This is a genomic window from Amycolatopsis nalaikhensis (genome assembly GCF_030264295.1).
Taxonomy (GTDB): Bacteria; Actinomycetota; Actinomycetes; order Mycobacteriales; family Pseudonocardiaceae; genus Amycolatopsis; species Amycolatopsis nalaikhensis.
Genome location: NZ_CP127173.1, coordinates 10,043,904 through 10,158,551, shown reverse-complemented (window position 1 = coordinate 10,158,551; position 114,648 = coordinate 10,043,904). Strand labels below are relative to the sequence as shown.

107 protein-coding genes and 4 pseudogenes (2 of these 111 running past the window's edge) are annotated in these 114,648 nt (G+C 72.4%); 50 read left to right on the top strand and 61 right to left on the bottom strand.

The window, feature by feature from the left end:
• A pseudogene (locus tag QP939_RS49335) lies at positions 1-171 on the top strand (DUF4193 domain-containing protein) (it extends 139 nt beyond the left edge of the window).
• A 133-nt stretch (positions 172-304) separates the two neighbouring features.
• Here the strand turns inward: QP939_RS49335 and QP939_RS49330 are convergent.
• Complete coding sequence (locus QP939_RS49330; RefSeq protein ID WP_285453872.1) at positions 305-787, bottom strand: DUF3093 domain-containing protein; 483 nt, start codon at positions 785-787, stop codon at positions 305-307.
• A 24-nt stretch (positions 788-811) separates the two neighbouring features.
• Here QP939_RS49330 and dut point away from each other — a divergent pair, with 24 nt between their 5' ends.
• A complete protein-coding gene (gene dut / locus QP939_RS49325) occupies positions 812-1,315 on the top strand; it encodes a dUTP diphosphatase (RefSeq protein ID WP_285453871.1) in 504 nt (167 codons plus the stop codon).
• Positions 1,315-1,980 carry a DUF3710 domain-containing protein gene (locus tag QP939_RS49320; RefSeq protein WP_285453870.1) on the top strand — a complete coding sequence of 222 codons (666 nt, stop codon included), beginning with the start codon at positions 1,315-1,317 and terminating at the stop codon, positions 1,978-1,980. Before dut ends, QP939_RS49320 begins: the two co-directional genes overlap by 1 nt.
• A gap of 50 nt (positions 1,981-2,030) precedes the next feature.
• On the opposite strand, the gene QP939_RS49315 is transcribed toward QP939_RS49320, so the two are convergent.
• Positions 2,031-2,711 (bottom strand): alpha/beta fold hydrolase, encoded by a 681-nt coding sequence (locus tag QP939_RS49315; protein ID WP_285460026.1) that lies wholly within the window; start codon positions 2,709-2,711, stop codon positions 2,031-2,033.
• Positions 2,712-2,846: 135 nt separating this feature from the next.
• On the opposite strand from QP939_RS49315, the gene QP939_RS49310 reads away from it, so the two are divergent.
• Positions 2,847-3,227, top strand: a complete 381-nt coding sequence (locus QP939_RS49310) for an OB-fold nucleic acid binding domain-containing protein (protein WP_103350466.1) — start codon at positions 2,847-2,849, stop codon at positions 3,225-3,227.
• Between the two features lie 9 nt (positions 3,228-3,236).
• Positions 3,237-3,959, top strand: a complete 723-nt coding sequence (locus QP939_RS49305) for a DUF3159 domain-containing protein (protein ID WP_285453869.1) — start codon at positions 3,237-3,239, stop codon at positions 3,957-3,959.
• 70 nt (positions 3,960-4,029) lie between these two features.
• Here QP939_RS49305 and QP939_RS49300 read toward each other — a convergent pair whose 3' ends face one another.
• The 3 genes from QP939_RS49300 to QP939_RS49290 form a co-directional block, all read right to left on the bottom strand.
• Positions 4,030-5,067 carry an IS110 family RNA-guided transposase gene (locus QP939_RS49300; RefSeq protein ID WP_285453868.1) on the bottom strand — a complete coding sequence of 346 codons (1,038 nt, stop codon included), beginning with the start codon at positions 5,065-5,067 and terminating at the stop codon, positions 4,030-4,032.
• Positions 5,068-5,572: 505 nt separating this feature from the next.
• The gene (locus tag QP939_RS49295) at positions 5,573-6,229 is read right to left on the bottom strand and encodes a potassium channel family protein (protein ID WP_285453867.1); all 657 of its coding nucleotides are present in this window, start codon (positions 6,227-6,229) and stop codon (positions 5,573-5,575) included.
• Complete coding sequence (locus QP939_RS49290; protein ID WP_414641637.1) at positions 6,229-6,894, bottom strand: potassium channel family protein; 666 nt, start codon at positions 6,892-6,894, stop codon at positions 6,229-6,231. Before QP939_RS49290 ends, QP939_RS49295 begins: the two co-directional genes overlap by 1 nt.
• Before the next feature lie 146 nt (positions 6,895-7,040).
• On the opposite strand from QP939_RS49290, the gene QP939_RS49285 reads away from it, so the two are divergent.
• From QP939_RS49285 to QP939_RS49275, 3 genes are read left to right on the top strand one after another with little or no spacing between them, the layout of a single operon-like run.
• Positions 7,041-9,080: an APC family permease gene (locus QP939_RS49285; RefSeq protein ID WP_285453866.1), complete on the top strand. Its 2,040-nt coding sequence runs from the start codon at positions 7,041-7,043 to the stop codon at positions 9,078-9,080.
• Positions 9,077-10,264 (top strand): class I SAM-dependent RNA methyltransferase, encoded by a 1,188-nt coding sequence (locus tag QP939_RS49280; protein ID WP_285453865.1) that lies wholly within the window; start codon positions 9,077-9,079, stop codon positions 10,262-10,264. The genes QP939_RS49285 and QP939_RS49280 overlap by 4 nt, the downstream gene beginning before the upstream one ends.
• Positions 10,265-10,298: 34 nt before the next feature.
• Positions 10,299-10,862 (top strand): TIGR03086 family metal-binding protein, encoded by a 564-nt coding sequence (locus tag QP939_RS49275; protein ID WP_285453864.1) that lies wholly within the window; start codon positions 10,299-10,301, stop codon positions 10,860-10,862.
• 113 nt (positions 10,863-10,975) lie between these two features.
• On the opposite strand, the gene QP939_RS49270 is transcribed toward QP939_RS49275, so the two are convergent.
• Positions 10,976-11,413, bottom strand: coding sequence for a hypothetical protein (locus tag QP939_RS49270; protein WP_285453863.1), 438 nt, complete (start codon positions 11,411-11,413; stop codon positions 10,976-10,978).
• 73 nt (positions 11,414-11,486) lie between these two features.
• On the bottom strand, positions 11,487-12,956 hold the full coding sequence (locus QP939_RS49265; RefSeq protein ID WP_285453862.1) for an aldehyde dehydrogenase family protein: 1,470 nt from the start codon (positions 12,954-12,956) through the stop codon (positions 11,487-11,489).
• A 184-nt stretch (positions 12,957-13,140) separates the two neighbouring features.
• On the opposite strand from QP939_RS49265, the gene dxs reads away from it, so the two are divergent.
• Entirely contained in the window at positions 13,141-15,057 is a 1,917-nt protein-coding gene (gene dxs, locus QP939_RS49260) for a 1-deoxy-D-xylulose-5-phosphate synthase (RefSeq protein WP_285453861.1), read from the top strand.
• 239 nt (positions 15,058-15,296) lie between these two features.
• Here dxs and QP939_RS49255 read toward each other — a convergent pair whose 3' ends face one another.
• Genes QP939_RS49255 through QP939_RS49240 form a run of 4 tightly spaced genes read right to left on the bottom strand, consistent with a single transcriptional unit; the run spans position 15,297 to position 20,675 of the window.
• Positions 15,297-16,637, bottom strand: coding sequence for an aminobutyraldehyde dehydrogenase (locus tag QP939_RS49255; RefSeq protein ID WP_285460025.1), 1,341 nt, complete (start codon positions 16,635-16,637; stop codon positions 15,297-15,299).
• Between the two features lie 15 nt (positions 16,638-16,652).
• Complete coding sequence (locus QP939_RS49250) at positions 16,653-18,296, bottom strand: thiamine pyrophosphate-binding protein (protein ID WP_285453860.1); 1,644 nt, start codon at positions 18,294-18,296, stop codon at positions 16,653-16,655.
• Positions 18,293-19,237, bottom strand: coding sequence for an agmatinase (speB, locus tag QP939_RS49245; protein ID WP_285453859.1), 945 nt, complete (start codon positions 19,235-19,237; stop codon positions 18,293-18,295). Before speB ends, QP939_RS49250 begins: the two co-directional genes overlap by 4 nt.
• Positions 19,230-20,675: a sodium:solute symporter family protein gene (locus QP939_RS49240; RefSeq protein WP_285453858.1), complete on the bottom strand. Its 1,446-nt coding sequence runs from the start codon at positions 20,673-20,675 to the stop codon at positions 19,230-19,232. Before QP939_RS49240 ends, speB begins: the two co-directional genes overlap by 8 nt.
• Before the next feature lie 141 nt (positions 20,676-20,816).
• On the opposite strand from QP939_RS49240, the gene QP939_RS49235 reads away from it, so the two are divergent.
• The 3 genes from QP939_RS49235 to QP939_RS49225 all read left to right on the top strand — a co-directional run bounded on the left by QP939_RS49235 (position 20,817) and on the right by QP939_RS49225 (position 24,242).
• Positions 20,817-22,289 (top strand): PucR family transcriptional regulator, encoded by a 1,473-nt coding sequence (locus QP939_RS49235; RefSeq protein WP_285453857.1) that lies wholly within the window; start codon positions 20,817-20,819, stop codon positions 22,287-22,289.
• Positions 22,290-22,443: 154 nt separating this feature from the next.
• Positions 22,444-23,121, top strand: coding sequence for a response regulator transcription factor (locus QP939_RS49230; RefSeq protein WP_167441650.1), 678 nt, complete (start codon positions 22,444-22,446; stop codon positions 23,119-23,121).
• Complete coding sequence (locus QP939_RS49225) at positions 23,118-24,242, top strand: sensor histidine kinase (protein WP_285453856.1); 1,125 nt, start codon at positions 23,118-23,120, stop codon at positions 24,240-24,242. Before QP939_RS49230 ends, QP939_RS49225 begins: the two co-directional genes overlap by 4 nt.
• A gap of 44 nt (positions 24,243-24,286) precedes the next feature.
• Here QP939_RS49225 and QP939_RS49220 read toward each other — a convergent pair whose 3' ends face one another.
• Positions 24,287-25,336: an alpha/beta hydrolase gene (locus QP939_RS49220; RefSeq protein WP_285453855.1), complete on the bottom strand. Its 1,050-nt coding sequence runs from the start codon at positions 25,334-25,336 to the stop codon at positions 24,287-24,289.
• Between the two features lie 131 nt (positions 25,337-25,467).
• Here QP939_RS49220 and QP939_RS49215 point away from each other — a divergent pair, with 131 nt between their 5' ends.
• Positions 25,468-25,986 (top strand): permease-like cell division protein FtsX, encoded by a 519-nt coding sequence (locus tag QP939_RS49215; protein ID WP_285453854.1) that lies wholly within the window; start codon positions 25,468-25,470, stop codon positions 25,984-25,986.
• 49 nt (positions 25,987-26,035) lie between these two features.
• Here QP939_RS49215 and QP939_RS49210 read toward each other — a convergent pair.
• The 10 genes and pseudogenes from QP939_RS49210 to QP939_RS49170 form a co-directional block, all read right to left on the bottom strand.
• Positions 26,036-28,146, bottom strand: a pseudogene (locus QP939_RS49210) (3-hydroxyacyl-CoA dehydrogenase NAD-binding domain-containing protein).
• Complete coding sequence (locus QP939_RS49205; RefSeq protein WP_285460024.1) at positions 28,147-29,337, bottom strand: thiolase family protein; 1,191 nt, start codon at positions 29,335-29,337, stop codon at positions 28,147-28,149.
• A gap of 364 nt (positions 29,338-29,701) precedes the next feature.
• Positions 29,702-29,872 carry a hypothetical protein gene (locus QP939_RS52365; protein ID WP_434219615.1) on the bottom strand — a complete coding sequence of 57 codons (171 nt, stop codon included), beginning with the start codon at positions 29,870-29,872 and terminating at the stop codon, positions 29,702-29,704.
• The gene (locus QP939_RS49200; protein ID WP_434219614.1) at positions 29,866-30,339 is read right to left on the bottom strand and encodes a hypothetical protein; all 474 of its coding nucleotides are present in this window, start codon (positions 30,337-30,339) and stop codon (positions 29,866-29,868) included. The genes QP939_RS52365 and QP939_RS49200 overlap by 7 nt, the downstream gene beginning before the upstream one ends.
• 60 nt (positions 30,340-30,399) lie before the next feature.
• Positions 30,400-31,590, bottom strand: coding sequence for a hypothetical protein (locus tag QP939_RS49195; protein ID WP_285453853.1), 1,191 nt, complete (start codon positions 31,588-31,590; stop codon positions 30,400-30,402).
• A gap of 31 nt (positions 31,591-31,621) precedes the next feature.
• Positions 31,622-33,226 carry an allophanate hydrolase gene (locus tag QP939_RS49190; protein WP_285453852.1) on the bottom strand — a complete coding sequence of 535 codons (1,605 nt, stop codon included), beginning with the start codon at positions 33,224-33,226 and terminating at the stop codon, positions 31,622-31,624.
• Positions 33,223-36,756 (bottom strand): urea carboxylase, encoded by a 3,534-nt coding sequence (gene uca / locus QP939_RS49185; protein ID WP_285453851.1) that lies wholly within the window; start codon positions 36,754-36,756, stop codon positions 33,223-33,225. Before uca ends, QP939_RS49190 begins: the two co-directional genes overlap by 4 nt.
• Complete coding sequence (locus tag QP939_RS49180) at positions 36,753-37,388, bottom strand: urea amidolyase associated protein UAAP2 (protein ID WP_285453850.1); 636 nt, start codon at positions 37,386-37,388, stop codon at positions 36,753-36,755. Before QP939_RS49180 ends, uca begins: the two co-directional genes overlap by 4 nt.
• Positions 37,385-38,218: an urea amidolyase associated protein UAAP1 gene (locus tag QP939_RS49175; protein ID WP_285453849.1), complete on the bottom strand. Its 834-nt coding sequence runs from the start codon at positions 38,216-38,218 to the stop codon at positions 37,385-37,387. Before QP939_RS49175 ends, QP939_RS49180 begins: the two co-directional genes overlap by 4 nt.
• A 10-nt stretch (positions 38,219-38,228) precedes the next feature.
• Positions 38,229-39,696: pseudogene (locus QP939_RS49170) on the bottom strand (amino acid permease).
• Between the two features lie 176 nt (positions 39,697-39,872).
• On the opposite strand from QP939_RS49170, the gene QP939_RS49165 reads away from it, so the two are divergent.
• Together QP939_RS49165 and QP939_RS49160 are read left to right on the top strand one after the other, a co-directional pair.
• On the top strand, positions 39,873-40,538 hold the full coding sequence (locus QP939_RS49165) for a TetR/AcrR family transcriptional regulator (protein WP_285453848.1): 666 nt from the start codon (positions 39,873-39,875) through the stop codon (positions 40,536-40,538).
• Entirely contained in the window at positions 40,538-41,581 is a 1,044-nt protein-coding gene (locus tag QP939_RS49160) for a tetratricopeptide repeat protein (RefSeq protein ID WP_285453847.1), read from the top strand. The genes QP939_RS49165 and QP939_RS49160 overlap by 1 nt, the downstream gene beginning before the upstream one ends.
• Before the next feature lie 122 nt (positions 41,582-41,703).
• Here the strand turns inward: QP939_RS49160 and QP939_RS49155 are convergent, their stop codons facing one another.
• From QP939_RS49155 to QP939_RS49145, 3 genes are all read right to left on the bottom strand, one after another.
• Positions 41,704-42,927 (bottom strand): HRDC domain-containing protein, encoded by a 1,224-nt coding sequence (locus QP939_RS49155; protein WP_434219696.1) that lies wholly within the window; start codon positions 42,925-42,927, stop codon positions 41,704-41,706.
• 98 nt (positions 42,928-43,025) lie between these two features.
• A complete protein-coding gene (locus QP939_RS49150) occupies positions 43,026-43,742 on the bottom strand; it encodes a response regulator transcription factor (RefSeq protein WP_033291604.1) in 717 nt (238 codons plus the stop codon).
• Positions 43,743-44,588: 846 nt separating this feature from the next.
• Positions 44,589-45,152 (bottom strand): DUF3000 domain-containing protein, encoded by a 564-nt coding sequence (locus QP939_RS49145; protein ID WP_285453845.1) that lies wholly within the window; start codon positions 45,150-45,152, stop codon positions 44,589-44,591.
• An 88-nt stretch (positions 45,153-45,240) separates the two neighbouring features.
• Between QP939_RS49145 and hemE the strand changes: the two genes are divergently transcribed.
• The 4 genes from hemE (at position 45,241) to QP939_RS49125 (ending at position 49,866) form a co-directional block, all read left to right on the top strand.
• Complete coding sequence (hemE, locus tag QP939_RS49140) at positions 45,241-46,311, top strand: uroporphyrinogen decarboxylase (protein WP_285453844.1); 1,071 nt, start codon at positions 45,241-45,243, stop codon at positions 46,309-46,311.
• Positions 46,308-47,711 carry a protoporphyrinogen oxidase gene (gene hemG / locus QP939_RS49135; protein ID WP_285453843.1) on the top strand — a complete coding sequence of 468 codons (1,404 nt, stop codon included), beginning with the start codon at positions 46,308-46,310 and terminating at the stop codon, positions 47,709-47,711. The genes hemE and hemG overlap by 4 nt, the downstream gene beginning before the upstream one ends.
• Before the next feature lie 119 nt (positions 47,712-47,830).
• On the top strand, positions 47,831-48,523 hold the full coding sequence (gene hemQ, locus QP939_RS49130) for a hydrogen peroxide-dependent heme synthase (protein WP_285453842.1): 693 nt from the start codon (positions 47,831-47,833) through the stop codon (positions 48,521-48,523).
• Positions 48,524-48,531: 8 nt separating this feature from the next.
• The gene (locus QP939_RS49125; RefSeq protein ID WP_434219695.1) at positions 48,532-49,866 is read left to right on the top strand and encodes a CoA transferase; all 1,335 of its coding nucleotides are present in this window, start codon (positions 48,532-48,534) and stop codon (positions 49,864-49,866) included.
• Positions 49,867-49,989: 123 nt separating this feature from the next.
• On the opposite strand, the gene QP939_RS49120 is transcribed toward QP939_RS49125, so the two are convergent.
• The 8 genes from QP939_RS49120 to QP939_RS49085 form a co-directional block, all read right to left on the bottom strand.
• Positions 49,990-50,328, bottom strand: a complete 339-nt coding sequence (locus QP939_RS49120; RefSeq protein ID WP_285453840.1) for an SCO6045 C-terminal-like domain-containing protein — start codon at positions 50,326-50,328, stop codon at positions 49,990-49,992.
• Positions 50,325-51,125: an MbnB/TglH/ChrH family RiPP precursor modification enzyme gene (locus QP939_RS49115; RefSeq protein ID WP_285453839.1), complete on the bottom strand. Its 801-nt coding sequence runs from the start codon at positions 51,123-51,125 to the stop codon at positions 50,325-50,327. Before QP939_RS49115 ends, QP939_RS49120 begins: the two co-directional genes overlap by 4 nt.
• Entirely contained in the window at positions 51,118-52,035 is a 918-nt protein-coding gene (locus tag QP939_RS49110) for a TIGR04222 domain-containing membrane protein (protein WP_285453838.1), read from the bottom strand. Before QP939_RS49110 ends, QP939_RS49115 begins: the two co-directional genes overlap by 8 nt.
• A 67-nt stretch (positions 52,036-52,102) precedes the next feature.
• Positions 52,103-53,011 carry a TIGR04222 domain-containing membrane protein gene (locus QP939_RS49105; RefSeq protein WP_285453837.1) on the bottom strand — a complete coding sequence of 303 codons (909 nt, stop codon included), beginning with the start codon at positions 53,009-53,011 and terminating at the stop codon, positions 52,103-52,105.
• Between the two features lie 74 nt (positions 53,012-53,085).
• On the bottom strand, positions 53,086-53,508 hold the full coding sequence (gene msrB, locus QP939_RS49100) for a peptide-methionine (R)-S-oxide reductase MsrB (RefSeq protein WP_285453836.1): 423 nt from the start codon (positions 53,506-53,508) through the stop codon (positions 53,086-53,088).
• Positions 53,509-53,527: 19 nt separating this feature from the next.
• Positions 53,528-53,833, bottom strand: coding sequence for a hypothetical protein (locus tag QP939_RS49095; protein WP_033261879.1), 306 nt, complete (start codon positions 53,831-53,833; stop codon positions 53,528-53,530).
• Between the two features lie 698 nt (positions 53,834-54,531).
• On the bottom strand, positions 54,532-56,127 hold the full coding sequence (locus QP939_RS49090; protein WP_434219613.1) for a serine/threonine-protein kinase: 1,596 nt from the start codon (positions 56,125-56,127) through the stop codon (positions 54,532-54,534).
• A 167-nt stretch (positions 56,128-56,294) separates the two neighbouring features.
• The gene (locus tag QP939_RS49085; protein ID WP_285453835.1) at positions 56,295-56,957 is read right to left on the bottom strand and encodes a TVP38/TMEM64 family protein; all 663 of its coding nucleotides are present in this window, start codon (positions 56,955-56,957) and stop codon (positions 56,295-56,297) included.
• Positions 56,958-57,077: 120 nt separating this feature from the next.
• Here QP939_RS49085 and QP939_RS49080 point away from each other — a divergent pair.
• The 4 genes and pseudogenes from QP939_RS49080 (at position 57,078) to QP939_RS49065 (ending at position 60,263) form a co-directional block, all read left to right on the top strand.
• Positions 57,078-58,093: pseudogene (locus tag QP939_RS49080) on the top strand (DNA polymerase domain-containing protein).
• Between the two features lie 333 nt (positions 58,094-58,426).
• Positions 58,427-58,819, top strand: a complete 393-nt coding sequence (locus tag QP939_RS49075) for a DUF6221 family protein (protein WP_285453834.1) — start codon at positions 58,427-58,429, stop codon at positions 58,817-58,819.
• A 36-nt stretch (positions 58,820-58,855) separates the two neighbouring features.
• Positions 58,856-59,851: an LLM class flavin-dependent oxidoreductase gene (locus tag QP939_RS49070; protein ID WP_285453833.1), complete on the top strand. Its 996-nt coding sequence runs from the start codon at positions 58,856-58,858 to the stop codon at positions 59,849-59,851.
• A 193-nt stretch (positions 59,852-60,044) separates the two neighbouring features.
• Positions 60,045-60,263 (top strand): S1 RNA-binding domain-containing protein, encoded by a 219-nt coding sequence (locus QP939_RS49065; RefSeq protein ID WP_285453832.1) that lies wholly within the window; start codon positions 60,045-60,047, stop codon positions 60,261-60,263.
• 38 nt (positions 60,264-60,301) lie between these two features.
• Here QP939_RS49065 and QP939_RS49060 read toward each other — a convergent pair whose 3' ends face one another.
• Positions 60,302-60,958 carry a maleylpyruvate isomerase N-terminal domain-containing protein gene (locus tag QP939_RS49060; protein ID WP_285453831.1) on the bottom strand — a complete coding sequence of 219 codons (657 nt, stop codon included), beginning with the start codon at positions 60,956-60,958 and terminating at the stop codon, positions 60,302-60,304.
• A gap of 19 nt (positions 60,959-60,977) precedes the next feature.
• Complete coding sequence (locus tag QP939_RS49055; protein ID WP_285453830.1) at positions 60,978-62,531, bottom strand: PucR family transcriptional regulator; 1,554 nt, start codon at positions 62,529-62,531, stop codon at positions 60,978-60,980.
• A 124-nt stretch (positions 62,532-62,655) separates the two neighbouring features.
• Between QP939_RS49055 and pruA the strand changes: the two genes are divergently transcribed.
• Both pruA and QP939_RS49045 read left to right on the top strand, forming a co-directional pair.
• Positions 62,656-64,284, top strand: coding sequence for an L-glutamate gamma-semialdehyde dehydrogenase (pruA, locus tag QP939_RS49050; protein ID WP_285453829.1), 1,629 nt, complete (start codon positions 62,656-62,658; stop codon positions 64,282-64,284).
• Positions 64,285-64,296: 12 nt separating this feature from the next.
• Positions 64,297-65,226, top strand: coding sequence for a proline dehydrogenase family protein (locus tag QP939_RS49045; protein WP_285453828.1), 930 nt, complete (start codon positions 64,297-64,299; stop codon positions 65,224-65,226).
• A gap of 48 nt (positions 65,227-65,274) precedes the next feature.
• Here QP939_RS49045 and trxA read toward each other — a convergent pair whose 3' ends face one another.
• Positions 65,275-65,646: a thioredoxin gene (trxA, locus tag QP939_RS49040; protein WP_285453827.1), complete on the bottom strand. Its 372-nt coding sequence runs from the start codon at positions 65,644-65,646 to the stop codon at positions 65,275-65,277.
• Positions 65,647-65,730: 84 nt separating this feature from the next.
• Here trxA and QP939_RS49035 point away from each other — a divergent pair, with 84 nt between their 5' ends.
• Positions 65,731-65,973, top strand: a complete 243-nt coding sequence (locus tag QP939_RS49035) for a DUF2630 family protein (protein WP_285460021.1) — start codon at positions 65,731-65,733, stop codon at positions 65,971-65,973.
• A gap of 52 nt (positions 65,974-66,025) precedes the next feature.
• Here the strand turns inward: QP939_RS49035 and QP939_RS49030 are convergent, their stop codons facing one another.
• The 11 genes from QP939_RS49030 to QP939_RS48980 all read right to left on the bottom strand — a co-directional run bounded on the left by QP939_RS49030 (position 66,026) and on the right by QP939_RS48980 (position 73,013).
• Positions 66,026-67,573: an alpha/beta hydrolase gene (locus QP939_RS49030; RefSeq protein WP_285460020.1), complete on the bottom strand. Its 1,548-nt coding sequence runs from the start codon at positions 67,571-67,573 to the stop codon at positions 66,026-66,028.
• Positions 67,574-67,640: 67 nt separating this feature from the next.
• On the bottom strand, positions 67,641-68,720 hold the full coding sequence (locus QP939_RS49025) for an ATP-dependent DNA ligase (RefSeq protein WP_285453826.1): 1,080 nt from the start codon (positions 68,718-68,720) through the stop codon (positions 67,641-67,643).
• Between the two features lie 26 nt (positions 68,721-68,746).
• Positions 68,747-69,346: an Asp23/Gls24 family envelope stress response protein gene (locus QP939_RS49020; RefSeq protein ID WP_285453825.1), complete on the bottom strand. Its 600-nt coding sequence runs from the start codon at positions 69,344-69,346 to the stop codon at positions 68,747-68,749.
• On the bottom strand, positions 69,343-69,879 hold the full coding sequence (locus tag QP939_RS49015) for a DUF6286 domain-containing protein (protein ID WP_285453824.1): 537 nt from the start codon (positions 69,877-69,879) through the stop codon (positions 69,343-69,345). Before QP939_RS49015 ends, QP939_RS49020 begins: the two co-directional genes overlap by 4 nt.
• A gap of 2 nt (positions 69,880-69,881) precedes the next feature.
• The gene (locus QP939_RS49010) at positions 69,882-70,232 is read right to left on the bottom strand and encodes an Asp23/Gls24 family envelope stress response protein (protein ID WP_285453823.1); all 351 of its coding nucleotides are present in this window, start codon (positions 70,230-70,232) and stop codon (positions 69,882-69,884) included.
• Positions 70,229-70,405, bottom strand: coding sequence for a hypothetical protein (locus QP939_RS49005; RefSeq protein WP_013224542.1), 177 nt, complete (start codon positions 70,403-70,405; stop codon positions 70,229-70,231). Before QP939_RS49005 ends, QP939_RS49010 begins: the two co-directional genes overlap by 4 nt.
• Before the next feature lie 51 nt (positions 70,406-70,456).
• Entirely contained in the window at positions 70,457-70,780 is a 324-nt protein-coding gene (locus QP939_RS49000; RefSeq protein WP_285453821.1) for a hypothetical protein, read from the bottom strand.
• Positions 70,777-71,214 (bottom strand): Asp23/Gls24 family envelope stress response protein, encoded by a 438-nt coding sequence (locus QP939_RS48995; protein WP_285453820.1) that lies wholly within the window; start codon positions 71,212-71,214, stop codon positions 70,777-70,779. The genes QP939_RS49000 and QP939_RS48995 overlap by 4 nt, the downstream gene beginning before the upstream one ends.
• 88 nt (positions 71,215-71,302) lie before the next feature.
• A complete protein-coding gene (locus tag QP939_RS48990) occupies positions 71,303-71,716 on the bottom strand; it encodes an Asp23/Gls24 family envelope stress response protein (protein WP_285453819.1) in 414 nt (137 codons plus the stop codon).
• Positions 71,716-72,270, bottom strand: a complete 555-nt coding sequence (locus QP939_RS48985; RefSeq protein ID WP_285453818.1) for an RNA polymerase sigma factor — start codon at positions 72,268-72,270, stop codon at positions 71,716-71,718. The genes QP939_RS48990 and QP939_RS48985 overlap by 1 nt, the downstream gene beginning before the upstream one ends.
• A complete protein-coding gene (locus QP939_RS48980; RefSeq protein WP_285453817.1) occupies positions 72,267-73,013 on the bottom strand; it encodes a pyrimidine reductase family protein in 747 nt (248 codons plus the stop codon). Before QP939_RS48980 ends, QP939_RS48985 begins: the two co-directional genes overlap by 4 nt.
• 81 nt (positions 73,014-73,094) lie before the next feature.
• Between QP939_RS48980 and zapE the strand changes: the two genes are divergently transcribed.
• Entirely contained in the window at positions 73,095-74,114 is a 1,020-nt protein-coding gene (gene zapE / locus QP939_RS48975) for a cell division protein ZapE (protein WP_285453816.1), read from the top strand.
• Here zapE and QP939_RS48970 read toward each other — a convergent pair.
• Positions 74,068-74,625 (bottom strand): phosphatase PAP2 family protein, encoded by a 558-nt coding sequence (locus QP939_RS48970; RefSeq protein ID WP_285460019.1) that lies wholly within the window; start codon positions 74,623-74,625, stop codon positions 74,068-74,070. The two genes, zapE and QP939_RS48970, sit on opposite strands and share 47 nt — an antisense overlap.
• 75 nt (positions 74,626-74,700) lie before the next feature.
• Between QP939_RS48970 and QP939_RS48965 the strand changes: the two genes are divergently transcribed.
• Positions 74,701-75,576 carry an NAD(P)/FAD-dependent oxidoreductase gene (locus QP939_RS48965; RefSeq protein ID WP_285453815.1) on the top strand — a complete coding sequence of 292 codons (876 nt, stop codon included), beginning with the start codon at positions 74,701-74,703 and terminating at the stop codon, positions 75,574-75,576.
• Between the two features lie 24 nt (positions 75,577-75,600).
• Here the strand turns inward: QP939_RS48965 and QP939_RS48960 are convergent, their stop codons facing one another.
• Together QP939_RS48960 and rocD are read right to left on the bottom strand one after the other, a co-directional pair.
• Positions 75,601-76,962: a DUF2252 domain-containing protein gene (locus tag QP939_RS48960; protein WP_285453814.1), complete on the bottom strand. Its 1,362-nt coding sequence runs from the start codon at positions 76,960-76,962 to the stop codon at positions 75,601-75,603.
• 220 nt (positions 76,963-77,182) lie between these two features.
• Positions 77,183-78,415 (bottom strand): ornithine--oxo-acid transaminase, encoded by a 1,233-nt coding sequence (rocD, locus tag QP939_RS48955; RefSeq protein WP_285453813.1) that lies wholly within the window; start codon positions 78,413-78,415, stop codon positions 77,183-77,185.
• Between the two features lie 144 nt (positions 78,416-78,559).
• Here rocD and QP939_RS48950 point away from each other — a divergent pair, with 144 nt between their 5' ends.
• The 5 genes from QP939_RS48950 to QP939_RS48930 are packed head-to-tail and all read left to right on the top strand — an operon-like array spanning position 78,560 to position 83,274.
• The gene (locus QP939_RS48950) at positions 78,560-78,880 is read left to right on the top strand and encodes an ArsR/SmtB family transcription factor (RefSeq protein ID WP_285453812.1); all 321 of its coding nucleotides are present in this window, start codon (positions 78,560-78,562) and stop codon (positions 78,878-78,880) included.
• Complete coding sequence (locus QP939_RS48945; protein ID WP_285453811.1) at positions 78,877-79,344, top strand: SRPBCC family protein; 468 nt, start codon at positions 78,877-78,879, stop codon at positions 79,342-79,344. Before QP939_RS48950 ends, QP939_RS48945 begins: the two co-directional genes overlap by 4 nt.
• Positions 79,345-79,361: 17 nt before the next feature.
• Complete coding sequence (locus QP939_RS48940) at positions 79,362-80,207, top strand: PPK2 family polyphosphate kinase (protein ID WP_285453809.1); 846 nt, start codon at positions 79,362-79,364, stop codon at positions 80,205-80,207.
• Between the two features lie 20 nt (positions 80,208-80,227).
• On the top strand, positions 80,228-82,327 hold the full coding sequence (locus QP939_RS48935; protein ID WP_285453808.1) for a S9 family peptidase: 2,100 nt from the start codon (positions 80,228-80,230) through the stop codon (positions 82,325-82,327).
• Positions 82,324-83,274, top strand: coding sequence for an LLM class F420-dependent oxidoreductase (locus QP939_RS48930; RefSeq protein ID WP_285453807.1), 951 nt, complete (start codon positions 82,324-82,326; stop codon positions 83,272-83,274). Before QP939_RS48935 ends, QP939_RS48930 begins: the two co-directional genes overlap by 4 nt.
• Positions 83,275-83,458: 184 nt before the next feature.
• Here QP939_RS48930 and crcB read toward each other — a convergent pair whose 3' ends face one another.
• The 5 genes from crcB to QP939_RS48905 form a co-directional block, all read right to left on the bottom strand.
• Positions 83,459-83,833 carry a fluoride efflux transporter CrcB gene (gene crcB / locus QP939_RS48925; RefSeq protein WP_285453806.1) on the bottom strand — a complete coding sequence of 125 codons (375 nt, stop codon included), beginning with the start codon at positions 83,831-83,833 and terminating at the stop codon, positions 83,459-83,461.
• Positions 83,830-84,162 carry a DUF190 domain-containing protein gene (locus tag QP939_RS48920; protein WP_285453805.1) on the bottom strand — a complete coding sequence of 111 codons (333 nt, stop codon included), beginning with the start codon at positions 84,160-84,162 and terminating at the stop codon, positions 83,830-83,832. The genes crcB and QP939_RS48920 overlap by 4 nt, the downstream gene beginning before the upstream one ends.
• A complete protein-coding gene (locus tag QP939_RS48915) occupies positions 84,162-84,569 on the bottom strand; it encodes a fluoride efflux transporter FluC (protein WP_285453804.1) in 408 nt (135 codons plus the stop codon). Before QP939_RS48915 ends, QP939_RS48920 begins: the two co-directional genes overlap by 1 nt.
• A 56-nt stretch (positions 84,570-84,625) precedes the next feature.
• The gene (locus tag QP939_RS48910; RefSeq protein ID WP_285453803.1) at positions 84,626-86,014 is read right to left on the bottom strand and encodes an FAD-binding oxidoreductase; all 1,389 of its coding nucleotides are present in this window, start codon (positions 86,012-86,014) and stop codon (positions 84,626-84,628) included.
• 80 nt (positions 86,015-86,094) lie between these two features.
• On the bottom strand, positions 86,095-89,088 hold the full coding sequence (locus tag QP939_RS48905) for an ATP-binding protein (RefSeq protein WP_285453802.1): 2,994 nt from the start codon (positions 89,086-89,088) through the stop codon (positions 86,095-86,097).
• Between the two features lie 90 nt (positions 89,089-89,178).
• On the opposite strand from QP939_RS48905, the gene sthA reads away from it, so the two are divergent.
• The 6 genes from sthA to QP939_RS48875 all read left to right on the top strand — a co-directional run bounded on the left by sthA (position 89,179) and on the right by QP939_RS48875 (position 97,574).
• Positions 89,179-90,591 (top strand): Si-specific NAD(P)(+) transhydrogenase, encoded by a 1,413-nt coding sequence (gene sthA, locus QP939_RS48900; protein WP_285453801.1) that lies wholly within the window; start codon positions 89,179-89,181, stop codon positions 90,589-90,591.
• An 81-nt stretch (positions 90,592-90,672) separates the two neighbouring features.
• Positions 90,673-92,571, top strand: coding sequence for an intein-containing Rv2578c family radical SAM protein (locus QP939_RS48895; RefSeq protein WP_285453800.1), 1,899 nt, complete (start codon positions 90,673-90,675; stop codon positions 92,569-92,571).
• A gap of 319 nt (positions 92,572-92,890) precedes the next feature.
• On the top strand, positions 92,891-93,493 hold the full coding sequence (merB, locus tag QP939_RS48890; RefSeq protein WP_285453799.1) for an organomercurial lyase: 603 nt from the start codon (positions 92,891-92,893) through the stop codon (positions 93,491-93,493).
• Positions 93,494-93,599: 106 nt separating this feature from the next.
• A complete protein-coding gene (aspS, locus tag QP939_RS48885) occupies positions 93,600-95,375 on the top strand; it encodes an aspartate--tRNA ligase (protein ID WP_285453798.1) in 1,776 nt (591 codons plus the stop codon).
• Complete coding sequence (locus QP939_RS48880; protein WP_285453797.1) at positions 95,375-96,322, top strand: DUF389 domain-containing protein; 948 nt, start codon at positions 95,375-95,377, stop codon at positions 96,320-96,322. Before aspS ends, QP939_RS48880 begins: the two co-directional genes overlap by 1 nt.
• A 67-nt stretch (positions 96,323-96,389) precedes the next feature.
• Positions 96,390-97,574 (top strand): phosphotransferase, encoded by a 1,185-nt coding sequence (locus QP939_RS48875; protein WP_285453796.1) that lies wholly within the window; start codon positions 96,390-96,392, stop codon positions 97,572-97,574.
• On the opposite strand, the gene QP939_RS48870 is transcribed toward QP939_RS48875, so the two are convergent.
• Both QP939_RS48870 and QP939_RS48865 read right to left on the bottom strand, forming a co-directional pair.
• A complete protein-coding gene (locus tag QP939_RS48870; protein ID WP_285453795.1) occupies positions 97,556-98,164 on the bottom strand; it encodes a dihydrofolate reductase family protein in 609 nt (202 codons plus the stop codon). The two genes, QP939_RS48875 and QP939_RS48870, sit on opposite strands and share 19 nt — an antisense overlap.
• 65 nt (positions 98,165-98,229) lie before the next feature.
• Complete coding sequence (locus QP939_RS48865; protein ID WP_285460018.1) at positions 98,230-99,045, bottom strand: AraC family transcriptional regulator; 816 nt, start codon at positions 99,043-99,045, stop codon at positions 98,230-98,232.
• Positions 99,046-99,312: 267 nt separating this feature from the next.
• Between QP939_RS48865 and QP939_RS48860 the strand changes: the two genes are divergently transcribed.
• Complete coding sequence (locus QP939_RS48860) at positions 99,313-100,161, top strand: SGNH/GDSL hydrolase family protein (RefSeq protein ID WP_285460017.1); 849 nt, start codon at positions 99,313-99,315, stop codon at positions 100,159-100,161.
• Here the strand turns inward: QP939_RS48860 and QP939_RS48855 are convergent.
• The 3 genes from QP939_RS48855 to QP939_RS48845 all read right to left on the bottom strand — a co-directional run bounded on the left by QP939_RS48855 (position 100,133) and on the right by QP939_RS48845 (position 102,861).
• Complete coding sequence (locus QP939_RS48855) at positions 100,133-100,861, bottom strand: metallophosphoesterase family protein (protein WP_285453794.1); 729 nt, start codon at positions 100,859-100,861, stop codon at positions 100,133-100,135. The genes QP939_RS48860 and QP939_RS48855 overlap by 29 nt on opposite strands.
• A 61-nt stretch (positions 100,862-100,922) precedes the next feature.
• Complete coding sequence (locus QP939_RS48850; RefSeq protein WP_285453793.1) at positions 100,923-102,134, bottom strand: cytochrome P450; 1,212 nt, start codon at positions 102,132-102,134, stop codon at positions 100,923-100,925.
• A gap of 31 nt (positions 102,135-102,165) precedes the next feature.
• Positions 102,166-102,861, bottom strand: coding sequence for a TetR/AcrR family transcriptional regulator (locus tag QP939_RS48845; protein WP_285453792.1), 696 nt, complete (start codon positions 102,859-102,861; stop codon positions 102,166-102,168).
• A 140-nt stretch (positions 102,862-103,001) separates the two neighbouring features.
• Here QP939_RS48845 and QP939_RS48840 point away from each other — a divergent pair, with 140 nt between their 5' ends.
• The 5 genes from QP939_RS48840 to QP939_RS48815 all read left to right on the top strand — a co-directional run bounded on the left by QP939_RS48840 (position 103,002) and on the right by QP939_RS48815 (position 108,749).
• Positions 103,002-104,378, top strand: a complete 1,377-nt coding sequence (locus QP939_RS48840; RefSeq protein ID WP_285453791.1) for a replication-associated recombination protein A — start codon at positions 103,002-103,004, stop codon at positions 104,376-104,378.
• A 393-nt stretch (positions 104,379-104,771) separates the two neighbouring features.
• Entirely contained in the window at positions 104,772-105,149 is a 378-nt protein-coding gene (locus tag QP939_RS48835; RefSeq protein ID WP_285453790.1) for a VOC family protein, read from the top strand.
• Positions 105,150-105,284: 135 nt separating this feature from the next.
• Positions 105,285-105,737, top strand: coding sequence for a hypothetical protein (locus QP939_RS48830; protein WP_285453789.1), 453 nt, complete (start codon positions 105,285-105,287; stop codon positions 105,735-105,737).
• A 65-nt stretch (positions 105,738-105,802) separates the two neighbouring features.
• On the top strand, positions 105,803-107,866 hold the full coding sequence (locus QP939_RS48820; RefSeq protein ID WP_352249569.1) for a bifunctional polysaccharide deacetylase/glycosyltransferase family 2 protein: 2,064 nt from the start codon (positions 105,803-105,805) through the stop codon (positions 107,864-107,866).
• Positions 107,867-107,903: 37 nt separating this feature from the next.
• Positions 107,904-108,749, top strand: a complete 846-nt coding sequence (locus QP939_RS48815) for an NAD(P)-dependent oxidoreductase (RefSeq protein ID WP_285453784.1) — start codon at positions 107,904-107,906, stop codon at positions 108,747-108,749.
• Between the two features lie 100 nt (positions 108,750-108,849).
• On the opposite strand, the gene QP939_RS48810 is transcribed toward QP939_RS48815, so the two are convergent.
• A complete protein-coding gene (locus tag QP939_RS48810) occupies positions 108,850-109,743 on the bottom strand; it encodes a hypothetical protein (RefSeq protein ID WP_285453782.1) in 894 nt (297 codons plus the stop codon).
• A 129-nt stretch (positions 109,744-109,872) separates the two neighbouring features.
• On the opposite strand from QP939_RS48810, the gene QP939_RS48805 reads away from it, so the two are divergent.
• From QP939_RS48805 to mltG, 5 genes are all read left to right on the top strand, one after another.
• Positions 109,873-110,259 carry a DUF948 domain-containing protein gene (locus QP939_RS48805; protein WP_285453781.1) on the top strand — a complete coding sequence of 129 codons (387 nt, stop codon included), beginning with the start codon at positions 109,873-109,875 and terminating at the stop codon, positions 110,257-110,259.
• On the top strand, positions 110,256-110,561 hold the full coding sequence (locus QP939_RS48800; protein WP_125315864.1) for a hypothetical protein: 306 nt from the start codon (positions 110,256-110,258) through the stop codon (positions 110,559-110,561). The genes QP939_RS48805 and QP939_RS48800 overlap by 4 nt, the downstream gene beginning before the upstream one ends.
• 73 nt (positions 110,562-110,634) lie before the next feature.
• Positions 110,635-113,295 carry an alanine--tRNA ligase gene (gene alaS / locus QP939_RS48795; RefSeq protein WP_285453780.1) on the top strand — a complete coding sequence of 887 codons (2,661 nt, stop codon included), beginning with the start codon at positions 110,635-110,637 and terminating at the stop codon, positions 113,293-113,295.
• A complete protein-coding gene (ruvX, locus tag QP939_RS48790) occupies positions 113,288-113,788 on the top strand; it encodes a Holliday junction resolvase RuvX (RefSeq protein ID WP_285460016.1) in 501 nt (166 codons plus the stop codon). The genes alaS and ruvX overlap by 8 nt, the downstream gene beginning before the upstream one ends.
• Positions 113,785-114,648: the start of an endolytic transglycosylase MltG gene (mltG, locus tag QP939_RS48785; protein WP_285453779.1), read on the top strand. 1,356 nt of this gene lie beyond the right edge of the window; 864 of the gene's 2,220 nt are visible here — the first part of the coding sequence; its start codon is at positions 113,785-113,787; its stop codon lies beyond the right edge, outside the window. The genes ruvX and mltG overlap by 4 nt, the downstream gene beginning before the upstream one ends.

Genomic DNA, 114,648 nt, shown 5'->3' with positions numbered 1-114,648 from the left:
TTCGAGCTGCCGGGTGCCGACCTCTCCGGGCTTTCCGGTGAGGACATGACCGTGAAGGTGGTGCCGAAGCAGGCGGACGAGTTCACCTGCTCGGTGTGCTTCCTGGTGCACCACCGCAGCAGGCTGGCCGAGGACAACGGCGGACGCCTGATCTGCCGCGATTGCGCCTGACCGGCGCAGGGGTTCTCGACAGGGGACGAACAGACGCGACGGAGAGCCTCGAGGACCGAGGGGGAGGCTCGAAGCGCGCTGGGGACAAGGGGGCCGGCCGGCAGGCCGGCCCCCTTCCCATGTCTCGAGGGGGTCAGGCGCCCTTGAGCAGCTCGGCGACGCGCTCGGGGTGCCGGGTGCTGAACAGCCAGTACGGCGTCGGGTCGTTCGCGTCGGTCAGCCGGACCTTCACGACCGGGCCGACCCAGCCCCGGTGCAGCACGTAGGCGGCCGGGTCGCCGTCGCGGCCGAGGGCCTTGCGCTTGGCGTCCTTGTCGAAGATCTCCACCTCGCCGGCGTAGCGCAGCGGCAGGTGCGCGTCGCCGACCCACAGCTCCGGCTCGTCGCCGCCGGTGATCCGGACCTTCGAGCGGCCCAGCGACAGCAGCAGCGCCACGACCACCGGCAGCGCGATCACGTACGGCAGCCACGCCCGGACGCCCGGGTAGCCGAGGTCGATCTCGGCGGCCAGCAGGATGGCGCCGAGCACCGGCAGCGGCCAGCCCCACCACGGGACGTAGAGCCGCTCGGAGTGCCGGACCGCGGCACTCGCGGCCGTCTTCGCTGATTCACGCACGGGAACAGAGTAATCTCGCCGCCCGTGTCCAGCGTTCAGGTACTCCTCTCCCGGCTCGACCCGGATGTCCCGCTGCCCGCCTACGCCCGACCGGGCGACGCGGGCGCCGATCTCGTCACGACCTCGGATATCGTGCTGAAACCCGGGGAACGCGGCGTCGTCGGCACCGGCGTCGCCATCGCCCTCCCGCCCGGGTACGCGGGGTTCGTCCACCCGCGGTCGGGCCTGGCCGCCCGGGTCGGGCTCTCGGTGGTGAACACCCCCGGCACGATCGACGCGGGCTACCGCGGGGAGATCAAGGTCTGCCTGATCAACCACGACCCGGTGACGCCGGTGGAGCTCGCGCGCGGCGACCGCATCGCCCAGCTGGTCGTGCAGCGGGTCGAGCACGCGGAGTTCGTCGAGGTCGCCGAGCTCGACGCCACCGAACGGGGCGACGGAGGCTACGGCTCCACGGGTGGACACGCCACACTGGGAGCACCGGCGCTCGCCGCGAGCGCCGGCACGGGGGAAGGAACGGAGAAGTAGTGGGGATTTTCGGACGCAAGCGGCGGACCGAGGGCGGGTCCGCCGGACGGCACGCCGCGCCCGAGGCCGACGACACGATCGAGGACGAGGCGTACGACGACGAGGAGTCGGAACTTTCGGATGTTTCCGACGGCCCGTTCGACGTCGCGGACTTCGAGGACGACGGCGTCCCGCGGATCGACCTCGGCTCGGTGAAGGTGCCGGTGCCCGACGGTTCCCAGGTCCAGGTCGAAATGGACCCGGAGACGCAGGGCGTGCGCGCCGTGCACGTCGTCACCGAGCAGGGCCAGATCACCGTTAGCGCCTACGCCGCGCCGCGCTCAGGCGGGCTGTGGCGGGAGGTCAGCACCGAGCTGGCCGAGCAGCTGCGCGCTGACGGCGCCAAGGTCAACATCGGCCGCGGCGTGTGGGGCCTGGAGATCTCGGCCATCGTCGGCGACGTCGCGCTGCGGTTCGTCGGCGTCGACCGGCCGCGGTGGATGCTGCGCGGTGTCATCGCCGGCCCGCAGTCGGAGGCCGCGCCCGCTGTCGAGGTGCTGCGCGAGATCGTGCGGCGCACGATCGTCGACCGCGGCGACGCGCCCATGCCGGTCCGCACCCCGCTGACCATCACGCTGCCCGAAGCCGTCGCCGAGCACATCGCGGCCCAGCAGCAGCAAGGCTGAGAAGCCGCTGAAGGCCACCATCAGGGCGCGGGACGCCCTGATGGTGGCCTTCAGCGCATCCGGGCCTTCAGGAACGCGAGGACGGTCGCCCGGCCCAGGGACTCGCGGTCGGCGCCCAACGCCGTGAGGGTCGTCTCGCCGAGGGCCGCGCGGGGGAGTGCGCCCGCCCACTCCGATGCGACTTTCGTCGGGTGTATCGGGTCGTCGGTGCACGTGCCGATCCCGGCCGGGACGTCCAGCGCCGCGAGGTCCGCCAGCGTGGGTGACGGGCGGCCCGCGGCGACGCGCAGGCTGTCGGCCAGGCCGTCGCCGTGGCGGCGCCACGCCCGGTCGAGTTCCGTGCGCAGCCAGTCCGGGCTGCCCGCCGTCTGGGCCAGCGCGGCGCCGACCCCGGATTCGGCCACCAGATCCGCCGACAGCGTCGCGGCGAGCGACGCGGGTGCCGAGCCCGGGGCGCCGTTCCAGGCCGGGAGCGCGGCCAGCAGGCCCCCGCAACGGCCCGGGTTGGCGACCGCCCACTCCGCCGCGAGGTGGGCGCCGAACGAAATGCCGCCGACGAGCAGTTCGCCGTGTTCGTCCGCGAGCGCGTCGAGGGTGGCCAGGTAGCCCTCGGCCAGCGCCGCCCCGGGCGGTGGTGGTGGCGCGATGAGCGGGACACCGAAGGCGCGCAGCGGGCCCTCGAAGACGGCCCGGACGAACACCTCGTCCGAGCCGGTGCCGGGCAGCAGCACCGCGGCGGGAACTCTGATAGCGGACGTCACGTTGCGATCTTTGCGCAAAGGCGTTTCCCTGGCGGGGACCGCAGTACGCTGGAATCGCACGGGCCGCAAGCAGTTAGTCGGGGGCCCCGGAGCACAGGAGCACCTATGTCCGCCAAAGACGGCGGCTACTTCAGCCGGCTGGTACGCAAGCTGACCAGCGACGTCGAGGATCTCGACGCCGACGAGATGTCCATGAGGTCCGGTGCCGAAGGGGCGCAGCGGGCCTGCGACTGCCGTTCCGGCGAAGAGGTCACCGTGATGGGCAGACTGCGCAGCGTGGAGCTCTGCCCGACGAACGAGGCCGCCACCCTGGAGGCCGAGCTGTTCGACGGGACACAGGGCGTGACGCTAATCTGGCTCGGCCGCCGCCGGATCCCGGGCATCGAGCCTGGCCGGACGATCAAGGTGCGCGGCCGGATGGCCGAGCGTGCCGGCCAGAAGGTGCTGTACAACCCCTATTACGAACTCCAGAGCCCAGTGAGTTGATCACCCATCGTGACTGAACCCGCCCCGAGCGAGAAGAAGACCGACGCGGACGAAGAACCGCAGCCGACCCTGCTCGAGCAGATGGGCGGCGTGTCCGGCCTGATCTACTCCTCGGTGCCGGTGATCGTCTTCGTCCTGGCGAACGCGTTCTTCGGCCTGACCGCGGCCATCTGGACGTCGGTCGGCAGCGCGGTGGCGATCACCGTGCTGCGGGTGGTCCGCAAGGAGCCGCTGCAGCCGGCGATCTCCGGGTTCTTCGGCGTCGCGATCGCGGCGTTCATCGCCTACCGCACGGGCTCGGCGAAGGGGTTCTTCCTCTTCGGGATCTACGCGAGCCTCGTCTACTGCGGCGTCTTCGTGCTGTCGGTGGTCGTGCGCTGGCCGATCGCGGGCGTGGTCTGGAACGTGCTCAACGGCACCGGCCAGGCGTGGCGCAAGGACAAGCCGTCCCGCTACGGCTACGACATCGCGACGCTGGCGCTGGCGCTGGTGTTCGCCGCCCGGTTCGTCGTGCAGCGGTGGCTCTACCAGGAGGACTACACCGGCTGGCTGGCGTTCGCGAAGATCGCCATGGGGTACCCGCTGTACGCGCTGGGCCTGCTGGTGGTGGTGTGGGCCGTGCGGCGCTCCGACAAGCGCCTGAAAGCGCTCGCGGAGACCGAGCCGAAGCCGGAGACGGACGCGGAGATCGAAGCCCGGCTGCGCCAGAAGTACGCGGCTCCCGAAGCCTGACGCCCGCCCACCCGCGCGCGTCGCGAATGACTCATTCGGGACCTCCGAGGTCCTGAATGAAGCTTCTATGTCAAGTTGCTGGGTGGAGTCGGTGGTGGTCGGTGAGCAGGGCCCGGTAGATGGTGTTGGTGAGGTGGCGTTTCAGAGCGCGTAATGCAGCTTTGGTGCTGGCGTGCGGATGTTCGGCGGTCCATCGTGCGCGGTAGTCGCGGGCGGGTGGGTGGTGGGCGAGCTGGGTGATTGCGATGCGGTGCAGGCAGGTGTTGAGCTGGCGGTTGCCGCCGCGGTTGAGCCGGTATTGGGTTCGGTTGCTGGACCAGACCGGGATGGGTGCGGTGCCGGCGTGCATGGCATAGGCCGCCGCTGATCGGAACCGGGTGATTCCGGCGGTCTCCCCGATGATCTTCGCGGCGGTGACGACGCTGATCCCGACGATCGCCAGTAACGAGGGTGCGTGTGTGGTGATCTGCTGGGTGAGCTGCTGTTCCAGCCGGGTGATCTGCTCGCCGAGGGTGGTGATCTCGGCGGTCAGGTCCAGGGCCAGGTCGCGGCGGACACTTGCCGGGAGGCCGGTCAGGGCTGTGGTGAGAGTGCTCAGCCGCCGCGGTCCGGTCAGTGACGAGGTGCCGGGGTCGAGGGCGGGGTCGAGGTCGTGCAGGTGCCAGCGCAGCTGGTTGATCGCCGCGGTGCGGCGGGTGATGAGGTAGTCCCGGCGGTCGGACAGTAGCCGCAGGTCGAGGGCGGCCTGGTCCAGGTGGGCGGTGGGCAGGTCGGGTTCGCGCAGGACGGCGCGGGCGATGGCGAGGGCGTCGATCGGGTCGGATTTGCCGCGGGTGCGGGCCGAGGCGCGGGTGCGGGCCATGAGTTTCGGGGGGACCCAGATGACGGTGGCGCCGTGCCCGATCAGGGTGCGGACCAGTCGCCCGGCGATGCCGCGGCCGTCTTCGACGGCCCACTTCCGGCGGTGCCAGGCCGCGGCCCAGGTGCGCAGGCGCAGGAGCCCGTCGGGGGTGGCGGGCACGGTGTGCTGGGCGAGTTTGCGGCCGGTCTCATCGACTGCGACGGCGGTATGGCTGGACTTGTGCGGATCGATTCCGATGACCACCATGGGCGGGGTGCGTGTCCTTCCGGTGAGCGGAGACATGTGCGTCGATTCCGGGCCGGGCTGGTCGGACACGCCTCAATTGAGGTGGATGGCGTTTGCCCACGCTTCTATCAGGTCAGGCCAGCCTGGCCCGGGCCTTGATCACGCGGGACAGTTCATTCACAAGCCAGCAGCGGCAACGTCATTCCGAGTCACCACGTGATCAAGGCCGGACCATAACCGCACACCGTGCGGCACCACCAGCCTGACACTGAGGGTCATTCAAGACCTTGGGGTTCGGGCGTCGCAGACGGGTCTTCCACGACATCAGGCGCGAGCCCGAAGCCGCGTGCGAGGCCCGCGCGGCAGAAGCCTGACGTACGCGCTTGCACAACCCGCGCGCGTAGGGGCGCCCCCGGTTTTCACGTTACCGGCAGGCACCGACAGTTTTCGGCGCCGCGGCCCGAGGCCCCAAGCGCCCCAATGTGGCGTTCGGTGCGTTGGACGCAACCAACGCCACTTTGGGGCGCTAGTAGCCCAGCGCCGTCCGGATCTCCGGCTCGACGTCCGCCGTCGCGACGAACAGCAGCTCGTCGCCCGGCTCCAGCGGGTCCTCCGGCTGCGGCACGATCACGCGGTCGCCCCGCAGGATCGTCACCAATGCCGCGTCGCGTGGCAGGGACAGCTCGCTCACCGGCTTCCCGGCCAGCGGCGTCTCCTCCGGCAGGGTGAGCTCGACGAGGTTGGCGTTGCTCTGCCGGAACGTCATCAGCCGCACCAGGTCGCCGACGCTCACCGCCTCCTCGACCATCGCCGCGAGCATCCGCGGGGTCGACACCGCCACGTCCACGCCCCACGCGTCGGTGAACAGCCACTCGTTGGCCGGGTTGTTCACCCGCGCCACCACGCGCCGCACCGCGAACTCCGTCTTCGCCAGCAGCGACACCACCAGGTTCGCCTTGTCGTCGCCCGTCGCGGCGATCACGACGTCGCACTGCTCGATCCCGGACTCCTCCAGGATCGACACCTCGCACGCGTCGCCGAGCACCCAGTCGGCCTGCTCGACCGTGTGCGGCTCGAACTGGTCGGCTTCCCGCTCGATCAGCATGACCTGGTGCCTGCCGTCGATCAGCTCGGCGGCGATGGAACGGCCGACGGCACCCGCTCCGGCAATCGCGACCCGCATCAGTCCTCGTCCTCCGGTTCGCGCTGCGCCACGCTCGTGACGTCACTGACCGTGCCCGAGCGGGCGGCCACCCACACGACGTCGTCGGCCTGCACCATCGTCTTGTTGTCCGGCAGCACCGGGGTGCCGAAGCGCATGATGAACGCCACCCGCGCGCCGGTCGCCTCCTGCAGGGACCGGACGGAGTGCCCGACCCAGCCCTCGTGCAGCGGCAGCTGCAGCAGCGCCACGTTGCCCGACGGGTCCCGCCACGCCGACGCGACGCCGTCCGGCAGCAGCGTGCGCAGGAACCGGTCGGTGGTCCACGGGACGGTCGCGACCGTCGGGATGCCCAGCCGCTCGTAGACGGCCGCGCGCTTGTGGTCGTAGATCCGCGCGACGACGTGCTCGATGCCGAAGTTCTCCCGCGCGACCCGCGCGGAGATGATGTTCGAGTTGTCGCCGCTGGACACCGCGGCGAACGCGCCGGCCCGCTCGATGCCGGCCTCGATGAGCACCTGGCGGTCGAACCCGACGCCGACGACCTGCTGGCCGTGGAAGTCGCTGCCGAGCCGCCGGAACGCCTGCTGGCTCTTGTCGATGACGGCCACCTCGTGGCCGAGCCGCTCCAGCGCAGCGGCCAGGGACGCGCCGACCCGGCCGCATCCCATGATCACCACGTGCACGCCCTGCCTCCTCCTCGGCGGTTACCCGTCCGTCATACCCCCGACATACCAGCGCCGAACCTACCGTGTGGGAGGAACGTCAGCGCCACCGTCCTCCCCACCACCGCCCTCAGCGGAGGAGCTCCGCCCCGCTGTACATTTCCGAGGTGTCGAAGTTCCCGACCGTGCTGAAACGCCTGGTCCTCGGACGTCCGTTCCGCAGTGACCGGCTGGCTCACACGCTCTTGCCCAAGCGCATCGCGCTGCCGATCTTCGCGTCCGACGCGCTCTCGAGCGTCGCGTACGCACCCGAAGAGATCTTCCTGACACTGAGCGTGGCGGGTCTGTCGGCCTACGCGCTGGCGCCGTGGATCGGCATCGCCGTGGCGCTGGTCATGCTCGTCGTCGTCGCCTCCTACCGGCAGAACGTGCACGCCTACCCGAGCGGTGGTGGCGACTACGAGGTCGCCAACACCAACCTCGGCGGCAAGTTCGGGCTCACGGTGGCGAGCGCGCTGCTCGTGGACTACGTGCTGACCGTCGCAGTGTCCACTTCGTCCGGTGTGGCCAACATCGGTTCCGCGGTGCCGTGGGTGGCCCAGCACAAGGTGCTGGCCTCGATCGTCATCGTCGTCGTGCTGACTTCGCTCAACCTGCGGGGCATCCGGGAGTCGGGGAAGGCCTTCGCGATCCCGACATACGGGTTCATCCTGGGCATCCTGGTCATGGTCGTGTGGGGGCTCGTCCAGGCGGCCACCGGCACCGAGATGCTCGCGGAAAGCGCCGGGCTCACGCTCAACGCCGAAGGCACGTTCGCCGGTGCCGCGTACGCCTTCCTGGTGCTGCGGGCGTTCTCCTCCGGCGCCGCGGCCCTGACCGGGGTGGAGGCGATCAGCAACGGCGTCCCCGCGTTCCAGAAGCCGAAGTCGAAGAACGCGGCGACGACGTTGCTGATGATGGGCCTGCTCGCGGTGATCATGCTGATCGGCATCATCGCGCTGGCGATCATCACCAAGGTCACCTTCGCCGAGGACCCGGACCGCCAGCTGGTCGGCGCGCCGGCGGGGTACGAGCAGAAGACGATCCTCGCCCAGATCGCGCACGCGGTGTTCGCCGACTTCCCGCCCGCGTTCTACTACGTGTCGTTCTCCACCGGCATCATCCTGCTGCTGGCCGCGAACACCGCGTTCAACGGCTTCCCGGTGCTGGGCTCGATCCTGGCGCAGGACCGCTACCTGCCGCGGCAGCTGCACACCCGCGGCGACCGGCTGGCGTTCTCCAACGGGATCCTGTTCCTGGCGGCGTTCGCGCTGGTCCTGATCATCGCGTTCGACGCCGAGGTCACCCGGCTCATCCAGCTCTACATCGTGGGCGTGTTCGTGTCGTTCACGGTCAGCCAGGCGGGCATGATCCGGCACTGGAACCGGTTGCTGGCCAAGGAAACCGACCCGGGCGTGCGGCGGCGGATGCGGCGCTCCCAGACCGTCAACGCGATCGGCCTGACCTGCACCGGCACCGTGCTGGTGATCGTGCTGATCACGAAGTTCCTGCTGGGCGCGTGGATCGCGATCGCGGCGATGGTGGCGATCTTCGTGCTCATGACGGCGATCCGGAAGCACTACGACCGCGTCGCCGACGAGCTGAAGGACCTCGGCGACACCCCGACCGTGCTGCCGTCGCGCAACCACGCGATCGTGCTGGTGTCCAAATTGCACCGTCCGACGCTGCGGGCACTGGCCTACGCCAAGGCGATGCGCCCGGACGTCCTCGAGGCCGTGACGGTCAATGTGGACGATGCCGACACCCGGCGCCTGACGCAGGAGTGGGACGCCCATCAGTTCAAGGTGCCGCTGAAGGTCGTCGAATCGCCCTACCGCGAAATCACGAAACCGGTCCTCGACTACGTGAAGCGCGTGCGCGGCGACAACCCGCGCAACGTCGTGACCGTGTTCATCCCGGAGTACGTGGTGGGTCACTGGTGGGAGCAGGTGCTGCACAACCAGAGCGCGCTGCGGCTCAAGGGCCGCCTGCTGTTCCAGCCGGGCGTCATGGTGACGAGCGTGCCGTGGCAGCTGGAGTCGTCGGCGAAGGCGGCCGCGCGCGTCCGCAACGAGCGGCCCGCGGCCGGTGACGTCCGCCGCGGCTTCTCGCCGAACGGCAAGCGGGCCGAGACCCGCGCGCCGAAGCCCAAGGAGCCCGCCGAATGACGAACTGGCTGGGCCGTGTCCTCGAGGTGGAGGTCGGCGCGGTGGCGCACGGCGGCCACTGCGTGGCGCGCGCCGAGGGCCGGGTCGTGTTCGTGCGGCACGCGCTGCCGGGCGAACGGGTCCGCGTCGAGGTCACCGAGGACAACGGTGGCTCGTTCTGCCGCGGCGACGCGGTCGAGGTGCTCTCGGCGTCGGAGTTCCGGGTCGAGCCGCCGTGCCCGCTGGCGGTGCCCGGCGGCTGCGGCGGGTGCGACTGGCAGCACGCGGCGCCGGCGTACCAGCGTTCGCTGAAGGCGTCGGTGGTGGCCGAGCAGCTCCGGCGGCTGGCCGGGATCGAGCGCGAGGTCGTCGTCGAGGCACTGGACGGCGGGCCGCTGGACTGGCGCAGCCGGGTCCGGCTGGTCGCCGGGCAGGACGGGCGCGCGGGGCTGCGCGCGCACCACAGCCACCGGGTGGTGCCGCTGGAGAAGTGCCCGATCGCGGTGCCGGGCGCGCTGGACGACGTCCTGGCGCGGCGCTGGCGGCCGGGCAGCGAGCTGGAGGTCACGAAGGACGGCGACGGGCGGGTCCACGTCCGCGAGCTGGCGACGGTCCGCGGCAAGGTCCGGGCGAAGCAGCTGTCGGGCGGAACGGCGGTCCAGCACGCGGCGGGCCGCGACTGGCACCTCGACGCGCACGGGTTCTGGCAGGTCCACCCGGCGGCGGCGGCGACGTTCGCGGAGGTCGTGGGGGAGTGGGCGGACGCGCCGTCGGGCGGCTCGGCGTGGGACCTGTACGCCGGGGTCGGGCTGTTCGCGTCGGTGCTGGCGGGACAGGTCGGCACGGCGGGCCGGGTACTGGCGGTCGAGTCGGGGCGGCGCGCGGTGTCGGACGGCGAGGGGAACCTCGCGGACCTGCCGCAGGTGTCGTGGCAGGCGGGGCGGGTGGAGCACGTGCTGGCGACGGCGGAGAAGCCGGTCGACGTGGTGGTGCTGGACCCGCCGCGCAAGGGCGCGGGCAAGGCGGTGGTGGAGTCGATCGTCGCGGGCGAGCCGGACCGGATCGTGTACGTGGCGTGCGACCCGGCGGCGCTGGCGCGGGACGTGGCGACGTTCGCGGCCCACGGGTACTCGCTGACGGACCTGCGGGCGTTCGACGCGTTCCCGATGACGCACCACGTGGAGTGCGTGGCGCTGCTGTCCTGAGAAAAGTGTCGGTGGTGGCGGTCACACTGGGCGGGTGACTCCTCTCGACGACTTCGACAGAGCGGCCGCGGCGGTGCTCACCGTGGTGACGGCGGTGCGCGACGACCAGTGGACGCTCCCGACGGCCTGCGCGGACTGGGATGTGCGCGCGGTGGTGAACCACTTGGCGCACGGCAACGCGAAGGTGGCGTTCTGGGCGGGTTCGGGTCCTCCGGTGCCGGACGGTGACTACCTGGGTGCGGACCGGCGCGCGGCCTTCGCGGCTTCGGTGGCGGCGGCGCGGGCGGTGCTGGCCGCGCCCGGGTTGTTCACGCGGCAGGTGACGACTCCGCTCGGGGAGGTGCCGGGGGTGTTCCTGGTGCACATGCGGGTGAACGAGTACCTGGCCCACGGGTGGGACATCGCCGATGCGACCGGGCAGTCGCGGGACTTGGTGCCGGACTTGGCGGGTCGGGCTTTGGAGCAGTGGCGGGCCCGGTTCGGGTCGGCGCCCAGGCAGCCTGGTGGGCCGTTCGGGCCGGAGGTCGAGGCGCCGCCGGGGGCGACGGAGGCGGACCGGCTGGCGGCGTTCCTGGGCCGGAAGGCGGTGGGCGGCTGAGGGAGGGCGGTAGAGCTGGGTCGAGGGCTCGGTGAAGCTCCGCAGGCTGGTCCTACGGAGCTTGCATTGGGATGTCCTGCCGCGGCATGCGGTCGCTCGGCCGCAGCGTGGAGTCAGCCTGCCCGCCGCACCGCGAACGCGGCCGCCAGTCCCGCCGCCGTCATCGCGATCCCCGAAACCAGCAGCACCCACGCCCCCGCTCCCGGCACGATCCGCGCCGCGGGCTGGAACCTGGCCACTCCCGGCAACGTCACCACCAAGTGCCGGAGCACCACCCCCGTCACCACCAGCCCCGGCAGGGAGGCCATCGCCAGTGGCTCGTCCCTTCTCCGGGCGAACGTCAAGTACGCCAGCGTGCCCGCGACGAGCACCGCCGCCGCGCAGACCAGGCGCAGCCCCAGGTTCAGCTCCGGGTCCGGGGTTCCCGGTGGCAGCACCCCCGGGTACTCGGCCGTGCGCAGCGTCAGCCCGGCGATCACGCCCAGCCCCGCCACGGCCGCGAGGACGGCGCGCGGGCCACGGAGGCCGCCGCCCGGTCGCTGGTCCTCCACTCCGGCCTCCCTGCGTCGCGGTGCTCGCAGCATAAAACCCCCGGGCCGTTCGGTGGATCTCGATCGAGGTACCTCAGCCCGCGAACCAGCGCTGCGGCGCCGGCTGAAGGTTCTGGTAGATGTGCTTCGTCTCGGTGTACTCCGCCAGCCCCGTCGGGCCCAGCTCGCGGCCGAACCCCGACTGCTTGTAGCCGCCCCACTCCGCCTGCGGCAGGTACGGGTGGTAGTCGTTGATCCACACCGTCCCGTGCCGCAGCCGGCCCGCCACCCGCTGCGCCCGCGACGCGTCTCCGGTGAACACCGCGCCCGCCAGTCCGTAGTGCGTGTCGTTCGCGATGCGGACCGCGTCGTCCTCGTCCGTGAACGTCTCGACCGTCAGCACCGGCCCGAACGACTCCTCGACCACCGCCGACGACCCCTGCCGGACCTCGTCCAGGATGGTCGGCAGGTAGTAGTACCCGTCCGCCAGCGCCGGGTCGTCCGGACGGCGGCCGCCCGTGCGCAGCACCGCGCCCTCCGCCAGCGCCGCCGCCACGTACGCCTCAACCTTGGCCCGGTGCGCCGCCGAGATCAGCGGGCCCGTCTCCGCGTGCTCGTCGAACGGCCCGCCCAGGCGGATGCGCTCGGCCCGGCGCACCAGCTCGGCGACGAACTCGTCGTGCCACTCCCGCTGCACGATCAGCCGGGCTCCCGCCGAGCACACCTGGCCCGAGTGCAGGAACACCGCCGTCAGCGCGTAGTCGACGGCCGTCTCGAAGTCGGCGTCGGCGAAGACCACGTTCGGGTTCTTGCCGCCCAGCTCCAGGGCCACTTTCTTGACCGAGCCCGCGGCCGCCGCGGCGATCACCCGGCCGGTGGCCAGCCCGCCGGTGAACGACACCAGGTCGACGTCCGGGTGCTCGGCCAGCGGCGCGCCGACCTCGGCTCCCGCGCCGAGCACCAGGTTGCCCACGCCCGGCGGCAGGCCCGCCTCGGTGAGCAGCTTGAGGAACAGGATCGCCGTGTGCGGGGTCAGCTCGCTCGGCTTGAGCACGAACGTGTTGCCCGCGGCCAGCGCCGGCGCGATCTTCCACACGGTCTGCAGCAGCGGGTAGTTCCACGGCGTGATCAGCCCGCAGACACCGACCGGTTCGTGCACGATCCGGCTGATCGCGTCCGGGTTGCCGGTGTCGACGACGCGGCCCGCCTCCTGCGCCGCGAGCTTGCCGAAGTAACGCAGGCAGGCGGCGATGTCGGCCATGTCGTAGCGGCTCTCGACCAGGCGTTTGCCGGTGTCGAGCGACTCGGCGCGGGCGAACGCCTCCGCGTCGCGGTCCAGCAGGTCCGCGGTGCGCAGCAGCAGGTCACCGCGCAGGTGGGCGGGGGTGCCCGGCCACGGGCCGGTGTCGAACGCCCGGCGCGCCGCCGCGATGGCGGCCTCGGTGTCCTTGGCGGTGCCCTCGGCGACCGTCGCGACCAGGGAACCGTCGGCCGGGCAGCGGATCTCGCGGCGCCCGCCGCCGGTCGCGTCGACCCATTCGCCGCCGATGAAGAAGTCCGCCATATCGCCATTCTCGTGGCCACACCGCGTGACCGCCACAGCACGGTGGGGAGACGAGGTTCACCTCAGGAGATGACCCGTGATCGCGCTCCGCCTGTGACGCCGGACGCGGCGGGCGGAAGGCCGGTGGCGGGTCTCCGTAGACTGGCCGGAACGTGGGGTGTTCGATCGAGCGAGGTGGAGACGAGTGACGATGCTGGAGTCCGTCAGCGGACCGGCGGACCTGAAGCGCATGAGTGTCGAGGACCTCGGCGAACTGGCCGCCGAGATCCGGGACTTCCTCGTCGACAAGGTTCGCCGCGCCGGCGGGCACCTCGGGCCGAACCTCGGCGTCGTCGAGCTGACGCTCGCCCTGCACCGCGTGTTCGACTCGCCGCGCGACGCGATCGTCTGGGACGTCGGGCACCAGGCCTACGTGCACAAGATCGTCACCGGGCGGGCCGCCGGGTTCGATCTGCTTCGCCAGACCGGTGGGGTCACCGGTTACCCCTCGCGTGCGGAGAGTGAGCACGACTGGGTGGAGAGCAGTCACGCGTCCTCTGGTCTGTCCTATGTGGATGGTCTCGCCAAGGCCTTCGCGCTTGACGGCGGTGGGCGGCATGCCGTTGCCGTCGTCGGCGATGGGGCGCTCACCGGGGGGATGTGCTGGGAAGCGCTCAACAACATCGCCGCGCATCGGGAGCGTCCTGTTGTCATCGTGATCAATGACAACGGCCGGTCTTACTCGCCGACCATCGGTGGGTTGGCTGATCATCTTGCCGCGCTGCGGTTGCAGCCTGGTTATGAGCGGTTGCTTGACGGTGGTCGTGAGATCCTCAAGCACACTCCTGTTGTCGGCAAGCCGATCTATGCCGCTCTGCACGCTGCCAAGGCCGGGCTGAAGGATGCTCTCAGTCCGCAGGCCATGTTCTCCGATCTCGGCCTCAAGTACCTCGGGCCCGTTGATGGCCACGACCAGGTTGCGCTCGAGAAGGCCCTGCAGAGCGCCAAAGCGTTTGGTGGCGCCGTGATTGTGCACGTTGTGACTGAGAAGGGCCATGGCTACGCGCCCGCCGTCAACCACGAGCACGATCAGATGCACCAGACCGATCCGATCGATCCGGAGACCGGGCTTCCTCCGGTGAAGGGGCCCAGCTGGACCGGGGTCTTCGGGGATGAGCTGGCCAAGATCGGGGCCGAGCGGGACGACGTTGTCGCCATTACCGCCGCGATGCTGCGCTCTACCGGGCTGGACAAGTTCGCTGAGGCTTTCCCCGATCGGTGGTATGACGTCGGGATCGCTGAGCAGCATGCCGTTACCTCGGCTGCTGGGCTCGCCATGGGCGGGTTGCATCCCGTTGTCGCCATCTACTCGACGTTCCTGAACCGTGCGTTCGATCAGGTCCTCATGGATGTTGCCTTGCATCGGCAGCCTGTGACTCTGGTGCTTGACCGTGCCGGGATCACCGGGCCCGATGGTCCGTCTCATCACGGCATGTGGGATCTGTCCCTGCTTGGGATGGTTCCTGGTATGCGCGTTGCCGCTCCTCGGGATCCCGCCACCTTGCGTGAAGAGCTTCGTGAGGCCGTTGCCGTTTCCGATGGGCCTACCGCTCTGCGGTTCTCCAAGGGCAAAGTTGGGGCGGACGTCGCCGCTGTTGAGCGGGTTGGGACCGTTGATGTTCTTCGTCGCCCCGTCGAGGGTGCTGATGTTCTGCTCGTGACCGTTGGTCCCTTTGCGACTCTGGGGCTTGCTGCTGCTGATCGGCTTGCCGACCAGGGCATTGGGGTTACCGTTGTCGATCCTCGATGGATTCTTCCCGTTCCTGCCGAGCTCGTTGCGCTCGCTTCGCAGCACAAGCTTGTTGTCACTGTTGAAGACAGTGGGCGGCATGGTGGTTTCGGGTCCGCTCTTGCCGCTCTCTTCCGGGACGCCGAGTGTGATGTTCCTTTGCGGGATCTTGCTGTTCCGCAGAGCTTTCATGATCTTGGTAGCCGGGATGAGGTTCTTGGGCGGATCGGGCTTACCGCTCAGGATGTTGCTCGGCGGGTTACCGAATGGGCCTCGGGGCGGCTTGGCTCCTCGGACTCCGCTCCTGAGGCTAAGGGTGCTGATCGGCGCTGACGTTTCTTTCCTTGTCCTCGCCGGACGGGCAGGCTCTGGGATGGCCGGGGGCTTCGTAGCTCTCTTGCCTTTTCGTGGGGGTCGCTGGATGGTCATCCCGTCGCCTGATTGAGGCCTATCACTTTGAGCCAGGCCCGCAAGGTTGCGTAGCTCGCTTGCTTTTCGCTGTGTGTTGCGGGCCCGGCTCAAAGTGATTTTTTCGGCCTCAGGCGACGGGATGACCACCCAGCTCTTTTCGGTTATGCGAACCTCGTCATCACGTGCTTGACCCGCGTGTACTCATTGAACGCGTACGCCGACAAGTCCTTGCCGTGTCCCGAGTGGCCGAACCCGCCGTGGGGCATCTCCGGTACCAATGGTCCGTGCGTGTTCACCCACACGCACCCGAAATCCAGCTCCGCCGATACCCTTGCCGCCGTTGCCACGTCACGCGTCCAGACCGATGATGCCAGTCCGTACGGGACTCCGTTCGCCATGGCCACCGCCTCCGCCTCGTCCGAAAAGGACTGGATCGTCAGCACCGGGCCGAAGATCTCCTCCTGGACGATCTCGTCTTCCTGTCGGACGCCCGAAATCACCGTGGGGGAGAAGTAGAAACCCTGTGCGCCGAACCGGGTTCCGCCCGTCTCGATGCGTGCGTTTGGCGGCAGTCGGTCGATCAGCCCCTGTACCCGCCTGAACTGCGTCGCGCTGTTCAATGGCCCGTAGTCCACGCCCGGCGTCTGCTTCGATGCCACCTTTGCCAGTGATGCGGCGAAGTCCTCGTGGATCGACTCGTGCACCAATACCCTGCTGCCCGCCGTGCAGTCCTGGCCCGCGTTGTAGAACGCCGCTCCCGCGATGCCCTCCGCCGCCGCCTTGAGGTCCGCGTCCGGGAACACCACCAGTGGTGCGTTGCCTCCCAGTTCCAGGTGCGTTCGCTTCAAGTCCGCCGCCGCGACCGTTGCGACGTCGATGCCCGCCCTCGTTGATCCCGTGATCGACACCAGGTCCGTTCGCGGGTGGCGGACCATTGCCCGGCCCGTGTCGCGGTCGCCCGTCAGCACCGTGAACGCGCCCTCCGGCAGGAACTCCGCCGCGACTCGCGCCAGCAGCCGCGCGCTCGACGGCGTTGTCTCGGCCGGTTTCAGCACCACCGTGTTGCCCGCCGCCAGTGCCGGGGCTATCTTCCAGACCGCCATCATCAGCGGGTAGTTCCACGGTGCTATCTGCGCGCACACCCCGATCGGCTCCCTGCGGATCACCGAGGTGTGGCCCGGTGCGTACTCCCCGGCCGCCGTGCCCTCCAGCTGGCGTGCCGCCCCCGCGAAGAACCTCAGCGCGCTCACGCACTCCGGGATCTCCTCCTCGAGCACCACCGACCGGATCTTGCCCGTCTCGCGGATCTCCAGGTCGGCGAACTCGGCCGCCCGGGCTTCGACGGCGTCGGCGATCTTCAGCAACGCCAGCTGCCGCTGCGCCGGGGTGCTCCGCCGCCACTTCGCAAACGCTTGCGCGGCGGCCTCCATCGCCTTGTCCACATCGGACTCCGACGCGATGGGGACCGTGTCGAACACCTCGCCCGTCGACGGGTCGGTCAGGTCGAAGCTCGCGGGTCATGCCTTCTCCAAATGGGTCGGCGCGAACAGCTTCAGCAGCGCGGGCAGGACGACGACCGATGGCCCCGGCGTACTCAGGGCCTCGGTGAGGTCCGCGCCCACCGTGTCCAAAGAGGACAAGCGGGCCGGTACGCCGAACGAGCGGGCCAAGGCGACGAAGTCGGGGCGCGCCAGTTCCGTGGCCGTTGTCTGGCCGAACGCGTCCGTGAGGTACTCGCGCAGGACGCCGTAACCGCCGTCGTCGATGATCAGCCACGTCACGTCGAGGTTGTGCTGGACCGCCGTGGCCAGCTCGGCGATTCCGTACATCGCTCCGCCGTCGCCCGACACCGCGAGTGTTCGACCGCCCGCCGCCGCGCCGCCCAGTGCTCCCGGCAAGCCGTAACCCAGCCCGCCCGCTCCCTGCGCCGTGTGGATCGGGGCACCCTCCGGGTTCCACGCCGACCACGCCCAATACGCCGCGATCGTCATGTCCCAGAACGTCTGCGTGCCCTCCGGCAACGCCTCGCGGATGTCGTAGATCAGCTTGCGTTCCGCCGCCAGGTCTTGGCCGTCCAACCGCGACTCGACGCGGGCGAGCAAGCCCGACACCGCCTTCTCGGCGCGGCCGTCGGAGCCGCGCAGCGGTACCCACTCCAGCAGCGCCTGCAGCGTGAGCCGCACGTCGGCGTGGATGCCCAGCGCCGGGTGGTTCGACTCCAGCTTGCCCAGGTCGGCCTCCACCTGGATCACCCGGCCGCGTGGGGCGAATTCGCGGTAGTTGCTCGACAGCTCGCCGAGGCCCGATCCGAGCACCAGCAGCGCGTCGGCGTCCGCCAGGAACTCCGTGGTGTGCCAGTCCTCCAGCCACGACCTCCCGGACAGCTCGTGGTCCCAGCCGAAGACGCCCTTGCCGCCGAACGTCGAAATCACCGGTGCGCGCAACGCCTCCGCGAGGGCCTTCAGCTCGGCCTGGGCGCCGGACCGCAACGCTCCGCCTCCGGCGAGGATCACCGGGTTCGACGCTGTGCCCAGCAACTCCGCCGCCGCGGTGACCAGTTCCGGCAGGGGTTCCAGGGTCGGGGGCGTGGCCGACACCGACGTGATCGGCGGGACTCCGGCCGGGCCGAGCAGCACGTCCTGGGGAATCTCGACCCACACCGGGCCGTAGGGCGCCGTCGCGGCCGACGTCCACGCCTCGCGCAACGCCGTCGGGATCTGGCTCGCCCGCCGCACGACGTGCACCGACTTCACGACGTCGCGGAAGCTCGCCTGCTGGTCCGGCAGTTCGTGCAGGTAGCCGTGGCGTCCGCCGCCCAAACCCGCCACCGGGACCTGGCTCGAGATTCCGAGCACCGGTACCGATGCCGCCCGGGACTCCTGCAGCGAGGCCAACGTCAGCAACGCTCCGGGGCCCGTCGAGACGACCAGCGGCGTCACCGGGACCGGGCCCTCGGGGTTCGCGGCGAGGCGGGCGCGGGCGTGGCCGTCGGCGGCGAACGCCAGGTTGTTCTCCACGCGGCCGCTGATCACGCGCACGTCGTCCGCTCGCCGCAGCGCCTCGAACAAGCCCAGCGCGTGCTGGCCCGGCAGGCCGAACACCGTGTCGGCGCCCAGCGCCCGCAGCGTTTCGACCACCACGTCGCCGCCGATGCGCGTCATGCGCCCTTCCCCAAGCTCAGCAGGCTCACCAGGTCGTAGGCGACGTGCGACGCCGCGATGGCGGTGATCTCGGCGTGGTCGTACGCCGGGGCCAGCTCGACGACGTCCGCGCCGATCAGGTTCAGGTCCCGCAGCCCGCGCAGGATCTCCAGCAGCTCGCGGCTGGTCATCCCGCCCGCCTCCGGCGTGCCGGTGCCGGGTGCGTGGGCCGGGTCCAGCACGTCGATGTCGACCGACACGTACAGCGGGCGGTCGCCGATGCGCTGCCGCAGCGCGTCGACCGTCTCGGCCACCCCGCGGCGCAGCACGTCGCCGGAGGTGACGATGCCGAAGCCCAGCCGCCGGTCCTCTTCGAGGTCGCGCTTGCCGTACAGCGGCCCGCGGGTGCCGACGTGCGACAACGCGCTCGTGTCGAGGATTCCTTCTTCCGACGCGCGGCGGAACGGGGTGCCGTGCGTGAACGGCTCGCCGAAGTAGGTGTCCCACGTGTCGAGGTGCGCGTCGAAGTGCAGCAGCGCCACCGGTCCGTGCTTCTTGGCCGCCGCCCGCAGCAGCGGCAGCGCGATCGTGTGGTCGCCGCCGACGGTCACCAGGCGGGTGCCGTTCGCCGTGAGGGCTTCGGCTTCCTGTTGCAGCGTCTCGATCGCTTCGCCGATGTTGAACGGGTTGACCGCGATGTCCCCGGCGTCGACGACCTGGCACTCCGCGAACGGCGAGACGTCCAGCTCCGGGTGGTACGGCCGCAGCAGGCGGCTCGCCTCGCGCACGGCGGCCGGGCCGAAGCGCGCGCCCGGCCGGTAGGACACCCCGGAGTCGAAGGGCACCCCGACGACGGCGACGTCGGCGTGGTCGACCTGGTCGATCCGCGGCAGCCGCGCGAAGGTCGCGAACCCGGCGAAGCGGGGGACGCGCGACGAGTCGAGCGGTCCGATGTTAGGCACTGGCGGGCTCCTGTTCCCGGTTCGTGGTGGGGGTTTCTTCGCCGTTCAGGCGGCGGGTCCAGACGGAAAGGATCGAGTCGGACGTGCGGGGTGTCGCGAAGCTGACGGCCAGGTACACCACCAGGCTCGCGCCGAGGCCCCAGTAGATCGGGGTGTTGGCCTCGACGCCGTCGATGATCATGAACGCGATCACGGAGACCGTGCCGGCGACCATCGACGCGTACGCGCCCTGCCGGGTGCCGCGCTTCCAGAACAACGCGCCCACGATCGCCACCAGCAGGCCGCCGACCAGGATGTCGTAGGCGATGGTGAGCGCGTTGACGACGTCGTCGACGATCATCGCGATGCCGATGGCCAGGAGCCCGAGCACCAGTGTGGCGAGCCGGTTGCGGCTGACCTCGCCGCCCTTCTTCAGGCCCAGCTTGGTGAGCAGGTCCGACGTCGTGGTGGTGGAGCACGCGATGAGCGCGCCGCTCGCCGTCGACATCATCGCCGAGAGCGCCGCGGCCAGGACCAGGCCGCGGACGCCGGTCGGCAGCAGCCGCTCGACGATCGTCGCGAAGGCGTCCTGCGCGCTCGCGATGTCCGGGTACAGCGTGTGGGCCGCGGTGCCGATCAGCGCGCCGGCCAGGCCGTAGACCAGGCAGTAGACGCCGGAGGTGATGCCGCCGGACGTCGCGATCGCGGGCGTGCGGGCGGTGAACACGCGCTGCCAGATGTCCTGGCCGATCAGCAGGCCGAAGGTGTAGATGACGAAGTAGGTGATGATCGTGTCGCTGCCGATGGCGGTGAAGCTGAAGAAGCTCGCGTCCAGCTTCGCGCTCATGCCGTCGAAGCCGCCCGCCGAGGTGATCGCGACCGGCAGCAGGATCGCCAGGATGCCGATGGTCTTGATGACGAACTGGGCGATGTCGGTGAGCGTGATCGACCACATGCCGCCGAGCACCGAGTAGAGCACCACGATCGAGCCGCCGATCGCGATCCCGGCCCAGTTCGGCAGGTCGAACAGCACCTTGAAGATCGTCGCGAACGCCAGCGTCGAGGTCACCGTGAGCATCAGGGTGTAGCCCCACATGACGACGCCGGACACCGCGCTGGTGCGGCCGCCATAGCGCAGGTCGAGCATCTCGCCGACGGTGTAGACCTTCAGCCGCACCAGCCGCCGCGCGAACAGCGCGTGCAGCACGAGGATGCCGACGCCGATGCTGACGACCAGCCACATGCCGGAGATGCCGTAGGTGTAGCCGAGCTTCACGCCGCCGACGGTCGACGCGCCGCCGAGCACGACGGCCGACATCGTGCCGGAGTACATGAACCAGCCCAGCCGCCGCCCGGCGACGAGGTAGTCGGACTTCGTCTTCGCGAGCCGGAGGCCGTACCAGCCGACCCCGAGCATCCCCGCGATGTACAACGCGATCACGGCGTAGTCACCGGTCACGGCGGGCTCCTTACTGGTGGGGAGTGTTCGGGTCACCGTAGGTTCGCCCGCCCCCCCTTCGGCATGGGATGATTCGTCCCCATGTCGACATCGGTGGGGACGAAATGACCTCGATCGCGGATTCCCCGTCCACCGAAGTGAATGTCCCGTTACGCGCGGTTGTCGGCAACCGGGAAGCTCGCCCTCGACGTCGTCCCCGAGACGCTGCGGCCGGGCGCGCTCGACGAGCCGGTGCGCTGGGCCCACGTCAGCGAGCTGCGCGACCCCGCGCCGTACCTGGTGGGCGCCGAGCTGATCCTCACCGCGGGGGTGAACCTGCCCGCGGAGCCGGGCGAGGTCGACCGGTACGTGCGCGGGCTGCGCGACGCTCGCGTGACGGCGCTGGGGTTCGGGCTCACCCCGACGGTGTTCGAGACGCTGCCGGAGCGCCTGCGCCGGTCGTGCGCGCGGCACGGGCTGCCGCTGCTGGTGGTGCCGTCGCGGACGCCGTTCCTGGCGATCAACCGGGCGGTTTCGGTCGCGCTGACCGAGGCGGGGCAGCGGGAGCAGCGGCGGATCACGGCGGCGCGGGAGGCGTTGACGCGCGCCGCGGGTGGCGGGCTCGGCGAGCTGACTTCGTCGCTGGCCGAGCGGCTGGACTCCTGGGTGGCGCTGGTCGGGGCCGGGGACGTGCTGGCCTCGGCGCACGACGCGCCTTCGCCGTTGCCGCCCGAAGTGCGCGAGCTGGTGGCGACGGTGCGGGCGGGCAGCGGGATCCGCAGCGCGACCACCGAGGTGGGCGACGGCTTCGTCGTGGTCCAGCCGGTGTACCCGCAGGCGACGGCGTCGCACCTGGTGGTGGTCGGCCGGACGCGGCGCTTCGACGGCGCCGACCGGGCGATCCTCGCCGTGGGCGCGGCGCTGCTGGGCCTGGTCGGGCGGGCCGGGTCGGACGCGGCCGAGCTGGGTGCGGCGGCGACCGGGTTGCTGCTCGGCCGGACGTCGGCGCGGGGCGTGGCTCGTTCGTTGCTCGGTTCGGGCACCGCGCGGCTGGTCGCCGGGGTGCCCTACCGGCGTGGGCCGGGCGAGGTGGCCCAGCGCCCGGACTGGCTGCGGGCGCGGCTGGACACGCCGCTGGTTTCGGTGCTCGACGGGAGGTTCACGGCCGTCGCCGGGGCGTCGCCGTCGCGAGCGGCGCTGGAGGACCTGCGCTCGTCGGGGTGGCTGGCGGCCGTGGGGTCACCGGTGCCCGCCGAGCGGCTGGCCGACGCCGTCGCCGAGGTGGACCTGCTGCTCGCGCGGGCCCAGGCGCTCGGGAGGCCGGTCGTCGCGGGCGGCGGGCCCCTGGATTTCGACGCGCTGCTGGCTCCGGACGCGGCGCGCGGCTTCGCGGCTCAGGCTCTGGAACCGCTGGTCGCACTCGACCGGGAGGGGGACCGTTCGCTGGTGCTGACGCTCCGGACATGGCTGGCCCACCACGGCGGCTGGGAACCGACGGCGGCCGAGCTGGGCGTGCACCGCAACAGCGTCCGGCACCGGATCGCCCAGGTGGAGCGGGCGTTGGACGTGGATCTGGCCGACCCGGAGAACCGGATGCGGCTGTGGTTCGCGCTGCGCTGGGTGCCGGAGCCGTAGCGCCCCAAGGCGGCCTTGGTTGCGTCTCACGCACCGAAGGCCGCCTTGGGTGCGTCTGACGCACCGAAGGCCACATTGGGGCGCTTGGGGCTGGCTCATCCGACGCACACAGTCCTTAAAGGGCACTCTCAGGAAAATATGGGATTGTGGGCTCGTGCGAGTTTTGGTAGTCGAGGACGAAGAACCCCTGGCCGACGCGATCGCCCGCGGGCTGCGCCGCGAGGGCATGGCCGTGGACGTCGCGCTCACCGGCGACGACGGACACGAGAAGGCCGCCGTCACGCGGTACGACGTCGTGCTGCTCGACCGGGACCTGCCCGGGATGTCCGGGGACGAGCTGTGCCGCGAAATCGTCGCTTCCGGGGAGCTCACCCGGGTGCTCATGCTCACCGCGAGCAGCTCGGTGTCCGACCGCGTCGACGGCCTGTCCCTCGGCGCCGACGACTACCTCGCGAAGCCGTTCGCCTTCCCCGAGCTCGTCGCGCGCGTCCGGGCGCTGGGCCGCCGGGCCACCCCGGCCGCGCCGCCGCTGCTCACCGCCGGGGACGTCGAACTCGACCCGGCCAAGCGGACCGTGCGGCGGGCGAGCGGGCCGGTCGAGCTGACGCGCAAGGAGTTCGGCGTCCTCGAGGTGCTGCTGCAGGCCGCCGGGTCCGTCGTCAGCAGTGAGGAACTCCTCGAACGCGTCTGGGACGAGAACGCCGACCCGTTCACCACGACCGTCCGGGTCACCGTCATGACGCTGCGCAAGAAGCTCGGCGAGCCGGGGATCATCGAGACCGTCGTCGGCTCCGGGTACCGGGTGCCGGAGCCCGGCGCGTCGCGCGCGTGAACCTGCCGGGCACCCGCAGCCTCCGCGCCCGGATCACCCTGCTGGCGACCGTGCTGGTCGCCGCCGTCAGCCTGCTGCTGCTCTGGCTCGCCTGGACGCTGGTGCGGGACGCGCTCGACACCGTCCCGCAGATGCCGCCGGGCAGCACGGTCGTCGTCGACGGCGTCACGGTCGACGCCTCGACGCTCGCCGAACACCTGCGCGTGCACGCCCGCGACCGGATGCTGCTCTTCGGCTCGATCGCGTTCCTGCTGGTGGTGGCGGCCGCGGCGATCCTCGCCTGGACGTTCACCTCCCGTGTCCTGCTGCCGCTGCGCGAGATCACCGGCACCGCGCGGCGGCTGTCGGTCGAGTCGCTGGGGGAGCGGATCGGCGAGGTGCGTTCGCGTGACGAGCTGGCCGAGCTGGCCGGCACGTTCGACGACATGCTCGACCGGCTCCAAGCCGCCTTCGACGCGCAACGCCACTTCGTCGCCAACGCCAGCCACGAGCTGCGGACGCCGTTGTCGGTGATCCGCACGGAACTCGACGTCACCCTGGCCGACGACGACGCCGACGAGGCCGAACTCCGGCGGATGGCGGGGGTGGTCCGCGACGCGACCGAACGCGCCGGGCAGCTGGTCAACTCCCTGCTGCTGCTGGCTCGCACCGACGGCGCCGGGCTCGCGGTCCGCGAGCCGGTCGACCTCGCCGCCGTCGTCGACCGGGCCTGGCACGCCGTCCACCGGGAAGCCGACAAGCGCGGGATCCGGGCGTCGTTCAGCACGCCGTCGGCGGGCGCGTTCGGCGACCCGGCGCTGCTGGAGCGCATCGCGGGCAACCTGCTGGAGAACGGCGTCCGCCACAACGTCGAGGGCGGCTGGCTGGAGGTCACGACGCAGCCCGGGCCGCAGTGGTCGATGCTGCGCGTCCGGTCGTCCGGCGGGCTCGTCGACCCGGCGACCGTGGCCGAGCTGTTCGAGCCGTTCCGTCGCGCCGGGGTGGCGCGGACCGCGCGTTCGGGGGCGGGCCTGGGGCTGTCGATCGTCCGGGCGGCGGTCCAGGCGCACGGCGGCAGCGTGACGGCGGAGCCGATCGTGGGCGGCGGCCTGTCGGTGACCGTCCACCTCCCGGTCCGCTGAAAGATGTCGTGAGTGTTTAGGGCGGTTAGAACCGCCCTAAACACTCACGAGCGGGTCAGGGAGAGTCCGGCGCGGAGCACTCCGGCCGCGTGGAGCATGGCCGCGCGGGCGTCCGGGTCGATGCCCACCCGGTTCGCGAACCCGTGCAGCTGGCCTTCGTGACGCCGGTGCACCAGCGGGACTCCGGCTGAAGCGAGGCGTTGCGCGTACGCCTCGCCTTCGTCGCGGAGCAGGTCGAAGCCGCATGTCGCCACGTACGTCGGCGGCAGACCCTCGAAGGCGTCGTCGTACAGGACCGACGCCCGCGGGTCCGTGTAGTCCGCCGGGTCCCGCAGGTACTGCGCCCGGTACCAGGCCCACTCGTCGCGGTCGAGGCGGAAGCCCGTTCCGAACCGCCGGTGCGACTCCGACCCGCCGAGGGCGTCCGTCGCCGGGGTCAGCAGCAGGGTGAACGCGGGGCGTGGCAGCTCGCCGCGGGCCGCCGCGTGCGCGACCACCGCCGCCAGGTTGCCGCCGCTGCTGTCGCCGCCCACCGCGAGCCGGGCCGGGTCGATCCCGAAGTCCGCCGCGTGCCGCGCCACGTGGGCGAACGCGGCGACCGCGTCCGACGCCGCCGCCGGGAACGGGTGTTCCGGCGCGAGCCGGTAGCCGATCGACACCACCCGCACCCCGGCTTCCTCGGCCAACAGGCGGCACGCGCCTTCGTGCGTCTCGATGCTGCCGAGCACGAACCCGCCGCCGTGGAAGTAGACCAGTGCCGGGCTCGGCGCCGGGACCCCGGCCGGTTCGTACCGCCGCAGCGGCAGCGGGCCGCCGGGCCCCGGCCAGGTGTGGTCGCTCGTCCGGACGCCCGGGCAGATCCCGGCGCCGGCGAGCGAGCCCGCCAGGTCCAGCTCCCGCCGGGCCCGCTCGAGGCTGCCGTTGTGGTGCGGGGCGTCGAACGGCGCGAACTTCGCCACCCGGATCAGCACCCGCGCGCTGGTCACCGGCTGCCGACCGTCGACCACCACCGGGCGGCCCGCGACCGCGCGCAGCACCGGCTCCGGCAGCCGCAACAGCAGCCGCAGCCCGGCCATCACCGCCCGCACGAGCATCCGCCTCACACCGGATACATCGGACTGGACGCCGGGAAGTTTCAAGGTCAAGGCGTTCGCGGCTGATCCGTGTCGGTGAACGACCCGCCGCCCGGCGGACGGCGACGGCCGGGCTGTGCTGTGATCTTCGGGTGGAGGAGAAACCGAAGCCGCTGGCGCGCGTCCTGATCCCGGTCGTCGCGCTGGCGCTGGCCGCCGGGGTCGGGCTGGCGTTCTTCGTCGCCGCCCTGGTCCGGCCGCCCGAGCTGCCGGTGGACCGGAACCCGGCGCCGCTGGCCGGCCACAACCTGTGCGCGTCGGTGGTGGTGTACTTCCGCACCGACGAGGAGATGCGCGCGGCCGCGGCCGCTTTCCACGACGACCCCAAGGCACGCCGCGTGTTCGTCGAGACGCAGGCGGAGGCCTACGCGCGGTTCAAGCGGATCTTCGCCGACCAGCCCGAGCTCCTGCGCCTGACGAGGCCCGAATCCCTGCCTGCGTCCGTGTCGCTGCTCGCGGTGCCCGGCACCGACCTCAACGCGTGGGCCCAGGAGCTGCACGCCCGGTTCGAGCACGCCGACCAGGTGAAGGTCACCGACCTCGACGCGATGGTCGAGCAGCTGAAGCCGACCGACCCGCCGCCGAAGTGCCCGCGCGACGGCGAGTACTGAAAACGCCGTGAAGGCCCCTCCCCGGCGGGAAGGGGCCTTCACGGACGGGTCAGGAAGCCGGGACCGAGGCGACGCCCGGGGCGAGGAACGGCTTGCCGTTCACCCGCTCGGACACGCCCGTGCGGTCCAGGTACGGCGTGATGCCGCCGTTCCAGAACGGCCAGCCCGCGCCGAGGATCAGGCACAGGTCGATGTCCTGCGCCTCGGCGACCACGCCCTCGTCGAGCATGATCCGGATCTCCTCGGCGATGGCCGACAGCGCCCGGTCGCGCACCTGTTCCGAAGTGGACGGCTTGTCACCCTGGGTCCAGAGCTCGACGACCTCGGGGTCGGCCGACTGGTTGCCCTGGGCGTCCCAGATCCAGACGCCCTTCTTGCCCGCCTTGACGAACTTCGCGAGGTTCTCCGACACGGTGAACCGGTCCGGGAACGCCTCGTGCAGCGTCTCGCCGACGTGCAGCGCGATGGCCGGGCCGACGAGCTGCATCAGCGTCAGCGGTGTCATCGGCAGGCCGAGCGGCTCGAGAGCCTTGTCGGCGACGTCGAACGGCGTGCCCTCGTCGACGGTGACCAGCACCTCGCCGAGGAAACGCAGCAGCAGGCGGTTGACGACGAACGCGCTCGCGTCCTTCACCAGCACGCTGGACTTCTTCAGCTGCTTGCCGACCGCGAACGCCGTCGCGAGCGACGCGTCGTCGGTCTGCTCGCCGCGGACGATCTCCAGCAGCGGCAGCACGGCGACCGGGTTGAAGAAGTGGAAGCCGACCACGCGCTCGGGGTGCCGCAGCTTCGACGCCATCGCGGTGATCGACAGCGACGAGGTGTTCGTCGCCAGGATCGCCTCGGGGGAGACGTGCTGCTCCAACTCGGCGAACACCTGCTGCTTGACGCCCAGCTCCTCGAAGACGGCCTCGATGACGAAGTCGGCGTCGGAGAACGCGGCCTTGTCGAGCGAGCCGGAGACCAGCGCCTTGAGCCGGTTCGCACCGTCCGGGGACACGCGCTTCTTGCTCAGCAGCTTGTCGATCTCGGCGTGGACGTAGCCGACGCCCTTGTCGACGCGCTCCTGGTCGACGTCGGTCAGCACGACCGGCACCTTCAGGCGTCGGACGAACAGCAGCGCGAGCTGGCTGGCCATCAGGCCGGCGCCGACGATGCCGACCTTGTTCACCTTGCGCGCCAACGACTTGTCCGGCGCGCCGGCCGGGCGCTTGGCGCGCTTGTTGACCAGGTTGAACGAGTACAGCCCGGCGCGCAGGACGTCGGACATGAGCAGCTCGGCGAGGCCGTCGGTCTCGGCCGCGTACCCGCGGTCGAGGTCGTTCTCGCGCGCCAGCTCCAGCAGCTCGACGGCCTTGGTCGCACCCGGCGACGCGCCGTGCGTGCGCCCGTCCACAATGGACTTGGCGCGGGCGATGGCCGCGTCCCACGCCTGGCCGCGGTCGATCTCGCGGCGAGCCGGGGTGACTTCGCCGTTGACCACGCGAGCCAGCCACAGCAGCGACTGCTCGAGGTAGTCGGCCGAGCCGAAGACCTCGTCGACGATGCCGACTCGGCCGTCTGCTTGACGGTGAGCATCTTGTTCTGCGCCAGGGCGTTCTCGATGATCACCGTGACGGCGGCGTCGGCGCCGATGAGGTTCGGCAGCAGCTGCGTGCCGCCCCAGCCCGGGAACAGGCCGAGGAAGACCTCGGGGAACGCGATCGCGGCGGTGTTTTCCGACAGCGTCCGGTAGTGGCAGGACAGCGCCAGCTCGAGGCCGCCGCCCATGACCGCGCCGTTGATGAACCCGAACGTGGGGATCTTCGACTCGGTGAGGCGGCGGAACACGTCGTGCCCGGTCTGGGCGATCTCGCGCGCCAGCTTCGGGTCGCTCACCGATTCCACACCGGACAGGTCCGCGCCGACGGCGAAGATGAACGGCTTGCCGGTGACGGCGATCGCGGCGGGCTCGGCCTCGAACGCCTTGTCCAGCGCGGCGTTCAGGGAGACGAGACCCTGCGGGCCGAAGGTGTTCGGCCGGGTGTGGTCGTGGCCGTTGTCGAGCGTGATCAGCGCGACGGGCTTCGCGAGCCCGGGCACCTTCACCAGGCGCGTCACGGCGTGCGTGACAACCTCGTCCGGGAAGGCGGCCTTCGCTTCTTCAGCGGTGAAAGTCATTTACTTCGCCCCCTCGAACGCCGGGTTCTCCCAGATCACGGTGCCGCCCATGCCGATGCCGATGCACATCGTGGTGATGCCGTACCGGACGTCGGGCCGCTCGGCGAACTGGCGGGCCAGCTGCGTCATGAGCCGGACGCCGGACGAGGCCAGCGGGTGGCCGCAGGCGATCGCGCCGCCCCACTGGTTCACGCGCGGGTCGTCGTCGGCGATGCCGAAGTGGTCGAGGAAGGCCAGCACCTGCACGGCGAAGGCCTCGTTGATCTCGAACAGGCCGATGTCGTCGATGGTCAGGCCGGTGCGCTTGAACAGCTTCTCGGTGGCGGGCACCGGGCCGATGCCCATGACCTCCGGCTCGACGCCGGCGAAGGAGTAGCCGACCAGCCGCATCGCGACGGGCAGGCCCAGCTCGCGGGCGGTGTCCTCGTCGGCGAGGATCGAGGCGGTCGCGCCGTCGTTGAGGCCCGCCGCGTTGCCCGCGGTGATCCGGCCGTGCGGGCGGAACGGCGTCTTCAGGTTCGCGAGGGTTTCGAGCGTGGTGCCCGGGCGGGGCGGCTCGTCCTCGGTGGCCAGGCCCCAGCCGAGTTCTTTGGAGCGGGTGGCGACGGGTACCAGCTCGGGCCCGATCTTGCCGGTCTTCACGGCCTCGGCGTACTTCTCCTGGCTGCGCGCGGCGTAGGTGTCGGTGCGCAGCTTGGTGATCGCCGGGAACCGGTCGTGCAGGTTCTCGGCGGTCTGGCCCATGACGAGCGCGGTCGGGTCGACGAGCTTGTCGGCGATGATCCGCGGGTTCGGGTCGACGCCCTCGCCCATCGGGTGACGGCCCATGTGCTCGACGCCGCCGGCGATGGCGATGTCGTAGGCACCGAAGCCGATGCCGGAGGCGGTGGTGGTGACGGCGGTCATCGCGCCGGCGCACATGCGGTCGATGGCGAAGCCCGGGACGGACTTGGGCAGCCCGGCCAGCAGCGCGGCGGTGCGGCCGATGGTCAGGCCCTGGTCACCGATCTGGGTGGTGGCGGCGATGGCCACCTCGTCGACGCGCTCCGGCGGCAGTTCGGGGTGCCGCCGCAGCAGCTCGCGGATGGCGTTGACGACGAGGTCGTCCGCGCGGGTCCCGGCGTACATGCCCTTGTCGCCGGCCTTGCCGAAGGGGGTCCGTACCCCCTCGACGAAGACGACGTTGCGCACGCCTCGCGCGTTCGGCGCGAGCGGCGTTGCTGGTGCGGCCACGAATGCTCCATGAAGTAGAGGTCTTTGCCCGCACGATAGCCCTTGTTACCCGTCGGTAACCAGTGGTGTGGCCCGGTCGAGTGGGCTACGGCACACTCTCGGGGCGCGGGCGCCCGGCCCGGCGGGTGGTAGAGGGCCCGGATGGCGCGGTCGGTGTGCCGGGGCGGCTCGTGAGCCGCTCGGCGAGCCGTGCGCCGGGTGCTGCTCCGGCGAGCAGGTTTCCCGCGCGCTGCTTGGCGGGCGCGCCGCGGGCTCGGTGGCGTGGCGTTGTCGCCGACAGCGTTCCGGTCCGCGCGGGACTCGGCGGCCCGCCGTGCCGCGGTCAGCTCGCCGAGGCGCGGTCCTTCGGCGTGAGGGTCCGCCCCTTCACCAGCCACGCCACACCGAACGCCCACACCGCGACGCTCTCCAGCCACAGCGCCGGGTGCCACTCCGGCACGAGCCGCAGCCAGCTCGTCACCGCGATCAGCACCAGCGCGGCCAGGATCACCACGCCGCACACGCGGTAGACGACGCCGATGCCCGGCGGCTGCTCGCCGTCGTGGGGAACAGCCGCAGGCAGAAGTACGCCAGCATCAGGAAGAACACCGCCGCGAACGTCAGGTGCAGCACCCCGGACGTCCGGTCCCACGCCGAGACGTCGTGGTCGGGTGTCGCCGGGAAGAGCGCCAGCCCGATCGCGCCGAGCCCGGCCACGCTGCTCGCGACGTTGTCCACGTAGTCGTGGCCGTAGTACGCCAGCAGGAACACTCCGGCCGCGCACATCGCGCCGACGAAGACGTTCCGCAGATCCGTGTAGTAGTACCCGCTGAGCGAGCCGATCAGGTCGCCGCCCTGCAGGAGCTGCTTGCCGAGGATCAGCACGAACGGCAGCGCGAGGCCGATCAGCCCGATCGCGCGCCGCAGGAACAGGTACGAGTGGACGAGCGTCGTCTGCGGGGATGTGGTCGCCGTGGTCATGGCCGCCTCCGGAGGTCTCACCGAGGACATCGGCGGGTTGGTGCCCCGGGACGAGCGTTGTTATCCGACGGCGGCCCAGATCCTCAGCTGATCGTTACGCAGCTCGGCGAACGTACCCGAGTCGTGCGCGATCGGCACGAAACCGGCCAGGTTCCCGATCCGCGCGCCCTCGGCCGGGTCCCAGACCTCCAGCCCGGCCTCGGCGGCGACGTACAGCAGGCCGCCGTGGGCCCACATCCGGCCGTCCGGGCCGGTGAACTGCCCGATCCTGCGGCCGGTCGCCGCTTCGCGCAGCTCGATGCCCGGCAGGGGTGGCCGTTCGGTGCCGATGCCTTGCAGCGCCACGGTTTCCTCGTCCAGCCAGGCCATCGGCTCGTCCCAGACGTCGCCGCGGTCGGCCAGCTGCCGCGGGTTCCGGTCACCCTCGAGCCAGGCGGTGACGTCGATGACCAGAGGGATCCCGACCGGGTGCCAGGCCCAGGCGTCGACGAGCAGCGACCGGCCGGACGGGCTCGGCAGCAGCGCGCCGCTGAAATAGTCGACTTCGCCCGCGTGGCCGGTGAGCAGGCGTCCGGTGGCCGATTCGAAGACGTCGAGCCGGTCCCCGGCGGTGGCCGCGGCGAACCGGCCCCCGTCGAGGAACGCGAACGGGTAGCGCGTCCACTCGTTGTCGTCCCAGTCCCGGTCGAGGTCGAGCACGGTGACCCACTCGGCCAGGTCGATGACGGTCCCGTACTGGCCGTAGTCCGAAACGACCGCCGCGAACCGGCCGTCGGCCGAGGCGTGCAGCGCGGGACCCCGGGGCCGGTCCGGCCGCTCGAACCGCTCGACGTCGCGTTCCTCGCGCAGCTCGACCGGGCCGAGGAGCCACTGGTCCTCGTCGTCGAGGCGGACGAACCCCGCCTCGGTGAGCGCGAGCCAGCCACCGGGCACCGGGACGAGGCAGCGGTCGTTCAGCGGGGTCACCGGGCACGGCCGGGTCGTCCAGGTGCCCGGCAGCTCCCGGTCGCGCAGCAGGACTTCCGGTGAGCCGCGCCAGCCGAGGCTCGCCATGGCGTCGGCCCGGTCGAAGCAACCGACGCACGCGTCGAGCAGGACGGGCGCCTCGACGCACTCGCGGCACACCAGGTCGAACCGCGTTCCGACCCCGGTGAGCACGCGGAAGCACGCGGGCCCGTTGTCGGTGGTGAGGTGGGCGCAGACGCGCGCCCCAGCGGCCGCAGCGAGATGGCCGCACGGAAGAACGTTCACCCCACCAGTGTCGGCCGGTGGCGCAACCGGTTTACCGCGCGCCCACGTGCGCCAGCCAGCCGCCCTTCGCCGAGATGTCCTCCGCGCCTTCGGTCGCCGCCGGTTCGCACAGGAAACCGGACACCGACGAGCCGTCCGCCAGCACCACCTTCCCGATCGCCAGCGGCGCCGGGATCTTCGAGACGAACTCGCCGAAACCGCGCACCGGCAGCTCCCACACCTCCGCGGCGATCGAAACCCCGCCGTCGGACACCCGCACCAACCCGGGCTTCGGCGGCACCGTGTCCAACGCGAACAGCCGGTAGGACGCGGCCGTCGACACCGCCGCGACGAACCGGCCGCCCCGGGACGTCAGCTCGTGGTTCAGCGGCTGCCCGCGCAGGTGGGCGCCGACCACCACGATCGGGATCCTTTCGGCCCGCAGTTCCGCCAGCGCCGCCAGCTTCAGGTCGTCGTGCGGGGCGCCGACCAGCATCACGCCGAACGGGCGCCCGTCGACCGTGCCCGCCGGGACCGCCAGCGCGGACAGCCCGAACAGGTTGGTCGAGTTCGTGAACCGGCCCAGCCGCGCGTTGACCGCGACCGGGTCCGCGGCCACCTCGGCGATCGTGGGGTGCTCGGTGGTGGTCGGCACCAGCAGCGCGTCGACGCCCGCCAGCGCGGCCACTGCCTCGGCCCGCAGCCCGGCCAGCGCCGCCTGGTCGGCGAACAGCTGGTGCGCGCGGATCTCGCGGCCCGCGGTGATGATGCCGTGCACCACCGGGTCGCAGTCGTCCGGGTGCGCGTCGAGGAATTCGCCGACCGCCGTGTACCGCTCGGCGACGAACGCGCCGCCGTAGAGCAGCCGAGCCGCGTCCAGGAACGCCGAGATGTCCACTGTGGTCACTTCGGCGCCCGCCGCGGCGTAGTCCTCGATCGCGGCCGCGAACGCCTCCGCCCAGCCGGGTGCCAACGGCCCCAGCTGGTCCGGGGACGGCACGCCGAGCCGGAACCGTCCCGTGTGGACCTGCGCGGGCTCGGCCAGGCAGGTCAGCGCGAACGCCGCCTCCTCGACCGTCCGCGCGAACAGCGACACGCAGTCGATGCTCGCGCACGCGGGCACGACACCCTCGGTCGGCAGCAGCCCCGGGGTCGGCTTGAGCCCGACGATCCCGTTGAACGCCGCCGGAACCCGGCCCGAACCCGCGGTGTCGGTGCCCAGGGCCAAGTCCGCGATGCCCAGGGCGACCGCCACCGCCGAACCGGAACTGGACCCGCCCGAGACGTACGCCGGGTCGACCGCGTTGCGGACCGCGCCGTACGGGCTGCGCGTCCCGACCAGCCCGGTCGCGAACTGGTCGAGGTTGGTCGTGCCGAGCACCAGCGCCCCGGCCGCCCGCAGCCGCGCGACGACCGGCGCGTCGGCCTCCGGCTTGGAGGCGTAGGCCGGGCAGCCCGCCGTCGTCGGCAGGCCCGCGACGTCGATGTTGCCCTTGACCGCGACGACCTTGCCGTAGAGCGGCGACCCGCGTTCTTCCAGCGCGGCGGCCTCGGCAACGACGTCGGCCTCGGGCCGCAGGTCGATCCAGATCTCCGGCCGGTCCACCTGCTCGATCCGGCGGTAGGCGGCCCGCACCCGCTCGACGGCGACGTTCATCCCAGCACCACCAACGGGGTTCCGGGGGCGACCTGGTCACCGGGGGACACGAGCACTTCGACCACCTCTCCGCCCGCCGGCGCGGGGATCCGCGCCTCGGTCTTCATCGCCTCCAGCGTCACCAGGGACTGCGCGTCCTCGACGCGTTCGCCCGCGGTGACGTCGACCCGCCACACCGTCGCGGCGAACGGCGCCTCCACGACGTGCCCGCCCGGAGGCGCCTCGACCCGCGCGGGCGGCCGGGTGACCGGCTCCGGCTTCGGGTCGAACTCACCGGCCGCGGCCCACGCCCGCCGCTCCGCCTCGAACGCCGCGGACTGCGTCGCCCGGAACTCCGCGATGCTGTCCGCGTTGTCCGCCAGGAACTTCTGGTAGTCCGCCAACGCGAACGTGCCCTCGGTCGTGTCGATTTCCAGCTGCCCGGACGCGCTCCGCGCCCGCAGGTCCAGCAGTTCCTCGGCCGACACGGGGTACCAGGAGATCCGGTCGAAGAAGCGCAGGTTCCACGGCTGGTTCCCGCCGCGCCAGCTGTTCCACACCTGCACGGTCCGCCCGACGAACTGGTAGCCGCCCGGCCCTTCCATGCCGTAGATGCAGAGGTAGGCGCCGCCGATGCCGACGGAGTTCTCCGCCGTCCACGTCCGCGCCGGGTTGTACTTCGTGGTCACCAGGCGGTGGCGCGGGTCGAGCGGCGTCGCCACCGGCGCGCCGAGGTAGACGTCGCCGAGGCCGAGCACGAGGTACTCCGCATCGAACACGGTCCGGTATACCTCGTCCACACTGGACAGGCCGTTCACCCGCCGGATGAACTCGATGTTCCACGGGCACCACGGCGCGTCGTCGCGCACGCCGGTCATGTACCGCTCGATCGCCTCGCGCGTGGCCGGGTCGTCCCACGACAGCGGCAGCCGGACGCTGCGGCTCGGCACGACGAGGTCGTGCGTCGGCGGCAGGTCCCGCTCCAGCTCGCGCACCAGCCCGAGCGCCTTGCCGACCGGCAGCGCGTCCGGGTCGACGTGCACCTGCAGCGACCGGATGCCCGGCGTCAGGTCGACGATCCCCGGCACGCCCTCGGCGGCCAGCCGCTCGGCGAGCGCGTGCACCCGCATCCGCAGCGCCAGGTCGAGCTTCATCTCGCCGTACTCGACGAGCAGGTTGTCGTCGCCGCTGCGGCGGTAGGTCACCGACGGCTCGGCGTCCGAAGCGGGCAGTCGCGCGAGGACGCCGCCGTCGTGCCGGGCGTCCCTCGTGGACGTCACGGCCGACGCGGGCCGCCGTCGCAGCGCCGCCGCGTGGTCGGCGTCGATCGGGACGAACCGCACGGTGTCGCCCGGCCGCAGCTGCCCGAGCTTCCATCGCTCGCCGGTCGCGACCGTGGCCGGGCAGACGAACCCGCCCAGGCTGGGGCCGTCCGGGCCGAGCAGGATCGGCAGGTCACCGGTGTAGTCGACGGCGCCGATCGCGTACGGCGTGTCGTGGATGTTCGACGGGTGCAGGCCCGCCTCGCCGCCGTCCGCGCGCGCCCACCGCGGCCGCGGCCCGACCAGCCGCACGCCGGTGCGCGCCGAGTTGAAGTGCACCTGCCAGTCGGTGGCGTAGAACGTGTCGACGTCTTCGGGGGTGAAGAACTCCGGGGCCGCGTGCGGCCCTTCGAGCGCGCCGATCGTCCACTGGGGAGCGAACACCGGCCGGTCCGCGACCGGCACCGGGCCGACGACCGGATCCGCGGGCGCCGCGCCGGGCCGCAGGACGTCGCCCGCGGCCAGGGCACGGCCGCCGTGGCCGCCGAACCCGCCCAGGGTGAACGTCGCCGCGCTGCCGAGGAACTCCGGCACGTCGACGCCGCCGCGGACCAGCACGTAGCTGCGCAGCCCGGCCGTGCACGCCCGGACGTCGAGCGTGGCGCCCGCGGGCACCTCGACGGGCGTCCACAGGGGAACTTCGGCGCCGTCGACGAGCACCGTCGTCGGCGCGCCGGTGACGCACACCTGGGTGGCGTGCGAGAACCGCAGGGCCACGCCGTCCACAGTGCACTCCAGGCCGGGCGCGCCTTCGGGGTTGCCCAGCGCGAGGTTGCCCAGGCACAGCGAAAGGTCGTCCATCGGACCGCTCGGCGGCACCCCGACGTGCCAGAAGCCGGTGCGGCCCGGCCAGTCCTGCACGGTGGTCATCGTGCCGCCGCGGACGACGTCGAGCCGCGGTTCGGCGTCCTCGATGTCGTCCAGAGTGGACGTGTCGTGCCGGGCGGCGCCGAACGCGGCGTCGGCCGCCGCCGCGCGCAGCTGCCCGAGGTTGGTCCGTACGCCGTCGACCCGGGTCGTCGCCAAGGCCGCTCGCAGGTTCGCGAGCGCGTCCGCGCGGTCGGTGCCGGTGCAGATCACCTTGGCCAGCAACGGGTCGTAGTGCGTGGTGACGGTCGTGCCCGCCTCGACCCAGGTGTCCACGCGGGTGCCTTCGGGCAGCGTGACGCGGGTGACGAGACCCGCGCTCGGCCGGTGCCCGGCGCTCGGGTCTTCGGCGTACACGCGGGCTTCGACGGCGTGGCCGCGCGGCACCGGCACCGCGCGGAACATCGCGCGGTCGCCCTGGGCGAGCCGCAGCATCCAGGCGACGAGGTCGACGCCGTAGACGGCTTCGGTGACCGGGTGCTCGACCTGGAGCCGCGTGTTGACCTCGAGGAACGCGGCCTCGCCGCGCTCGGGGTCGTAGACGTACTCGACGGTGCCCGCCGAGCGGTAGCGCACCGACGAGCACAGCGCGACGGCCGAGTCGACCAGCTCCTTCCGGACGTCTTCCGGGAGGTCCGGTGCCGGGCACTCCTCGACGACCTTCTGGTTGCGCCGCTGCAGCGAGCAGTCCCGCGTGCCCAGGGCCAGCACCTCGCCGAGGCCGTCGCCGAACACCTGGACCTCGACGTGCCGGGCGCGCGTCACCAGGCGCTCCAGGAAGACCCCGGAGCTGGCGAAGCTCTTGGCCGCGACGCTGCGGACGGTCTCCCAGGCGGCGCGCAGCTCGTCCGGCGACGCGCACGCGCGCATCCCGATGCCGCCCCCGCCGCCGGTCGCCTTGAGCATCACCGGGTAGCCGATGTCGTCCGCGCGGGCGAGCGCCTCGTCCACATCGGACAGCAGGCCGGTGCCCGCCAGCAGCGGCACGCCCGCCGCGATGGCCGCCTCGCGCGCGGTGTGCTTGCTGCCGAACACCTCCAGGTGCTCGGGCGACGGCCCGGCGAACGCGATCCCGGCGTCCTCGCAGGCCCGCGCGAACGCCGCGTCCTCGGACAGGAACCCGTAGCCGGGGTGCACGGCGTCGCAGCTGGTTTCCAGCGCGGCGGCGATGATCGCGTCGGCGCGGAGGTAGCTCTCCGCGGCCGGGGCCGGGCCGAGCCGCACGGCCCGGTCGGCCAGGCGCACGTGCGGGGCGAGGCGGTCGGCGTCGGAGTACACGGCGACGGTTTCGAGGCCCAGTTCGCGGGCGCTGCGCAGGATCCGGACGGCGATCTCGCCGCGGTTGGCGACGAGCAGCCTCACGCCCTGCCTCCGGGGGACGTGACGACCATCCGGACCGGCGTCGGGTCGAAGCCGTTGCAGGGGTTGTTGATCTGCGGGCAGTTCGACACGAGGACCAGCACGTCGGTCTCGGCGCGGAGCCGGACTTCGAGGCCCGGGGCGGAGATCCCGTCGACGATGCCGAGCGTGCCGTCTTCCTCGACCGGCACGTTCATGTACCAGTTGACGTTGCTGACCAGGTCGCGCTTGCCGAGCCCCCACTTCGCGCCTTCGCTGAGGAAGTTCTCGACGCAGGCGTGCTGGAACCGGGTGTGCTGGCCGTAGCGGAGGCTGTTGGACTCCTTGCTGCAGGCGCCGCCGATCGTGTCGTGGCGCCCGCAGGTGTCGGCGACGACGGTGAGCAGCGGCGCGCCTTCCTGGGTGCGCAGGACGCTGCCGGTGGTGAGGAAGATGGTGCGCTGCGCGGCGATCGTGGCGGCGGCGCTGTAGCGCTTCGAGGTGTCGTTCGCGTCGTAGCAGAGGAAGTCGACGGCCTGGTTGCCGCCCAGGTCGACGATCGTCAGCTCCTGGCCCTGCTTGAGCACCGTCGAGAACGGGGCGCGCGCGGGGACGTCGTAGCTGATCTCCAGCTGGGACTCGTACGCCGTGCTCATGCGATCCCCCGGGCGGTCAGGTAGTCGGCGGTGTTCTCGAAGGCACGCTGGGCCTCCGGCGTGTGCGTCCATTCCGGACTGTCCGGGGTGGACGGGTGGTCGCGCCAGGCGAGCACTTCGAGCTTCGTCGCGGAGTAGTCCGGGCGCGGGTCGACCGGGTGCGGCACGTTGGCGATCAGCACCACCGACGGGATCTCGATCCGCAGGTCGACGGACTTCCCGGCACCCGCGGAACCGGTGAACTCCAGCCCGCCTTCACGCTGGACCCGCACGCCCTGGAAGAACGAGAGGCTCGGCGGGAGGTCGCGCGGGCCCAGGCCGTTCTTGGCCCCCGCCAAGGTGAACAGCGCCAGCCCGGCGGGGGAGGGGCCCTGCGGGGAGCCGTCGCCGTAGCGCTCGGTGTTGCCGTCCACAGTGGACGTCCCGCACAAGGCGTCGTGCCGTCCGCTCTCGTCGCCGACGATCGTGGCGAGCACGCGGGCCTGATCCGACAGCAACGCCACCTTCTCGCCGAGGTAGGCGTTCCACTGGACCTTGACCGTGTCGGCGACGTTCAGCCGCTCCCACGGCTGGTCGGCGTTGAACAGCAGCAGGTGCGCGCAGGCGTCGCCGTCGACGTCGGTCAGCCGCAGCCGCGTGCCGCGGGCCAGGACCTTGTGCGTGTAGCCGCCCCCGGCCACGGTCTCCGCCCAGGTCAGCGCCTCGGGAGCGACGCCGGGGGGCGGTGACGGCCACGTGCTCGCCGGGATCGACGGCATCGTTTCGACCACGGTGCCGGCCTGGGCCCGGGCGTGGTTCCGGGCGCCGTAGGTGGTGGCGGTGGTGCTCATGGACGTCCTCTCAGATCGCGGGTTCGAGGGCGGGAGCGGGGCGCAGCCGCAGCCAGCAGAGCCAGCCGATCACCAGTGCGCCGCCGACGAACTCTATCGGGAACAGCAACATCCAGGGGGAGCCCGAACCGCCCAGGTCGTAGATCTCCGCGCGGGGCCAGGCGATGTTGACGATCATGGCGATTCCGTAAAGCACGGCTGCCCCGTTCAGCGGAACACCCCAGCGTCCCAACGAGAACCGGCCGGGCTCGGCGGGGAACCGCCCGCGGAGCCGCTTCACCAGCAGCGGCCCGGTGACCAGCAGGTAGGCCAGGTAGACGACCACCACCGACGTCCCGGTGATCGTGCTGAACAGCCTCGGGTTGCCGACGTTGAGCAGCAGCAGGGCGATGGCGAGCGCGCCGGACAGCAGCGCGGGCGCGACCGGTGTCCCGGTGCGGAGGCTGACCGACGAGAGCCGGGACGAGCCGGGCAGCGCGCCGTCGCGGGCCATGGCGTAGACCAGCCGGACGGTGCCGGTCTGGATGGTGAGGGTGCAGACGACGACGGCGATCGCGACGTCGGCGAGGAAGATCCGGCCGAGGGTGTCGCCGAAGACGGCGGTGATCACGTACGGCAGGCCGTGCCCGGCGAGCTGCCCGTCGGTGAGGCTCGGCGCGGCCATCAGCGCGGTGACGACGACGGCCAGCCCGCCGATCCCGGAGACGAGCACGGCGCGCAACACCGCTCGCGGCGCCGTCCTTCGCGCGTCCTTGGTTTCTTCGGCGACCGACGCGGCGGTGTCGAAGCCGTAGAGGACGTACGCGGCCATGAGCGCCGAAGCGAGCACGCCGCCGATCCCGGCGCTCGTGCCCGGGGCGTCGTGCAGGACGACCTGGGGCCCGCGGACGGCGAAGAGGCCCAGCCCGGTGATGAGGACGAGGACGCCGAGCAGTTCGGCCGCGACGCCGACGTCGTTGATCCGGGCCATCAGGCGCACCCCGCCGGCGTTGACGGCGGTGGTGAAGACGAGCAGCAGCGTGCCGAGCAGGACGGCGTTGGCCGCGCCGGTCGGCGACGTCACCGAGGGGTCGCCACCGACGAGCTGGAAGCCGTCCCAGACGGACGGCAGCACGACCTGCAGCGCGATCGCGGCGGCGGCGAGAGCGACGACGCAGCCGAGCAGCATCATCCAGCCGGCGAGCCAGCCGAGGAAGCCGCGGCTGAGCTGTTTCGCCCACTGGTACACGGATCCGGCGAGCGGGTAGCGCGCGGCCAGCTCGGCGAAGACCAGGGCGACGAGCAGCTGGCCGCCGAGGACGACCGGCCACGTCCAGAAGAAGAGCGGGCCGCCGAAGGTGTAACCGAAGCCGAAGAGCTGGAAGACGGTGGTGAGGATCGAGACGAAGGAGAAGCCGGCGGCGAAGGCGGAGAACCCGCCCAGCGACCGGCGAGCTTTGACGGTAGCCGAACGGGGCGAGTTCGTCGGGTGCTGACATGGGGGCTCCTTGGTTTCTGTCGCTCGACAGAAATTAAGTCGCCGTCACGACGCGGTGATCTCCAGCGCGTTAGGGGCTCGTTAACGGAGGTGCCGACGGGCCGTCAACACCGACATCCGGGCGTAACCGCACCTCCGTGCGGGTGTGCGGGCGGCGGACCTGGCAAGATCACGCCCGTGGTCAAAGGGGCGGGGGTCGGCAGGCCCAGGGCGAGCGGAGCGGCGGCGAACCGGCCGGACGCGCGCCAAGCGGTGCTCGACGCGGCGGGCGAGCTGTTCACCGGAGCCGGCTATGCGGCGACGACGACGCGCGCGATCGCCGAACGGGCGGGGTTGCGTCAGGCGTCGCTCTACTACCACTTCCCGGCGAAGGAAGACATCCTCGCGGCGTTGCTGGCCGAGACGGTCCGGCCGTCGTTGGCGTTGGCGGCGCGGCTGGTGGCGGGCTCGGCCCCGGCGGCGGTCCGGTTGTGGGCGCTGGCGTACGCGGACATCGGGTTGCTCGGCGGGGCCCGGCACAACCTGGGCGCGTTGTACCTGCTGCCGGAGGTGGCGTCGCCCAACTTGGCCCGGTTCCGCACGGAGCGGGCGGAGCTGAAGGCGGCGTACGGCCGCCTGGTGGCGGCGACGGGCGTGCCCGCGGAGGCGGCGGCGACCCGGACGGACCTGGTGTTCGGCTTGGTGGAGAGCATCGCGGTGATCCGCCGCGACGACCCGGCCCTGGACGTCGAGGCCCACGTGCGAGAAGGCGCCGACGGGGTGGTGCGGCTCGTCGGGCTGCCCGAGCCGTCGGACGAGTTCCGCGCCGAGGCGCACACGCTGCTCGCCACGCTGACCGAGTGATGCCCGCGCCCGACCGGCTGCGGGGCGAGATCGCTTGGCTGAGCGCGAAGTTGCAGCGACGTCGCCGCCAGGACGACCTGACGTCGCTCGACTTGCGGGCGCAGATCGCGGACCGGCTCACGGAGCTGCGCGACCCGGGGGCGGAGGCGTGGCTGCGGGCGCTGGTGGCGGACCAGAGCCGCGTCCTCGGCGAGCGGCACCGCGCGACGCTGGCGACGTGGTACCTCATCGCCGTGCGCTGCTCGCAGACCGGGCGGGTGGAGGAGGCGGTGCAGCTGTACTCGTCGGTCCGGGCGGCGTACGCGTACGTGCGGGGGCCGGACGACGAGTCGGTCGCGCAGTGCGGGCACGCGATCGCGGTGGCGCTGGCCGACGCCGGGCGTTACGCCGAGGCGATCGAGGCGTGCCGGGCGGTGGGCGGCGCGGACGTGACTTACGACCTCGCCCGGTCGCAGGTTTCGCTGGCGAGGTACGACGAGGCCGAGGAGACGCTGCGGGCGGCGCCACCCGAGTGGGCGGAAGTGGTCCAGGTCGTGCGCTGGCGGATCCAGGCGGAGCTGGGTGCCCCCGGCCCGCTGATCGAGGGCATGCGCGCCCAGCTGGCGGCGGGCTCGGGTGACGTCTCGTCGGCTCGGCTGTGGCTGGCGTACGGGTTGCTGCTCGCGGGCGAGTTCGAGGACGCGGCGGCGGAGGCGTCGGCTGTCGTGGCGGCTCGGGTCGTGCATCCGGGGCCCGACGACGGGTTGACGTGGGAGGCGCGGGTGGTGTTGAGCCGCACTTTGGCGGAGACGGACCGGTTGGCGGACGCGGACCATTACGCGCGGGCCGCGCTGGCTGCCGCGCCGTGGCCGCCGGGGTATCCGGAGCTGGTCCGGGCGCAGGCGGTGGTGGCGCGGGTGCACTTTCGCCGAGGGGAGTGGGCTGATGCGGTGGAGGCGTACGGGTATGCGGTGGAGGGGTTCGAGCAGGTGCTCGGCGGCGGTCACCCGGAGACGCTGAGGGCGGCGGAGTCCTTGGAGGCGGCCCGCGAGGCGGCGGGCTGAGGCGGCTCGCACTCGGTGGGCGGCTTGGTCGCGGGTGGCCCGGCCGCCGCCGCTGGGCGGCGAGCTGAGCCCTGGTTCCGCGGTGGGTGGCTTGCTGGAGGCCGGCCGGTCGCCGAGGAACCTCAGGAAGCCGTCGTCTGCAGGGCCTTGCTCAGGACCGCCGCCGTCAGTTCCACCTGCCACGGCCTGGCTCCACCCGCCCGCAGGGTCTCCGCCACCGAGTCCTCGTCCGTTTCCGCCGGGGGCCGCCAGCACGTCCTGCGGACCAAATCCGGCAGCAGCAGGTTCTCCACCGGCAGGCGCCGGTCCTCGGCGATCGCCGTCAGCGCCGCCCGGGCCGCCGACAGGCGGGCCGCCGCGTCCGGGTCCTTGTCCGCCCAGCGGTTCACCGGGGGCGGGCCGTCCGTCGGCTGCGATGGCGATGGCAGCTCCGAACTCGGGAGCGCGCGGGCCGCTTGCAGGTGGCGCAGCCAGCTCGCCGTGTACTTGCGCTGGACCCGGCCGCTGAACACCGGCAGCGCCTGCAGCTCCTCGACCGTCTTCGGGTCCGCCGTCACCGCGTTGATGATCGCGCTGTCCGGGAGGATGCGGCTCGGCGCGCGGTCGCGCTTGCGGGCCAGCTCGTCGCGGGCCTGCCACAGCTCGCGGACCGCCGCCAGGCCGCGCGGGTTGCGGATCTTGTGCACCCCGGACGTCCGGCGCCACGGCTCGGCGCGCGGGGCGGGCGGCGGGGCCGTCCGCACGAACTCGAACTCCTGCCGCGCCCACTCCAGCTTGCCCTGGGCGCCCAGCTCCGCCTCCAGCTTTTCGCGCAGCTGGATGAGCAGCTCGACGTCGAGGGCCGCGTAGTTGAGCCAGTCGACCGGCAGCGGCCGCTTCGACCAGTCCGCCGCGCTGTGCCCCTTCTCGAGCGTGTAGCCCAGCAGGAGCTCGACGAGCGTCCCCAGCGCCACGCGCTCGTAGCCCGCCAGCCGTCCGGCCAGCTCGGTGTCGAACAGCGCCGCCGGGCGCAGGTCCAGCTCGGCGAGGCAGGGGAGGTCCTGGGAGGCCGCGTGCAGCACCCACTCCAGGTCGTTGAGGACTTCGCGCAGCGGCTGGAGGTCGTCGGCCAGGGCGATCGGGTCGATCAGCACTGTGCCGGAACCCTCGCGGCGCAGCTGCACGAGGTAGGCCTTGGGCCAGTACCGGTAGCCGGACGCGCGTTCGGTGTCGACGGCGACCGCGCCGGTGCCCGCGGCGAGTCTCGCGCACGCTTCGGCGAGCGCGTCTGAATCAGTGACCACCGGGGGCGTGCCCTCGGCGGGTTCGCGTAGCAGCACAGGGCCGCCCGTGGACTCGATCTCCATCCCGGTGTCCTCGGCCTCTGCACTTCCCATGGATGACGACCCTACGGGACGGGCATACCGCGCCTGGTCTGCCCGCCCCGCAGGGCTGTTCGCTTGCGTCAGCGGATCACGCCGGCCCGCATGGCCAGCGCCACCATCTGGGCCCGGTCGCCCGTGCCGAGCTTGCGCCCGATCCGGGACAGGTGGGACTTGACGGTGAGGGCGGAGAGCGATAGCTCCTCGCCGATCTCCTTGTTGGACTGCCCGTCGGCGACCAGCTGGAGCACCTCCACCTCACGAGCGGACAGCTCGCGCGGGGTGTTGTCGGTGCCCGCGACGCGGGTCCCGGTGGCCAGCACCGGAGCCACGCTCGGGTCGGCGTAGACGCCGCCCTCGAGCACGCGCCGCACGCCGTCGGTCACCACGACCGGCGACGCCGACTTCAGCAGGTACGCCTGGGCCCCGGCCTGGAAGGCCGAGCGGACCGCGTACGGGTCGTCCGAGGATGCGAGTACCACCACGCGCGGCCAGCCGTGGCTACGGAGTTCCGTGACCAGCTCGATGCCGCTGCCGTCCGGCAGTCCGAGATCGAGGATCGCGAGGTCACAAGGCCCGGTGGCCTGTGCTCGCGCCCTCGCCTCGGCCACCGTGGCGGCCTCGTGGACGGTGCCCGCACCCATCTGTGCGAGTCTTGCTGCGATTGCCTCCCTCAACAGCGGGTGGTCATCGACCACCAACACGGAAAAGAGCTCTTCCCGCGGGTGCGGAACCATGCTCGCCGGCAACGCGCCGGCTGGCGTGGATCGGACGGCCTGAGATAAGCCGACGGTAGCCACGTCACTACCTCCCTGGAGTCGGTCGTGCCCCCCGACCGGCACCGGGACCTTCGGCCGTTCAGCCGCGCCAGCTTTAGACCGAAAGTGGTGTCGTCGAAGGCACTGTAGCCGCCCGAGGGCCGTTGCGGGGGGATCGAATGGGTATCTATCTCAAACGAACAGTCACTCAGTGGGTTCGTCGTAACACGATCGGGCTAGTACACGGCGGGTTGTTAACGGATAGCCCAGCGAACACGATGCTAAGAAGTTACCGGCGTCCAAATGGCCGTGCAGATGAGGTGTGCAGCTTCCGGTGCGCCTAGTGACGGGGGTCCGGATGGGGGCCCGCGGCCGCCGGAATGTGGCTCCGGCCGGGGCATGATCAACTTCGCTCGGTGGCCGTCGCGGGCCGCTGCGAACCTCGGAACGGTGACTGTCCGTGTCGCCCGGGGCTGATCTCCGGGCCGGGAACGCCGAGTTGATCTTGTAGCGGTGCGTGACCGGGTCATCTCACGAACGGGGGCACGTCGCGAGACGTGAAACGGCCTCAGGAACGGCGTGGGTGGTCCGCCGGGGTCTGCCGTTGTCCGGACCATTCCGCCCGCGCAGCGGGGCGCTTGCGGCCGATCGGCGGTTCCCGTTGGGTTGGACGGCGTTCAGTGGACGTGAATTTTGCTCACATCCGGACAAGGTGCCGCGCCGGGGCCGGGCGGTCGCGCCTCGCCGTTGCCGTTTCGTTGCCGACGATCGCCCGAACGCCCGCCGCCGGGAGGTCGCGAATGACTCATTCGGGACCACCGACGTCGCGAATGAGTCATTCGCGACGTCTTGGGCGCCGAGGGGAGGGGGAGCGGGCGGCGCGCCGGGTCAGGAGCTCTGGCGCTGCCCGAAGAGGGTCACGCCGACCGGCGGCAGGCCCACGACGCTGGCCATCACCTGGCAGAAGGCCTGCCCGTGGGGCAGCAGCCCGGCGTCCGTCGGCGTCCAAGACGCCCGCAGCTCCAGGTCGTCGGTCCGGGCGGGCCCGGAGATGTCGCCGAAGCGGGCCGACGACGTCTCGGTCACCGTGCCGCCCAGCGCCTTCCAGCTCGCGCCCGACACCTCCAGCGCGTCGGTCAGCCACGACCAGCCCACCGCGGGCAGGAACGGGTCGGTCGCCAGCTCGCGGTCCAGCTCCGCGCGCACGTACATGACGAGGCGGAGCACGCCGTCCCAGCCGTCCTGGCCGTCCGGGTCGTGCAGCAGGACCAGCCGGCCCGAAGCCAGCACGTCCGCGGGGCCGGACACCTCGCAGCTGACCGCGTACGACCACGGCGCGAGCCGCTGCGGCGGGCGCATCGGCTCCAGCAGCACCTCCCGGCGGGGCCGGACGGACTGCAGCGCCGCGACTGCTTCGCGGAAGAGTTCGGGCACTGGCGTCATCGCGGTCACGCACCGACTTTAGGGCGGACACGGCCCGTTGCGGGCGCAGGCGCGCCGATGGAAGCACCGTCCCCGGCTCGTGGCACGATTGACGGCGATGTCTCCGACCACGCCCCTGCCGCAGCAAGCCGCCCCGTCCGGCCGCCGCGAGCTGCCCGAAGCCCCGTTCCTGGCCGCCGCGCGCGGCGAACGCCCGGCCCGCACGCCCGTCTGGTTCATGCGCCAGGCCGGCCGCTCGCTGCCCGAGTACCGCGCGCTGCGCGAGGGCGTCCCGATGCTCGACGCCTGTTTCGACCCCGAGATGCTCGCCGAGATCACGCTGCAGCCGGTCCACCGCCACGGTGTCGACGCCGCGATCCTCTTCAGCGACATCGTCGTGCCGCTCAAGGCCGCGGGTGTCGACATCGACATCGTCCCCGGCACCGGCCCGGTGGTCGCGGCGCCGGTGCGCGACCTCGCCGCCGTCAAGGCGCTGCCGGAGCTGGCGGCCGAGCAGGTCTCGAAGGTCGCCGACGGCGTCGGGCTGCTGGTCGAGCGCCTCGGCGAGACGCCGCTCATCGGCTTCGCGGGCGCGCCGTTCACGCTGGCCAGCTACCTCATCGAGGGCGGGCCGAGCCGCAACCACGAGCACACCAAGGCCCTGATGCACTCGTCGCCGGAGCTCTGGCACGAGCTGGCCGATCGCCTGGCCGACACCGCGCTGACGTTCCTGCGCGCCCAGCTCGACGCCGGGGTCGACGCGGTCCAGCTGTTCGACTCCTGGGCGGGTGCGCTGTCCGAGCGGGATTACCGCGAGTTCGTCCTGCCGCACTCGACGAAGGTCCTCGCCGGGGTCGCGGAGTACGGCGTGCCGCGCATCCACTTCGGCGTCGGCACCGGCGAGCTGCTGGTCGCGATGCGCGACGCGGGCGCCGACGTCGTCGGCGTCGACTGGCGCATCCCCCTCGACGAAGCCGTGCGGCGCCTCGGCGGCAAGGCCGTCGTGCAGGGCAACCTCGACCCGGCGCTGCTGCACGCGTCGTGGCCGGTGCTCGAAGCGGAGGTCCGCCGGATCGTCGAAGAGGGCAAGGCGGCCGACGGCCACATCTTCAACCTGGGCCACGGCGTGCTGCCGGGTGTCGACCCCGACGTGCTGACCCGCGTGGTCGGGCTGGTGCACGAGCTGTGAAGCGCGTCGCGGTCGTCGGGGGCGGCGTTTCCGGGCTGACCGCGGCCTACCGCCTGCGGCGCCTGCTCGGCCCCGAGGCCGAGATCACCGTCTTCGAGAAGACGAAGACCCCGGGCGGCAAGCTGCGCACGGCCGAGCTGGCCGGCGTGCCCTACGACGTCGGCGCGGAAGCCTTCCTGGTCCGCCGTCCCGAGATGCTCGGGCTCGTCGGCGAGATCGGGCTCGACGTCGTCAACCCGACGAAGGCCCGCGCGAAGATCCACGCCGGTGGCAGCGTCACCGGGCTGCCGCCGGGCACCATCATGGGCGTCCCGGCGTCGGCCGAATCAGTCGCCGGGGTGCTGTCGGAGGCGGGGCGCCGGGCCGTCGAGGCCGAGCCGTCGCTGCCCGAACTGCGCTTGCCGAGCGGGGACCTGCCACTGGGGCCATTGCTGCGCGAACGGTTCGGTGACGAGCTGGTCGACCGGCTCGTCGACCCGCTGCTCGGCGGGGTCTACGCGGGTGGCGCGGACGGTCTCGGCCTGCGCGCGACCATGCCGGGCCTGGCCGCGGCGGTGGCCGCGGGCGCCGGTTCGCTGACGGCGGCCGCGAAGGCACAGCTGCCCGCTTCACCGGGGACGGCTCCGGTGTTCGGCACGGTGCCCGGTGGCCTGGGCACGGTGATCGACCGGCTCACCGAGCTGTCCGGCGCCGACGTGCGGACCGGGCTGCCGGTGTGCGAGCTCACGCGGCACGGCGCGGGTTGGCGGCTGCGCATCGGCGCGGCCCCGACCGCGCACGCGCCCGCGGACAACACGGTGGAGGCCGACGCGGTCGTCCTCGCGGTCCCGGCGCCCTCGGCGCGGCGGCTCCTGGCCGACCTGGTGCCCGCGGCGTCGGCGGCGTTCGGCGAGGTCGAGCTGGCGTCGATGGCCGTCGTCGCGCTGGCGTTGCCGCCCGGCACACCGCTGCCCGACGCGTCGGGGATCCTCATCGGGCAGGGCGAGTGCGACGCCGCGGGCAAGCCGTACGCGGCGAAGGCGTTCACGTTCTCTTCGCGGAAGTGGGCGCACCTCGGCACGGGCCCGGTGCTGGTCCGCGGCTCGGTCGGCCGGTTCGGCGAACCCGGCGCGCTGCGCGCCGACGACGTCGAGCTGGTCCGCGTGGTCCGCGACGACCTCGCGCGGCTGACGGGCATCACGGCGGCGCCGATCGAGACGCTGGTGACGCGGTGGGGCGGCGGTCTCCCGCAGTACGGCGCCGGGCACCTCGAGCGGGTCGAGCGGATCGAGAAGGCCGTCGCGGAGATCCCGGGGCTGGCGATCGCCGGGGCGACGCTGCACGGTGTCGGGCTGCCCGCCTGCGTCGCGACCGCGGAGGCCGCCGCGCACCGGATCGCGGCCCACCTTTCCGCGAGCTGAAGGGGACTTTCCTCGCATCAGATGCGAGGAAAGTCCCCTTCAGCGCGTGTGACGCGATGAACGTCCCCTTCAGCCCACCCGTGGGGGCGCGCGCGGCGCCGCGGTGACAGGATGGAGCCATGGCGCGGGTCAACTACAACGAGCTCAACGACACCATCCGCTACACCACCTGGTCGGTCTTCCGGATCGAACCGGGCAGGCTGGGCGAGGACCGCGGGACCGCCGGCCGCGAGACGACCGAGTACCTCGACGGTCTCGAGGCCAAGGGCGTCGTCGTCCGGGGTGTCTACGACGTCTCCGCCCTGCGCGCCGACGCCGACTACATGATCTGGTGGCACGCCGAGGAGATCGAGCAGGTCCAGGCCGCCTACTCCGGCTTCCGCCGCACGCCGCTGGGCCGCGCGTCGACGCCGGTCTGGAGCCAGACCGCGCTGCACCGGCCGGCCGAGTTCAACAAGAGCCACATCCCCGCCTTCCTCGCGGGCGAAGAGGCGCGGAAGTACATCTGCGTCTACCCGTTCGTGCGGTCGTACGAGTGGTACCTGCTGCCGGACGCCGACCGTCGCAAGATGCTCGCCGACCACGGCAAGGAAGCCCGCGACTACCCGGACGTGCGCGCCAACACCGTCGCCTCGTTCGCCCTCGGCGACTACGAGTGGATCCTCGCCTTCGAGGCCGACGAGCTGCACCGGATCGTCGACCTGATGCGCCACCTGCGCGGCACCGAGGCGCGGCTGCACGTGCGCGAGGAGATCCCGTTCTACACCGGCACCCGCGTGCCGCCCGCCGAGCTCGTCGCGGCCCTGCCGTAGTGCGCGAGATCCTGGACGGCGTCTGGCGCGCCCTCACCGGCTCGCGGCCGGGAGCGGTCGAGCTGACCGGCGCCGAAGACGTGCTGCCCGGCCCGTACCGGGTGGCGGCGGCCGCGACGGCGTCCGTGGCCGCGGCGACCCTGGCGGCGGGCGAAATGCTGAAGCTGCGCGGGATCGAGCCGGGCACGGTCACGGCGGACACGCGCCACGCGGCGGCGGCGTTCCACAGCGAGCAGCTGTTGCGCGTCGACGGCGTGGGCGCGGAGTCGGTGTGGGCACCGTTGTCGGGCAACTACCGCGCGGCCGACGGCTGGGTCCGCCTGCACTGCAACTACCCGCGCCACGAAGCCGGGGTGTGCTGGGGCCTCGGCGTCCCCGGCAGCCGGAGTGCGGTGGCGAAGGCCGTGGCCGGGCGGAGCGCGCGAGAGGTCGAGCACGCGGTCGTCTCCGCCGGGGGAGCGGCCGCCGAGCTGCGCTCGCCAGAGGAGTGGGCGGCGCACCCGCAGGGTTCCGCGGTGGCTTCGCTGCCGCTGGTTTCGCTGGAGCCGGTGGGCGCGGCACCGAAGCGGACGTTGTTCTACTCGGACCGGCCGCTGGGCGGGGTCCGGGTGCTGGAGCTGACGCACGTGCTGGCCGGGCCGGTGGCCGGGCGGGTACTGGCGGCGCACGGAGCGGACGTCCTGCACATCGGCGCGGCGCACCTGCCGCGGGTCGAGGCACTGGTGCGCGACACGGGCCAGGGCAAGCGATCGGCGTTCGTGGCACTGGACACCGAGGGCGGCCGCGCGCGGCTGAAGAAGCTGATCAGCCGGGCCGACGTGCTGGTGCAGTCGTTCCGGCCGGGCGCGTTGGAGCGGATCGGGTTCGGGCCCGCCGAGCTGGCCGCGCTGCGGCCGGGCTTGGTGATCGCGGACTTGAGCGCGTACGGCTGGGAGGGGCCGTGGGCGCGGCGGCGCGGGTTCGACAGCCTGGTGCAGATGTCGAACGGCATGGCTTGGGATTCCTCGGGTGAGCCGTCGCCGCTGCCGGTCCAGGCGCTGGACCACGGAACGGGCTGGCTCACGGCGGCGGCGATCATGACGGCGTTGCGGCGGCAGGTGACCGAGGGTGGGACCTGGCGGGTGCGGCTGTCGTTGGCCGGGACTGGGCGGTGGCTGGATTCCTTGGGGCGTAAGGATTCTGGGGCCGTTGAGGTGGATTACAGCGACCTGCTCGAAGAAGCCGACAGCGGCTACGGGCGGTTGACGCGGGTCCGGATGGCCGGTGGGCTGCCGGGCGCCGAGCCGCACTGGGACTTCGGGACACGGCTGCCGGGAGTCGACAAACCGACCTGGAACCCCTGACTCACCGGCCGGAAAGCAGCCCCCACCCGCTCCGGGGGTCCGGCCCCGCTCCCATTTTACCGCCGGGGGCCGACAAGAACCCGGGACCGCGGCCGGTTGTCCACATCACGGCCAGGCTGTGGATCAGCGGCGCCGCAACCGTTCCCGCAACCCCCGCCGGGGCTTCGGCAGGTGGCCTCGTTCGATCAACCACGTCACGAACTCGTCCGCGTAAGCCCCGGACCGCTCGGTGTCCCGCTTCGGCCGCCCAGCGTTGAACTCCGCGAACAACTCCCCGAACCGGTCCCCGAGCGCCTCGGCCAACTCCGGCCGCTGGTACGCCAGGACCCGCCCGTGCTTCCGGCGCAGCACCTGAGCCTCCACCCGCAGCCGAGACGCGTCGAAACCCGCCGGAGGAGGGCCGTCCGCCAGCAACGCCTGCAGCAACTCCGCCTGCCGCCGCGCCAGGTCCTCGCGGCTCACACCGTCACCGCCGCCCGCAACGCCGCCAGCTCCGCGGCCAGCTCGTCGTCCGTCGGGTAGTCGTCGTCGCGCTCCAAGAGCACTCCCGGTGGGTCCGTTCGGCGGCGCAGCTCCACCAGCAACTCCAGGACCTCCGGCAGCACCGGGTGCGCGTGCGTGTCGTGGTACACGCCGTCTCGCTCGATGCCGCCCGCCATGTGCACGTACGCCAGCCTCTCCCACGGGATGCCGTCGAGGAACGCCGCCGGGTCCGTGCCGATGTTGCGGGCGTTCGCGTACAGGTTCGCCACGTCGATGATCAAGCGGCAGTCCGTGCGCTCGGTCAGCTCCGTCAGGAACTGTTCCTCGGTCAGCTCGGCGTCCGGCCAGTCCAAGACCGCGGCGATGTTTTCGAGGGCCAGTGGCACGTCCACAATGGACTGCGCCAGCCGGACGTTGGCCACCAGGACGTCGAGTGCCTCGCGGGTGCGGGGGAGCGGCATCAGGTGCCCCGAGTCGAGCCCGCCCGCGCGCACGAAGCACACGTGGTCGCTCACCAGCGGCGCGTCCAGGGCCCGCGCGATCTCCGCCAGGTGCTGGACGCGCCCCGTGTCGAGCGGCTCCGCCCCGCCGAGCGACAGCGAGACGGCGTGCGGCATCACCGGCAGCCCCCGCTTCCGCAACGCCACCAGCGTCTCCGGGAGGTGGTCGGCGTGCAGGTTCTCCGCGACCACCTCGACCCAGTCGACCCCCGGCAGCCGGGCGATGGACAGGTCCAGCTCGTGCCGCCAGCCGATCCCGATGCCGAGCTCACCCACCGCAGCCACCGCCACCGCACGAGGACCCGCACGAAGACCCGCCGCTGCACGACGACGAACTCGAGCAGGACGACCCGCTGCTGCAGGACGAACCGCCGCCCGACGAGCCGCCGCCGAACGACGTCGCCGGGGGCGTCAGCGCCGCGCTCAGCTCCTCGTCCGGGTACATCGCCCAGCCGCCCAAGGCCACCGCCGCCGCGGCGCCGCCGAGCAGCACCCCGCCGGCCAGCGCTCCGGCGGGCACCGGCCCGGACGTCGCCGTCCGCGCCTGGCCGAGCACCCGGTGCCCGGCCGCCGTCGGCTTGCGGGCGCCGGTCTTCGACCGCCGGACCGCGGCCACGATCGCCAGCACCGCCGCGACCAGCACCAGGAACACCAGGATCCCGACCGGGCGGCCGAGCGAGATCCCGTTGACCAGCCGGGCGACGCCCACCGCCAGCACGGCCAGCTGCAGCACCAGCCCGAACGTCCTGGCCCGCAGGATCAGCGCCGCCGAGACGAGCAGGCCGCGCTGGTCCAGGCTGTCCTCCAGGGCCCGCATCGCCGCCGATCCGCGGACCCGCCCGCGGATCGCCGAGGTCGTCTTCAGCTTCGCGACGTCGAAGACGGCTCGTTCCAGCGGCTCGGCCGGGCGCGTCCCGGTCTTGCTGAGCTGCTTGTAGCTGTTCACGCGCAGCTGCCCGCGTTCGACGAGGGCGGCGATCGCCGCGTCGACCGCCCGGTCGGGCCCGCCGGCCAGGAAGGCCAGCTGGTAGACCGTCGGCGGCGGGCCCGGCGGCGTCCGGTCGGCCCGCAGCGCCCGGCCGGCGAACACCGCGGAGACGACGACCCTGACCAGCAGGACCGCGCCGAGCAGCGCGATGTAGAGGACCACGAAATCCGGTCCGGAGATGCCCCACGGGTCGGTCATCGCCCGTCTCCCCTCAGTTCGATGCGGCTTACCGTAGCTGTGAGACGTGCGGGGTCGCGTCGGCGTTTCAACCGCCGCAGCCCCCGCCGCCACCGCCACCGCAGCCGCCGCCCCCGCCGCCGCACGAGCTGCCGCCGCCCCCGCAGGAGCTGCCGCCGTAGTAGCCGACGGCCGCGCCGCCCCCGGCGCTCGCCCACCGGGACCGGCGGCTCGAGTACGGCCGGGCCGTCGACGGCTGGGTGGCGCGGCTGAGGGCCAGCCGGACGTCCTTGTCGGGGTGGTTTTCGAAGCCGCTCGACGCGACGACGCCGGCCGGACCGGCCGAGAGCGTCCCGGCACGCCGCGCCTCCTCCGCGGCCGCGTGCCCCGCCTCCGTCGCCTTCACCTCGGGCGTGTTCGCGGCCTTCACCGTCGCGAAGACGGCCGCGACGGTGTTCAGCGCGAGCAGGCCCAGCAGGTAGCCGACCGGGTGCCCGCTCGCCGACCCGGCGATCAGGCGGACCACGCCGAGGAGGACCAGCGCCCAGTACGCCGCCGCGGTGAACACCCAGGTCGACCGCAGTTTCTTGACGTCGGTGAGCAGGCCGCGGGCGACCAGCCCGGACTCCAGCGCCGTCGCCGCGGGGTGCTGCCCCAGCTCGGTACGCACCCCGTCGATCGAGGCGCCGGTCTTGCCGATCCGCACGAGCGCGGCGCGGCCCAGTTCGTCGGCCGCCGTGCCGCGGACGCGGTGCAGCCTGCCGGAGCCGTCGAGCCGGATGCTCTGCTGCTCCAGCAGCCGCGCGACGACGAGCTCGGCGAGGCGCATCCGGCCGCCGGTCAGCAGCGCCAGCTCTTCGGCCCGCTCGGGAGTGCCGCCCGCGCGGCCGAGCACGAGCAGCTTCGCGCGCACCGCGGCGGACAGCGCCGGTACGAGCAGCAGGCCCAGGTAGAGGCCCGCGAACGCCGGTCCGGGAATACCCCAGGTGTCGGTCATGACTCCGCCCTCCCTCGTCCGTGTGCGGAGACTACGTGCGAGGAAGGGCGGCGGGTTGCCCTCTTAAGGGAGATTTAGGACTGGGGGACCAGCTTCAACGAGATCGAGTTGATGCAGTAGCGCTGGTCGGTCGGCGTCGGGTAGCCCTCGCCTTCGAAGACGTGCCCGAGGTGGCTGTGGCAGGAACCGCAGAGCACCTCGATCCGCTTCATGCCCATGGACCGGTCTTCGCGCAGCAGCACCGCGTCGGAGTCCGCCGGGTCGTAGAACGACGGCCAGCCGCAGTGGCTTTCGAACTTCGTGTCGCTGCGGAACAGCTCGGCACCGCACGCCCGGCACTCGTAGACGCCGGTGGTCTTCGTGTCGGTGTACTCACCGGTGAACGGCCGTTCGGTGCCCGCCTGGCGGAGGACGGCGTACTCGTCGGGGCTGAGCTGCTCGCGCCATTCCTGCTCGGACTTCACGACGCGCGGGGTCGCGCCGACAACGGGTTTCATACCTTTCACCCGATCCACGTTACGCCGCGAGCCAGGCGAGGGCGTGCACCACGATGTCCCATGCGGCGACGATCACGCCGAGCACGATGAGCACCACGATCAGGGCCGACACCCAGTAGCGCAGCCCGCCCAGGCGGTTGCTGGAGTCGGCGAAGTCGGCCACGCCGTCGAGCGCGGCTTCGATGGTGTAGTTGGGCCCGCAGCGCTCGATCCGGTCGAGGTGCTCGGCGAACGCGCGCGCCTCCGGGTCGTACGGATCCAGGCCGACCAGATCCTCGTGGAAGCGAGGATTCTGGCCCGGCAGCGAAGCTCCGTTGTCGGCCATGCCTCCACGGTAGGCCATGAGGGCCCGCCATGCACCAGACCACTCGGGTACATGACGGGCCCCTAAGCTGTTGATGTCGCCAGAACCGAACGGACCTGCAGTCGACGTTTCCTTACACGCAGACCTCAGGTGTTGAATACTGCGTTCCGTCTGTGTTGTCGAAAAGGATGCCGTGGTTGCATCCAGGGCCGACCCAGGTGTTCCAGGTTTGGCCGTAGATGTTGTGGTACGACATCTGGATGTTGGGCGATCCGAAGTAGGTACCTGCCGGGTTTACCCAGGTCAGATGCCCATTGATTGGGTTGGTGCTCAGTCGCTCATAGGTGATCTGGATCGAACCCTGCTGATTTACCGGAGTTACATAAATGCAAATAGATCCGGTTGGGTAATCGCGACAAGCGACCTTTTTCAGTGCGGCAGAATTGTTTATCGAGGTGGCAGATGCGGTGGATGTCAGTGTTAGTAGTCAGCCGAGTGTCGCGCTGATGAGCGCAAACAGTCTTTTTTGTGGAAACGACTTCATGAACCCCTCCTCGTTGGATATTTTCGACCATAGAGAGGGTGATCTTGGTTGGCAATGCTCTATCCGGGTTATCGCGCTTGACGCGTTGTAACAGCGGACCCTCGACGCCATGTGGCGGATTCAGGTTTCATGCAAATTTATGGCTCTACTTGACGATATGGTGCCTCGGAAGACCTCAGTCTTCCTGAATCCGGGTGTCCCCTGCGAGCATCAGGTTGCCACCGCCCGCGTCGAGGACGCGAACCTTGTTCTGCACCGAGCCGCCCCCCTTGAACGTGAGTGTGACCTGGATCTCGACCGAGTCATCAGGCTCGTTCGACCGCTTGTAGGCGCTGGCGCCGCCATAGCTCGACAGAGGATGGCTGGCCCAATACTGAGCGAACTGGTCCTCATCGCCGTAGACGGCTTGAGCGTCGGGCGTCAGCAGCGCCCACGCCGTTCCAGAGTTGCCGACACTTTTGTAGAAGTCGATAACCTTGTTGCCCGCCGGACCCCACTCGACTTTCCCGTTCGACGACACATTGGCTGTCGATGGAGCTGACGTGGGATTAGGCCTGGAGGTGGACCCGGCTGTAGCCGGTAGATTGCTCGTAGACTGCCCAGCCTGGGTGCCTCCCGTGCCGCCGCCGGAGTTCAGGACCAGGAACACGACCACCGCGACCACGACGACCGCGGCGCCCGCCCCGGCGAACAGCGCGTACTTGCGCTTGTTGTCCGGTTTCTGCGTGCCCGTCGAGTACTGGGGCGCCCTGGCCGTCGGGGCGGCCGCGGGCATCGGTCTGGGCGGCGTGTTCGGCGGCGCGGCGGGCGACCGCATCGGCATGAACGCCGCGGTCGGGCGCGGCGGGTTCGACGGCGCCTTGCCCGCCGCCACGGGCGTGCCCACCGGCGGCGACGAGGGAGCCTTCTGGTCGGTCCGCTGCCACGGCGGGCGCTCGCCACCGTCGGCGGGCGCGGCGGGCTTGCGGCCCGCGCCCCCGGCCAGCAGCGGCGGCGACGCCGACGTGCCGCCCGGCTCGGTCCTGGCCAGCGCGGCGAGCCGCTCGCGGGCCTCGGCCATCGACGGCCGCTCGGCCGGCTCGCTGCGCAGCAGGCTCATCAGCAGCGCGGTGGCCGCGCCCGCCTGCACCGGCGGGTTGATCTGGCCGTTCGCCGCCGCGTAGAGCAGGGCGAGCTGGTTGGTCGAGTTGCCGTACGGCGTGGTGCCTTCGATCGCCTGGTAGAGCGTCGCGCCGAGGGCGAAGACGTCGGAGCTGGGCACCGGGTCGGCGCCGCGCGCGAGCTCGGGCGCCAGGTAGGCGGGGGTGCCGCCGATCAGGCCGGTGGCCGTCAGCGTCATGTCGCCGGCCGCGCGCGAGATGCCGAAGTCGGTGATCTTCGCGGTGCCGGTCTCGTCGATGAGGATGTTGCCGGGCTTGACGTCGCGGTGCACGATCCCGGCGCGGTGCGCGGCGACCAGCGCCGACGCGACCTGCTCGCCGATCCGGGCGACGCGGCCCAGCGGCAGCGTGCCCTCCTCGGCGAGGATCGTGGAGAGGCTCGGCCCGTTCAGGTACTCCATCACCAGGCACGGGTCGCCGTTGTGCTCGGCGATGTCGAACACGACGATCGCGTTCGGGTGCTGGAAGCGGGCCGCGTTCTTCGCCTCGCGCATCGCGCGCTGGCGCATGTTGTCGCGCTCGGTCTCGGAGACGCCCGGCTGCGGGAGGATCTGCTTGATCGCGACGGTGCGCTCGAGGCGCACGTCGGTCGCGCGCCACACCACGCCCATGGCGCCACTACCAATGTGCTCGACGAGGCGGTAGTGCCCGGCGATCAGCTGACCGGTGTCGATGGCGGCTGCTCCTGACGAAATTCCCGGTGGTGGTGGCCCTGCTCAGCGCGTTTCCGCTTCGCGCACCCGATCGAGTGTAGCGGTCGGCCGTGCGGGAGTTCGCGTCAGCCAGCCGGTCCGGCGGGCGCCGGTTCGGCCGGTGCCCGTTTCCGGAACACCTTGACCAGCCCGATCGCCCCGGCCAGCGCGAACACGCCGTAACAGGCGAGCAGCGCGGGCGGCGTGTCGCCGGTCAGGGCGTCGCCGAGGACGACCACGGCGACGGTGCCGGGCACGCTTCCCAGCAGCGTACCGGCCAAGTAGGGCGTCAGCCGGACGGAGGACACGCCGCAGAGGTAGCTGAAGGGCGCGAACGGCACCACCGGGATCAGCCGAAGCGAGGTGACGGCGAGGACGCCGCCGCCGGAGAGCCGCTCGTTGACCGTCCGGACGGCCGACCGGTGCAGGTGCCGGGTGACCAGGTCGCGGCCGAGCAGCCGGGCCAGCCCGAAGGACAGGCCGGCCGCGATGGTGGTGGCGACCAGCCCGATCGCGATCCCGGCCGCGGTGCCGACGAGCAGGCCGGCGGCGAGGTTGAAGACGGTCCGCGGGATGGGGGCGACGGTGAGCAACGAGTAGGCGACGAGCAGCACGAGCGGGGTGGCGGGGCCGGTGGCCGCGGCCCAGGCGCGCAGTTCGGCCGGGCCGGGGATCGGCAGCAGCGCCGCGGCCGCCAGGAAGAGGGCGAGCACGGCGAGCGCGACGATCAGCTTGGTGCGGCCGGACACCCGCCCCAATCTACAGCCGAGCTTTCACGTGAAAGCTCCCACCTGGGGCCCGAGCTTTCACGTGAAAGCTCGGGCACGTTCGCGGGCGCCGGGCGGCGCGATCCCCGCTAGCGTGGCCGCATGCCCAAGCACGGTGACCCGGTCGAGTACGAGGTGGGCGGGCGCACGGTCCGCGTCACGAGCCCGGACAAGGTGTACTTCCCCCAGCGCGGCATCACGAAGCGGCAGGTCGTCGAGCACTACATCACGGTCGGCGAGCCGCTGCTGCGCGCGATCGGCGACCGCCCGACGACGCTGAAGCGGTACGTCGACGGCGTCGAGGGCGAGTGGTTCTACGCGAAGCGCCTGCCGAAGGGCGCGCCGGAGTGGGTGGCGACGGCGGAGATCACCTTCCCGTCGGGCCGCAAGGCGGCCGAGGTGTGCCCGACCGAGCCGGCGGTGTTCGCGTGGGCGGCCAACCTGGGGACGTTCGACTTCCACCCGTGGCCGGTCCGGTCGGCCGACGTGGACCACCCGGACGACTCCGCATCGACGTCGACCCGCCGGACCGCGCGGGCTTCGCGGACGCGGTCGAGGTGGCGAGGGTGGTCCGCGAGGTCCTGGCGGACGCGGGTCTGACGGGCTACCCGAAGACGTCGGGCGGCCGCGGGGTGCACGTGCTGGTCCGCATCCGCCCGGAGTGGGACTTCATCGAGGTCCGCCACGCGGTGATCGCGCTGGGCCGCGAGGTGGAGCGGCGCATCCCGGAGAAGGCGACGATCGCGTGGTGGAAGGAGGAGCGCGGCGGGCGAGTGTTCCTCGACTACAACCAGGCGGCGCGGGACCGGACGGTGGCGTCGAGCTGGTCGGTTCGCGGGACGCCGCGGGCCACCGTGTCCACGCCGTTGACCTGGGAATTGCTGGACGAGGTCGACGCGGACGACTTCGACGTGCTGACGATTCCGGCGTTCCTCGCCTCGCATGGGGACTTGCACGCGGGGATGGATGCCGAGGCGTTCGGGCTGGAGACCGCTCTGGAGTGGTACGAGCGGGACCTTCGGGACCATGGGCTGGGGGATATGCCGTACCCGCCGGATTACCCGAAGATGCCCGGGGAACCGAAGCGGGTTCAGCCCAGCAAGGCCCGGCCGGACTGAGGTGCCGGTCGTCGCGCGGCCGCGGTGCCCCGGGGTCGGCCGCGCTTTGTGGCGGCGCCCGCGAGTTACCGGTCAGCGGGGACCGAATTCGGCGTTCCTGTGATCAACCGCATCCGGAGACGCGAATCTCCGCGAATTCCGCCGAACAGCCGTGCGCAAAGGCCCGCACAGAACGCGGAGTGATCATCCCTCCACGTGCTGTCGCCTTTCGGGTCACAAATGGCCTACGGCCGCCTTTGTGGTCTCGACCACCGGCGCCGACGGCGTAACGTGCGGTCCCGGAGTGACGACACTCCGGCGACCTGTCCGGGGCGAGTTCGAGGAGGCCCTTTCGTGGACGACCTGATCGCATTCCTCGCCGCGCGTGTCGGCGCGCGGCAGGCGTTGATCATGCAGGCCGTCAACAAGGCCAAGTCCGGCGAGGCGATGAACCGCGGCGAGACCAAGGTCGCCGTGGAGCAGAAGATCCGCGGGCTGACCGACCTCGAGCTCGACGTCGTCAACCAGATGATCAACGAGATCGAGGCCACCCGGCGGATCCTGCTCGCGCACCGCACCACCGTGTCGGAGAAGGTGCCCGGTTTCCCGCTCTACGGCAGCGAATACTGGTGTGAGACCTGCCACGTGCCCGCCGATGAGGCCGGTTCGAACTGGTGCCTCACCCTGCGCCTGCTGGCCCTGCCCTACGCCGACCACCCGGACTACAGCGAGCGCTGGCGGCCCTGATGGGAATCCGGCGCGCCGCCGGGCGTTGCACCCGGTGTGACGCCGATTTCCGTGCTCGACCGCTCGCCCGTCCGGCGTGACGGCGGGCCCGCGCGGGCGCTGCGGGACACCGTCGCCTTCGCCGCCGCCGTCGAACGGCTCGGCTACCACCGCTTCTGGGTCTCCGAACACCACGGCGTCCCCGGGGTCGCCGGGTCCGCGCCGACCGTGCTGGCCGCCGCCGTCGCCGGGGCGACGCGGCGCATCCGCGTCGGCACCGGTGGGGTCATGCTGCCCAACCACCGGCCACTGGTCGTCGCCGAGCAGTTCGGCGTGCTCGAAGCCCTGTACCCCGGGCGGATCGACATGGGGCTGGGGCGGTCCGTCGGCTTCACCGGCGGCGTGCGCGCCGCGCTCGGGCACGGCAAGGAGGACGCCGAGGACTTCGGCGCGCAGGTGCGGGAACTGCTCGGGTTCTTCACCGGCGAGCACGCCTATCCGGGCGTCCACGCCTATCCCGCCGAAGGTCTGCGCGTGCCGCCGTTCCTGCTGGCCACCGGCTCGGGCGCGGACCTCGCCGCCGAACTCGGGCTGCCCCTGGTGATCGCCCCGGTCCGCGGCGAACGCGCCTTGGTCGAAGCCGTGACGCGCTACCGGGACGGGTTCCGGGCGTCCGAGTGGGCGCGCGAGCCGTACGTCGTGGTGTCGACGGCGATCGCCGTGGCCGACTCCGCGGCGGACGCGCGACGCTTGCTGGTGTCCGAGGCCTGGGCGACGGTCTATTCGCGCTCCCACGGCGTCTTCCCGCCGCTGGCACCGCCCGCGGAGGTCCTGGACCTCCCGATGACCGACCGCGAGCGCAAGCGGCTCGAGGAGACCCTCGACGGCCAGATCTCCGGAACACCCGCCGAAGTGGGCGAGCGGCTCGGAAAGCTCGTCGACTCCGTGGCCGCCGACGAAATCCTCGCGACCACCGCCGCCTACGACCAATCCGCGCGGCTCGATTCTTTCGCCGCGCTCGCCGAACTGGCCGGGCTTCGCATTTCCGCGTGATTCAGTTTCCCGGTAGCGGGATATCGTGTCCGAATATTTCCGGGGTATGGTTTCCGGGTGACTGCCGGGTCGGCCTCGAGCCGTGAGCGGACGGGTTTCCCGGCCGTTCCGTGACCTCCGGGCGGGCCCGTGGCCCGCCGCCTCCCGCACGTCTTCCGAGAACGGAACGTGCGCGGGAAGGAGGTGAAATCGCATGTCCCAGTGGTCGGAGTTCGTGGCGGCCCACGCCGAGGGCGGCGTGCTCGACGGCGTCGTGGCCCGTGTCGTGCCGTTCGGCGCGTTCGTCGAGGTCGCGGACGGGATCCACGGGCTTCTGGTGAGCCCCGTGGTCCCCGAGGTGGGCAGCCGGGTGCGGGTCCGGATCGGCAGCGTCGATGTGGAGCGTCGCCGGTTCAGCCTGGTGACGGCGTGACCGAGGCCGGTTGAGGCGGGGTGGCCCGCCTCAACCGGTCAGCCGAGGACGAATGGCAGCCGTGCCGCGAGCGGGCCCAGCGCCGCCGCCTCGGCCGACGTCGGCTCGCGCCTGCCCGTAGCCACCAGCAGCACGTCCTCGTCCGAAAACGTCGCCGGGAACGCCGTCCCCGCGATCGTCTCCACCATCTCCCGCGTCCGCGCCAACCCCTCCTCCGGCGGCCCCGCCACCGACGGCACGTGCGCCACCAGATCCAGGTGGTGCAGCGTCCACTCCAGCACGTACGCCGACAGGTAGTCGCCCGCCGTCAGGACCATCTCCTGCGTTGACACTCGCATCCCCGGGGCCGCCAAGTCCGCCGCGCGCCCGGCCGCGGACCCCACGTCGTCCAGGTGGAACTTCAGCAACGCCGGGTCCTCGTACGCCGCCGCCAAGCGGACGATCAGCGCGTCCAGCGGGTCTTCCCCGGACGGCGGTTCGGAGGAGACCGCCCAATAAGTCACAGCGTCATGGGTAAGAGCAGCCGACGACGGGGTCACCAGCGTGATCAGCACGTCCTGCGCGTCGATCACCAAGTGGCACACCAGGTCCCGGACCAGCCACCCCCGGCACCCCGACGGCTTCGCGAAGTCAGCGTCCGGCAAGGCAGCGACCGCGGCGCGCAACGCCGCCCACGTACGCGAAAAGAGATCCACGCGCGCGAAGCTAGCAGGGTCACAGCCGCAGCTGCAGCTGAGTCAGCAGCCGCTGCGCCGGGTCGTCGAAGTCCACTCCGGACACTTCGGCCGCGCGGCGGACGCGGTAGCGGACCGTGTTGGGGTGGATGTTCAGCTCGCCGGCCGCCGCGCGGACGTCGCCGAACGCGTCCAGCCACGCCAGCACCGCCGGGACCAGGATGCCGCCGTGCTCCGCGTCGTGCTCCACCAGCGAAACCAGCCTCGGGTCGCGGATGCGCGGCTGCTCGCCCAGGAACGCCAGCACCTCCGACAGCAGGACCTCCGCGCGGACGTCCGCCAAGGAGGCGACGTCGGCGGCCCAGTGCCCACGCGCCATCGCCGCCAGGACGCGGTCCGCGTCGCCGCGGGACGCCGCCGCCTCCGACAGCCTCGGCACCACGCCGCCGAGGGCCGCGCGTACCGGGACGTCCAGGTGCCGCCGGGCGGTCGCCGTGATCTCGCGGGCCAGCGCCAGCACCGCCGCGTCCGAATGCTCCGGCAAGTCCGGCAGCAGCGCGTACACCCGGCCGCCGATCACGCTCACCAGTGCGCTGCGCCGGTAGGCCGCCGTGTGGACGGCGATCAGGTGGACCAGCTCCGCACGCCGGAGCTGGCGGTTGTCCGATCGCTCCAACGAAAACGCCAGCACCTGCGCGGGTCGTGCCGGGTCCGCGCCGATGTCGTCCGCGACGGACTCCGCGTCGAGCCGTCCTTCCAGCAGGCTCGCCAAGAGGTCTTCGCGCAGCCGGAGTTCGGGGCTGGGCAGCGTGCGCGCGCGGATCAGCTGCGGCGCCAAGGTGCGGCTCGCGCCGAGCAACGCCGTCTCGGCGCTTTCGGTCAGCGGCTGCGCGCCCTCCTGGACCCAGATCGTGCCCAGCGGCTGCTTGCCCGCGTGGATGCCCGCCGCGATGCGACGGCGGATGCCCAGCTCCGGGCGCTCGTCGATGCGGACGATCCCTTCCCCGGCGCGAAGCCGCTGGTAGACGCCCCATTCGCGCAACATCGCCAGGTAGCGTTCCGGGCCTTCGCGGCCGAGGATCGACAGCCGCCGCAGCTCGTCGACCTCGTCGCCCGCCCGCGAGTACGCGAGGACGCGATTGGCCGTGTCCTCGATGCTGACCAGGCCGCCGGTGAGCGTCGCGATCGTCTGGGCCAGGGCGAACAGGTCGCCGAGCACCTCGCCGCTGGCCGCCTCTCCACCCGCGCGCGCCGCCTCGACGACGCCGCGAGCCAGGGACTCCACCTGCTCCCAACGCGCCTCCGCGCCGACGGTCAGCAGCGCGACACCCGCGTCCGCCGCGACGTCGGCACCCGTCGCGCCCTTGACCGCCACCGCGGCCGCGCCGCCGCGCCCGGCCGCGCGGATCGCCGGGGCCGCCGCCCGGCCGCGTGCGCCGATCACCAGCACCAGGTCACCCGGCGAGGCCTCGAGGGGGTCTTCGGGGTCGAGGATCACGACGTCGGTGACCGGGACGCCCAGGCCGTGCGGGGCGACGACGACCTCGACGAGCGGCTCGCCGAGCGTCGCCAGGACGTGGCGCAGCGAGGTCATGGCGGGGTTATCCGATCGGACAAGATCATACGAGCGATTTTAGCCGCTTGGACAAGCCGTCACGACGTGTCCGGAGTTACCGTTCGGGGCATCAAAGACGTAGGAGAAAGGCAGAGGAGCCGCCGTGGACGCCGTGACCCAGACCCCCGCCCCGAAGAACGAGCCGGTGCTCACGTACGCGCCGGGCAGCGCTGAGCGCGCCGAACTCGAGGGTGCGCTCAAGCGGCTGGGCCAGGCGGAACCCGTCGACCTCACGGTCACCGTCGGTGGCGAGCAGCGCCCCGGCGGCGGCGAGAAGATCGACGTCGTCCAGCCGCACAACCACCGGCACGTCCTCGGCACCATCCACAGCGCGACCCAGCAGGACGCGTCCGACGCCATCGCGGCCGCCGCGAAGGCCGCCCCCGAGTGGCGCGCGCTGTCCTACGACGACCGCGCCGCGATCCTGCTGCGCGCCGCCGACCTGCTCACCGGCAAGTGGCGCGCCACGCTGAACGCCGCCACCATGCTCGGCCAGTCCAAGACCGCGACCCAGGCCGAGATCGACTCCGCCTGCGAGCTCGCCGACTTCTGGCGCTTCAACGTCGAGTTCGGCCGCCGCGTCCTCACCGAGCAGCCGGTCAGCTCGCCGGGCGTGTGGAACCGCATGGAGCATCGCCCGCTGGAGGGCTTCGTCTACGCGATCACGCCGTTCAACTTCACCGCGATCGCCGGCAACCTGCCGACCGCGCCCGCGCTGATGGGCAACACGGTGCTGTGGAAGCCGTCGCCGACCCAGTCGTTCGCCGCGCACCTGACCATGCGGCTGCTCGAAGAGGCCGGGATGCCGCCGGGCGTCATCAACCTGCTGCCGGGTGACGGCAAGGCCGTCTCCGAGGTCGCCCTGACCCACCGTGACCTGGCCGGCATCCACTTCACGGGCTCGACCGCGACGTTCCAGCACCTGTGGGCCACGGTCGGCGCGAACATCGCGGGCTACCGCGGTTACCCGCGGCTGGTCGGCGAGACCGGCGGCAAGGACTTCGTGCTCGCGCACCCGTCGGCCGACGTCGACGTCCTGCGCACCGCGCTGGTCCGCGGCGCTTTCGAGTACCAGGGCCAGAAGTGCTCCGCCGCTTCGCGCGCGTACATCCCGCGCAGCGTCTGGAACGAGCTGAAGGACGGCCTCGTCGCCGAGACCGAGGCGCTGTCCTACGGCGACGTCACCGACCTGTCGCACTTCGGCGGCGCGGTGATCGACCGGCGCGCGTTCGCCAAGCACACCGCGCTGTTCGACCAGGTGAAGAACGACGCTTCGGTGGAGGTCCTCACCGGCGGCACGGCCGACGACAGCGTCGGGTACTTCGTCCAGCCGACGATCCTCGTGTCGGACAACCCGAAGCACGAGATCTTCAGCACCGAGTACTTCGGCCCGATCCTGTCCGTGCACGTCTACGAGGACAACGAGTTCGACGCCGTCCTCAAGCTGATCGACGAGACCGCCGCCTACGCGCTGACCGGCGCGGTGATCGCGAACGACCGCACCGCCGTGGCCAAGGCCGCCGAGGCGCTGAAGTTCACCGCGGGCAACTTCTACGTCAACGACAAGCCGACCGGTGCCGTCGTCGGCCAGCAGCCGTTCGGCGGCGCGCGGGCCTCGGGCACCAACGACAAGGCCGGGTCGATCTTCAACCTGCAGCGCTGGACGAGCCCGCGCTCGATCAAGGAGACGTTCGTCCCGCCGACCACCGTCCGCTACCCGCACCAGAGCTGAGGGGAGACCGTCATGCTGCGTGCCCCGTTGCTCGCCGCCGCCCGGTCGAAGGGCATCCGGCGGCTCGTCGAGGCCGTGCCGGCCACGCGGTCCGTGGTGCGCCGGTTCGTCGCCGGGTCCGAGACCGCCGACGCCGTCCGCTGCGCCAGGGAGCTGGCCGCGGACGGGCGCCGGATCACCCTGGACCACCTGGGCGAGGACACCACCGACGCCACGCAGGCGGCGGCGACCGTCCGGGCCTACGAGGCCGTGCTCACCGCGCTGGCCGCGGAGGGCCTGGCCGAGGGTGCGGACGTGTCGGTGAAACTGTCGGCGGTCGGGCAGTTCCTGCCGGCCAACGGCGAGGACGTCGCGCTGGAGAACGCGCGGAAGATCTGCGCGGCGGCCGACGCCGTCGGCGCGACGGTGACCCTCGACATGGAGGACCACACCACCACGGACTCGACGCTCGGCATCCTGCGCGAGCTGCGCGGCGAGTACCCGTGGGTGGGCGCGGTGCTGCAGGCCTACCTGCACCGCACCGAGGCGGACTGCGCCGCGCTGGCCGGGCCGGGTTCGCGGGTGCGGCTGTGCAAGGGCGCCTACGCCGAGCCGGAGTCGGTGGCGTTCCAGGAGAAGTCCGAAGTGGACAAGTCCTACGTCCGCTGCCTGCGCGTGCTGATGGCGGGCCAGGGCTACCCGATGGTGGCTTCGCACGACCCGCGGATGATCGAGATCGCCGCGATGCTGGCCGAGGAGAACGGCCGCAAGGACGACGACCACGAGTTCCAGATGCTCTACGGCATCCGGCCGGAGGAGCAGCGGCGGATCGCGGCCTCGGGCGCGCGCATGCGCGTCTACGTGCCCTACGGCGACGAGTGGTACGGCTACTTCATGCGGCGGCTGGCCGAGCGCCCGGCGAACCTGGCGTTCTTCCTGCGCGGGCTCGCCACCCGGTCCTGAACACGACGAAGGCCGCCCCGCGGGGCGGCCTTCGTCGTGTGGTGGTGGTCAGGCCTGTTCGGCCTCGGCTTCGGCGGCCTTGCGCTTGACCTCGGCCATGTCGACCTCGCGAGCCTGCTTGATGAGCTCTTCGAGGGCGGGCTCGGGGAGCGCGCCGGGCTGGGCGTAGATGAGCGTCTTGTCCCGGATGATGGCCAGCGTCGGGATGGAGCGGACGTCGAAGGCGGCGGCCAGCTGCTGCTGCGCTTCGGTGTCGACGCTCGCGAAGACGATGTCGTCGTGCTTCTCGGAAGCCTTCTCGTAGACCGGCGCGAACTGGCGGCACGGCCCGCACCAGCTCGCCCAGAAGTCGATCAGGACGAACTCGTTGTCGGTTACCGTCTGGTCGAAGTTCTCGGCGGTCAGCTCAACGGTGCTCATGCCGTGGTCAACGAAGCGGCCGCGGCGGGAATTCCCGGGGCCGGGGTAGCGTCTCCCGAGGTACCCGTGAACGAGGAGGAACAGATGGCCGACGGCGAGATCCTGGGCCGCATCGACGAGCTGATCGCGGAGGAGCACGAGCTCCGCTCGCGCTCGGTGGGCGTGGGCCTGAGCGGCGGCGACCGCGACCGGCTGACGGCGCTCGAGCAGCAGCTCGACCAGTGCTGGGACCTGCTCCGCCAGCGGCGCGCGAAGTCGGAGTTCCACGAGAACCCCGACGACGCCGCGGCCCGGCCGGTGTCCGAGGTCGAGTCCTACCGCCAGTAGCGGGTCGTGAGTGTTCAGGGCGGTTAGAACCGCCCTGAACACTCACGAGCGGTTACGCGGGGCAGAGCGTGCCGTCGGCGGGGATCTTCCCGTCGACCAGGAACGCCCGGGCCGCGTCCGTGACGCACGGTGACGCGCCGACCGCGCCGTGGCCCGCGCCCTGCCACGTGATCGTCACCGCCGACGGCATCTGGTCGGCCGCGCGGGTGCTGCCCAGCTGGGGCGTCACCGGGTCGGCCGCGGTGGCCGTGACCAGGATCGGCGGGGCACCCGGCGCGCCCGGCGCGGGCAGCGGCTCGGTGCGCACCGGCCACGGCCCGCACCAGGCCAGCTGCTGGGCGACGACCGCGCCGAACTGCGGGTACTTCGCCCGCATCCCCGCGACGACCTGGTCGAGCTGGTCCGCCGAAAGCCGCGTCTGGCTGTCGTTGCAGCGCGTCGCGATCGTCGCGTCGATCCGCGACGGCTGGGCCCGCGAGTCGTGCAGCGCCGGGGCGGCGAACGCGGCCAGCGCGCCCGTGTTGCCGGAGCGCGCGGCGGCGATCGCGTCGGCCAGCTCGGGCCAGCGGGACTTCTGCGCCAGTCCGGAGTAGACGGCGAACATCGCGACGCCGGGGCCGAACGCGACGCCGTCGTCGGTCAGGGGTGCGTTGGTGCGCAGCTGCTCGGTGAGCGCCGCCAGCGCCGCCTTCGGGTCACCGAGGGCGCAGCCGCGGGCCGCGCAGTCCGTGGCGAACGCGTCCAACGTGGACTGGGCGCCCGCCGCGACGGCGTCGAGCACCGCCGCGGTGTCCGCGCCCGGGTCCGGGACGCCGTCGAGGACCATCCGCCCGACCTGGCCGGGGAAGCGCACGGCGTACTCGGCCAGCACCTTCGAGCCGTCGCCGCGGCCGAGCGCGTCGAGCCGCTCCATCCCCAGCTGCTTGCGGACTTCGTCCAGGTCGCCCGCGGTGCGCCAGCTGTCCAGCGCGGTCTGGGAGTCGTCCAGCTCGATCGCGCACTGCTGACCCGCCTTGCGCGCGGCGTCGAGGACGTCGCCGAGGCCGCCCTGGGCCGGGTCGGCGTCGATCAGGTCGTGCCGGATGTCGGCCGGCACGCACTGCACCGGTCCGGACAGCCCGGTCCCGCGCCGGTCGACGCCGATCAGCGAGAACTTCTCCAGGAACGCCGGGGGCAGCGTCGCGGCCAGGCGGGCGGCGTAGACCGTGCCCGGCTCGCCGTCGACGTCGTTGACCACGACCAGCGGCACCGGCCCGGAACCGACCTTCAGCGTCAGCAGCCGCACCATCGAGCGCCGGGCCTCGCCGGGCGCGTCGAGCGGGGCGGTGACCCGCGCGCACGTGAAGTGCAGGGTGTCCGGGACGCCGGGGGTGCCGATCCGCTGCCGGGTGTCGTCGTCGCAGTCGGCCCACTTCAGCGACGGCGACTGCGGTTCGCCCAGCGGCGGCAGCGGCACCGACGGCGTGGCGGACGGGGTGTTCGCCGTCGACTTGCCGTCGTTCTCCACCAGCGCCGGGCGGACCGACGGCCCCGCGGCGCAGCCCGCGGCCGAGGCCAGGGCGAGCAGCGCGACCAGGAGACGGGAACGGCGGCGGCGCACGGGCGGGGTCCTCACGTCGATCAAGGGCAGGTGTGCCGAGCTTCGCACGAGGAGTGTGGGACGCGGGTTAGCGGGTCCGCACCACCTGACCGCGGAACACGGCGTCGAGGTCGTAGCGGGCCGGTTCGTCGAGCTGGCTGTAGTCGCACGAGGAGGCCTCGCGGTCCGGGCGCCACCGCACGAACCGTGCGTTGTGCCGGAACCGCGACGGCATGCCGCCTTCGGTGTTCTCGTAGGCGACTTCGACGACGCGCTCGGGCCGCAGCGGCACCCATTCGTGCTCGGTCGCGCGCCAGCGCGTGATCCCGCCGGGGATCCGCTGGGCTTCGCCGGTGGCCCGGCCGCCCCACGGGTGGTCCTCGCCGTCGGTGATCAGTGGTGCCAGCTCTTCGGCCAGCTCCTTGCGCCGCTCCCGCGGGAACGCCCCGACCGTGCCGACGTGGTGCAGGATGCCGTGGTCGTCGTGCAGGCCCAGCAGGAACGACCCGACCAGCTCGCCGGGTTCGCCGTCGACGTGCCAGCGCAGCCCGGCGAGCACGCAGTCCGCGGTGCGCACGTGCTTGTACTTGAACAGCACCCGCTTGGCGGGCGTGTAGGGCTCGTCGAGGGGCTTGCCGATGACGCCGTCGAGCCCGGCGCCCTCGAACAGCTCGAACCAGTGCCGCGCGGTGGCCGGGTCGGTGGTCGCCGGGGTGAGCGGGAAGCGGTCGCCCGCCAGCTCGACGAGCCGTTCGCGGCGGACCGACGTCGGCAGGTCGAGCAGCGACTCGTCGCCGAGGGCGAGCAGGTCGAAGGCGACGAACTCGGCGGGCTGCTCGGCGGCCAGCAGCGTGACGCGGCTTTCGGCGGGGTGGATCCGCTGGGTGAGCGCGTCGAAGTCGAGCCGCCCGCCGCGGGCGACGACCAGCTCGCCGTCGAGCACGATCCGCGGCGGCAGGATCTCCCGCAGCCGCTCGACCGCCTCCGGGAAGTACCGGTTCAACGGCTTTTCCGCACGCGACTGCAGGTACAGCTCGTCGCCGTCGCGGAAGACGATGCAGCGGAAGCCGTCCCACTTCGGCTCGAACAGCAGGCCGCCGGAGTCCGGGATGGCCTTCGCGGTCTTGGCGAGCATCGGCTTCAGCGGCGGCTGCAGCGGTAGGGGCATGCCCGCATTCTGCGGAAGATCCCCGCTCAGCGCACGCGTTTCGCCGGGCTCGTGTCGAGTTCGAGGCGGACGGCGGCCGGCAGCGAGCCGAGGCCGAGCGACTCGCGCGCCCTGGTCAGCACGCGGGCGTCCAGCTCCGCCCAGACGGCCTTGAGGTCGGTGCCTTCGCGCAGCCACAGCGTGATGCGCAACGCGGGAGAAGTGCGCGAGCCGACCGCGCGGACGCGGGCGCGGCTGACGCCCTCGAGCTGTTCGGCGTCGGCCTGGACCGCGCCCGAGATCGCCGCGGCGGTGACCACCAGCTCGGCGCCTTCGGTCCGGTCGAGGTCCAGGTCCGGCCGCGGCTCCGGGCGCAGCGAGCGCAGGGCCCACCGCAGCCCGAGCACGAACAGCAGGACGCCGAGCACGATGGCGGCGATCTTCGCGGGCGTGGCGTGCCCGCCGAGCCAGCCGAGCGCGATCGGGTCCAGCAACGGCCGCCTGCCGCGGTACTCGCCGAGCCAGCCGAAGCCGACCACCAGCGCGAGCGCCCCGCCGAGCAGGGCCAGCAGGCCGACCAGGAACGTCAGGACGCGTTCGCCCGCGTAGGAGCGGGAAAGCGCCTTCGCGGCGACGGTCTTGCTCATCGGCGGTCCTTCGGGGAGTCGACGACGACGGTCACCTTCGGCCGCCGCACCAGCGGGACGTCGTCGAGCAGCGCGGCGACCGTTTCCAGCAGCCGCGGCCGCAGCTCGCCCTCGGTTTCGAGCCTGCTGGTGGCGCGGACGCGGATCCGCCGGGCGCTCGCGGTGACCTTCGCGCCCGCGACGTTGTCCTGGGCCCGCACGGTGAGCCCGACCAGCCGGGCCAGCGACCGCGGCGACGTCGAGACGCTCACCTCGTCGGCCGGGTCGGTCAGCCGGACCGCGCGGCTCGACGCCCCGAGCGCGCACAGCACCAGGACCAGGCCCGCCGCGGCGAGCACCCCGGCGCCGACGCGCACCGCGTAGGCGTCCCAGCCCAGCGCCGCGAGCTCGGCCTGCCAGCGCGGCCACGGCACCAGCAGCGGCGCCGAACCCGGCCGCCACCAGTGCCAGCCGACCTCCAGGGCCAGCACCGCCCCGGCGGCCGCGAAGCCCAAGCCCAGCAGCGTGGACAGGATGCGGACGAACGGGCGCACGGCTACCGCACCCTCGGCGGGACGTCCGGCAGCAGCGCCGACACTGTCACCGCGAGCGTCCGCACGTGGTAGCCGGTGAGCAGCTCCACTTCTTCGACGACCTTGGCGCGCACGTCGCCGACGACCGCCCGGACCGCCGCCGGGTAGTTCAGGGCGAGGTCCAGCGCGAGGTCGACGTCGTTGTCCAGGCCGCCGACCTTGGCCTTCGCGCCCCGCTTGCCGTCGCGCGCGGTGCCCGGCACCTGGTCGGCGGCGTGCTGCGCGACCTTGCGCACCACCGTGTGCCCGACGGTCAGCGTGCCGCGCTCGGCCGGTTCGGCGAGCTCGCGCGGCACGTCGAGGACGCGGTTCACTTGTCGCGGCCCTTGCCGAACAGCTCGCCGAGGTCGAGCTCGCCGTCGAGGACCCGGCCGGCGACCAGGCCGATGATGCCGACGGCCAGGGTCACCAGGAACGCGGTGAACCCCTGGGTCGCGGCGAGGCCGAGGATCAGCCCGGCCAGTAGCCCGGTCTGCGTTGCGTTCACATGTCCTCCTTGGACGGCTGGGACGGGGAAAAGCCGGCCCCGGGCACGCGGTCAGCGCACCCGGGGCGGACGACGGCGGCGGCGGAACCGCGCCAGCACGGCGGCGATGCCGCGCCGGTTGACGACGAAGGTGACCGGAGCGTCGAAGCGCCCCAAGGCGGCCTTGGTTGCGTCTGACGCACCGAAGGCCGCCTTGGGTGCGTCAGACGCACCGAAGGCCACATTGGGGCGCGCATCGTCCACTTCGGACTCGCGGAACCGGGCCAGGCCCGCGGCGAACTCCGCCGGGTCGCCGCCGACGTCCGGGTGGTGGGCGCGGACGAACGCGCGGAAGGCCGCCCGGCCCGCCGCGTCGCCCTCGCCGCGCCCGGTCATTCCACGCGCGTCGATTCGGGCTCTTCCTCGCCCGGCAGGTGGATGTCGTTGACCGAGATGTTCACCTCGATCACCTCCAGGCCGGTGATCTGCTCGACGGCGCCGATCACGTTGCGCCGCACCGCGCGGGCGACGTCGGCGATGCGCGCGCCGTACTCGACGACGACGTCGAGGTCGATCGCGGTCTGCTTCTCGCCGACCTCCACCGCCACCCCGGCGGTGGTGACCGTGCCGGAGCCGGGGATCCGTTCACGCAGCGCGCCGATCGCCCGCGACACCCCGCCGCCGCCGAGCGCGTGCACCCCGCCGACCTCGCGGGCGGCCAGGCCGGCGACCTTCTGCACGACCAGCGACGAGATCGTGGTGCGGCCGGCGGCGCCGTCCTCGTTGAGCGGGGTGACCGTGCCGGGGCTTTCGGTCCGTTCCGGGTGCATGCGTGCGGGCTCCTCTCGCGGGGACTCTCGCCCTTACGATGCCCGCGAACCCGGAACCCTCACGCAAGGTCCCCCGATCGGGGGAACGTCAGCCGGGGTGGACGTCCACGACGTGCACGTTCACCGTGGCGGGCACGCCGAGCTGGCGCGAGAGCTCCGCGGTGGTCTCGCGCCGGAGCACTTCGGCGGCTTCGTCGGCGGCGACCCCGAACCGGACCGACACGAGCACCTGCACGACGTCGTCCTCGACGGCCACCGCCGAGACGCGGACGCCGTCCGGAGCGCGGTCCGCCGCGATGGTCCTGGCCAGGTCGGCGACGACCCCTTCGGTCACCCGCAGGCTGCCGTCCTCGCCGGGCACCTCGACCGCTGTCCGGCGGCCGCGCGCGACCGCCCGCAGCACGCGTTCGACCAGGCCGGGCGGGGTCGGCACCCGGTGGGCGGCCGCCCGGCGCACGGCGTCCCAGCGGGGATCCCGCTCGGGATCCGGAGACTCGGCCATCACCGCTCCCTCAACTCGGCGAGCAGCGCCACCCTGGCCCGGTGCAGCCGGGAACGCAAGGCGCCGACGTTCACGTCGAGCACTTCGGCGACCTCTTCGTAGCTCAGCCCCTCCAGTTCGCGCAGCACCAACGGCACCCGCTGGGACAGCTCGAGCCTGCCGATCGCGCGCAGCACCGCGTCGACCTCTTCGGCGCGCACGACGCGGCCTTCGGGGCCCGGTTCGGCGGCGGCGAGCAACGCGGTGTCCACAGTGGACTGCTCGGCGGGCTCGTCGAGGGAGACCGTGGGACGGCGGCGGCGCAGCAGGGCGAGCGCGCTGTTGGTGACGACGCGGTAGAGCCACGTCGACACGGCGGACTCGTGCCGGAAGGATCCCAATGAGCGCCACGCGGCGAGCCACGACTCCTGCACGACGTCCTCGGCTTCGGCCGCGCTGCCGGTGATCCGCAGGGCGACGCGGTACATCCGCGGCGTGTGCCGCCGCACCAGCGTGCCGAACGCGCCCTCGTCGCCGCACGCGGCCCTGGCCAGCAGATCGGCGTCGTCGGTCACCCGGCGTCCCGGCGGTAGCGCAGCAGCGTGAAGCCGTCCTCGACGAGGATCGAGGCCAGGGCGAGCCGGCGCGGGACGGCCACCGGGCCCGCGGCGATCCGCGAAGCCGGGCCCGCCACCAGCATCGGGGCGACGGTCAGGCACAGCTGGTCGACGCGGTCGGCCTCGACGAGCTGCGCGAACAGCCGCGGCCCGCCTTCGCAGGCGATCCGGCGCAGCCCGCGCGCGGCGAGCAGGTCGAGGACGCGGGGGACGTCGACGTCGGTTTCGCCCGCGCGCAGGACTTCAGCCCCGGCCGCTTCGAGGGCGGCGGTGTCGGCGCGTTCGGTCGTGACCACGATCGGCGGCACGGCGGTTTCGGTGAACAGCCGGGACGCCGGGTCGAGGTCGGCGGTGCGCGTCACGACGGCGATCGGCGGGACGCCGGTGAACCCGAGACGGCGACGGCGCTCCAGACGCTTCGGGCCCGCCACGACCCCGCGGTAGTCCTCCGCGCGAGCCGTGCCGGCGCCGACCAGGATGACGTCGGCGAGGTCGCGGCCGAGCAGGAAGACGCGGCGGTCGGCGGCGTGCGAAAGCCCGGCCGAGGTGGTGTCGACCTCGACCGCGCCGTCGGCGGACGCCACGAAGTTCACCTGCACCCACGCCCGGTCGGGCTCCGCCGGGTAGGCGTAGATCTCTTCCAGGTCCGTCCCGGTCAGCTCGCCCGTCGAAGAGGGCCACACGCTCCGCACACCGATCATCCCAGCACGGGCGTGAAGTGCGTCTCGACCGGGGGACATCGGCGCCGGGCGGGGGCCGTCGCGCCGTTAGGCTCTGCGACCATGCCCGCGCACCTCACCGACCGCCGTCCCGAGCTGTCCTCCGACGAGCTGATCGGCGCGCTGGTGCCGCCGCCGCGCTTCGACGCCGTCCGGTTCGGCACCTACATCCCGAACCCGGACGAGCCGAGCCAGGCCGCCGCGGTCGAGGCGTGCTCGGCGTTCGCCGGGAAGGTCGGCGCGCGGCGCGAGAAGAAGCGGTTCAAGCTCTTCGGCGGGTCGTCCGAGCCGTCCGGGCCGATGGGCCTCTACCTCGACGGCGGGTTCGGCGTCGGCAAGACCCACCTGCTCGCCTCGACGTGGCACGCGGCGCCCTCGCCCAAGGCGTACGGCACGTTCGTCGAGCTGACCCACCTGGTCGGCGCGCTGGGCTTCGCCGAGGCCGTCCGGCGGCTGTCGGAGCACCGGATCCTGGCGATCGACGAGTTCGAGCTGGACGACCCGGGCGACACGACGCTGGTCACCCGGCTGCTGCAGGAGCTGATGGACGCGGGCGTGTACGTCGCGGCGACGTCGAACACGCTGCCGGAGAAGCTCGGCGAAGGCCGGTTCGCCGCCGAGGACTTCCTGCGCGAGATCCAGACGCTCTCGGCCCGCTTCGGCGTGGTGCGCGTCGACGGCCCGGACTACCGCCACCGCGGCCTCCCCGAGGCGCCGCCGCCGGTTTCCCCGGACGAGCTGGAGGCGTCGGTGGCCGCGCACGAAGGGTCCACTGTGGACGACTTCGACGCGCTGGTCGAGCACCTGGCCGCACTGCACCCCTCGCGCTACGGGCGGCTGCTGGACGGCGTCACCCGCGTGCACCTGCGCGGCATCCACCCGGCGCCGGACCAGAACGTGGCACTGAGGCTGGTCGCCTTCGCCGACCGGCTCTACGACCGGGCGATCCCGGTCGTCGTCTCCGGCGAGCCGCTGCCGTCGCTGTTCACCGAGGAGATGGTCAACGGCGGCTACCGCAAGAAGTACCTGCGCGCGGTCAGCCGGTTGACGGCGCTGGCGCGGGACGCGGCACCGACCACGTGAGCAGCACGACGGCGACCGCGAAGAGCGTCCCGCCCGCGACGTCGGTGAGGTAGTGGTAGCCGAGGCCGACCAGCCCGGCCGCGGCCGCCAGCAGCGCCAGCGCGGCCAGCACCACCACGAACACCTTGCGCGTGACGAGCACGAGCACGGTCAGCACCGCCACCAGGCTCACGGTGTGGCCGCTCGGGTAGACGAGCGTGCCGTTCTTCCACCGGTCGTACAGCGGTTTCAGCAGGAAGCTCGTCAGCAGGATCGCCAGCAGCGGCGCACCGAGCGCGAGGGCGGCGTCGGTCCGCCGTCCGGCGCGCAGGCACAGGACGACGGCGAGAAGGCCCAACGCGAGCACGACGTACGGCTCGGTCGGGAAGACCAGCGCGCGCAGCACGCCGGGGCTCAGGTGCGTCACGGCTTCGTCGGCGGCGCTGTCGAGCTCGCCGGGTGCCGTGCCGCCGGCGAACGGCAGGCCGAGCAGCAGCGCGAGCAGCCCGCAGACCGCGGCCGGCACCCACATCGTCCTCACCCGCGCGAGGGTAGCCGCGACGCCGTGGGATGGCCGTCTGCCACGATGCGGGGAGAGGAGGAGTGGATGCACATCACGGTGGCGGGGGCCGGGATCATCGGCTTGAGCTGCGCGTACCGGCTGGCCGGTGCGGGCCACGACGTGACGGTGGTTTCGGCGGCAGGTCCCGGCGAGTCGACGTCGGCGGTGGCGGGCGGGGTGCTGTACCCGCCGGTGCGCCGCCCGGACAAGCGGATCGCGCGGTGGACGGCGGCGACCCTGGACGTGCTGCGCGAGCAGGAGGCGCCGGGGGTGCGATTCCGGCGTGGCCGCGTCCTGCTGGCTTCGGGCGAGCCGGAGCCGCAGTGGCTGCGGGCGATGATCGACCCGGTCCGCGACGGCGACCAGCTGCTCTTCACGACGGCGTTGGTGGACACGCCGACGTACCTGGAGTGGCTGCTGGCGCGGGTGCTCGCGCGGGGCGTGCGCGTGGAGTACCGGCCGCTGACGACGCTCGCGGGGCTGGGCCCGGTGGTGAACGCGGCGGGCCTCGGCGCGGGCCCGCTGGCCGGTGACGGCTCGATGGTCCCGATCGGCGGCCAGGTCGTGCACCTGGCCGACCCGGGACTGACGGAGTTCGTGGTGGACGAGACGGGCCCCGGGGTCACGTACGCGATCCCGCACGGAACGCACGTGGTGTGCGGCGGCACGGAGGAGCCGGGCCGCGGCGACACGGAACCGAACCCGGGCGTGACGGCGGACATCGTGCGCCGCTGCCGCGAGCTGGTCCCGGCACTGGCGGGCGCGGAGGTGCTGCGTTCGGTGGTGGGCCTGCGCCCGTTCCGGCCGGTGGTCCGGCTGGAGCGCGAGGGCGACGTGGTGCACTGCTACGGCCACGGCGGTTCGGGCATCACCTTGGCCTGGGGCTGCGCGGCCGACGTCGTGGACCTCGTGAGTGTTTAGGGCGGTTAGAACCGCCCTAACCACTCACGACCCGGTGGAGAAGGCGGCGTGGTCGGCTTCGGTGAGATCCGCGTACCGGACCGCATACGCGCCGATGGCTTCGTCGAGGTCTTCGTCCTCGGCGAAGTAGCCCGCCAGCAGCTTCGGGTGCAACGACCGCGTGTGCGCGCGGGCCAGCAACGCCCCCGCGAGCCGCCCGTAGTCGTCGAGGTGGTCCTTCTCCAGCTCCGCCGGGTTGATGTCGCCCTTGAGGTTGCGGAACTGCCGGACGATGAACGGACGGCCGTCGATGGTGGTCCAGCCGAGCAGGATGTCCGTCTCCGCCTGGACGAGCCGGGCGCCGTCGACGATCCGGCGGCCCTCGTGCTCCGCCGCGGGCAGGCCGAGGTACGGCGCAAGTGCGGGCCGTTGGGCCTGTTTCACCTGCAGCACCAGATCTTCCTCGTCGTTGCCGTGCAGCAGGGCGACGTAGCTGCGCAGCCCCACGCTGCCGGTACCGACGACGCGGAAGGCGACGTCGGCGAGCCGGTATCGCGCGATCAGCGTCCGCCGCGACTCGCGCAGGGAGTCCACATAGGACACCAGCCCGGCGGCGACGGCCTCGGCGGTGTTCTCGTCGACGTGCGTCAGCACGGGCGGGTCCTCGACGAACCGGTGCCGCGCCAGGCCGGTCTCGTGGTCGTCGACGCGCTCGGTCCACTTGGCCGACACCTTGGCACTGGTGTTCTTGCGGGCTTTCTCGGCCGCGTCGGCGAAGTCGTCGATCAGCTCGTCGGCGCGCGCTTTCGACAGCACCGAGGAGTCCGGCAGCGCGTTCCAGCTGCGCAGGAACGGCAGGTCGGCGAGCGCCCGGATGGTCCGCCGGTAGGACTTGACGGCGTCTTCGGCGGCTTCGCGGCACCCGGACTCGCCGATGCCGCCCTCGCGCCCGGCGAGCACGAGGCTGGCGGCGAGCCGCTTGAGGTCCCACTCCCACGGGCCGGGCACGGTCTCGTCGAAGTCGTTGATGTCCATCACGATCTTGCCTTCGGGCGTGCCGTAGAGCCCGAAGTTCGCGGCGTGGGCGTCCCCGCAGAGCTGCGCCGTGACCCCCGACGACGGCGTGCCCGCGAGGTCGGCGCCCATCAGCCCGGCGGCCCCGCGGAAGAAGGTGAACGGCGAGGTGCGCATGCGTTCCCGCCGGAGTTCGACCAGTTCCGGGAGGCGCCCGGCGTTGCTGGCTTCGAAATAGTGGAGCGGTGTCGGCCGGTCCGGTGCGGCGGCCTCGTGGTCGTGCGCGGTGGCTGGTGTCTTTTCGCGGAGCCGCTTGCCCTGTTCGTACAGCTCGGCCGGGGTGACGCTGTCCGCGCCGACCAGCGGCCGTTCCACCCATTCCCCTGATCCCATACCGGGCACAACGTCCGAAGGGGACGATGTGCTCCCGGCAGCGGTACGGCACCCGGCCGGTCCGCGGTGGGCTGAAGGGGACGTTCATCGCATCTGCCGCGCTGAAGGGGACTTTCCTGCGATGTGATGGGAGCAAAGTCCCCTTCAGCGCGCGCGGGCGAGGCGTTGTGCTCCCGGATGCCGCCGGGGCGGGAGGCTCACCCGGCGGCATCCGGGTGGTTCAGGGGCGGATGACCTCGGCGATCGCGTCGATCCCTCGGTCCAGCTCCTCGCGGGTGATCACCAGCGGCGGAGCCACGCGCAGGGTCCGCTCGTGCGTCTCCTTGCACAGCACGCCCCGCGTCGCCAGCGCTTCCGACGCCTCGCGCCCGGACGGCCCGCCCGGCGCGATGTCGATGCCCGCCCACAGCCCGCGGCCGCGGACCTCGGACAGCCCGGTGCCGACCAGCGCGTTCAACCGCGCGTGCAGGTGCGCGCCCAGCTCCGTGGACCGCTGCTGGAACTCGCCGGTGCGCAACAGGCGAACCACCGCGCGCCCGACCGCGCACGCCAGCGGGTTGCCGCCGAAGGTCGAGCCGTGCTCGCCCGGCTTCAGCACTCCCAGCACGTCGCCGCGGCCCACCACCGCCGATACCGGGAGGATTCCGCCGCCCAGGGCCTTGCCCAGTGTGTACACGTCCGCGCGGACGCCCTCGTGGTCCAGCGCCAGCACCGTGCCCGTGCGGGCCAGGCCGGACTGGATCTCGTCCGCGATCAGCAGCACGCCGTGCTCGTCGCACGCCTGCCGCACCTCGGCGAAGTAGCCCTCCGGCGGCACGATCACGCCCGCCTCGCCCTGGACCGGCTCCAACAGCACCGCCGCCGTGCGCGGGGTGATCGCGTCGCGCAACGCGGCCGCGTCGCCGTACTTCACCGTGACGAAGCCCGGTGTGAACGGGCCGAAGTCCGCGCGCGCCGTCTCGTCCGTCGAGAACGACACGATCGTGGTGGTCCGGCCGTGGAAGTTGGCGCCGGCGACGATGATCTCGGCGGTGCCGTCCGGCACGCCCTTGACCCGGTGCGCCCACTTGCGGGCCACCTTGACCGCCGACTCGACGGCTTCGGCGCCGGAGTTCATCGGCAGCACCAGCTCGGTGCCGGTCAGCTCGGCCAGTTCGCGGCAGAACAGGCCCAGCTGGTCGTGGTGGAACGCCCGCGACGTCAGCGTGACCCGGCCGAGCTGCTCGACCGCGGCGGCGATCAGGTCCGGGTGGCGGTGGCCGAAGTTCAGGGCCGAGTAGCCGGACAGGAAGTCGAGGTAGGACCGGCCCTCGACGTCGGTCACCGAGGCGCCGGAGGCTTCGGCGATCACGACGGGCAGCGGGTGGTAGTTGTGCGTGCTCCACCGCTCGTCGAGCTCGATGAAGCTCGCGGCGGAGGGGGCGGCGGTCTCCCGGCCGGCGAACGTCGTCATGCGTTCAGGTTAAAGGCAGAAGACGCAGACTTCAGCCGGGAATCGTTGCTTTCACCCGTCGTCCGTTGCGCAATCTTCGCGCTGGACCACCGAAACGCTGCGCACCCGTTGACGAACTACTCGGTAAGCCGTAACTTACCGTTCGTGGCGACTTACGGAAGTGACCAGCTGGCCGCCCTCGCCGACCCCTCGCGCCGCGCGATCTTCGAAGCGCTGCGTGACGGGCCGCGGGCGGTCGGCGAGCTGGCCGCCGCCCTGCCGATCAGCCGCCCGGCCGTGTCCCAGCACCTCAAGGTGCTCAAGGAGGCGGGCCTGGTCGCCGACCGGGCCCAGGGCACCAAGCGGCTCTACCGGCTGGAACCGGCCGGGATCGCCGCCCTGCGCGCCTACCTCGACGGGATGTGGTCGGACGCGCTGCGGGCCTTCGCCGAGTACGCCGAATCCACCGAAGAGGAGCCGTCATGACGCTGGAACCGATCCGCAAAACCGTCACCGTCGCGTGCTCGCGCGCGCACGCGTTCAAGACCTACACCGAGGCCTTCGATAGCTGGTGGCCGCGCGCTCACCACATCGGGCAGGGCGACTTGGCGGAAGCCGTCCTCGAGCCGAAGCCGGGCGGGCGCTGGTACGAGCGGACCGTCGACGGCGCCGAGTGCGACTGGGGCGAGGTGCTCGTCTGGGAGCCACCCGCCCGGGTGGTGCTGTCCTGGCGCATCGACGGCGACTGGCGGATCGACCCCGATCCCGCGCACGCCAGCGAGATCGAGGTCAGATTCATCGAGGAGGGGCCGCGCCGCACCCGCGTCGAGCTGGAACACCGGGCCTTCGAGCGCCACGGCGAAACCGGCGCGAAGGTCCGCGACGGCGTCTCCGGCGACGGCGGGCACGGCGCCCTGCTGGAGCTCTTCGCCGAGAAAGCCGCCGCCTGAGCGGGTAACTTCACGGGATGGTCGAGAACACCAGCCGGGTCCGGGACGCGCTGCGTATCGACGGCGCGTTGCCGGACCCCGGCTCGACGCCCATCGGACCGGGTAAGAAGCCCAAGGCCCTCGCGAAGCTCGACAGTGCGGGCGAGCGGCTGTCCGCGCTGCAGGAGGCGCTCTACGCCGAGGGCGTCGGCGGCGGCACCCGCAGTGTCCTGCTGGTGCTGCAGGGCATGGACACCTCCGGCAAGGGCGGCACTGTGTCGCACGTGCTCGGCCTGGTCAACCCGATGGGCGTCCGCTACTCCGCGTTCAAGAAGCCGACCGCGGCCGAGCGGCGCCACCACTACCTGTGGCGGATCCGCAAGCGCCTGCCCGGCCCCGGCGAGATCGGCGTCTTCGACCGCTCGCACTACGAGGACATCCTGGTCCCGCGGGTGAACGGGCTGCTCACCGGCGCCGAGCGGCGCCGCCGGTACGCCGAGATCGACGCGTTCGAGGCGGAGCTGGCCGAGGCGGGCACGACCGTGCTCAAGGTGTTCCTGCACATCTCACCGGAGGAGCAGCTCAAGCGGCTGAAGGCGCGGCTCGTCACGCCGGAGAAGCGCTGGAAGTACAACCCGGGCGACCTCGAGGCGCGCGGCCACTGGGGCGCTTACGCCGAGGCGTACGCCGACATCTTCAAGAAGACCTCCACCGCCCGCGCGCCCTGGTACGCCGTGCCCGCCGACCACAAGTGGTACCGCAACTGGGCCGTCGCCGAGCTGCTCATCGAGACCCTCACCGAGCTGAAGCCGAAGTTCCCGGAACCCGGCTACGACGCCGACGCCGAGCTGGCGAAGCTGAAGGGTGTTGGCGGATCGGCGTGAGCGTCTGGAAGAGTGCGGGCGTGACCGATGTCGACGACCTCCCGTTCCTCCGCAAGCAGGCCCGTACCCAGCGCTTCACCCTCGGCGCGCCGAAGGAGTTCCGGGTCGCCCCGGACGGCTCCCGCGTGCTGTTCCTGCGCGCCGAGTCGGGCACCGACCCCCGGCACAGCCTGTGGTCGGCCGACCTGGCCACCGGCGCCGAGACGAAGCTCGTCGACGCCGTCGAGCTGCTGCCCGGCGAAGAGGAGCTGCCGCCCGAGGAGCGGGCGCGGCGCGAACGGGCCCGCGAGACCGGCGGCGGCGTCGTCCACTACGGCGTCGACGCGGGCTTCACCGTCGCGGCCTTCTCGCTTTCGGGGAAGCTCTACACCCTGGATCTCGCGTCGGGAGAGGTCACGCTGCGCGTCGACGGCGCGGTGATCGACCCGCGCCCGAACCCGACCGGCACGCACGTCGCGTACGTGCAGAACCGGCGGCTGCACGTGATGGAGCTGGCCACCGGCGAAGACCGCGTGCTGGTCGAAGAGGACGGCGACGACATCGCGTGGGGCCTCGCCGAGTTCATCGCCGCGGAGGAGATGGACCGCACCCGCGGCTACTGGTGGGCTCCCGACGGCCGGAGCGTCCTGGCCGAGCGGTCCGACCGCGGCCCGGTGCCGCGCTGGACGATCGCCGACCCGGCCAACCCGCAGAACCCGGCGAACGTCGTCGCCTACCCGGCCGCGGGCACGACGAACGCGCTCGTGTCGCTGGCGGTCCTCGGGCTCGACGGCTCCCGCGTGGACGTCGCCCCGGGCGACTGGGAGTACCTCGCCTCGGTGCACTGGTCCGCCGGTGGCGCGCCGCTGCTGGCCGTGCAGCCGCGCGACCAGAAGCGGATGGACGTGCTCGCCCTCGACGTCGCCGACGGCTCGACGTCGGTGGTGCACACGGCGAGCGACCAGCACTGGATCGACATCGTCGGCGGCGTCCCCGCGTGGACGCCGGACGGGCGCCTGGTCACCGAGGGCATGGTCGACGGCGACCACCGGCTGTTCGTCGGCGGCGAGGCCGTCACCCCGGCCGGGCTGCAGCTGCGCGCGGTGCTCGACGTCGGCGAGGAGATCCTCTTCAGCGCGTCCGAGGACGACCCGACGCAGATCCACGTGTTCCGCACCGAAGGCGGTTCCGTCCGCCGGTTGTCCACTGTGGACGGCGTGCACGTCGGCGCCGGATCGGCCGCGCTCACCGTGTTGTCTTCGTGGAGCTTGGAGTACAGCGGGCCGCGGGTTTCGGTGCTGCGGGACGGCGAGCCGGTGGCGTCGATCGCGACGTCCACTGTGGACCCGGACATCGTGCCGAACCTGACCTGGCTGACGCTGGGGGAGCGCGGCCTGCGCGCGGCGCTGCTCCTGCCGCGCGGCTACGAGCCGAGCGAAGGCAAGCTGCCGGTGCTGCTGGACCCGTACGGCGGGCCGCACGCCCAGCGCGTGCTGCAGAGCCGCAACGCGTTCCTGACGTCGCAGTGGCTGGCCGACCAGGGCTTCGCGGTGCTGGTCGCGGACGGACGCGGCACGCCGGGCCGCGGCGCGGTGTGGGAGCGCGAGATCGCCGGGCGCCTCGCCGACGTCACGCTGGCCGACCAGGTCGACGCCCTGCAGGCCGCGGCCGCGCGGTTCCCCGAGCTGGACGTCGAGCGGGTCGCGATCCGCGGCTGGTCGTACGGCGGGTACCTGTCGGCGCTGGCGGTGCTGCGGCGGCCGGACGTCTTCCACGCGGCGGTCGCGGGCGCGCCGGTCACCGACTGGTCGCTGTACGACACGCACTACACCGAGCGGTACCTGGGCAAGCCCCAGGACGAGCCGGAGAGCTACGCGCACAACTCGCTGATCGAGGGCGCGGGCGAGCTGAGCCGGGCGCTGCTGATCGTGCACGGGCTGGCCGACGACAACGTGTTCGTCGCCCACGCGCTGCGGCTGTCGTCGGCGTTGCTGGCGAAGGGCCGCGCGCACGTGTTCCTGCCGCTGGCGGGGGCGACCCACATGACGCCGCAGGCCGAAGAGGTCGCGGAGAACCTGATGCGCACGCAGGTGGACTGGCTGCTGCGCGAACTGTCGGCCGTCGAAAAGGAGACCGCATGAGTCGCTGGGGCCTCACGATCCCGTTGACCGGGGTGCCGCTGACCGCGCACCGCGAGCTGGTCGAGCAGCTGCCGGACCTGGGCTACACGGACGCGTGGACGGCCGAGACGGCGGGCGCGGACGCGTTCACGCCGCTGGTGCTGGCCTCACAGTGGGCCCCCCAGCTGCGGCTGGGCACGGCGATCGTGCCGGTGTACACGCGCGGCCCCGGCCTGCTGGCGATGCAGGCGGCGACGGTGGCCGAGCTGGCCCCGGGCCGGTTCGTCCTCGGCATCGGCGCGTCGTCCCCGGTGATCGTGTCCAACTGGAACGCGGCTTCGTTCGACGCGCCGTTCGCGCGTTCGCGGGACACGCTGCGGTTCCTGCGGACGGCGCTGGCGGGGGAGAAGGTCAGCGAGGAGTACGAGACGTTCGCGGTGTCGAAGTTCCGCCTGGAGCGCCCGGTGGACCCACCGCCGTCGATCATGCTGGCGGCCCTGCGTCCGGGAATGCTGCGCTTGGCGTCCCGCGAGGCGGACGGCGCGATCACGAACTGGCTGGCGGCTTCGGACGTGCCCCAGGTGCGTTCGGTCATCGGGCCGGACGTCGAGCTGGCGGCCCGGATCTTCGTGTGCCCGACGGAGGACGCGGAGGTGGCGCGCGGCTTGGGGCGGATGCTGATCTCGAGCTACCTGACGGTCCCGGTGTACGCGGCGTTCCACGAGTGGCTGGGCCGAGGCGAGGCGCTGGCCCCGATGCACGAGGCCTGGGCGGCCGGGGACCGGCAGAAGGCCAACCAGGTGATCCCGGATTCGGTGGTGGACGAGCTGGTGATCCACGGCAGCGTCGAGTCGTGCCGGGAGCAGGTGCGGTCCTATGTGGACAATGGGCTGACGACGCCGATCATCGCGTTGCTGCCGGCCGGTGGGGATCCCTTCGAGCAGGTCCGCGGCCTCGCGCCGCGCTGAGGATCCGAAGCGCCCCAAGGCGGCCTTGGTTGCGTTGAATGGGCACTGCGGCGCGCAGCGTCTCCGTTGAGGGTGGCGGTGGGGGCATGGGAGGAGCACCGAAGGCGGCCTTGGTTGCGTGTGGCGCACCGAAGGCCGCCTTGGTTGCGTCTGACGCACCGAAGGCCACATTGGGGCGCTCGGGTCAGGACCAGATCGCGGTGGCGAGCAAGAGCCCGGCGGCGCCCGAGGCGAGCCCCGCCAGCACGGTCACCACCACGTTGAGCACCGCGTACAGCCGCGTCTTCTCCAAGAACAGCCGCACGGTCTCGTACCCGAACGTCGAGAACGTCGTCAGCCCGCCACAAAAACCGACCGCCACCAGCGACCGCACCGACGACGGTTCCGCCCCGTGCAGCAGCCAGCCGCTGAGGAAGCCCAGGATGAACGAGCCCACCACGTTCACCGTCAGCGTCCCGAACGGGAACACCGAGTCCCGCCACGCCTGCACCCGGCGGTCGGTCAGGTAGCGCAGCACCGACCCCGCCGCCCCGCCGAGGGCCACCAGGACCAGCGTCACTCCGTCCGCCCCACGTGGCGGACCACCTCGACCTGGTCGAGCGTCACCAGGCCCTCGCCGACCAGCTCGTCCAGCTGCGGCAGGAACGCCCGCAGCTTCTCCTCGGCGTCGATGATCACGACCACCACCGGCAGGTCCTCCGACAGCGACAGGATCCGCGTCGTGTGGATCAGCGACGACGCGCCGTAGCCCTCGACGCCGCGCAGCACCGAAGCGCCCGCCAGCCCGGCGTCGCGGGCCCGCCGGACGATCTCGTGGTACAGCGGCTTGTGGTGCCAGTGGTCGTCCTCGCCGATGTAGATCGTCAGGCGTGTCGCCGGTCCGTCCATCAGCGCCCCTTCCGCACCGCTCGTGTCGCCGTGAGCCCGGCCGCGACCGCCGTCAAGCACAGTGCCAGCGACGCGGCCGCGTACGCCAAGGATCCCACGAGGTGCCCGGTCGTCGCCGCGTCGAGGGTGTCGGTCACGAACGTGGAGAACGTCGTGAACCCGCCGAGGATCCCCACGCCGAGGAACGGCCGCAGCAGGTGGTGCGGGCGCGCCGTCGTCGTGAGCAGCGCCATCAGGATGCCGATCAGCAGGCAGCCCAGCACGTTGGTGAGCAGCGTGGCGACGGCGAACTCGCCGCGCGCGTGCGGCAGCGCCACCGACAGGCCGTACCGGGCGAGGCTGCCCAGCGCACCGCCGGCGGCGATCGCGAGCAGGACGTCCCACCGGGTCGCCGGAATGCCGATCACCCCGAAAACCTACCCCGCGGGGCTGACGGCCCCCCGTCGGCCGTCAGCCCCGCGGGTCACGCCGGGTGGATGTTTTGGTTGATGTGGAACACGTTGTCCGGGTCGTACCGCCGCTTCACCGCGGCCAGCCGGTCGTAGTTCGCGCCGTACGACGCGCGCACCCGGTCCTGGCCCTCCTCCATCATGAAGTTGACGTATGCCCCGCCCGCCGACGTCGGGTGCAGCTCCTCCCAGTACTCCCGCGTCCACCGCGAGATCGTCTCGGCCTGCGCCGGCGACGGGTCCACCCCGACGATCACGCCCGACCAGCCGCCCGAGCGGTGCGGGAACGCCGTCGCGTCGGGCGCGACCCGGCTCGCCGCGCCGTCGATCGGGTACAGGTGCATCGACGAGTGCATCGTCGGCAGGCCCTCGCCGTGCTTGAGGTGGACGTCGATGGCCGCGTCGGAGATCTCGTGGAACACGTCCGCGCGCCAGTACCACTGCAGCCCCTTCGGGTACAGCGCGTCGAACGCCCCCTGCAACGCCGTGTACGGCAGGTCGTGCAGGCCCACCAGCAACGGCGACCCGAACGAGCGGACCGGCGCCAGCACCTCGTCGGCCTTGTCGTGCGCGCCCGTGTAGCACCAGACGATGCCGCACGCCTTGCGTCCCCACAGCTGTTCGGGGAACGGCGGCGCGGGCGGGATGGTCAGCAGGCCGAACCAGCCGTTCAGCTCCTCGGGCAGTGACGGCAGCAGCTCGCGGTACCAGCGCAGCACGTCGGGTGTGTCGGCCAGGTCGTAGAGCACCGGGCCGCCGATCACCACGCCGCGCTCGCCGATGTCGTGGCAGCGGAACGTGAACGACGTGACCACGCCGAAGTTGCCACCCCCGCCGCGCAGCGCCCAGAACAGGTCGGGGTGCGACGACTCGGACGCGTGCACGAACGAGCCGTCCGCGAGGACGACGTCCGCGGCCAGCAGGTTGTCGACCGTCAGGCCGAAGCGGCGGGCCAGGTAGCCGATGCCGCCGCCGAGGGTCAGGCCCGCGACGCCGGTCGAGGAGACGATGCCCGACGGCGTCGCCATCCCGAACGCGACCGTCGCGTGGTCGACGTCGCCCCACGTGCACCCGGCGTCGGCGCGGACGGTGTGGTTCACCGGGTCGACCGTGGTGCTGCGCAACCCGGACAGGTCGACGACCAGCGCGCCGTCGGCGACGCCGAGGCCGCCCGCGTTGTGGCCGCCGCCGCGCACGGCCAGGTCCAGGCCCTGTTCGCGCCCGTAGCGGACGCAGGTGACGACGTCGGCGGCGTCGCGGCAGTAGGCGATCGCCGCCGGCCGCTTGTCGATCATGGCGTTGTAGACCGCGCGGGCTTCGTCGTAGCCCGGGTCGGCCGGCGTGACGAGGGTGCCGCGCAGCGCGGCGGCCAGTTCCTCGTGCGGCAGTGCGGTGGTGGTCATGGTGGCCCCTCTCGGATTTCCGGTACGGGAGGGAACGTAGGCAGCGGGCGTTCGCGCAGCGTTCGGTCCGTTCGCGCCGGTCAGGACGGGAGCCGAACGCCCAGGTCCGCCTCCGCCCGCCGCCGCAGAGCGACGCTGCCCTGGGCGCGGGCCAGCTCCGCGGCCGCCCGCAGGCGGGGGCCGGGGTCGACGTCGTGGGCGGCCCGCAGGCGCAGCACCTCCGGCAGCCACCAGCGGTCGTCGCGGGCTTCCCCGGCGGCGAGGGCGGCGTCCAGCGTCGCGCGGGCCGTCTCGGCGTCGGCCAGCTCGGCGACCAGCGACAGCCAGTACGGCATCCGCGCGAACGACCCCTCGGCCTTGAGGTTCGCGACGCCTTGCTGCGCCGCGGCCAGCCCGGCCGCATCGCCGCGGGCCCAGCCGCCCAGCAGCAGGGCCCATTCGCGGTAGTAGGCGAAGCCGTAGCGGTCGCACAGGGCGTGCAGCTCGGACACCGCCGCCCACAGCGCCGTCCGGTCGCGCCGCATCTGGTGGGTGATCCCGGCGTAGGCCAGCGCGATGGCGAGGCTGTAGGGCTGCTCGATCCGCCGGGCCAGCGCGATGGCGTCGGCGCTGCTCGCCACGGCCGCGTCGTCGTGGCCGAGCAGCCAGTGCGCGTGCGCGGCCCAGGCGGGCCCGTGCACGTCGGGGCGGGTGCCGATCGGCCACGACGACGCGTCGCGCGTGCGCTCGACACCCAGCTCGAAGTGTCGCAGCGCCTCGGCCGGGTCGTGCCCGAGGCTCAGCGCCGAGCCCGCGACGATGAAGTGCGCCGAGCCGCTCTGTTCGGCGCGGGTGCCCGGGCGGACCAGCGTGAGGGCGCGCTCGGCGGCCTGGTGCGCCTCCGCCGTCCGGCCCTGGACGAACCGCGACGACCACAGCTCCAGCAACGCCGTCAGCGCGGATTCCTTGCTGCCGCTGGACTCCGCGAGCTCGAGCGACCGTTCCAGGACGTGCTGCAGCTCGGGGGAGGAGTAGCCGCGGTGGGCGTTGAGCGGCCCGGCGAGGGCTTCGAGGACGGCAAGCTCCGCGCGGTCGCGGTTGCCGCTGGCCGGGCGCGCGCGGACGAGCGCCAACGCTTCCTCCAGCCGCCGGATCGCCTCGGCGTGCGCGAACGTCCGGGCCGCGACGGCGGCCGCGCGCCGGTAGTGCTCGACGGCGCGGTCGGGGCGGCCGCCGCGCGCGTACTGCTCGGCCAGCTGCGCCGCCACGCCGTCGGGGTCCTCGGCGTGCAGCAGCTCCAGACCCTGGGCCAGCCGCCGGTGCAGCAGCCACCGCCGCGGCGGGCTGACCTGCTGGTAAGCGGCCTCCCGCAACAGGTCGTGGGTGAAGTCGTAGCCGCCGCCGACCTCGCGCAGGATCCGGCGCCGCCACAGCTCGTCGACGGCCTCGACGACGGTGTCGGCGTCGAGGTCGCTCGCCTCCGTGAGCAGCTCGAGGGTGACGTCGCGGCCCGCCGCGGCGGCCAGCCCGGCGATTTCGCGGGCCGCCGGGCCGGGCTGTTCGAGCCGGGTCCGCAGCACGCCGTCCAGGCGGCCGGACGGCGGGGAATCTCGGGTGCGCAACGCTTCCACGACGTAGAGCGGGAACCCGCCCGTGGCCGCGTGCAGCAGCGCGTGGTCCGCCGCGGGCAGCGGGTGCCCGGCGACGGCCTCGGCGAGGTGCGCGGTGCCGTCGGCGTCGAACGGGCGCAGCGGCAGCTCGGTCAGCTTTCCGTCGTCGCGCAGCTGGCTCGTCCAGGCGGCGAGGCCGGGGTCGAGGTCGCCGTCGCGCAGCGTCCCGGCGACCAGCAGCGGCGCGTCCGGCAGGAGGCCGAGGGCGAAGGCCAGGAACGCGAGCGTCTCTTCGTCGCACCACTGCACGTTGTCGAGCACCAGCAGGACCGGCCGCCCGCCCGCGGTGAGCGCGCGGGCGAGCCCCTCGAAGAACCGCAGGCGCTGCCAGGCGTCGACGGTCGGGTGCCCGCCGGTGGCCGGGCGCGCGGCGGGCAGCAGCCGCTCGACCTCGGCCCGCCACACCGGGTCCAGGGCCACCCCCGCCCGCTGGACGGCCGGGGTGCGCAGCCAGTCGGCCACCGGCGCGAGCGGGAGGCGCCCGGCCGAGCCGAAGCAGCGGCCGGTCGCGACGACGGCGCCGTCCGCGCGCGCCAGCCCGGCCAGCTCGGTGACAAGCCGCGTCTTGCCGACCCCGGCGTCGCCGCGGACGAGCACGACCCCGGGACGGCCCGCGGCGGCCGCGTGCCACCGCTGCCCGAGCCGCGTCAGCTCGGCTGCCCGGCCGACGAGCCCGGTCGCGGCCGCCCGCCGGACCTCGGGGCCGGCCCGGACGAGCAGGCGCCGCAGCGCCGCGCGGGTCGGTTCGGCCGGGACGACGCCGAGCTCGCGTTCGAGGACCGACGCGCACCGGTGGTAGGTGCTCACCGCGCCCGCGCGGTCGCCCGCGTCGGCCTGCAGCCCCATCAGCGTCCGGTAGCCGGTCTCTTCCAGCGGCCGCAGCCGGATCCGGCTGCGGGCCGCGGCGAGCGCGGCGGCCGGGTCGCCCGCGGGGGTCCGGCAGATCAGGTCGCACAGCTCGACGCACTGGCGCTCGAGCTCGGCGCGGGCGGCCAGGACCCAGTCGTCGGCCAGGCCGGGCAGCAGCTCACCGCGGTAGGCGGCGAGCGCGGTTCGCGCGTGGGCAACGGCTTCGCCGGGGTCCGACGCGGCCAGCGCGGCCTGGTGGGCGAGGGCGAACTCCCGCACGTCCACCCGGCTCGACGGCGTGTCCCGCCAGCACAGGTCCTGCCCGGTGACGGCGAGCGACGGCGGGTCGCCGAGCACCCGGCGCAGCTGGTGCAGCTCGCGGCGGAGGTTGGTCAGCGCCTGCGCGTCGGTGGAATCCGGCCAGAACAGCCCGGCGAGCAGCCGCCGCGGCTGGGGCCGCCCGGCGTGCACGACGAGGTGGGCCACGAGCGCGACCGACCGCGGCGACCGCGTCAGCACGGTGCCGGCCGGGTCGTCGGCGATCACCTGCTCGCCGAGCAGCGAGACGCGCAGCACCCGGCCACGCTAGCCCGGAACCGCGGCCGCGCGCGGATCTTCACCGGCGAGGGGTTGCGCCGGAGCGCGCGGGTGCGCAGGCTCGACGTCGTGAGCGAGCACGAGTACGACCTCATCGTCATCGGTTCGGGCCCCGGCGGGCAGAAGGCCGCGATCGCCGCGGCGAAGCTCGGCAAACGGGTCGCCGTCGTCGACCGGCACGACATGGTCGGCGGCGTGTGCGTCAACACCGGCACCATCCCCTCCAAGACGCTGCGCGAAGCCGTCCTCTACCTGACCGGCATGAACCAGCGCGAGCTCTACGGCGCCAGCTACCGCGTCAAGCAGGACATCACCATCGCCGACCTGCTCGCGCGCACCCAGCACGTCGTCGGGCGCGAGGTCCAGGTCGTGCGGGCGCAGCTCATGCGCAACCACGTCGACCTGGTCTCCGGCACCGGCTCGTTCGCCGACCCGCACACGATCGTCGTCGAGGGCCGCCACCGCGGCGACCGGCGGACGCTCAGTGCCGACCACATCGTGATCGCCACCGGGACCCGGCCCGCGCGGCCGGGGCACGTCGACTTCGACGCCGCCCGCGTGCTCGACTCCGACGAGATCCTGCGCCTGGAGCAGATCCCGTCGTCGCTGGTCGTCGTCGGCGCCGGGGTGATCGGGATCGAGTACGCGTCGATGTTCGCCGCGCTCGGCTCGCGCGTCACCGTGGTCGAGCAGCGCGACCACATGCTCGACTTCTGCGACCCCGAGATCGTCGAGTCGCTCAAGTTCCAGCTGCGCGACCTCGGCGTCACCTTCCGCTTCGGCGAGAAGGTCGCCGACGTCGCGGTGTCCGACCAGGCCACGATCACCACCTTGGTCAGCGGCAAGCGCATCCCGGCCGACGGCGTCATGTACTCCGCAGGCCGCCAGGGCATGACCGGCGACCTCAACCTCGAGGCGGCGGGGCTGACCGCGGACGAGCGCGGCCGCCTGGTCGTCGACGAGAACTACCGCACCGAGGTGCCGCACATCTACGCCGTCGGCGACGTCATCGGCTTCCCGGCGCTGGCGGCGACGTCGATGGACCAGGGCAGGCTCGCCGCGTACCACGCGTTCGGCGAACCGGCGAACGGGCTGGGCGCGCTGCAGCCGATCGGCATCTACACCATCCCGGAGATTTCGTACGTCGGGTCGACCGAGGCGCAGCTGACGTCGTCGTCGGTGCCCTACGAAGTCGGCATCGCGCGATACCGCGAGCTCGCGCGCGGCCAGATCACCGGCGACAGCTACGGCATGCTCAAGCTCCTGGTGTCCACGACGGACCGCAAGCTGCTGGGCGTGCACGTGTTCGGCACCGGCGCGACCGACCTCGTCCACATCGGACAGGCGGTGATGGGCTGCGGCGGCACGGTCGACTACCTCGTCGACGCGGTGTTCAACTACCCGACGCTCTCCGAGGCCTACAAGGTGGCGGCACTGGACGCGACCAACAAGATCCGGGCGCTGGACCGCTTTTCGTCCTGAGGGGAATCCCAGTAGTCCCACGAGTACCAGGAGCCTCGAAGCCGTTTGACACTCGTCTAGAACATATGTTCGACTGGCGCCGTGCGATGGGATCGGCAGCGAGCGGGGGAGGGTGAGCCGGCACTGCCCGGGCTGGAGGGCCTGGTGCGGACCGTGCGGTCACCGGAGTTCGACGGCGTCACCTTTCACGAGGTGCACGCGCGGTCGGTGCTGAACAAGGTGCCCTCCGGCTCCGGGGTGCCGTTCAACTGGACGGTGAACCCGTACCGCGGCTGCTCTCACGCCTGCACATACTGCCTGGAGGGCGGCACCCGGATCCTGCTGGCCGACGGGCGGACGAGAGCGCTGTCGGAGCTGGCGGTCGGCGACGAGATCTACGGCACCCGCGGCCACGGCGCGTCGCGTCGGCTGGTGCGGACCAAGGTGCTCGCGCACTGGACGACCCTGCGCGCGGCGTACCGGGTGACCCTGGAGGACGGCACGCGGCTGGTCGCCGGCGGCGACCACCGGTTCCTCACGGCCAAGGGCTGGAAGCACGTCACCGGCAGCAAGTTCGGCGCGGCGCAGCGGCCGCACCTGGAGCCCGGTGCCGAGCTGATCGGCGTCGGCCGGTTCGAGCCGACGCCGGACGAGACGCTCGGCTACCGGGCCGGCTACCTGTGCGGGATGCTGCGCTCCGGCGGGTTCGCCGCGGAGGCGGACGCGGCCGCGCGCGCCCTGCGGTACCTGCCGGACTTCGGCGCTTCGGTCGGGTTCCTCAAGGTGCCGCCGGACCCGGACGCCCATTGGCAGCGCGGGTTCCTGGCGGGGGTCTTCGACCTCGCGGGCGGCTACGGCCGCGGCGTCCTCGCGGTGGCGCACGACGAGCCCGAGATCGCCGACGCGTTCGCCGCCGCCCTCACCCGCTTCGGCTTCGCCCACCAGATCGACGAGGTGCCGAAGTTCCCGACCCGGCAAGAGGTCCGGCTGCTCGGCGGCGCGGCGGAGGTGTTGCGGTTCCTGCACGTGAGCAACCCCGCGGTGGCGTGGAAGCGGTCGCTGGACGGCGCGGTGATCGGCGCGAGCAGGCGCCGCGTCGAGGCGATCGAGCCGCTGGGCCTGCAGCTCCCGCTGTTCGACATCACGACGGGCACCGGTGACTTCATCGCCGACGGCATGGTGTCGCACAACTGCTTCGCCCGGAACACCCACACGTACCTGGAGTTCGACGCGGGCCGCGACTTCGACACGCAGGTGGTCGTGAAGCTCAACGCGCCGGAGGTGCTGGCGGCCCAGCTGAAGAAGCCGTCGTGGCGGCGCGAGCCGGTGGCGATGGGCACGAACACCGACCCGTACCAGCGCGCGGAAGGCCGCTACCGGCTGATGCCGGGCATCATCACGGCGCTCGCCCGCTCCGGGACGCCGTTGTCGGTGCTGACGAAGGGCACGGTGCTGGCGCGCGACTTGCCGCTGTTGCGTGACGTCTCGGCGGACGTGCCGGTGTCGCTGGCCGTCTCGCTGGCGTTGCTGGACGGCGAGCTGCAGCACCGCCTCGAGCCGGGGACGCCGAGCCCGCGGGCGCGGCTGGAGCTGATCCGCAAGGCGGGCGAGGCCGGGCTGCCGTGTTCGGTGCTGGTGGCGCCGGTGCTGCCGTGGCTGACGGACTCGGCGGAGGCTCTGGACGCGCTCTTCGCGCGGCTGGCCGAAGCGGGCGCGACGAGCGCGACGGTCATCCCGCTGCACTTGCGGCCGGGCGCGCGCGAATGGTTCGGCCGGTGGCTGGCCGGGGCGTACCCGGCGCTGGTGCCGCGGTACCGGGAGCTGTACGCGCGGGGGAGCTACCTGCCGAAGGCCTACCGCGAGCGGCTGGGTGAGCGGGTCGCGCCGCTCTTGCGGCGCCACGGCCTGGCGCCGAAGACGGCGTCCGACGCGCGCGGCACCGCACCGGCACCCGAACCGCGCGCGGAGACGTCGCCAGCGGAACAGCTGCGCCTCCTCTGACACCTGCCGTAGCCGGTCGTGAGTGTTTAGGGCGGTTCTAACCGCCCTGAACACTCACGACGCTCACCGGCGGCGCGGCGATTGGTCCTTTGTGGACGAGCGCGGTGGGTGGTGCGTCATCACCTGCCGTACCGCCGTCCGTGTGAAGGCTTCGCCCGCGACCGCCGGTCGCCCCGTGGCCGCTGCGCCGTTCGCCGTAACCTCCGGTCGCTTGCGGCCCGGAGTCGGCGGCTTGCGGGAAAATGTCCGATCGTGTCGTTGTCGCCCCACCGCGGCGGCGCCTAACGTCGAAGGGATCGAACCGGAAGGGAGTGCGGCGATGACGACCTCGCGGACCGACCGGGTCGCGGCCGCCCGGCTCGCCTGGGTCGCCCTGAAGCTGACCCGGGCCGGACGGCACCCCGTGAGCGTCGACCGGCTCGCCGCGACCGTCTGCCTCTCCTCGGCCGAAACCCGGCGGCTCGTCGAGCTGATCGGGTTCACCCTGCACCGCGACCTCGTCTCGACCGGCCCGGCACCCCGCGGCGCCCACCACCGCGTGGAGCCCGCCGAAGGCACCCTCGGCGCCGGCCCGGACGGCTCCGTCGACATGTTCCTGCTGGCCATCGCCACCGGCGAGCGCGTCCACGCGGCCGCGACCTGCCCGGTCACCGGCACCCGGATCCGGATCGACCTCACCGCGCACGGCATCATCCAGGCCGACCCGCCGTCCGCCGTGGTCGCCGCCGTCGACCTCGGCTTCGGGCTGGAGAACGTCGACGCCGTCGCCTGCGCGGGCCAGCCGTTCTTCGCCTCCGCCTCCGCGGCCGCGAACTGGCTGGTCGCCCACCCCGGCGGGCGCATCTACCAGGTCGCCGCCTACCTGGCCCAGGCCCACCGGCTGGTCGCCGCCCTCGAAGCGCGGCCGCGGCACGTGCTCTGACCACCGCGAGGACCACCGCCAAGCCAAGCCTGCCGACGTCGTAGGGTGGGTGGTTCGTTAGCCTTTCCACTGGCGAGAACACCCATGTCGAAGGAGAGCAGTCGCAGTGCTCCGCACTCACAACGCCGGCACCCTGCGTGCCGAGCAGGCCGGACAGACCGTCACCCTCACCGGATGGGTGGCCCGGCGGCGCGATCACGGCGGCGTCATCTTCATCGACCTCCGCGATGCCAGCGGCGTCGCCCAGGTCGTCTTCCGCGAGGGCGAGATGGCCGAGCGCGCGCACGCGCTGCGCTCCGAGTTCTGCGTGAAGATCGTCGGCGACGTCGCGAAGCGCCCCGAGGGCAACGCGAACGCCGAGATCCCCACCGGCGAGATCGAGGTCCTCGCGACCCAGCTCGAGGTGCTGTCGGAAGCCGCGCCGCTGCCGTTCCCGATCGACGACCGCGTCGACGTCGGCGAAGAGGTCCGCCTCAAGCACCGCTACCTCGACCTGCGCCGCAGCGGCCCGGCCGCGGCCATGCGGCTGCGCAGCGAGGTCAGCCGCGCCGCCCGCGAGGTGCTGCACGCCCAGGACTTCGTCGAGATCGAAACCCCGACGATGACCCGCTCGACGCCCGAAGGCGCGCGCGACTTCCTGGTGCCCGCGCGGCTCAAGCCCGGCTCCTGGTACGCGCTGCCGCAGTCGCCGCAGCTGTTCAAGCAGCTGCTCATGGTCGGCGGCATGGAGCGGTACTACCAGATCGCCCGCTGCTACCGCGACGAAGACTTCCGCGCCGACCGCCAGCCCGAGTTCACCCAGCTCGACATCGAGATGAGCTTCGTCGAGCAGGACGACGTCATCGCGCTCGGCGAAGACATCGTCTCCGCGCTGTGGAAGCTGATCGGGCACGAGATCCCGCGGCCCATCCCGCGCATCACCTACCACGAGGCGATGGCCAAGTACGGCTCCGACAAGCCGGACCTGCGCTTCGACCTCGAGATCACCGACATGACTGAGTTCTTCTCCGACACGCCGTTCCGCGTGTTCCAGGCGCCGTACGTCGGCGCGGTCGTCATGGCGGGCGGCGCCGACCAGCCGCGTCGCCAGCTCGACGCGTGGCAGGAGTGGGCGAAGCAGCGCGGTGCGCGCGGCCTCGCGTACGTCCTCGTGAACGAGGACGGCACCCTCGGCGGCCCGGTCGCGAAGAACCTGTCCGAGACCGAGCGCGAGAACGTCGCCGCCGCGGCGGGCGCGAAGCCGGGCGACTGCATCTTCTTCGCCGCGGGCAAGGCGTCGAGCACGCAGCCGCTGCTGGGTGCCGCGCGCGACGAGATCGGCAAGCGGCTCGGCCTGATCGACGAGGACGCCTGGTCGTTCGTGTGGGTCGTCGACGCGCCGCTGTTCGCGCCGGTCGAGGACATCGGCGACGACGTCGCCGTCGGCTCCGGCAAGTGGACCGCCGTGCACCACGCGTTCACCTCGCCGACCCCGGAGTGGATCGACAAGTTCGAGCAGGACCCGGGCAACGCGCTGGCCTACGCCTACGACATCGTCTGCAACGGCAACGAGATCGGCGGCGGCTCGATCCGTATCCACCGCGGCGACGTCCAGAAGCGCGTCTTCAACCTCATGGGCCTCGGCGAGGAGGAGGCGCAGGAGAAGTTCGGCTTCCTGCTCGACGCCTTCCAGTTCGGCCCCCCGCCGCACGGCGGCATCGCGTTCGGCTGGGACCGGATCGTCATGCTGCTGGCCAAGGCCGACTCGCTGCGTGACGTGATCGCGTTCCCGAAGACGGGCGGCGGGTACGACCCGCTGACCGCGGCGCCCGCGCCGATCACGGCGCAGCAGCGCAAGGAGGCCGGCATCGACGCGAAGCCGGCGCCCGCCCCGCAGAGCTAGTGCTGCACCTGAGGGCCGTGTGCCCGCCGGACAAGACCGCCGAGGCGCTCGACATCCTGCGGGCCCACGCCGGGACGGCGCACCTGATCGTGCACCGCGGCGTCGCCGTGGAGCCCGCAGGTGACCTGGTCGAGGCCGACATCGCCCGCGAGGCGGCGGACGAGATCGTCGACGCCCTGTGCGTCCTCGAGCTCGACCACACCGGCGGGATCACGCTCGAAGCGCTCGACACGGCGCTGTCCGACGCCGCCGACGAGGCGGAAGAGGCCGCGCCGGGCGAAGGCGCGGACGCCGTCGTCTGGCAGGAGCTGGTCGCGCGCTCGGGCGAGGAGTCGCGGCTCAACGTGACGTTCCTGGCGTTCCTCACCATCGCCTGCCTGCTCGCGGCGGTCGGCGTGCTCACCGACTCGGCCGTCACGATCGTCGGCGCGATGGTCGTCGGGCCGGAGTTCGGGCCGCTCGCCGCGCTGGCGGTCGGCCTGGTGCTGCGCCGCTGGGACCTGGTGCGGCTGGCCGGCGCGGCGCTGGGTATCGGCTTCCCGCTGGCCATGGTCGTCACGCTGGGTGGTGCGCTGCTGGTGCGGGTGACTGACGTCTTCGGCGAGAAGGCGTTCGAGCTGAAGCAGCACAGCGACGTCGACTTCGTGTTCTCCGTGGGGGTGCCGTCGCTGGTCGTCGCGATGCTCGCCGGCGCCGCCGGAATGCTCGCGATGACGTCGGCGAAGTCGGCCGCGTTGGTCGGCGTGTTCATCTCCGTGACGACCGTGCCGGCCGCGGGCTACGCCGTCGTGGCGGCCGTGGCGGGGGAGTGGAGCCGGTGTCTCCAGTCCGTCGGCCAGCTGCTCGTGAACCTTCTCGGAATCGTTGCAGCAGCGGCCATTGTGTTGATCGTGCGCCGGAATGGGCAACGTTCACCGGTGGGAACGCGTCCGCTTTCCCGGGGATGACCGGAAACCCCTTGTTGTCCGGATGTCAATAGCCATGGTTGCTCAGTCACGAGTAGGGTCGGTGACAATGACAGTCGACACCTCCTCCGCCGGCGACGCTGGGGTCGGGGCAGGAGCCGAGCACCTTGCCGTCGCCGCGGCGGTCGCGGCGGGCGAGTCCGTTCTTTCGCGCCGGTTCGGCAGTGCGATCACCTTGGTCGCGCCCGAGGACCTGGCGGGGAGCGGGCCCGCGACCGTGGTCCGCGCGCGGGTGGTGTCGTCGTCCTTCGCCCTGCCGCGCACGCTCGTGATCAAGCACTACCCGGAGCGGCCGGAGGCGGGGGCGGACCCGTTCGCCCAGGAAGCGGTCAGCTACCAGCTGTTCACGGCGCTGGCCCCGGACGAGCGGATGTGCCCGGAGCTGCTGGCCCACGACGGCCGCGACCGCGTGCTGGTCCTGGAGGACCTCGGTCGCACGCCGACACTCGAGGACAAGCTGTACGCGCGCGACTCCCGCGCGGCCGAGCGCGCGCTGCTGTCGTGGGCGCGCTCCCTGGGCAGGCTGCACGCGAGCACAGCGGGCCGCGAAGCCGACTTCAACGCGCTGCTGCGCCGGCTCGGCGGGCCCGCGAAGAGCGAGCCGGGCGACGTCGACGAGCTGTGCGCGCGCGTGCCGTCGGTGATCCAGGAGCGGCTGGGCATCCCGACGCCGGACGCGGTGCGCACGCAGGTGGCGGAGGCGCTGGAGCAGTCCCGCTCGGCGGGCTTCCGCGCGTTCAGCCCGGTCGAGCTGAGCCCGGACAACAACCTGGTGACGGGCGAGGGAGTGCGGTTCCTCGACTTCGAGTACGGCCGGGTCCGCTCGGCCCTGGTCGACGCGGCGCACCTGCGGCTGCCGTTCGCGAGCTGGCCGGACGCGCTGGCCCTGCCGGCGGGCATGAGCGAGGCGATGATCGCGGCGTGGCGGGCCGAGGTCGTCGGGGTCTGGCCCGCGTTCGCCGACGACGAGGTGCTCGCCGGGCACCTGACGACCAGCGAGCTGCTGCGGGTCTGGCTGATCACGGGCGAGGAGCTGGGCCGGCTGGACCTGTCTCACCACGCGGCCCCGGTGAGCCGGGAGGCGGCGCTGGTGACGTGGTGGCGGGATCTGGCCAAACACGCGGGGTACGTCCGGATGACGGCGGTTTCGGAGTTCGCGGCCCGGGTGGCGGCGGCGCTGGCCGCGCGGCTGGGGCCGCACGCCGATCTGGCGTTCTACCCGGCGTTCCGCTGACCCCGGTCTCCGCGGCGCACCTGATAGCGCAGGTGCAGCACCCGGTCGCCCTGGATGACCGCGTCCGGGTCCGCCAGCAGGTGCTGCGCGTCGACCGACCCGAAGTAGCGCTTGCCGGACCCGAAGACGACGGGAACGACGTCCATGCGCACCGCGTCGACCAGGCCCGCGGCGAGCACCTGGCCCCCGACGTCTCCGGCGGCGACCTCGACCACGCGGTCACCCGCGAGTTCCCGCGCCTTGGCCACGGCCGCTTCGACGCCGTCGACGAAGTGGAACGGCGCCCCGGGGTCCCAGCCTTCGGGCGGAGGCCGGTGCGTCACGACGACGACGTGGTCGACGCCGCCCGGTGGCTTCCCGTCCCAGCCGCCGGTGAGGTCGAAGACGTGGCGGCCGGCGATGGTCGCCCCGATCCCGTCCCAGTAGGCCCGGGTGTAGTCGTAGGACGGCTGCGACACCTTCACGACGCCGCTTTCGTCCAACGGGACGTCACCGCCGGTCAGCCAGTCGAACAGCGGACCGGGCTGGTCGTGCTCGTCCGCGACGAAGCCGTCCACCGACACCGAGCCGTACATGACCACCTTGCCCACGGGACCCTCCTCTGCTTCGGGGTGACCGAACCTAGCGGGTCGTGAGCGGCCGCTCTTGTAAGAAATCAATCGGCGGGCAGGGGCCAGCTGTCGAGGACGTGGCCGGGGTGCTCGCGCCGGAACCGCCGCCGGACTTCGACGTACCGGGTCGGCGTGAGCCCGGTGAACGCCCGGAACTCGTGACCGAAGTGGGCCTGGTCGAAGTAGCCCGCGCCCCCGGCGAGGTCGCCCCAGTCGACCGGTCCGGCGGGGTCGATCGAGAACACGGTGGCGGCGAAGCGCTGGGTGCGGGCCAGCCGCTTCGGCGTGACGCCGACGAGCTCCTTGAACCGCTGGGCCAGATGGGTGCTGCTGACTCCGGTGGCCGCGGTCAGGTCGCCGATCGCCACCGCCCCGCCGGTCGCCGTGATGACGCTGCTCGTGTGACGCACGAGCCCCAGCCCGGGGGTCTCGCTCAGCCGTCGCCTCAGCTCGTCTTCGAGCAGGGTCAGCATCTCGTGCGGTCGGGCCGCGGTGGCCAGCCGGTCTCGCAGCGCTTCGGTGGCGGACCGGCCCCAGACCTGCTCCACGGTCACCGGCCGGTCACACAGCTCGACCGCGGGCACCGGCACGAACGGCGCCAGGCCCCACGCCTTGAAGTGCACCCCGACGGACCGCGTCCGGGGCGGGTAGCCGAACTCCCAGGCGCGGGTGGGCGTGGTGACCACACAGCCGTCGGCGTAGTCGGCGGTTTCGAGGTCGGTGCGGATGCGGAACGGCGCCCCGAGGTTGAGGATGAGCAAGGCCGACGGCGCGGGCGGGAGGGTCAGCCGGGCATACGGGGACGCGCCGTCCAGGTAGTAGAGGTCGTCGATCAGCCCGTCCAGCGGCGGTCGCGGCACTCTGGACACGTACTCCACGCGCCCAGCATCGCTCACGCCTCGCCGGTTTCGCGAGCCGGACCGGCCGCGGTTTGCGGTGCGGCGCCCGGGGCCTCCTCTCGTCGCGTGGGAGGAAGGGCCCCTTCACCGCATCAGATGAGATGAACGTCCCCTTCAGCGCGCCCGCGCCGCAGCCATCCCCGGCACCTGTGAGCTGAGCGTCAAGAATTAGGCCCGGTGTCGAAGGCGCGTTACCTCGTCCTCACCGGGCGTGAGTCTCGGTGGCCGATGGTCGGGGACGTGACCGTGATCAGTGTCGAAGTCACTCCTCCACCCGAACCGGCCCGTCCGCCGCTGACGGCCGTCCCGCCGCGGAAGCACGCTCGGCGCTTGGTCGTGCTCGGGGACTCCACCGCCGTCGGGCTCGGGGATCCCCTGCCCGCGCGGGGTGGCTGGCGCGGGGTCGGCCCGCTGGTCGCCGCCGCGCTCGGGGTCGGCTCCGGTGGCTACCTCAACCCCTCCTTCACCGGGGCGCGGATGCGGTGCGTGCTCACCAAGCAGGTGCCCGCCGCCGTCGCGCACCGGGCCGATGTCGCCCTGCTCGTCGCCGGCATGAACGACACCCTGCGGCCCGACTTCGACGCCGCCCGCATCGCCGCCGACCTCACCGAGGTCATCCGGCGCCTGCGGGAGGCCGGGACCACCGTCGTGCCCGTCCGGTTCCACGACCACAGCAAGGTCTTCCGCCTCCCGCCCTCCCTCAAGCGCGCCCTCAGCGCCCGCGTCGCCGAGCTGAACGCCGCCATCGACGAAGTCGTCGCCCGCGAAGGCGTCCCCTGCCTCGACCTCGACGCGCTCCCCGGCGCCTACGACCTCAGCGCGTGGAGCGTCGACCGGCTGCACCCCTCGGAACTCGGCCACCGCATGCTCGCCGACGGCTTCACCGGCCTGCTCGCCGAAGCCGGGTTCGCCGTGCCGGAGCCGGTGAGCCTGACCTGCGGTGGCGGCGTCGAACCGAGCGCCGCGGGGCACGTGGGGTGGCTGGTGCTCAAGGGGATCCCGTGGCTCTGCCGCCGCGGCCGCGAGTTCCTGCCCTACGCCGCCGTCATCATGTGGAACTCGCTGCGGTCCCGCTGAACACCCGCAGCGCCTCCGCGTCCGACGCCGGGTGGCGGACGAAGAAGTCCGCCCACTCCTCGATGTCCGGGTACGCGCAGTGCGCCGCGAGGAACCGGCACGCCGCTTCGGCGTCGTACTCCGTGCGCCGCAGCTGGACGCCGTCGCCGAGCAACGCCCAGTGCGCACCCCTTGTCCCGTAAGGCATTCCGACGCTGCCCGGGTTGACGACCAGGCGCCGGTCCGCCAGCCGGACGTACGGCATGTGCGTGTGCCCGCAGACGATCGTCGGCTCCGCGACGCCGTCGAGGACCTCCGCCCAGCGCGCCAGTGGCGAGTCCACCAGCACGATTTCCGTGTCGTCGCGCGGGGTCGCGTGGCAGAACAGCACGCCGTCGAGCGAAACCGTCAACGGCAGCGCGTCCAGCAGCGGCAGGTCCGCCGGACGCAGTTGCCGCGCCGCCCACGGGAAGATCGGGTCCGGCACGACCGACTCGCCCGTGCGCGCCGACGCCGCCAGCTCGCGGTCGGCGTTGCCGCGCACCCAGACCGCCCGGTCGCCCAGCGCCGAGAGCCGCTCGAGGGTTTCGACCGGCATCGGGCCCGCCAGCAGGTCGCCGAGCAGGACGATCCGGTCCGCCGCGGCGACGTCCGGCTCGGCCAGCACCGCCTCGAGCGCCGGGAGGACGCCGTGGATGTCCGACAGCACCGCCACCTTCATCGGTCCACCCTCGGGCACGGAAGCGCCCCGGACGAGGAGTTTCGCCCAGGGCGCAACCGGGCTACACCGTCGTGAGCGGCAGCTCGCGCACGCCCGTCATGTTCGGGTTGACCTGGAACTTCGGCGGTTCACCCGGGATCGTCCGCAAGGCCGGGTAGCGGTCGAACAGGATGTTCAGCGCCACCCGGCCCTCGAGCCGGGCGAGCGGGGCCCCGATGCAGAAGTGGATGCCCCGGCCGAACGCCAGGTGCGGATTGGGATCGCGCAGCGGGTTGAACGTGTCCGGGTCGGTGAACACGCGGTCGTCGCGGTTGGCCGCCGCCACCCAGACCAGCAGCATCTGGTCCGGCGGCACGGTCACCCCGCCCAGCTCGACCTCGCGGTTCGCCGTGCGGGCCACCGCCGCGAACGGCGAGAGGTACCGCAACGACTCCTCGATCGCCGGCGGCACCAGCGACCGGTCCGCCCGCACCCGCCGGTCCCACTCCGGATGCGTGTCCAGGCACAGCACCGCGTTGCCGAGCAGCATCGTGGTGGTGATGTGGCCGGCCAGCAGCAGGACGTTCGCGAAGTTGACGACTTCGTTGCGTGTCAGGCGTTCCCCGTCGACCTCGGCCTCGACGAGTTTCGTCAGCAGGTCTTCCCGAGGCCGCTCGCGCCGCTCGTCGACGTGCTGGGCGAGGTACTCGGCAAGCGCTTTCTGGCCCTCCAGGGACTTCTTGACCGACTCCTCCTGCGACTTGGTCTGCTCCTTGAGCGAGAACTGCTCCGAGGACTCGAACAGCTTGTCCACCCAGCCCTTGAACAGGTGCCGGTCGCTCGCGGGGACCCCCAGCAGCTCCGCGATGACGATCACCGGCAACGGGTAGGCCAGGTCTTCGACCAGCTCCAGGCGCCCGTCGCCGCCCGCGGCGTCGAGCATCTCGTTCGTCACCGCGGCGATGCGCGGCTCGAGGTCCGCGACGACCTTCGGCGTGAACGCGCGGCTGACGAGCTTGCGCATCTTGTTGTGCAGCGGCGGGTCCAGCTGCAGCAGGTTGCCCGCCGACATCTCCTTCAGGTCGGCGTCCTGCATCATCTCCTTCGGCACCAGCCGGGTGGTGTCGGAGGAGAACGTCGCCGGGTCGCGCAGGACCTCCTCGGCCTCCGGGTGCCCGTAGACGTTCCAGAAGCCGAGCTCGGGCGCGAACCGCACCCGCTCCTCCGGTTGCTTCCCCCGCAGCCAGAACTGGGATTCGTGGAGTCCCCAGGTGTCCGCCGGTGTGGTGGTCATTTCCGCCCCTTTCCCCTGTGTGGCCCCGGGATCAGCCGGGACCCTTGGCGGGATCGTGTTCGTAGATCCCTTTCCGGTAGCCCGAGACGAGCTCCTCGAGCGCCGAACCCAGCTCCGCCGCCACGGCCTCCACCGCCGCGGGGTCGGGTTCCCCCGGCGGCTCGAACGCGGTGCGGATCAGATGCGCGAGGACGTCGGCCTTCGCCTGCAGCGGAATGCCCACGAACTCGTCGGACAGCGTGTCGCCGAGGTAGAAGCCGAGCGTCGCGGCGTTGAGCGCGTACGTCAGGTTCGGCACGTCCGAGCGGATCAGCCCGTACCGGAGCATCGCTTCCTCGAACTGCGTGCGCAGCTCGTCCTGCTGCTTGCGCAACGCGATGTCGCCCAGCGAGCCGAACATGTCGGCGTTGCCGCGCAGCATGGCCATCACCAGCGGCCGCGAGTGCGTGGCGAGGAACGACGCCGAGATCATCCGGTGCGGGAGGATCATCGCCGGGTCGGCCTTGATCCGCGCCAGGATCTCGTCGGTCAGGTCGGCCGATTCGCGCATCATCAGCGCCTGGAACAGCAGCTCCTTGTTGCGCCAGTGCAGGTAGACGGTGCCTTTGCCGATGCCGACCGCGCGCGCGATGTCGTCGACCGCCACCTTGCGGTAGCCCATGCGCAGCAGCAGCTCGCCCGCCGCGTCCAGGATGCGGTCGCCGCGCTCGCGGTTGGGATGGCTCATGCGTCTCCACCTGCTGATCCGTTGAGCGTTTGACTGGTTGACCGGAATTGCACTTTCGGTCAACCAGTCATCACGACGGTAGCGCGGACCGGAGGACCGGGGCAAGCGGTTCTGTCGGGGGTGTCGGTTAACGTCATCGTGTGGCACAGGACGAGCTCTTCACCGTGAACGCCGACTTGGCGCCCCCGCCGGAGCGCACGGAGTCGAACGCGGGGGAACCGCAGGCGGACCCGGCCAGCTCCCCGCTGGCCGTGCGGATGCGGCCGCGCTCGCTCGACGAGGTCGTCGGCCAGCAGCACCTGCTGAGGGAGGGCGCGCCGCTGCGGCGGCTGGTCGAGGGCGCGGCGCCGGCGTCCGTGCTGCTCTACGGCCCGCCCGGCACGGGCAAGACGACGCTGGCCAACCTCGTCTCGATCGCCACCGGCCGCCGGTTCGTCGCGATGTCGGCGCTCTCGGCGGGCGTCAAGGAGGTGCGCGGGGTCATCGAGGAGGCCCGGCGGCGGCGCCAGTACAACACCGAGAACACGGTGCTGTTCATCGACGAGGTGCACCGGTTCTCCAAGACCCAGCAGGACGCCCTGCTCGGCGCGGTCGAGGACCGCACGGTGCTGCTGGTCGCGGCGACCACCGAGAACCCGTCGTTCTCGGTCGTCTCGCCGCTGCTTTCGCGCTCGCTGGTGCTGCAGCTGCGGCCGCTGACCGACGCCGACATCGCCTCGCTGATCGAGCGGGCGTTGACCGACGAGCGCGGCCTCGGCGGCGAGCTGACGCTGACCGAGGACGCGCGAGCCCACCTGGTCCGGCTGGCGGGCGGGGACGCGCGCCGCGCGCTCACGGCGCTGGAGGCGGCGGCGGACGCGGCGTCGGCCACCGAGGCGAAGACGATCGACCTCGCCATCGTCGAGTCCACTGTGGACAAGGCGGCGGTCCGCTACGACCGCGACGGCGACCAGCACTACGACGTGATCAGCGCGTTCATCAAGTCGATCCGCGGGTCCGATGTGGACGCGGCGTTGCACTACCTGGCCCGGATGATCGAGGCGGGCGAGGACCCGAGGTTCCTGGCCCGGCGGCTGGTGGTGCACGCCAGCGAGGACATCGGAATGGCGGACCCGACGGCGTTGCAGTCGGCCGTCGCGGCCGCGCACGCGGTGCAGTTCATCGGCATGCCCGAGGGCAGGCTGGCGCTGGCCCAGGCGACGATCCACCTGGCGACGGCGCCGAAGTCGAACGCGGTGATCACGGGCATCGACGCCGCACTGGCCGACGTCCGAGCCGGGCTGGCGGGCACGGTCCCGCCGCACCTGCGCGACGGGCACTACGCGGGCGCGAAGAAGCTGGGCAACGCGCAGGGGTATCGCTACCCGCACAACGTGCCGGAGGGGGTGCTGGCGCAGCAGTACCCGCCGGACGAGCTGGTGGGGCGGGATTACTACGAGCCGACTCAGCGCGGTGCGGAACGGCCGCTCGCCGAGCGGGTTCCGAAGCTGCGCCGCACGATCCGGGGGGAGCGATAGGGCGGCGGTGGCGGGGGGAGGCGTGCCTGCCGAGCGGTTGCTGGGCCGCGCGATCTGCGGTTGGCGCCAGCGCGGCCGTGGCGGAACGCACGCCTGCCGGGCGGGCCTGAAGCTCCGCGGCACCATCCGGGGCGGGGCCAGCGTCTCCGCGGGCCGCGATGCTGCACCGCACCACCACAGGCGGCCCCGCGGCGCCGCACCCTGGCTGAGCGGAGTTGCGAGGCTGCGCCGGACCACCGTCACCCGCGGCGCCACACCCCGGCCGAGCGCCTCCCGAAGCCGCGCCGCACCACCGTCGCCCCGCGACGTGAGCGATCTTCGGGTTTCGTAGACTGCGCCCTTCGAGGCGGTCCCGGCAAGGGACGGGACCCGGCGACGGCAGGAGGCCACCCCGTGCCCGCGACGCTGCAGTGCATCGTCCTGGACTGTCCGGTTCCCGTCGTGCTCGCCCGCTTCTACCAGGCGCTGGCCGGCGGCGAAGTGGACCGGCCCGATCCGCGCTGGCGGGTCGACGAGGACTTCTCCACCCTGCACTTCGACGGGGTCGTCCTCGGGTTCCAGCGGGTGCCGGACCACCGGCCGCCGCACTGGCCGGATCCCGCCTTCCCGCAGCAGTTCCACCTCGACTTCGAAGTCGACGACTTCCGGGAGTCGCACCGCGTCGTCCTGATGAACGGCGGGCGGCTGCTCGATCCCGATCTCGGCGGGCGCGGCTGGCGCGTCTACGCCGATCCGGCCGGTCACCCCTTCTGCCTCCTCGGCGACTACTGACCAGTAGTGAAAACGGGCGGAAAGTGTTCCACCGCAATGCTGTAGTCGGCCGGTGACGGTTCGTCGAATTCCGTCCCCGCCGTTTCCGTGCTGTGCCACCGGTGTTTAGGGTTGGGCTCCCCCACCGGAGTACGGATGACCGCCTTTCCTGATCTTGAAAGCGAAAACGAGGCGAACAAGCCCGTTTTCGTCGACCCCACCGGACGGCGCCGTCGCATCGTCCGGCGGATCGCCCTCGCCGCCTGCGCCGGGCTCCTGCTCTACCTCGGCCTGTTCGTGGCCGCGCTGTTCGGCGCGCCGATCCCGACCGCCGCGCTGATCCCAGTGCCCGGGTTCGTCCCGGAGCAGGCCACCTCCGTCGCGCCGCCGACCACCGAAGAAGCCGGGCGGGCGACGGGCGCGCAGCGGTCGGAGACCCCGTCGAAGACAGAAGCGCCGTCGACCAGGCCGGACCGTTCGCCGTCGGTGGCCACGACTTCCGCCCCCTCCGCGACGACGGCGCCGCCGACGTCCACGCGCCGCAACTCCCGCGCCCCCGTCGAACCGCCGGGGCAGACCAGGACGACCCCGCCCGGCAACGGGCACTGACGACGTCAGGAACGGAACGCACGTTGGCCCGGCACCACCGCACCCCGCCCCCGAAGGCGCACTGGGTGCTCCTCGGCACGGTCGTCACCGCCGTCGCGGTGCTGCTCGGCCTGAACCTGCTCGTCACGGGCGGCTTCGGCAGCGGGGAAGACCCGCCGGCGGGCGGGACGAGCGCGGTCCCGGCGGAGGTTCGCGACGGCGGCCCCGTCATCGACGCCCGCGACGACCACCCCGTCGAACTGCGCCCTAAAGCCAAGACGCTGGCGCTGACCTTCGACGACGGCCCGGATCCCGAGTGGACGCCGCGCGTGCTGGACGTCCTCGACGCGCACCACGCGCACGCCACCTTCTTCGTCACTGGCGCGAACGCCGCCCGGTACCCGGAGCTGGTCCGCGAGATCCTGGCCAGGGGCCACGAAATCGGCAACCACACCGCCACCCACTCCGACCTGCGCGTCGACGGCGACCTGCGGGCGAAGCTGGAGCTGCGGGCCACCGACCTGGCGCTGGCCGGCGCCGCCGGGATCGGCACGTCCCTGGTCCGGCCGCCGTACTCGGCCACGACGGACGCCATCGACGACGCCGCGTGGGCGTCGATGCGGCGGATCGGCGCCGAAGGCCGTCTCGTCGTTTTGTCCGATTTGGACAGTCAGGACTGGCGGCGCCCCGGCGTGGCCGGGATCGTCGCGAACGCGACGCCGAAAGACGACCGCGGCGCCGTGGTGCTGATGCACGACGCGGGTGGCGACCGGAGCGAGACCGTCGCCGCGCTGGACGAGCTGCTGCCGCGCCTGCAGGCCTCGGGCTGGAAGTTCGACACGGTCAGCGGCGCCACCGGGGTCAGCGCGGCCGTCGGCAAGGCCGACCCGGCGAGCCGGGCGGGCGGGTGGCTGCTGGTCGGCGCCGTCGGGCTCGCCGGCCTGCTCGCCGCCGCGATGCGCTGGCTGCTCATCGTGGCGAGCGCCATCGCCGTGCTGCGGACGGTCCTGATCCTCGTGACCACCGCCGTCCACGTGCGGCGGCACCGGAACCGGCGGCGGGTGCGGGCCCGCGCCGGGGTCACCGTCATCGTCCCGGCCTACAACGAGGAAGCCGGGATCGAGGCGACCATCCGCTCGATCCTCGCCTCCGACCACCACCCGGTCTGGGTGATCGTGGTCGACGACGGCTCCACCGACGGCACCGCCGAGGTCGTCGAACGGTTCCGCTCGCGCCGGGTTCAGCTGATCCGCCAGGTCAACGCGGGCAAACCGGCCGCGCTCAACACCGGGCTGGCCGCGGCGCGCACAGAGCTGGTCGTCATGGTCGACGGCGACACCGTGCTCGAGCCGGGCACGGTGAGCGCGGTGATCCGGCCGTTCGCCGACGAGCGCGTCGGCGCGGTGTCGGGCAACGCCAAGGTCGGCAACCGCGGCGGGCTGCTCGGGCGCTGGCAGCACATCGAGTACGTCATCGGCTTCAACCTCGACCGGCGCATGTACGACGTGCTCGAGTGCATGCCGACCGTGCCGGGCGCGGTCGGCGCGTTCCGCCGCTCGGCGGTCCTGGACCTCGGCGGCGTCCCGGAGGACACCCTCGCCGAGGACACCGACCTGACGATGCTGCTGGAGCAGGACGGCTGGCGGGTGGTCTACGAGCAGGAGGCCCGCGCCTGGACCGAGGCGCCGGCGACGCTCGGCCAGCTGTGGAAGCAGCGCTACCGCTGGTGCTACGGCACGCTGCAGGCGGTGTGGAAGCACCGCGGCGCCGTGCTGCGCGGCGGCGCGGCGGGCCGGCTGGGCCGCCGCGGCATCCCGTACCTGGTGCTGTTCCAGGTGGTGCTGCCGATGCTGGCGCCGCTGGTGGACGTCGCCGCGGTGTTCGGCGCGCTGGCCGGGGACTGGACCACGGCGCTGGGCTACTGGCTGGTGTTCCTGCTGATGCAGCTGGTGCCCGGGATCATCGCGTTCCGGCTCGACGGCGAGCGCCTCGGCCCGCTGTGGGCGTTGCCGCTGCAGCAGTTCGTCTACCGGCAGCTGATGTACCTGGTGGTCGTCCAGTCGGTGATGACGGCGTTCGCCGGCGCCCGGCTGCCGTGGCACAAGCTGGAGCGCACCGGGCAGAACGCGCCGCCGCAGCCGGTCGGCTGAGCGCGCGGGCGCGGCGCGTCTTCGGCACGATGGCGGCATGACTGTCGCGTTTCTCGGAACCGGGATCATGGGTGCCCCGATGGCGGCGAACCTCGCGAAGGCGGGCCTCGACGTCCGGGTCTGGAACCGGACCGCGGCGAAGGCCGAGCCCCTCGCCGACGTCGCCACCGTCGCCGGTTCGGCCGCCGCGGCCGCTGACGGCGCGGACATCTTGGTGACGATGCTCTCCGACGGGCCCGCGGTCGCTTCGGCGTTCGAAGCCGCTTCGCCCGCTTCGGGGACGTTGTGGCTGCAGATGAGCACGGTCGGCCTCGACTGGACCGACCGCCTCGCCGCCATGGCCGAGAAGGCGGGCGTGGTGTTCGTCGACGCGCCGGTGCTCGGCACCCGGCAGCCCGCGGAGCAGGCGCAGCTGCAGATCCTGGCGTCCGGCCCGGAGGAAGCCCGCCCGAAGGCCACGCCGGTGTTCGACGCGGTCGGCCTGAAGACGCGGTGGCTCGGCCCGGCGGGGCAGGGGAGCAAGCTCAAGCTGGTGCTGAACGCGTGGGTGCTGGCGCTGACCAACGCCACGGCCGAGAGCCTGGGCCTGGCGCGGGCGCTGGGGCTGGATCCGGCGTTGTTCCTGGAGACGATCGAGGGCGGCGGCCTCGACGTGGGCTACGCGCACCTCAAGGGCGGCGCGATGCTGTCGGGGGAGTACCCGCCGTCGTTCCCGGCCGGGCTGGCGGCGAAGGACGCCCGCCTGGTGGTGGAGGCCGCGGGCGACGACGTGGACGTGGCGGGCGCCCGCGCGGTTCTCGCGCACCTGGAGGCGGCGGTGGACGCCGGTCACGGCGACGAGGACATGGCCGCGCTCTACCGAGCAGTGCTCAAAGGTTCCTGACCGCCCGGCCCCAAGCGCCCCAATGTGGCCTTCGGTGCGTCTGACGCACCCAAGGCGGCCTTCGGTGCGTCAGACGCAACCAAGGCCGCCTTGGGGCGCTTCAGGCCGGGGCCGGGAGGAGCGTCGCGAGCCGGTCCACGCCCAGGGCGCTCGTCAAGAGGCGTTCCTTCGCGTTGCCCAGTAGCCGCCGCGTCCACGGCGTGAAGCCGCCGTCGCCCACTTCGGCGAGCTCATCGCCGAACGACGCGTACACCTTGAAGCACAGGCCCTCGTAGTACCCGCCTCGCCCGCCTTCGCGGTCCGGGAACGGACGGACCGGCACGTCCGGCACCGCGTCGAGCAGGCCCTCGAACCGGGGGTCGAGCACCGTCACGGCCAGCTCGACCGCGGACGCGCCCAGCGCCCGGCAGGCGGCGGCGAGCATTCCGGCGTGCTCGGCCAGGTGCCGCCGCTCGAAGGCCAGGTCGCCGGAGTCCCGGCCGGCCGTCACCGCGCCGAACAACGAAAAGTGCGCGAACAACCCCGCCGGGACCGGCTGGGCCCGCACCACGCGCTGCACCGTGGCCAAGCGGACGACGTCCTCCGCCGAGCGCCGGACCGCCGCCTCCAGGGCCAGGCCGGTGGTGGGGTCGGCGGCGACCTCGGTGCCGCGGCCGGTCGGCACCACCCGGTGCTGGGACACCCCGGCCACGGCCGAATGGGTGCCGAGCGGGACGAGCGGCGAGAGGGTCACCAGGTCGAAGGCCGTCGCCGTGCCCACCACGGCGTCTTCCACCCGGCGCAGCACGGCGAACGGCAGCGGGCTCGGTCCCGTGAACCGGTCGGTCCGGTGCCGGCGCAGCACGTCCGGCCCGACCAGCCGGGCCGCGCGACGGCGCGCCACCTCCAGCTGCACCGTGGTCAGGTCGGCGCCGGGCAGCCCGGACAGGACGTCGGCGGCGGATCCGCCCGGCCCGGAAAGGACCCGGCGCCCGGGCCCCTCGTCGTGTGCCATCGCCCAGGTGTACCGCCCCGCGGCGACCCGGGGCGAAGGGTTTTCCGGGCGCGACGGGGTGACACGGTCGGGGACCCGGCCAGGCGGTAACCTCATCGGCACCCAAGACCCGTGAACCGAGGAGGGCCCGTGTCGGCAGGGCAGATCGCCGCGTTGATCGCCGCAGGAGCATTCGTGGTGCTGGTCGTCCTGCTGGCGATCCCGCTGATCAAGCTCGGCAAGACGCTGGACGCGGCCACCGAGGCGATCGAGCGCACCAACAGCAACACCGACCCGCTGCTGATCGGCGCGAACCAGACCATCACCCACGTGAACACCCAGCTGGAGCGGGTCGACGGCATCACATCGAACGCCCAGGCCGTCACCGGGAACGTCTCCGCGCTGACGTCGGTGTTCACCGCGACGCTGGGCGGCCCGCTGGTCAAGACCGCGGCGCTGTCCTACGGCATCAGCAAGGCGATCAAGGCGCGCAAGAAGAAGAGCGCGCTCAAGGCCGCGAAGAAGGCCGGCAAATGAGGCGGCTGTTCTGGCTCGGCGTCGGCGTGGTCGCCGGCGTCGCGCTGTCCCGCAAGGCCGCCGAAACCGCTCGTCAGGCCACCCCGGCCGGGTTAGCATCGAACCTGGGGGACGCCGTGCGCGAGCTGGCGGGCGCCGTGGGTTCGTTCGGCGCGGAGGTGCGCGCGGGCATGAACGAGCGGGAGCAGGAGTTGCACGACATGGTCGAGGAGCGGACGGGCGTCTCGGCGCCCCGCGCCGAAGGACGGCACGCGGCTGCCGCCCGGCGCCCGGTCCGGCGAGCTCGCCGGGCGGAGGGCTGATCCGGGCCTGCCCGGAAACCCTTCGCCGCCGCCGCCCGACCCCGTTCGTCGTCACCAGCACAAGGACTGACCCGTGGACACACACGAAATCACCGATCGTTTCCTGCGCCATTTCGAGAGCAAGGGCCACACGCGCGTGCCGAGCGCGCCGCTGATCCTCGACGACCCGAACCTGCTGTTCGTCAATGCCGGCATGGTGCAGTTCAAGCCGTACTTCCTCGGTGAGGCGCCGCCGCCGTACCCGCGCGCGACCTCCGTCCAGAAGTGCGTGCGCACGCCGGACATCGACGAGGTCGGCAAGACCACCCGGCACAACACGTTCTTCCAGATGGCCGGCAACTTCTCCTTCGGCGACTACTTCAAGGAAGGCGCCATCGAGTACGCCTGGGAGCTGATCACCAAGCCCCAGAGCGAAGGCGGCTACGGCCTCGACCCCGATCGCATCTGGGCGACCGTCTACAACGACGACTCCGAGGCGGCCGGGCTGTGGCGCAAGCTCACCGGCCTGCCCGGCGAGCGGATCCAGTCCCGCGACGGCAAGGACAACTACTGGGACATGGGTGTGCCCGGTCCCGGTGGTCCCTGCTCGGAGATCTACTACGACCGCGGCCCGGCGTACGGCCGCGAGGGCGGCCCGGTCGCGGACGAGGACCGCTACATCGAGATCTGGAACCTCGTCTTCATGCAGGACGTCCGCGGCGACTTGAGCCCGAAGCTGGGCCACAAGCCGATCGGCGAGTTGCCGAAGAAGAACATCGACACCGGCATGGGCGTCGAGCGCGTCGCGACGATCCTGCAGGGCGTCGAGAACGTCTACGAGACCGACCTCGTGCGCCCGGTGATCGGCCGCGCGGAGGAGTTCTCGGGCCGCCGCTACGGCAGCAACCACGCCGACGACGTCCGCTTCCGCGTCATCGCCGACCACGCCCGCACCGGCGTCCTGCTGATCGGCGACGGCGTCACCCCGGGCAACGACGGCCGCGGCTACGTGCTGCGCCGCCTGCTGCGCCGCATCATCCGCTCCACGCGCCTGCTGGGCGTGCAGGAGCCGGTGCTGCAGGAGTTCGCGAAGGTCGTGCGCGACACGATGGGCCCGACCTACCCCGAGCTGGTCTCCGGCTTCGACCGCATCAACGAGGTCGTCCGGATCGAGGAGGAGGCGTTCCTCTCGACCCTGACCTCCGGCTCGCGCATCTTCGACATGGCGGCCGAGGAGACCAAGCGCGGCGGCGGCGACGTGCTGGCCGGCGACAAGGCGTTCCAGCTGCACGACACCTACGGCTTCCCGATCGACCTGACCCTGGAGATGGCGGCCGAGCAGGGCCTGACCGTCGACGAAGAGGGCTTCCGCACGCTCATGAACGAGCAGCGGACCCGTGCGAAGGCGGACGCGGCGGCCCGCAAGACCGGCCACGGCGACCTCTCGGAGTACCGCAAGGTCCTGGAGCAGCACGGCGAAACGGAGTTCCTCGGCTACACCGACCTGCAGGCCGAGGCGACGGTCGTCGCGCTGCTCGAAGACGGGCAGCCGGTGCGCAGCGTGTCCGCGGGCAAGAAGGCGGAGCTGGTCCTCGACCGGACGCCGTTCTACGCCGAGAGCGGTGGCCAGGTCGCCGACACCGGCGTGCTGGTCGGCGACGGCGTCGAGCTGAAGGTCCTGGACGTCCAGAAGATCGTCCCCGGCCTGTTCGTGCACCGCGTCGAGGTGGTCGACGGCGAGGTCGGCCTGGACACGAAGCTGACCGGCTCGGTCGACGCGCACCGCCGCCTGTCCATCGAGCGTTCGCACTCCGCGACGCACCTGGTGCACGCGGCTGTGCGCGGCGCGTACGGCAAGCGCGCGGCGCAGGCGGGCTCGCTGAACTCGCCGGGCCGCATGCGGTTCGACTTCACCACGCCGGGCTCGGTGTCGGCGGACGTGCTGACCGAGGTCGAGCAGGAGGTCAACGACTACCTGCAGACCAACGTCGAGGTGCAGAGCTACACCACGACCAAGGACAAGGCCCTCGAGCTCGGCGCGGTCGCGCTGTTCGGCGAGAAGTACGGCAACGACGTCCGCGTGGTCGACATGGGCGACTACTCGCGCGAGCTCTGCGGTGGCACGCACGTCGAGCGGATCGGCCAGCTCGGCCTGGTCAAGCTCGTCTCCGACGCCTCCATCGGCTCGGGCGTGCACCGCGTCGAGGCGCTGGTCGGCACGGACGCGCTGAAGTACGTCCGCAAGGAGCAGCTGCTGGTGTCGCAGCTGGCGAACACCTTCAAGGTGCCGTCGGACCAGCTGCCCGGCCGCATCGACGACGTCCTGACCCGGCTGAAGAACGCCGAGAAGGAGATCGCGCAGCTCAAGACCCAGCAGGTGCTGGGCTCGGCGGGTGCCCTGGTCGACAAGGCCCAGGAGATCGGCGGCGTCACGGTGGTGGCCGAAGTCGTCCCGGACGTCGACGGCAACGGCCTGCGCGCCCTCGCCTCCGACATCCGCGGCCGGCTCGGCTCGCGGCCCGGCGTGGTGGCGCTGTTCTCGCCGTCCGGCGAGAAGCTGAGCTTCGTCGTCGCGACGACCAAGGCGGCCCAGGACAAGGGCATCGCCGCGGGCAAGCTCGTCCCGTCGTTCGCCGAGAAGATCGGCGGCCGGGGCGGCGGCAAGCCCGACATGGCCCAGGGCGGTGGCACGAACCCGGCCGGCGCGGCCGAGGCGGTCACGGCGCTGCGTTCGGCGATTGCCGGCATTGGTTAACCGCGGAAACCGCGCCCCGGACCGGCCCGGAGAGGGCGATCCGGGGCGCGGCCGTCGGCTCGGCGTCGATGTCGGATCCGTCCGGGTCGGGGTGGCGCTGAGCGATCCGGCCCCCATGCTGGCGTCGCCATTGGTTACCCTCTCCCGCGATGCGACCGACGACAGTGATCTGGACCAGCTGGCCGCCCTCGTCACCGAGCACGAGGTGGTCGAGGTGATCGTGGGGCTGCCGAGAACGCTCGCCAACCGGCAGGGCCCGGCGGCCGAGCTGGCGATCGCGTATTCTGAACGCCTGGCCGGGCGGATAGCGCCCGTGCCGGTCCGGCTGGGCGACGAGCGGCTGACCACGGTCACCGCATCCCGCATCCTCTCCCAGCGCGGGGTCAAAGGCCGCAAGCAGCGCGCGGTGGTCGACCAGGCCGCCGCCGTGGAGATCCTGCAGGCCTGGATCGACGCCGCCGCTGCGCACCGCGCCCGGGAGGGAGACCGATGAACGAGCTGCCACCTGAGCCTTCACGCGGGCGCAGGCGCCTGCGCGAACCGGGACCGGCCACGCCGCCGCCGTCCCGGCCCGCGCCGCGTCGCGCCGACCCGCGCTCGAGCGGCTACCACGAGCAGCCCGCGCGCCACAGCGGCCCGCACGAGCTGCCGCAGCCGTCCCGTCGGGCGCAGCCCGGGTACGACGCGCCGCCCACCGGCCGTCGCCGTCGCCTGGAACCCCCGGCCCCACTGCCCCCGGCCGACGACGAGTTCGACCCGCGCGAGGCGGAGCCCTCGGGCCCGGCCCGCGCCCGCCACGGCCTCGACGACGGTGCCGACGCGCAACCCCCGGCTCCGCGTCGCCGCCGCGCGGCGCCGGACGCCGCCGACCCCGGGAGCCGCCGCGCGGTCCCCGAGGAGCAGCCGCGCCGCCGCCGTCCCGCACCGCAGCCGGACGAGGCGGCGGACGCCCGCCGTCGCCGCCCGAGTCCCGAAGAGCTGGCCGAGGCCGACGCGGCCCGCCGTCAGCAGGCGATGCGCGACCTGGACGAGGCCGCCGAAGCGCAGGCCGCCCGTCTCCGGGGCACGCCGGACGAAGCGCCGGTCCCGCGGCGCCGCCGCCGGGCCGAGCCCGAGCCGGTCGAAGCGGTCGAGCCGCCCGCTGGTCGTCGTCGTGGCGCGCCTGAGCCGGTCGAAGCCGTTGAGCCGCCCGCCGGTCGACGTCGTCCCGCGCCCGACCAGGGCGAATCCGCCGAATCGCGCCGCCGTCGCGCGGCCCTCGACCCCGACGCCGACCCCCGGCGCGGGGCGCCGGAACCCCCGCGGCGGCCCGTCCAGCCGGGTGACCGGTCTGTCGGCGTGCCCGAACCCGGT

Coding starts and splice junctions, on each gene's coding strand:
- QP939_RS49065 (WP_285453832.1), top strand. CDS start 60,045: ATGTCCCAGTGGTCGGAGTTCGTGGCGGCCCACGCCGAGGGCGGCGTG.
- QP939_RS48995 (WP_285453820.1), bottom strand. CDS start 71,214: ATGCACCCGGAACGGACCGAAAGCCCCGGCACGGTCACCCCGCTCAAC.
- merB (WP_285453799.1), top strand. CDS start 92,891: ATGACGACCTCGCGGACCGACCGGGTCGCGGCCGCCCGGCTCGCCTGG.
- QP939_RS48815 (WP_285453784.1), top strand. CDS start 107,904: ATGACTGTCGCGTTTCTCGGAACCGGGATCATGGGTGCCCCGATGGCG.
- QP939_RS49300 (WP_285453868.1), bottom strand. CDS start 5,067: ATGGTGGTCATCGGAATCGATCCGCACAAGTCCAGCCATACCGCCGTC.
- QP939_RS49310 (WP_103350466.1), top strand. CDS start 2,847: ATGTCCGCCAAAGACGGCGGCTACTTCAGCCGGCTGGTACGCAAGCTG.
- QP939_RS49200 (WP_434219614.1), bottom strand. CDS start 30,339: ATGACCACGGCGACCACATCCCCGCAGACGACGCTCGTCCACTCGTAC.
- QP939_RS49295 (WP_285453867.1), bottom strand. CDS start 6,229: ATGCGGGTCGCGATTGCCGGAGCGGGTGCCGTCGGCCGTTCCATCGCC.
- QP939_RS49045 (WP_285453828.1), top strand. CDS start 64,297: ATGCTGCGTGCCCCGTTGCTCGCCGCCGCCCGGTCGAAGGGCATCCGG.
- QP939_RS48855 (WP_285453794.1), bottom strand. CDS start 100,861: ATGAAGGTGGCGGTGCTGTCGGACATCCACGGCGTCCTCCCGGCGCTC.
- QP939_RS48990 (WP_285453819.1), bottom strand. CDS start 71,716: ATGGCCGAGTCTCCGGATCCCGAGCGGGATCCCCGCTGGGACGCCGTG.
- QP939_RS49220 (WP_285453855.1), bottom strand. CDS start 25,336: ATGCTCGTGCGGGCGGTGATGGCCGGGCTGCGGCTGCTGTTGCGGCTG.
- QP939_RS49265 (WP_285453862.1), bottom strand. CDS start 12,956: ATGGCGGACTTCTTCATCGGCGGCGAATGGGTCGACGCGACCGGCGGC.
- QP939_RS48830 (WP_285453789.1), top strand. CDS start 105,285: ATGACCGCCTTTCCTGATCTTGAAAGCGAAAACGAGGCGAACAAGCCC.
- QP939_RS48940 (WP_285453809.1), top strand. CDS start 79,362: ATGGTCGAGAACACCAGCCGGGTCCGGGACGCGCTGCGTATCGACGGC.
- trxA (WP_285453827.1), bottom strand. CDS start 65,646: ATGAGCACCGTTGAGCTGACCGCCGAGAACTTCGACCAGACGGTAACC.
- rocD (WP_285453813.1), bottom strand. CDS start 78,415: ATGACGACGTTCGCCGGCCGGGAGACCGCCGCCCCCTCCGCCGCGAGC.
- QP939_RS48800 (WP_125315864.1), top strand. CDS start 110,256: ATGAGGCGGCTGTTCTGGCTCGGCGTCGGCGTGGTCGCCGGCGTCGCG.
- QP939_RS48910 (WP_285453803.1), bottom strand. CDS start 86,014: ATGACCACCACCGCACTGCCGCACGAGGAACTGGCCGCCGCGCTGCGC.
- QP939_RS49175 (WP_285453849.1), bottom strand. CDS start 38,218: ATGAGCACCACCGCCACCACCTACGGCGCCCGGAACCACGCCCGGGCC.
- QP939_RS49180 (WP_285453850.1), bottom strand. CDS start 37,388: ATGAGCACGGCGTACGAGTCCCAGCTGGAGATCAGCTACGACGTCCCC.
- QP939_RS48875 (WP_285453796.1), top strand. CDS start 96,390: ATGACAGTCGACACCTCCTCCGCCGGCGACGCTGGGGTCGGGGCAGGA.
- QP939_RS48845 (WP_285453792.1), bottom strand. CDS start 102,861: ATGAGCCATCCCAACCGCGAGCGCGGCGACCGCATCCTGGACGCGGCG.
- QP939_RS48945 (WP_285453811.1), top strand. CDS start 78,877: ATGACGCTGGAACCGATCCGCAAAACCGTCACCGTCGCGTGCTCGCGC.
- QP939_RS48930 (WP_285453807.1), top strand. CDS start 82,324: ATGAGTCGCTGGGGCCTCACGATCCCGTTGACCGGGGTGCCGCTGACC.
- hemQ (WP_285453842.1), top strand. CDS start 47,831: ATGGCGCGGGTCAACTACAACGAGCTCAACGACACCATCCGCTACACC.
- QP939_RS49055 (WP_285453830.1), bottom strand. CDS start 62,531: ATGACCTCGCTGCGCCACGTCCTGGCGACGCTCGGCGAGCCGCTCGTC.
- QP939_RS48920 (WP_285453805.1), bottom strand. CDS start 84,162: ATGGACGGACCGGCGACACGCCTGACGATCTACATCGGCGAGGACGAC.
- QP939_RS49105 (WP_285453837.1), bottom strand. CDS start 53,011: ATGACCGACACCTGGGGTATTCCCGGACCGGCGTTCGCGGGCCTCTAC.
- QP939_RS49110 (WP_285453838.1), bottom strand. CDS start 52,035: ATGACCGACCCGTGGGGCATCTCCGGACCGGATTTCGTGGTCCTCTAC.
- QP939_RS48965 (WP_285453815.1), top strand. CDS start 74,701: ATGCACATCACGGTGGCGGGGGCCGGGATCATCGGCTTGAGCTGCGCG.
- QP939_RS49155 (WP_434219696.1), bottom strand. CDS start 42,927: ATGGAGATCGAGTCCACGGGCGGCCCTGTGCTGCTACGCGAACCCGCC.
- QP939_RS49035 (WP_285460021.1), top strand. CDS start 65,731: ATGGCCGACGGCGAGATCCTGGGCCGCATCGACGAGCTGATCGCGGAG.
- hemE (WP_285453844.1), top strand. CDS start 45,241: ATGTCTCCGACCACGCCCCTGCCGCAGCAAGCCGCCCCGTCCGGCCGC.
- zapE (WP_285453816.1), top strand. CDS start 73,095: ATGCCCGCGCACCTCACCGACCGCCGTCCCGAGCTGTCCTCCGACGAG.
- QP939_RS49025 (WP_285453826.1), bottom strand. CDS start 68,720: ATGCCCCTACCGCTGCAGCCGCCGCTGAAGCCGATGCTCGCCAAGACC.
- QP939_RS48810 (WP_285453782.1), bottom strand. CDS start 109,743: ATGGCACACGACGAGGGGCCCGGGCGCCGGGTCCTTTCCGGGCCGGGC.
- QP939_RS48960 (WP_285453814.1), bottom strand. CDS start 76,962: ATGGGATCAGGGGAATGGGTGGAACGGCCGCTGGTCGGCGCGGACAGC.
- msrB (WP_285453836.1), bottom strand. CDS start 53,508: ATGAAACCCGTTGTCGGCGCGACCCCGCGCGTCGTGAAGTCCGAGCAG.
- QP939_RS49250 (WP_285453860.1), bottom strand. CDS start 18,296: ATGACGCGCATCGGCGGCGACGTGGTGGTCGAAACGCTGCGGGCGCTG.
- QP939_RS49280 (WP_285453865.1), top strand. CDS start 9,077: ATGACGAACTGGCTGGGCCGTGTCCTCGAGGTGGAGGTCGGCGCGGTG.
- QP939_RS48860 (WP_285460017.1), top strand. CDS start 99,313: ATGGTCGGGGACGTGACCGTGATCAGTGTCGAAGTCACTCCTCCACCC.
- QP939_RS49190 (WP_285453852.1), bottom strand. CDS start 33,226: ATGAACGTCGCCGTCGAGCGGGTGCGGGCCGCCTACCGCCGGATCGAG.
- QP939_RS49160 (WP_285453847.1), top strand. CDS start 40,538: ATGCCCGCGCCCGACCGGCTGCGGGGCGAGATCGCTTGGCTGAGCGCG.
- QP939_RS49000 (WP_285453821.1), bottom strand. CDS start 70,780: ATGACCGGGCGCGGCGAGGGCGACGCGGCGGGCCGGGCGGCCTTCCGC.
- QP939_RS49090 (WP_434219613.1), bottom strand. CDS start 56,127: ATGGGCGTGGTGTGGCGCGCGACCGACGTGCGCCTCGAGCGCACCGTC.
- QP939_RS48980 (WP_285453817.1), bottom strand. CDS start 73,013: ATGATCGGTGTGCGGAGCGTGTGGCCCTCTTCGACGGGCGAGCTGACC.
- QP939_RS48850 (WP_285453793.1), bottom strand. CDS start 102,134: ATGACCACCACACCGGCGGACACCTGGGGACTCCACGAATCCCAGTTC.
- QP939_RS48970 (WP_285460019.1), bottom strand. CDS start 74,625: ATGTGGGTGCCGGCCGCGGTCTGCGGGCTGCTCGCGCTGCTGCTCGGC.
- QP939_RS49020 (WP_285453825.1), bottom strand. CDS start 69,346: ATGAGCAAGACCGTCGCCGCGAAGGCGCTTTCCCGCTCCTACGCGGGC.
- QP939_RS49095 (WP_033261879.1), bottom strand. CDS start 53,833: ATGGCCGACAACGGAGCTTCGCTGCCGGGCCAGAATCCTCGCTTCCAC.
- QP939_RS49235 (WP_285453857.1), top strand. CDS start 20,817: ATGTCCCGTTACGCGCGGTTGTCGGCAACCGGGAAGCTCGCCCTCGAC.